Below are 115,343 nucleotides of genomic sequence, written 5' to 3' on the forward strand. Positions count from 1 at the left end.
CTTCAAATTCGCCTTCGCCTGCGCCTGCAAGCTCGGCTTTAGGTTTAAGCACGCTTTCAGCCCAAGAAATAAGCTCCGCGACAGGTAGTGTGAAAGTTGATACGTTGTCACGTCTTGGCTGAAAAATACTCATCTCAACAGTTTGAATCTCATACAAGCTGTCGAAAAGCGTTAAAGCTCCAAGCGCGTAGCATTTCATCTGAGAATTCTCGTAAGCGTCCACCAGCACGCCTTGACCGTACTTAAAGTCGATAACCTGCAGCGTTTTTTCGCCTACAATAATGCAATCCGCTGTACCAAAACCGTCAGGCACGTAAGCTGAAAAATCAACCTTCTGCTCAACCATAAGAATCGGATCAGCACAAGCATGCTTTGCCTGCTCATACTTTTCCAACACGAAATCCACGTAAGCATCCGAGCATTCCTGCATCTCACTTGAGTCATACTCGGTTAACGGTTTTTCACACGGACGGTTAAGAAACTTATTCAGCTTATACTCACACCACGCGTGTGCCGCCGTTCCTTCCTTTGCTGCAGCAGAAGTAGTGTTTTCAAACTTTTCTTCTAAAACAGCACTAGGAGTACACTTAATCCACCTGTGAGCAGAAGACGGTGAAAGTAAAGCATGCTTAGTCACCTTTAATTCCCTCCGCTTCATGCAATAGGCTCTCATACTCGCTTTCAGGAACATCCGATAGCTTTTGCGCACCGTGCTTAACGATGAGTTTCTTCACATCAGCTGTCTTTCCCATCTGGCTAAGCTTTGCTAAAACCGCTCGCACATCCTCTAAACTCACCTTTTTAACAGACTCCTTATTATTAGAAGCTGTTTCTTTACAACCAACACCAGAAGCACCGGCATCATCAAACAGCGTTTTAAGATGAACTGTTAAGTTTTCCAAGTCTTTGATGACTTCTCTCAATATTTCCTTGTTCACGGTTTTCCTCCTTAAACTTCTTTGACATCAACTGACTGAACACTCTTTCCAGGATCTAATAGATAGACTTGCGAGTAATCACCAAACAGCCAGCGGATAAACCGTTGAGGTAATCGCATCACAGCTCCACGTAGAACCTGTTTCTTCTCACCGTTTTCACCGGTGACGTTAATAACGATCTTGTGTTTCATGGTTTGCCTCCTTTCTATAAGGGGTTTCTTCCTTACACATCACAGGCAAAGAAAAAGGAGGAGTTTTTAACCTCCTCCTAAAAAATTTCTAGAATTTTTCTGGTAAAACTTTTTTAAGATTTACGATGGCACTATCGAGATGCTTTTTCACGCCAGCAGACGAAATACCAAGCATGCTCGCAATCTCTGACTGAGTGTATCCTTCAATAAACATCAAACGAATAACCTGACGTTGCTTGTCAGTAAGCGTTGAAAACGCATGCTCCATTTCTTCTGACATTTCAAAACCATAATCGTTGGTAATAAAACCATAATCATCAGTAGTACTGAGAGCTTCAGCAAGATGACTTTTATCTACTTCAAGCTCGCCATCTGCATCGAAGTCAAGCGAAAGATTATAGTTACGCGGGAAATGCTCTTCAGCAGAGTAGTCAACGTCGTCTTTGTTTGGTTTGTAGCCGTATCTTTCTTCGAAACGTTTGATGTACTTCTCTTTCCACGCTTCAATCTCAGCTTTTTCTTCAGCAGTTCTAGCAGGACGCAGATTCTTATTGTTGTAGTAAACCTCGCTGTCATCTTCAGCGTGAAGCATCTTAATATCCGCAACGGTTACACCATTCTCGCCTGGCTTGATTTCGATAGTTTCTTCACTATAACTACCATCTTCATTACGAACACAACTTGTATACTTATATGTTGCTCGATCGTTGCTATTAGTTTTACGAGTCCTCATGCTCACCCTTCCCGCCTGCAGCGGTAGGGTGAAGACACATACAAAAAAGAGCCGATACTTTATGAAGCACCGACTCTAATACCTGAAAAACAGCCATAGTAGAATAGAGGTACTTCATAGGAGTCATGAAAAAACCATGAGGATCCTATTGACGTATCTCATCGCCCTATAGCTAATCAGGCTTTAACTGTTTATTAGTAGTGTCTTATTGATTAATCATTAACCACAATCTTGTTAATTGTTCCAAAAATTCTTATAACATTTACCCGCTCTTTCTTAAAACCCGTATCATGAGTGTAAAAAAGAGTGGAATAATCTCGTTTTTATAACAGTTTGACATGTAAAAACCACACTTGCCTTGAAAGCTACGTGCTTTGAGGTTTAAGCGTTAACAATGTTTTCACCCCCCTTCTCGTTAAACAACACTCGTTTTAGAAAACAAAACGAGCATTAGCCACGCTCTAATAGAGTCCCAACCGTAGCTAATAAAGTCCCAACTGTATTTAATACAATCCCAACAAATCTAATATAATCCCAACCGTATTAATATCAGAAATCCTCACTCCGCAAAAAGTGTTATAGGCCTAACTACTTTTAGTATTACCGTTAGAGCTTCTGATTAAAACACTTCAGATAAAACGTTCAAGTTATTACTATGCTAAAAAGGCTCTTCAAAAACCTGACAAATACGCACATATACGGTGTCGTATTCACGAGATTGCAGGGAAAGAGTATTGCATATTTTTTCATAGAAGCGTACAATAAGAGCAAGGTGTTTTACTATTGTAAAGATGCATAGTATGCCTTCTTATCGAGAAAGAGATATTATGAAAAATATAATAATGCGAAGTCTATCTGTAGTTGTTTCTGCTGCTTGTTTATTTACTTTTTCCCCATTGGCATTTGGACAAGATAATAATGAGAATTATCAGCAAAGACTGGGGGATATATCAACTTATCTGAATCACACACTCAGTGAAAAAGAAATTGATGAGCAGATAAAGGAGACCTCGCGTCGCACTGGTGAGAGCCCTGACTCGATTGCTAGTAGGGTGGAGAAATCGGTTCGTGATTCAGTGTTAGATACTGCGAGGTTCTCTGTAAGAAGTGGGAATACACAGTTACCAAGAGCTCGTCATACAGGAGATATTTTTGTTTCTAATAATTCATCATTTTTCGTTTGGAAGCATGGGCATACTGGAATTTATGTTAATCGTGATGATATTGTCGAAGCAGTAGGGATGTTCCAGAATGCTCATCGAGTATCAAGGAAAAATAGTGTCGCAGCCGGCGGTGCCTCTATTCTTGAAGTAAAAACTTCCCAGGGAAACCGCGATAAAGCGGCGCGTCGGGCAATTGGTTATATTGGTAGGGGTTACAATGCAGATATTACTGATACTAATAGAAATGATTGGGGAGGTCTTAACTGTTCTCAATTAGTGTGGGCTGCATATTATTATGGTGCTGGTATTGATTTGGATACTGGTAGTGGTGAATATGTGTGGCCATATGATATTAAAAATTCTGGATATGTTAGGGAATATCAATATGTTCAGTAGTTGAGGTGCGGTCATTATGTGGAAAAAATTTATTCATGAATCTGAAGCTCACAAGAGAGTGAATGATGATTATGTGCGTAATGCTGCACCTCAATCTTCATTCACAACTGGGAATAAAACTCATAGAGTAGTAGTCTGGATTTTCGGGGTTATAGGTATAATTGCTGTAATTGCAGCCGTTACTATAGGTGTCTTTCATTGGGTTTTATCGACAGAATATACAGTATCTGCTCATTCGGAGAAATTTGAAAATCTTCGGTTGCAGCATGCGGTTGTTGCAATCCCGCTGCATAACCCTCAGACATCTCTTATTCCTAATGGCAGCGCATTTATGTCAATTGTTTATGAAGATGGCAGTTTTAAGCTGCATAAGGTGAGCAATATAGAAGGCCAAACGCCAATTTGGAATACTGAGGCGCTTCACTATACAGATTCCCGTGATAGTTATTTCATACCAGTGAACGCTAAAAAACCTACGGTAAACTCTATAGAAAAGGTGCAACGTCAGAATTTTGCATTTTCTCTTGCTAATGGCGGTTTTGTTGATCTGTATGACGAAAGCATGATGAAGCATAGAGGTAAAACAACATATAATATTCTTTCTACGACTGCTAAAGGTGAGAGTAAGCAGCAAACAATACAATTTTCAGAGAGTCTATTTATTAAAACTTGTTCTACCTGTGGCAATCAAGCGTATGCAATTGCTCAAACAGACAAGCATGAAGTTGTATTGTATCGCATGGTCAATGAAGCAAATGTTGGCCTAAATGAGGTATCGCGGCACCATGAAAAAGACATGGTGGGTGAGCAATTATATCAAGGAGAAAATGAATCTACAGGAGTAATTGATGCTGCTTATAGCCCACGATGCAACAATGGTGTGATTACTTTCTTATATTCGTATGGTCCATCGTCTGCTCGCACAAAGGATATGGCAGTAGAACACAGCGATTCTGCTGATGATGTTAAAGCTATTCAGGAACATTTTCTTGTGCGATGGGATGTGAAAACTGGTAAAATAACAACAATTCCATTGAAGAACAGCAAAGGTCAAGTGTTGTATGGTCCGACCACAGTCTCTTATGAGATTGCTGGCTACATAAACGCACAGGCATACGATGAAAAGCTTCTTCATATTGTTGATACCGAGAATGGACGAGTGTTTACTCTTGATACGCAAACAGGTGTTCTTCGCCGATTGTTAGATAAAGCTACGCGTCAAGAGTCGTCAGCGGGCGTCAACTATCGTTTGCTGGTAGGAAACCATGAAATAGTTCGTATACCATCGATTATCGATACCTCTGATTTGAAAGATTTTGTTATCGAACGATTTGATAGGAAGACTGGAAAATTATTGAAAAAAATAAAAGTTAATAAAGATTTTCTCTATTTGACAGCTCAGAAAAATACGAATTTATATCCGGGAATTCCAGCTGTGAATCCAAAATGGTTGCAATGATCGGCAATTGACGTATTGGGCTTGATGCTCGTGAATGATTTTGCAGTGTCAAGCCCGATTTATTCTGTCGTGCGTGTAGGGGAAACTAAGGGTAAACGGCAAAAAAGTGTGTCTATTAGTCGGCGTGTCGTTAACGCATAGTCCCTTTTCTGATTGAAATATCTGGATGATAGTCAGCTTTACATAAGTCAAATCCAGTGTCTAAATGAGCTGGTCCAATTGGATTATCATCAATAATAATTTTTTTAGTTTTTGGTTTAAAACATTCAGAAGTTATAAATTGTTTAGGATTTGAAGGATTTTCACTATTGAAGTAACACCACTACTCTATAGCTCTCCGCATGTGATCTTCAGATAATCCTTTATGAACACTTACCAATTTCTTTATCTGTGAATTTATACCACCTTCTAAAGCATTAGTAGTACTAGGAATAGGAACGCTCGTTTTCTCTAATAGTAGAGGATCAAGAAAGGTAAATAGCGTACCATTTTTTAACTTGTCTAGCAAGCAGATTATAAGCTTTTCTTGCTGTCTGGTGCGTATACCACCATTGTTGATTACTTCTTACCCAAGAAGGAATATTTTCTTCAGAAACATTCCTACGGAACGTTTTTTGATTAAGCCAATCTTTCCACTGGTTATAAGATTTCTGTAGTAAATTAACCCATAAATCAGATTCTTTCAACGTTCTGATTTTAACTAACTTTTTAGCTAAACCCCACAAAGCCTTATGTGATTGCAGCCTAGGCTTGCTTGTAGTTAATACGCGTATATTACGTTTAACATGTACTAAACAGCGTTGTACTCGAGTCTCTGGCCAAACTTGTTTAATAGCGCTCAACGCTCCAGCGTTCCCATCAGTAATAACAACAGTAAGAGCTAATAAATTATTAAGTAAACTCTTATATGCTTCAGTATTTTCTCTAATGCAACAACTGGCAAAATAATTCCACTTAAGCAACGTATTGGACTTTTAGAGCGCAAGATTAGAGTAGTTAAAGAGAATAATTATAATGAAACAGACTGGCTCAAATGGTCTAAACATGCATTTTTGAATCTATTTATGGTTTTTAATATCAAGAAGATAGCCTGCTTCTGGCAAGAGAAAACCTTCTTGCAACATAACTGGGATAGTACAGAAGAATTACGTCAAGCTATTCATACTTATATTGATTTTTACAACAATCACAGAATTAAAATGGGGCTTAAAAGACAATTATGGAACATCGTGCTATGATTGCACAAAATGTCTAAAAATTGTCCTAAGCCCCTTTTGTTTTCAATGTCAAGTAATACTAAATGTTAAGCCTTTTTAGCTTAACTACAGCAAGTTTTCCTTGGTATTTCAACGATAACTCGGTTTTTTAGCACACTTTTTGCCGCTTACCCTCAAAAATAGTTCCTTCATTAGGCAACAACATCGTTGTCATCAAAGCAAGCATGAACGTAAACGGACCGAGCGCATTCCCATACGTTTTGAACATCACACCAAAATCATGGCCGTATACCACCATCGACAAGTAAAGGAACATAAAATTCACAGCTGTAAACATAACCAACTTCAGCACGAACATAAGAACCTTGTACATAAGAATATCCTCCTCACTTACTCCACGGAGTCGCACACCAAATAGCAGAAGCTGCTAAACTTGCAGCTAGGCCCACAGCTCCACCTCTAAATGCGGCTGGACCAACTGCCTTTAAAATATACATAGCAGCTTGCTTCCAAAGCTGATTTTCAAGTAACCTTGTTAAAGCACCATTAAATACTCCAATAAGGGTGCTTATACCAGTAGTTTCAAGTACACATTTAGCATAATCCTTCGAACGCACTGCATGATTATCATTAGACGAAATCTCACCAACAGATGCATTTGCATTGAGCTTATGAATTAAATTCTCAAGCACTTCTTTCGGAACATGAGAAAACTCCCCTGCTTGTGTTATAGTCCATTTTTTATTAATTTCATTAAACTTGAGATACTTTGAAAAAATAATTTCAAGACGCTTAGCATAATTATCTATATTCGCATCACCGACATTGCTTTCTACAACACTTGGTTCGTTATCCACTATCTCACTAGCTTGAGCAGTTGATACCAGAGAAATACAGGTTGATAATGCTACAACAACTACAGCAATAGACTTAAAAATATGACATTTCATAGAAATTCTCCTTTGTATTTACAATATATAAAAGACCTATCATTGGGTTTAATACTCATTCTATCCAATAATTTTTTGCCATACAATTGTTGTTGTTATTTTTGATAACACATAAAATGTATAAGGTGTTCTAAGTTTTACTTGTAACAAATAGGAATAGGGCTATTCCCCCAAATACTAAATTATGCAAATGGACCACAATTAGAATACTTTAATGAAACTAACCTAATCTACTGTTGTAATTAAATGATGAACTCTTGCAATAATCCCATTGGTAGTGTATGCAGCAACAAGATGGTTAAGAATGGTAAAACCAGTGCAAAGAAAATACGATGGAGATATGCGAAACATGCGGCTCTTTTTTAATACAACATTGCCAAGATATAACACGTAAAAAACTGTTACATTTGTTTATGAAATGGCTGTTAAGTTTTTTAAACAAAAACTATAAATACTCCTCACGAGGAAAAGAAGAAATAACAGGGTACGGTAACGCGATTAATCCCGTACAAACCATGGGAGGATTCATACTTGTTTATACGAAAAGGGTTGGCAGGAATATGAGAATATGGTAACGACACACCAATTCTATGCACACTTTCTAGGAAATAACCATAAAAATCAAGCATTTGCATTATTAGTTATTCTGAAACAAGATTTCTACTAATCCACATCTCTAGTTCTTTAAGAGAGAATCCGCCATGCTCCTCAAAATCTAGTTTTGTTAACAATTTTCTATGATTATATATAGCCAACGTCGGAGTACCTTTAATGTTATACTTCTTCTTAAACTGAAGCCATTCAGATTTATTTTCGTGAATCCTCTCAACATTGACATAATATAATCTATCACTAATTTTATATTTGTCGATCATTTCCCCCAATATTTGATCAAATTTATTACAATCACCACAACCCGGCCTTCCAAAATAAACTATAAGCTTCTTTCCATCATTATTGCGCAACACAAAATTTTTTTCCAACAGGCTATTTAACTTATCATACATAGTCAATGTAGGATGCATCATATCCTTTTCGTAAGTTTGTCCAACAATAAAATAAGCATTTGCAATTAGACTTAATACTAAAACAATGTATAAAATAATCTTCTTCATCGCTACTAGCTTTCTACAAAAGTCTTTAACTCTTTCAAATTCTTATATCCTTGAGAAATTACCAGTTTCCCACGCTTCCTCATTACAATAGTTGGAGTATTGTAAATCTTTATTTCAGCTGCCTTTCTCACAATTTTCGTGTCTGTGGCATCCCAATAATAAATTTTAGTATGCGTTTCATCTTGATATTCTTTTAGAACTTTATTGAATTCCTGACATGCTCCACAGCCTGAACTACCAAAATAGAGCACTTCTCCAGTTTTAAGATTTGAGATATTATTCTCCTGTAATACTGAAAATGAGGGTCTTAAGCCACTCAAATGAATATATGCAATAAAACCAACGAATAACATTATGACAATAGCTGGAAGTATACGAGATACTACACTTTTCATAACTCAGTACTCCTTTTTCGTAAATTGTAATAACGACAATAGGAAAAACACAACAATATACATTAGAGCAATAATACAAGTTGCAGACGTAAGAGCGGTGAACGAGTCTGGTGATAAATAATAAAATATCTGAAAAGAATACACGGATGTTTGAGACAATATTATGTTTATTAAATTCGGCAATATCCATAATAATATAAAGGAAAGAATCATTGTAACACCAACTTTTTCAAAATATATCAACAGATTCATATTTATAGCAATATACAAAAGGAAAATTATCGGATATACGAGCAGTTGATGCATAACTATCCCTAGAGACGAGTATTTTAGTGACAAAAATACCAAATTTACGACTAGATAAATGCTTACGTATTCACCATATATAAAACACAATAATTTAATCCTATTAGGAATATACTCTAGATAATGATGAATAATTTTCTTCTCTTGCCATTCACCAATTGATAATATCTGATATAGGCTTAAAAATAGTATAGTTATCGTTGAAAAGAATTTATATTGTGATAAAAATGCACCTCTTTTAGCCTGAAATACTATAAACACGCAACATGCCAAATACAAAACAAAAGACAATAAGAAAAGCTTCTGATGACTAAACTTAATAATTTCTGATTTTATATAGTACTTCATCATCATCTTCCTCCAACATAAAATCTTTAATATCATGCGTAATATCACTGTATTCCACGATTTGTACCCCATGCTCAATCAGCAATTTAAGAACCTTGGCAATATCCTCTCTAGGCAATTTAATTCTAAAAGTTGATTCTTTGTTATCTTTGCTACGACAAAAAACCTCATATCTGTTAGAAAGCAATTCACTAATATCCACACCATTTACAACAATCACATTATAAATTCTTAGATTATCATTAAAATTAACAATTTTTTGAATTTTCCCTTTTTTTAAATACCATACAATATCAGCAATTTCACCTAACTCATCTAATATATGACTTGAAATTACAAGGCTTTTACCTTGTGAGCGCAATGACAAGATAGTGTCTTTTAACTGCTTTATAGTAAGAACATCTAATCCATTGAAAGGTTCATCAAGAAGAATAATTTCACTATTTGAGAGCAATATTCTAGCAATATTTAATTTTTGCTTCATACCTAGCGACAATTGTTTAAACTTTTTATTTTTTGCTTCGTCGAGACTCACCTGATGCAATAATTTATCACAATTAAAGTCTTTTCTCCCCATCAAAGCAGCAAACACTCTAAGATTATCCTGTACAGAAAATTCGTCATAAAAAGATGGATTCTCAATAGCAAATGAAAGTGAACCGTCCAATTCAATATTGCCTTGATAATCAACTATCAAATTTGCAATGCACTTCATTAACGTGGTTTTTCCTGAACCATTATTGCCTACTAACGCAATAATTTGCCCAGCACTGCTTTCCAAAGAAATGTCATCTAAAACGACTTTTCCCCCATATGATTTTTTCAAATGAGATATCTTCATAAGATTACCTCTTAACAAATGAAACTAAAAATTTCCGATCTCCTTTTACAGAAATCTTACTATCTTCACCAATAAAAATTTTAGGACTCTCTTCGTAGATAACAGCATTTTTAACATTTCCTGGCTGTTTCTGAGCACGCACAAAAAGAGCATCATCAAGCTTGTACAGCTTTCCAGCAAAGCGTATCTCTCCTTTGCCTCTCTTTGCATAAATAGCATACACTCCTGGCTTTAACGATAAGTTATCGTTATTCTTATAATCTCCTGAAACTAGTGTTGGCAAATCATCACGAACCATACCAAAACGAACATTATTTGTCTTATACCCTACATACAGCAGACTGACAAGACCTAGGATTACTATGGTAGCTGCAAATATCCATTTTTTGCTTTTCATTTCTTAATCACATCCAAATCTATTATTTCATCAGCAATTTTATCGAACATTGCATCATGAGTAACAATAAAAATCATCGCAGTCTTTTTTAACTCCAAGACTTTGTCTATAAAAATCTTCTTAGAAGAATCATCCAAGTTTGAAGTAGGCTCATCAAAAATATACACATCTGCTTCTTTATTCAAACTTCTAGACAATAAAACCTTCTGTCGTTCCCCTTGCGATAAATTCACACCGTTATAAAAAATTATCTTATCTAAATCAAGTTTAAAAATATTATCTACTGGCTGTCTTGCATTCTTATAAATATCATATGCAACATTCTTACCAATAGAAGCATAGTTTAAAAATTGATTTTGCTGATAACAACTTATTCTACTCTGAATCATTTCTATTGGATAACCATACAAATCCCTATCAGAGTCATAATAATGCACACTTCCACCAGACACTGGTACTACGCCCATAATAACATACATTAAAGTCGATTTGCCTATTCCATTCTTCCCTTTAACCAAAATCAAGCTATGACTACGAAATTGCTTTGATATTCCAGAAAAGACTGAGACTGAAGTGTCTTGACTGTACGAAACTGAAACATTTTCTAAAGATATTCCAGTAATAGTAAAATCTGCTGCATTGTTTCTATCAATAGCAGGTGGTTTACGATAATGGGAATCAAGCGAAGAATATCTCTCCAAATCTAAAAATTTTTGTATAGCGGGCTTGCCAAGACTATAAACCATATAAACGATTACAAAGCTGATAAAAACGCTGACAACTTTCATATCCATTTTGATGGAATACATAAGCATTACATAAACAAAAATCAAACTTAAATTCAGATACATAATCCCATCATAAAGTGTCAAAATATGAGCTGTGCTTTCTCGCTGTTTAGCAAATGAATCTTTCACTTTGAGCAATATGCTTTTCAGATAAGTAGATACTTCCTCTTTACTTGAGAATATGGATCTATCCAGCTTATTATGAATCGATTCCTCAATGAAAACAGAAAGCTCTCCCATATTATTGAAATAATTCCTATTATAATTTTTTCTTGTCACGATGCCTTTTTTGAAGATAATGACGTAGGTAAGCATGCATACGATCGACAACAAAGCTATCCCTCTACTAAAAGCAAAAGTCGCACTAAAAATAAGAACTACACAAACTAATTCGAAATATGAAAGATACCTCTTTAACTGCCAGTCCGACGCATTAAAATTATTCCAAAACTTTATCAGCCTATTATAGATATTCTCATCTTTTTCACTTAACTGGTCTATATCTTCCAAAAAAGAAAAAGCCAATGCTTCTTGCTTTAGAGAATCTTCATTTGATACAATTCCATTATATTCCGTCTTTAATTTTACATAAATACACGTGAGCAATGTCTCAAAAATAAAGATTACCAATACTTGCCATATAACTAAATTCCGCAATTGATAAATCAAAAAATATTGAATTGAGAAAATAATTATAATTGGAATTATGCATAACAACACTGTTAAATATAAAAGATCAACATGTAATTTAAGATTCTTTTTTACATGACTATGTTTTTGCAGTAACTTTTCCTGATGAGTACGCTCCACAACATTTTCAATTATGAAAACATACCCTTTAAATACCCCTTTTAACTCGTTTAAATTAACCTGTTCTAGAACTACATGCGAAGGATCAGATACAATCGCTTTACCGTCTTTAACACCATACAATAGAATATAATGATTTTCGCCATTGCTATCAACCAGTAATATCATAGGCTTAGTAAAATCAAGAAGATGAAAATCTTCAACTTCATAACTAGAACCGTAAACTCCGAATTGTTTCAAAACCTCTTCAATATTAAACAAAGATAAACCTTGCTCAATATCCAAACTAGAAACAACCGATTTAAAACTTCTTTCATTAAATCTATGATAATTTTCTAGCAATGATTTGATAACTGCAATACCGCAATCTGAAGTCAAATTTTGCATATTATGAGGATAAGCCACCATCTATTGAGCTCCTCAAAGTTTCAAGGCGTGGAGGCTATCATAGCCTCCACGCTACAGATTTAATCACAAATGTTAAAAAGCATCATACAATCAAATCAATTTTCTCAAATACTAAATTACGCAAATAGATTACAGTTAGAACACTACAATGAGACTAACCTAATCTACTGTTGTAATGAAATCTGGTAATATACTCATATGCAGAACTAGAGAATCATCCCCAGCAGATGAAACCCCAGACAACGCACATCCATCCAGCTCTAATCGAGCGAGATTCTTCTAGTGTTAGCTTCTTCATAATAATCATCTCCTCTCTTTCAAGTAAAACCTCCTATAGAGCTAAATCCGCAACATCATAGACGAATGTTGCATTCTCAACTCTCACCATAGTTATAAATCATTTATGATGTCTTGTCAATACACTGCAACGAAAATGTTATAACACATATATACCAGATATTTCCACCAACTTTCATCCTGGCATTAATGTAATTATCGCGAATTATGTATGATTTTGAAAATAAAATTCACATGAAAATATGCAGACTATCCTCTATTACGATTGCTCATTTTTCTCAATTATCGGGTTATAGACCAAAAAATAAGGTACGACCACACCTTATATGTGAAATCTTACCTTATTTTTGTTTTATGACTTCAATTTCCCACTTCACAAGGTGGGTGCAAAGTGGGTGCACTTTTTAACGTTAACATCCTGTGCACTCGACCCCAGAGCGTTGACATGTTCCCTCATACAGCAAAATCACGCTCAAAAATCACGAGAACACAGCTTAAAGCCACTTCGCATTAAACCTTTTAACGATAGCCCTCGCTAAACCCTGCTACATAAAGGCAAACTTGCACCCACCTAATCAGCCTTTGACATCAATACAACACTCTCGACGTGAGATTGTTAGGTTAAATTTGGAAATTGGCTAAGGTACTTGTTTTTCCTGTGTTGCTGCGTCTATTAGAGGAGGTTGTTTCATTCAGCTCTTTCTATCCTTGATTAGGCTATTTCAAGCATATAATTTCTATTCCATCTAGCGAGCCTTAAAAATAGGATTTTATTTTACTTCCGTCTTTGTCCCTCATATTATTAATTTTGTCGCTAAGAAGTTCAAAATTGCAAATATCATTCTTAAAATCATTGTACTTTCTATAATCATCAATCATCTCTGTTAAAGTCCTACCTTTGCCTCCATGTTGTATAGCAGTATTTACTCTTCTGATTTTTCTATCAAAAGGCTCACATTTTTTGTATTTGATTACTTCATCCATAAAATCAAAGAGAGGCGTATCAGGTTTGGCATCCCATAATACAATTAGCCACATGATTGCGTTATACAGTTGTTTTGCAGTTTCATTCCAGGTCACATTTTTTAAGCTATTAGTACCAGTAGTATTACTTTCATCACCGTTTGAATCTCTGTAATTAACTTTTAGGGGATTAAAAATTGGTAGCCCTTGATGCTTAATTAATTCAAGAAAATCTCTTGCTGCACCCATACCACACTGAATTATTTCTAGCTCCCCATCATTTCTTCTCTTAGCATTAAAATATAGTATTCATTTTGAATAATAGGCCCTGCATCACTATGTTTACTTTGATTTTTTAATAGTTTTATATGTGCTCTAGGATGAATTTCGTAATCTTGAGCAATCTTTTCTCTTGTTGCATGTCCTCTGCAATCCATATCTCGACTCCTTCCTATTTCTTCGAGCTATATTTTTTCTTCTTTCTAACAATAGTCCCGTCCTCTCCAACTTCCACATTACTCCGAGCCGCCATCTCAAGCTCAACGGCTTCAAACTTCTCTTTAGAAATAATTCCGGAATGATGATCCGAATACAAATATTGCCTGTCAGAACCGCCTGAATCAGCTATAGCCACATCGCCTGTATATTTACGCCTAGTCAAAGTGCTCTCAACAGCCCGTTTACTCCAACTGTCTTTCCCCTTTGGAGACTTAACACCTTTACTTTTTAATCTTTCAATAATTCCAACAACGCTTAAACCTTCTAGATACCAATCAAAGATAGCTCTCACTACCTTCGCTTGCTCTTCATCAATAATCAGCATGCCATGTTTATCTTTTTTATAACCATAACAAACTCTGCTATAAAGACCTGATGTGCCATCTTCTGCCCTACGTCTTAATCCCCAAACAATATTCTCACTACGCCAATCATTCTCTGCTTGACTACAAGCCTGAACCACACTGATTAAAAGTTCATCATCGACAGTTTCCGTATCAATTTTATCTGTCTCAAAGATAATTCTCGTGCCACAAGCTTTAAGCTTTCTAATAGCCTCTAAGCCTTCTTTCGTATCACGACCAAAACGGCTCACACTTTTAGTAAGAATAATATCAAGATTACCTTTCTCGCACTCATCAATCATTCGATTAAACTCGTTTCTTGAAGATCCAACCTTAGCTGAAGCAACATCAAGAAAAATATCAGCAACAAACCAAGTCATGTGAGAAGCAGCAAGACGAGTAAGACCAGACACTTGAACAGCAAGACTATCCAACTGCTCTTTACGATTTGTGCTCACACGAGCATAAACCCCAACCGCATAATCCTTAATTACACGCTGAGGATGGATGACTATCACATCTTTATTTAGCTCATCTATCTTATCCATAGCCATCTCTCCTTATTATTAGACTAACGAAACTTAGATTTCTTCTCCATGATAATTAGCCTAAACCTTATTTTCCCACTCCACAAGGTGGGTGCAAAGCGGGTGCACTTTTTAACGTTAACATCCTGTGCACTCGACCCCAGAGCGTTGATATCTTCCCTCATACAGCCAAACTGCGCTCAAAAATCGCAAGAACCCAGCTTAAAGCCACCACACGCTAAACCTTTTAACGATAGCCCTCGCAAACCCCTGATACACAAGGGCAAAAATGCACCCACCTAATCAGCCTTTGACATCAATACGACACTCTCAACGTGGTGAGTGTTGGGATATATATCGAACGCACGCAAAGACTGAACGCTGTAACCAAGCTCCCTAAACGTGCCAACATCGCGAGCAAGACTGGTCGGATCGCAAGCAACATACACAACGCTTCTTGCTCCAGACTTCGCAATCTGCTTACAAACTTGAGCTTTAGCACCAGCGCGCGGAGGATCTAACACAACAACATCAGGATGCGCAAATCGGCGAACAATCTTAGACGACTTACTCGCCTTAAACACCTGCGATTCAAGCGTTTGCGCAACATCGCCTTCAAGCGCTTCAACAATATCTCTGCTAAGACCTGCGCGCCCAATGTTTCGCCTTGCATTCTTTACAGCAATCGGCGCACCCTCAATGCTAAGCACGCGAGCTGGCTCTGCAGAACCAACGGAACCTGCATCACCAGCAGAATCTCCGCCAACATTAGCCAAAGTCGCAAGAGGAATCGTAAACAAACCCGAACCAGAATACAAATCCCACAAAACAGTATTCTTAGTGCGCCCACCAAGTGCAGAACGAACTAATCCCAAAACGTAGTTCACCAAATGCTCTGGAGCTGCGCGATGAATCTGCCAAAAACCGCGCCCATCAACATCGTAATCAAAAGTACGCGCACGAGATAAATCTTCATTAACAGCAACTCGCACGCGCTCGCGCAACAATGCCGATCCTGCAACCAACTCATCATTTACTATAAGCGCATAATTTTCGCCAATCGCACTAAGAAGCGCAGCCTTATCGCCAGAAACACCAAAATCCAAACCATCAACCCTAGGCTCTGGAACAGCAAGACGAATTTGCGCATTTGGCGAAAAAGAACGATTCCACAAGTCCAAAGAATCCGCAACAGCCAAAACTGCGCGCGACGCAAGCGGCATAGTATCAATCGCAATGCGATCATGCGACTCGCGCTTACGCATAGACAATCGCCCTTCATCATCCGCAACCAACTCCATGCGCGTACGCCAATTAAACCCGTTAAGCTCCTCGTCCCCTGGCATGCGCTCAACACTAACATCGCTTTCCGCAACATCCATATGCGCTAAACGCTGGAATTGATTGGCAATTACGGAAGCCTTCCAACGAATCTGACCAGGCAAAGAAACGTGAATTAAATCCGCGCCGCCAACTCCGCCGCCCTGAGCCAAAGGACCAGCGAGCTTCCATTGCGGCTCCACACGATCCGCACTAGGCTCCAAAACTTCTACAACTTCGCCAGTAAAAAAGTGCGCTTTTGCACGCATCGGCTCATCCATGCGCACAACAACCAGCTCACCAGGAAGGGCAAATCGCACGAATACAACGCGTCCTTCGAGATGACCTACGCATCTACCTTGATCCGCATATCGCTCGATTCGCATCGTTACTTGCATGTACTACCCCTTAGTTTTGCGTTTTGTTAAGCTGATTCTCTAACGCTGATTTTCTAACGCTGATTTTTGTTAAGATGATTTTACTTCACTGAATTTACATCGTTTTCATCTTCGTCAATCTGCTTTTCTTCGCGATAATTTTCTTCGCGATTTTTATGGTGAAGACGCATAAACGGCGTTGCGATAATCAAGTAAGAAACCCAAATTGCGAGTGCCCAGAACGGCAATCCCATAATCAAGCGAACGGTACCAAGCCACACAACGTGATTCGTCAAATATAATGGCACTTGCAAAACGAGCCTCAGCACAAAAACAGCAATCCACAATCCTGTCACATACATATACGCTCGCTTAAGCGGCTTATAATCGAGCCATTCGTGAAGCCACGAGCCAAAGTTTTCCGTAGGCATTTTGCGAATTGACTCAATCACAAGCCCTAAAGCAGGCACGCGCACAATCAGCGAAATAGCAAGAAGCACACCATAAACAGCGTTCGTAATAAAGCCCATCATATAGTAGTCGCGCGCTTGGTGACTCGTCCACACCCAAACAAGGCAGATTCCAATGGAAACAAGCCCACTAATTGCTCCCATAAGCGATTGCCTTTGAATAAGACGAATCACAACTTGCAAAACAGCAATCACAGCTGCAACAATAACCGTTGTTTGCACATTTCGTGTTACAACGAAGCAAATAACAAACAGCAAGCCTGGAAGCATGGATTCGATTACGCCTCGAACGCCACCCATTGAATCAATTACAGAAAATGTAGATCCTTCGGCTCCAATTGAAGCCAATGTCGCTAGTCCTGAGCGTTTTTTGGTTTGCGCAGAATCGTTGGTTTGCGCAGAATCGTTAAGTTTTACTGCATTTGAAAACTCTTGCGAAGAAAACTCTTCTTCGGATTTCTGTAAAGATTCTTGTGAATCCATTCAATTAACTTTCTACTATTTGCATTATCTAATTTCAGCAAACATTGGACCGCGTGTAAGCGTAGTTTTTACTTCTACTTGTTGGTCGTAACCTAATGGTTTATCGTCTTTTTTTAGTGCATTATTAGCATCTTCATCAGACGTATTATTTTCCCCATCTTTACCGCTATTTTCTGCATTTAAAGCAGCTTCTTTTTCTTCTCTAGTTACTGGATCATGCATAGGAATAAAATCGCGAGGCGCAAGCGGCTCTTCACCACGATTTACAACAATCCCCTTAAACCATTCGTCTAATTGTTTTGTTTCGTTATTATTATCTGCAAGCTCTGTTGCTGCAGGTCCAGAGAATACTCCGCGAAGCATCCACCTAGGACCATCAACGCCAACAATACGCGTTGTAATGGTTTTTTCTCCAACTTTTACAGGTAACAGTAGCTCAGTACCAAATTCGCCTTGTACTGTACACGCTTGACTATTACCATCAAGCAAATCTTTGCACACTTCTAGCCAAATACCAGATGTTTTAGGCGCAGCAAAAGCTTCAACTTCTACGCTTGAAGAACCATAAGTTACTGTCATACCAAGAACTTGCGATGTTTCATGCTGCTTTTTTACTCGCAACTCAATGCCTTGAAAATATGGGATATAGATTGAACCAAAATCTAGATAATCGCTAAAATCAGGAGCATCTTCATCATTGAAATCCCATGGACCAGTTTTTACCTCTACGATTTTGTCTTCAACTTTTGAAGATTTTTCTTCTTCATGTCGGCCAAATAACCAACCCATTATTCCTCATTTCTTAAAACAACAAGCACAACAATAAGCATAATGCTAATCGTCGTAAATTGCTCAACTTCACCAGATTATCATAAACAAAGCACTGAAAATATGCATATGAGCAAATGCTATTACTTTATTTATTTCAGTTAATGTGATTAATAATCACACACCGTATTTTATGGTTAAAGGCGCGTGATCCGACCATCTTGCCTCATAACTTTCAGCACGATCGATCACAAATCCGCGAGCGCTTTCCGCAATTTCAGGAGTTGCGAACTGGTAGTCTAATCTCCAGCCAACGTTATTGTCGAAAGCTTTACCGCGCTGACTCCACCAAGTGTATGGTCCTTGAATATCTCCTGCAAGCATGCGCATAACGTCCACAAATTCATATTCGTTAATCCAGCGATCAATATAAGCGCGTTCCTCTGGCAAGAATCCTGCACTTTTTTCATTAGCCTTAGCGTTTTTAATATCAAGTGAAGTATGCGCAATATTAAAGTCACCGCACAAAATCGCTTGATTTCCGCCACTTGCTGCAATATTTCGAAGCTCCCCCAAGCGTATAAGCATTGTGTCTAAAAAGCGGAATTTTTGTTGCATTTTTTGCGGATCGTCCACATTTCCAGCATGAACATACACAGAAGCAATAGTAATTTCATACCCTTCAGGGGTACGCACGTCAGTTTCAACCCATCGCCCAGAATCAACATCCTCACTTAAACCAGGCAAACCGTAGCGTTTTTCAACTACAGGAAGAGACGTAACTAGAGCTACTCCAGCTCGACCTTTTACACGGCAAACTTCATTTGTATAAGTAAAATTATCGTTTTTTATAGAATTTACGATATTTTCAGACGTACAATATCCCATTTCAATTTTTGTCATAATTGGGTCGATTGCATCCTGCGGAGCGCGCACTTCTTGCATACACCACACGTCTGGAGTATGCGCGTCAGACCAGTTAAGCATACCTTTGCGCTCAGCTGCACGAATACCGTTTAAATTCGAAGTCGTAATTGTAATCATGTAATCAACTCTAATATGTACACAACACAAACAGCTCCACCACTAAGCAACAGACATAAATCACGCAACCAACACAGATTACAAGTTATGGATTACTCAACCAATAAACACGGAATTAATAGAAAAATAAAAAGGTGCAGGTTTTATAGAATCTGCACCTTTTTATCAGCTTGTACTATTTAGTCTAAACCAAGTTCCAAATTTCCTCCTGGAATTGCATCAAGCAAATCGCGAGTGTATTCCATCTGTGGATGATCGAATACCTCATCTGTAGTTGCATGCTCAACAAGCTTTCCATGCTGCATAACAACAACTTCGTCTGCAATCTGACGAACGACAGCCAAATCGTGTGTGATGAACAAATAGCTCAAACCACGCTCCGCCTGCAAATCGTTAAGCAAGTGCAAAACCTGATCTTGCACAAGCACATCCAAAGCAGATACAGCTTCATCGCAAACTATAACATCTGGGTCCAAAGCCATAGCACGAGCAATCGCAATTCGTTGACGCTGTCCTCCAGAAAGTTCGTTCGGGAATCGAGTCATAACTGAAGCAGGCATACGAACCATGTCTAGAAGCTCTACCACACGGTTTTTACGACTCTTTTTATCACCAATCTTATGAATACGCAAAGGTTCTTCAATTGAACGATAAATTGAGTACATAGGATCCAAAGAACCATACGGATTCTGGAAAACTGGCTGCACATGGCGACGGAAGTCAAGCAAATCCGAACCCTTTAAATCGGAAATATTCTTACCTTCGTAAGTAACAGTTCCACTTGTTGGCTTAAGAAGTCGCAAAACCATATTCGCAACAGTAGATTTACCTGAACCAGATTCACCAACGATAGCTAACGTCGTACCACGCTTAATAGAGAATGAAACGTCGTCAACAGCCTTAAAAAGCTCTTTCTTGCGAGGAAGCTTAAACTCACGAGTTAAGTGATCCACAGTAATAATATGCTCACTTTTTTCGAGAGTTTGCTCACCTACTACATGATGCTCAAGCAAGTTATCAGCGTTACCACCGTGTTCTTTAACAGAAATAATGCGCTGAGAAGCTAAGCTTGGAGCGGCAGCAACAAGTCTCTTTGTATACGGATGCTGAGGATGCTGCAAAACTTCCAACGATGGGCCAGACTCAACAACACGACCCTTATACATAACAACAACATGCTGCGCGCGAGAGGCAGCCAAACCTAAATCGTGTGTAATGAAGAGAACAGAAGTTCCGAGCGAATCAGTTAGTGTATGCAAATGGTCAAGAATACGCTTTTGCACAGTAACATCCAAAGCGGAAGTTGGCTCATCTGCAATAAGCAAGTCCGGTCGGCAAGCCAAACCAATAGCAATCAAAGCGCGCTGACGCATACCACCGGAAAACTCATGTGGGAACTGACGTGCACGAGTTGCAGCATCTGGCAAACCAGCTTCATCGAGCAAACCAGCAATACGATCTTCAACGCTTGCACCTACAACATACTTTTTGGCAATTTCCCAAGCTTTGTCGTCATTTACACCATATTTGATTAAATCGTCTGCTACGCGCCAACGAGTTTCAGAGCCTGGAACCCACTCTTTCTTGTAGTAATCAATAGCTTCATTGAACTTTTCAGCATCGTTATGCTCATCAAGCCCAACTTCTTTCAAAGCTTTCTTAGCAACTTCAATCAAATCTGGTAATTCTTTAGAGCCAAGGAATGTTTCATCCTCATTGCTTTTGACTTGAACAGAATCGCCTGCAAGAGCCTCAGCTAATGAAGAACGCTTCTCGTGATCAACGTCAACACCATTTGCGATTAATGCTTCTTTAACTTGTTCGCCAATACGCCACACAGGGTTCAAGTTGCTCATAGGATCCTGCGGAACTAGGCCCATTGCAGTACCACGCAAGGCAGCAATCTCTTTTGGCTTCAAACTGCTAATTTCTTTACCCTTGAGCTTAATAGATCCACCTGTAACATGACCGGTTCCAGGAAGAAGACCAAGAACAGCCATTGCAGAAGTGGACTTTCCTGAACCAGATTCACCTACAATTGCAACCCACTGACCAGGATAAACACAGAAGCTAGCATCTCTAACAGCATGAACAGCTTTTTTTGAGTCTGTTGTGAAATCAACCTGGAGATTTTTTACTTCCAACAATGGCCCTTGCTCTAGCTGCATGGCGCGAATGTCTATATCTTTACGTGTTGTATTCATAAGTTTTATTCCTCCACGCTAAATTCACGCCTTACGGCTCTTCGGATCTAATGCATCCTTTACAGCATCACCCATCATAATAAAGGCGAGCACAGTAATTGCGAGTGCAATAGACGGATAGAACAAGACTTCTGGGTTCGTAGTAAGAACATTTCTAGCGGTAGAAATATCTCCACCCCAGCTGACAGTAGTACTTGGTAAACCAATTCCAAGGAAGCTTAATGTTGCTTCCAACACAATATAAGTTCCAAGCGAAGTTGTTCCAACAACAATGATTGGAGCCAAAGAGTTCGGGATAATGTGTTTGAAAAGATTACGTATTGGAGTAGATCCTAAAGCAGTAGATGCGGTATTGAATTCAAGATTTTTTGATTCCATAACAGCGCTTCGTGCAATACGAGCAACGCTAACCCATCCAAAAAGCACCATAACAAGCACAATTTTCCAAATTGATTTAGATGTACGGAACATTTGTAAAACTACGATTGCACCAAGAAGCATTGGTAAAGCCAAGAAGATATCAGTTATTCGGCTGAGAATAGTATCAACCCAGCCTCCGAAGAATCCTGCTAACGCACCAATTAAAGAACCAACAAGTACAACCAAAATAGTTGCAAGCAAACCAACACTTAGCGATGTACGAGTACCATAAACAACTCGAGCATAAATATCGCAACCTTGCATATCAAAACCAAATGGATGCGCGGCTGAAGCTGGCTCAAGAGAGTGTTCCAAAACGCAATAATTAGGATTGTGCTTTGTAAGAATGCTTGGGAAGAACGCAACAAAAATAATTGCAATAATCAAAATTGCAGAAACAATAAACAATGGATTCCTGCGCAAAGTTCTCCAAGTATCTGCCCACATACTCGTTGCAGCAGCGGATTCGTCTACGGAATCCACTTCTTGAATAGGCGTATCGTCTAATGGTGCAACGTAGCGTTCTTGCCCCGGTAATATATCGCAATTTGAAGCATTATTTGCAATCAAATCATTTTTCATCAAATTATCTTCCATAGTGTACTCCCCTCACGCGTAACGAATGCGCGGATCAAGAGCCGCGTACAACATATCAACAAGAAAATTGCTAAATACAAATATCAATGTCAAAAGCGTGACAATGGAAACAACAAGGTTTCCTTCTCCTTTTAGAATCCCTTGATATGTGAGGAATCCAACGCCATGAATGTTGAAGATCGTTTCCGAAATCATTGCACCGCCCATAAGAGCACCCAAATCCTGACCTAAGAAGGTGACGACAGGTATAAGCGAGTTGCGCAAAACGTGACGAACAATAACAGAGCCTTCTTTTAAGCCCTTTGCACGAGCTGTACGCACATAATCGAGCGAAATATTTGAAGAAATTTCAGATCTTGTAAGTCGAATGATATACGCCATAGACACAGAACCAAGAACCATTGCAGGAAGAAGCAAATCGAAGAATCCAGGATCGTTACTAGCTGTAACTGGTAATATGCGCCATTTAACACCAAATAAGTATTGTCCTACGAAACCTGTCACAAATGTTGGAACAGAAATAAGAAGAAGAGATACAACCAGAATCACACTGTCATACCACTTGCCTTTCTTCAAACCTGAAATTATGCCAAATATGACACCAAATATTGCCTCGAAAGCGAATGCCATAATTGCTAGTTGAACAGTAACCGGGAATGCACGACCAATTTCATCGATAACTGGTTGACCTGCAAAAGTATGACCAAAATCGAGGGTAAGAGCATTCTTTAAGAAAAGTAAATATTGAATAATAAATGGTTTATCTAAGTTATACTCGGCTCGTATTTGTGCAGCCACTGCAGGATTAACAGGTTTTTCTCCAAACATTGCTTTTACTGGGTCTCCAGGCAAAGCAAATACTAAAGCATAAACTAATAATGTTGTGCCGAGAACAACAGGAATCATCTGCAAAATACGACGCAGAATGTACTTACCCATCGAATTCTCCTTGAATTGTTAAAACTTACTCAAAAAACAACAAAGTGCCGCTCCAGCTCAATAGTTTTATTTAACTAGTTTAGCTGGAGCAGCAATTTCGCAATAAGCGATATTAAATTATTAAGAGGAACCAACTAGTGTTACCTACTAACTTTCTAAAAAGTATGTAACACTATGCTGTTTTCTTAATTAGCTACCAGCTTATTTGTGAAGCTGATAGTACAGCGGCATATTCTGCCAATCCATTGTGAAGCCCTTCAAAGTTGGAACCATCACAGCCTTAGCGTTCGAGTAGAACAATGGGACAGATGGAAGATCCTCAAGAAGGATTTCGTTTGCTTGCTGATAGAGCTTAATAGCCTCTTCTGGCTTAGCAGATGCAGCTTTCTTAAGTAAATCGTCGAACTTTGGATTCTTATAATCACCTTCGTTGGAACCATTGCCATCAGCTGCAACGGAAGCAAATTCCTGAGTCAAGTAATTTTCTGCACTTGGATAATCTGGCATCCAACCTGCACGCCATGCACCCTTAATCTGACGCTTAGCGCAAGCATTACGGAATTCCTGGAATGTAGGAATTGGAGTGGTCTCAGCCTTGATTCCAAGATTATTCTTGAGGGAATTCACAACAGCATCAAACACAGACTTTGCATTTCCATCGGCATTGTAGGAGAAAGTAAGAGATCCATCATACTTAGAAATCTTATCTGCCTTAGCCCAAAGTTCCTTAGCTTTCTTTGCATTAAATTCTACGTTCTCATGACCCTTAAGATCAGCCTTATAGCCTGGAGTCAATGGAGAAGTAAATTCGTTCGCAGGAGAAGCAGTGCCATTGAGAATCTTGTTGATAATCACCTTACGGTCTATAGCCATAGAAATAGCTTGACGACGAAGCTTACCTTCTTCAGTCTTTACATCAAAGTGCGGGAGACTTGAAGGAATAGTGAACTGTTGGATTACAGAACCTGGACGGTTGTAAGCCTTAACAGTTGTATCTTTCTGGAAAGTCTTAGTTTGGGTATCTGGAATATTATCAGTCATATCGAGGTTTCCAGCCTGCACATCGCGGTATGCAGCGTTACCATCTGTATAAACCTTGAAAGTTACGCCATCATTCTGAGCCTTACGTGGACCATCGTAATCTGGGTTCTTCACAACTTCAATCTGCTTGTTGTGATCCCAAGACTTGAACAAGTATGGACCAGAAGAAACAGGCTTTTCGCCATAAGCCTTTGGATCCTTGTAGAAGGATTCCGGAAGTGGAGCAAATGCCAAGTAGCCAACCTTAATTGGGAATACAGAATCTGGCTGTTCCAAATCAACGGTAAAAGTATTTTCATCAACAACCTTCAAACCAGAAAGCTGTTCGTCACCCTTAGTACCATCCTTCTGCAAATCAGCATAACCCTTAATGGTTTGGAAGAAGGAAGCACACTTCTGAGCATTCTTAGCGTTAGCGACGAAGCTCCAAGCTTTCACAAAGCTTTCGGCTGTAATAGGAGTGCCATCGCTGAACTTCTTTCCTTTCTTAACCTTCACGGTGTACTGGGTAGCATCAGCATTTGGAGTGATGCTTTCAGCATCCTCATTCACAGGATTACCTTTTTCATCGAAAGTTACCAACGTGGAATTAACCAACATGGCAGGACGAGCGCCAGCATTTTCGTTAATATTTCCAGGGACTAATTCGTTTTGTGGCTCAGAGTTTGAAACGGTAATAATAACCTTGCCACCGTTTGTTTGTGCATTCTTAGCGGAAGAGCCACAGCCACCAAGTAACATTGCCAGCGAGCAGGCAGCAGCAGCGAAAGCCAAAGCCTTATTCTTCATATATTTTTCTCCTAACGTCTGGTAGGCAGGATTGTCATATCACAAAAAAGCCAAACATCAGCTAAAACATAAAAATCCATCCGGTTTTTATTGCCAGATGGATTCTCGCAAGCCAATGACGAGGCCTCTTCGTTGATTAAAATTCAATGATACGTATTTTTACAAACAATGCAATAGTAAAAGAAAATTGAAAAAAATATTGTATATTAGTAATAATTAATTATTTAAGTCTAGATTTAATTATAAATACCGAAAATTTTATTATTTATATAGTAAAATTTATTGTTTTTTATAGATATATGTATATTACAAAAATGTAAATTAACATATTTATTATGTAAAAAACATGTTAAATATGAATAATTGAATGTTTAAAACATTTACTATCATGCACGCGGAAAAGCTTGAGAATACTTACGTTTTAAAGATTCAATAGAAACATGAGTGTAACGCTGAGTAGTATTAAGCGATGAATGACCCAATAATTCCTGCACTTCGCGTAAATCTGCCCCTCCATTCAACATATGCGTAGCAGCACTATGCCGCAAAGCATGAGGAGAAATATCCGGAACATGCGCACTTTTAGCCTCGTCATGCACAATCTGCCTTACCAAACGCTGATCAATACGCTTTCCGCGAGTACCAAGAAATACTGCCTCTTCAACAGAATTTCGCAATAAAATTTCTCGTCCATCTTTAGAAATCCAAGCAGATAAAGCTTTATAAGCAGGAACCCCAAAAGGCACAACACGCTGCTTATTTCCCTTACCAGTAACTTTTATAGTGTGCGAGGAAAAATTAATATCCTGAATATTTAAACTAGTAAGCTCACCAACACGAATACCAGTCGCATATAAAAGCTCCAGAATTGCAGCATTGCGAAGTCCTATAGCTTTCTGATTTTTGGGACACGAAGTTGAAACATTAGCTTTAGAATCAACATTATTCATTAATGATTCTGCTTGATATTCATCCAAAACAGATGGCAGCATATTTTTAATTTTTGGCGTCATTAAAATTTCTGCAGGATTACCGCTTATGTATTCAACATGCTGACACCACGCAAAAAAACCACGCACCGCAACTACTTTGCGAGCCAAACTTGAACGCGCATGACTTCGCGACTCATCAGCCATCCACGAACGCAAATCATCCGTAGTAAGCTCCGAAATATTATTAAATCCGTGCCGATTACACCATGCTAAACATTGCAAAATATCACTGGCATAAGCTTTCTGCGTGCGTTCACCCAAGCCTTTATTAGCACGAACATAATCAATATAATCATCTATTAAACTCATATATTTAGAAGGTAAGCCTAAGAAATTTTCAGAAACAAATTTATTGTTGCTCATACTTAACTCACCCTTCCATAAAAGTTTAAAACAAAACGTTTGCCATATACTTCAGTCACATGCATAATACAACAAGGAGCATGTTATGAACACACAAACACGGAATTTAACTACACTACCACAGCAAATACCTGCAGGCTCGCGCATAGTAGTAAGAACTTACAAAATTATAGAAGACAATAACAATGGAACACAAAAAATCGAGTATCATGATGCAATTGGGCACGTACTCGAGTGGGACGGGGTAATGCTTCATTTACTTCGAGATCCTGCAGCAAACGGCACTAGAGCTGCCGAAGAAATGTTCATTGATGCCAAAACTATTTACCGTTTAAAGCCAATCCCAGAACGCAAATTCCAAAAGCCGCTTAGTCTGTAGAATTGTCTGATAAGGAGCAAGTTTTACACATTTCTCAAGGAAGCATCTGAGCGCAATAGCAGTTGCGAAGATTCGTTGATGTTAAATCCGGAAAGTTCAACAATGGATTCTCCTAAGCGCGCGGATTCTAATAATTCCTGCTGCCAATTGATTTGAGAATCATACTTCCACAATCTGCTATTTGCAGCATCGCTTTGTTGCATACTAGTTTTAGACGAGTTGCGCTGCAAGTATTTATATTCTCTCCAAGATTGAGCTTTAGCAAAAAACTCTTGCTCTAAAGCATCCGCGGTTTCAACATCATTATCTAACATATTTGCAGCAAAAGTTAGCTCAGAAATTACGGAACGCAATAATTTCGCAGTATTATGCCGATTTTCACTTACCATAGCACGAGTGCGTTGAGGATCAGTAAGAGCAACTCGTGTCATATCTCGCCAGGAACCTGCAGATAGTTGTAAAGCAATAGCACGATTAGATTGTTCACATAATACGTTTGCAAGAGCTGTTGCAACAACATGAGGCATATGAGAAATAAGAGCTGCAGAATTATCGTGCGTTGCATCATCCAAAACTATTGCGCGATTCTCGCATAGCGAAACAATCATTTGCAAAATATTTCTAACTCGCCAAAACTCAGTAGAATCATCAACAGTTAAAGCCCACAAAGCACCATTTAAAAGCTCACCACTAGAAGCTTTCCAACCAGTAAATTCACTACCAGCCATCGGATGCGCACCAACGTAGCAATCTTGCAAACCTGCTGCAGCAACCTGATTTCTAACTAAAGTTTTTACGCTACCAACATCGCTAATAGTTGTGCAAGATTTGTCAATATAAGGTGCAACTTCATGCAAAATACTTGGCATAGCGGCTAAAGCATTGCATAAAATCAAAACATTTGGACGAAGTTTAGCTAAATCTTGCACATTGTCTACGCAAGTAATTCCTAAACTTTTAGCTTCGTCATAAGGCTCATTATGACGATTCCATGCATATACGTTGCAATTTGCCAGTTTAGCAAGTCGTTTTGCAAGAGATCCACCAATAAGACCAAGACCTACAATACCAACAGAAAAATTTTGAGAAAATTCAGCATCGTCTACCATAATAATTCTCTTTCTGCACGCATTACGTTCAAATTACGTAAAGCATCAACTGAAGGTTCAACGCACACTCCACCATGAGGTAGCATCCAATCATCCATCACCGGATTCTTGCGTTTATCAGAAGAATACACTGCTAAAACTCGAACCCAATCACCATGTTCAACAACCTCTTGAATCATAGCTTTACACGTAGAATCCCAAGGAGCAGCATCAACAGTTGCAATAAAACTGTATAAACCGCCTCGCCCTTTAATCGGTCTAGACATAAAGGAAGTCATATTAAGACCATGATCACGCACAACATCAAGCAAATTTGCTAACACTCCAGCACCTGTGCAACGCGGAATAAATGCAATAATTGAGGAAAATGATGAAAAGTTTTCTCGCTGCACATTAACAAAATCTAAAGCCTGATCTCGAGGAGCTAGCACTAAAAACTCAGTTCGCGCGCCAGAAAAATCTTCAACTGCTTCACTCACAATCTGCCTATTGTATAAATCAGCACAAATTTTAGGGCATAAAGCAACTTCTCCAGGAACTAAATCCCTACAAGCAGCAGCATTTGAAGACGCAGTTTTTTCTTTCAATCCACGCTCTTGAGCAAACTTACGACATTGTGCCAACGCGTGAGGGTGAGCAACAATAGTAGAACAGTTATCGATTGAATCTGACTTGCAAATAACAGCATCAAAACTAATATCGACGCCTATTCGAGTAATACCAACCATATTTTTTGCATCAATGAGTAAATCTAAATTAGGTATTACAACGCCTTCAATATTGTTTTCCCACGCAATAACACCCCAATGGTGATGCTCTTCGATTTCACTAGCAATACTAAGAACATTCTCGCAAGCAATTGGAATAAGTCGCAAATTCTCAAATGATTGTAACTGCTGCTGAACTTTTAAAGCTGCTTGATGAGTAAAAGAACCTTCCGGCCCTAAATAGCATAATTTACGTGAGAACTTACTGTTACTACTATTCATAAGTATTCCTTAAAAACTGTTGCAGTTAAGAATATTGTAATCAAGACTACTGTAAAAAATACTGCTTAATACTTCTTTGTATGCAAAATTCACAGCGAAGTCACGCTTAAATTATTGCAAATTCTTTGCTCATTTCACTATTCAATAACAAACCAACGCTGAGGCATACAAAGCAAGACTAAGTGAGCAACAAGAACGCCGTAAAGCCAAAAATATCCAACATATTGCGAACACCATGGCAACGGTATTGTGAAACCAACAGGTACTAGAATTGCACTGCCAATAAAATCTAATGCGAGAATCCAAGCAAACGCGGAGAAAACTATTGCGTGAATAAGTAATCCACTCCAACCACTACGAGATCTTGCACACCAAGCAGACAAAAACAGCAAAAGCATAGATAATACGAATCCGTAAGGAATGTTATCCATTGCACCGCAGCGATGAGCAAAAGTACCAATCAACGCGCATATTACTGCAGAAACACACGTGGTCGCATACCTGCCCCACGAAGGCAAGCGATGCGACCACGGTTTCGACGACATAATAAAACCTAACGTTCCATTACTAATTGGTATATTGCGATTATCATGCAGCGTTGTTGTTTTGACGACGCTGCTTAGCACGCCACTTATACCATTCGTCACGGCTCAAAATAATCTTGCGCACGCGAATTGCTTCAGGTGTAACTTCCACGCATTCGTCTTCGTTAGCAAAGTCAAGAGACTCTTCCAAGCTCATCTTGATTGGCGGAGTCAAGGTCTCGAGAACATCAGCGGTTGAAGAACGCATGTTAGTCATGTGCTTAGCAAGCGTAATGTTTACATCCAGCTCATCTGGCTTGTTGTTAATACCAACGATTTGTCCTTCGTAAACTGGGCTTTGTGGATCAACGAAGAATACGCCACGAGCTTGCAAACGCTGCATAGCATAAGGAGTTGCAACACCCTTGCGGTCACAAACCATGGAACCATTCTGACGAGTCACAATCTGACCAGCCCATGGAGCATAACCGGCGGAAATAGAGCTTGCAATACCAGTTCCGCGAGTAGCAGAAAGCAAAGCAGTGCGGAAACCGATAAGACCACGCGAAGGAACAGTAAATTGCAAACGAACCCAACCAGAACCGTGGTTGCTCATAGAATCCATGCGACCCTTGCGATCAGCCATAAGCTGAGTGACGGTACCCATGTACTCTTCTGGGACGTCAATTGTAGTGCTTTCCATAGGCTCATTAATTTGACCATCAATAGTCTTGGTAACAACCTGAGGACGACCAACTGTAAGCTCGTAGCCTTCGCGACGCATCTGCTCAGCTAGCACAGCCAAAGCAAGCTCGCCACGACCTTGAACTTCCCAAGCATCTGGACGCTCAGTTGGAATAACCTTAATAGAAACGTTACCAATAAGCTCGCGATCCAAACGATCCTTAATCATACGAGCAGTAAGCTTATGATCTTTGCCTTCAGTACCGGCAAGAGGAGAATCGTTTACTCCGAAAGTCATAGAAATTGCAGGATCGTCGACATGAATTAATGGAAGCGGCTTTGGATCGTTTTGGTCAACGATAGTTTCGCCAATCATAATGTCGTTTACGCCAGCAACAGCAACAATGTCGCCAGGACCTGCAGAAGCTACAGGAGTGCGCTCCAAACCTTGAGTGCGAAGAAGCTCAGAAACACGGAAGTTTTCAATGGAACCGTCGACGCGAGAAAGACCGTAAGTCTTGCCCTTTTCCAAAGTTCCGTTGTAAATTCGCACTAAACCGAGACGACCCAAGAAGTCAGAGGAATCAATGTTTGCAACATGAGCTTGAAGAGGAGCGCCTTCTTCGTATTCAGGAGCTGGAATGTTCGAAATAATAGAATCAAACAATGGCTCCAAATTATCGTTATCTGGCAAACCACCATTTTCAGGCTGATTAACAGAAGCATAACCAGCTTTAGCAGCGCAATAAATTACTGGCAAATCAAGCAAAGCGTCGAGATCGAGGTCAATACCTTCCTCGACAACATCCTGAGCCAAGCCAAGAAGCAAATCTGTAGATTCGCCAACAACTTCTTCAATACGAGCATCTGGACGATCTACCTTATTTACGCACAAAATAACAGGAAGCTTAGCTTCCAAAGCTTTACGAAGCACAAAGCGAGTCTGTGGAAGAGGACCTTCAGAAGCGTCAACCAACAAAACAACGCCGTCAACCATAGAGATACCACGCTCGACCTCACCACCGAAATCAGCGTGACCTGGAGTATCAATAACGTTAATAGTGATACCTTCTGGATGACCATACTTTTCAGCTAATGGACCTGTGTACTGCACAGCAGTGTTCTTAGCAAGAATAGTAATGCCCTTTTCGCGTTCCAAATCATTGGAATCCATAACGCGATCTGGAACTTCTTCACGCTCAGAAAATACGTGCGACTGCTGAAGCATGGCGTTTACCAGAGTGGTCTTACCGTGGTCTACGTGCGCCACAATTGCCACATTTCGAATATCACCGCGAACAGTCATCACAAACCTCTTCCATTCTTCGCGTTTAAGTAATTATTAACATGCAACCGCTTAAGCTATAAATATCGGCTGAAACAGTAGCTATATACATTATTGACAAGCACCCAAATAGGTAAACTGCCAAACCGCACCGATTTTACTAGTGAGCGCAGACAGCTTTTAATCCACACTAACGCAGAACAACAAGAACTTACGCAACAACACCTTTAGCAATAAGCTCACGCGCAACTTCGCGGTACTCTTTTGCAGTCTTGTGTTCAGGAGCAAAAATAGTGATAGGAACTGCAGCAACTGTAGAATCTGGCAGCTTAATAGAACGCGAAATCACAGAGTGCAAAACGCGATCTTGGAAAGCTTCATAAATGCGCTGCAACACTTCCTCACTATGAAGTGTGCGAGTGTACATAGTGACAAGAACTCCAAATACTTTAAGATTTGGATTAATACGAGATTGTACCTTCTCAATTGATTGCATAAGAAGAGCCACGCCTCGAAGAGCAAAAAACTCTGCAGCAAGTGGAATAATCACACCATCAGCTGCCGTTAACGCGTTTACAGTAAGCAAGCCGAGAGAAGGCTGACAATCGACTATAATAACATCGTATTCGTCGCGCACTTTGCGCAATACACCTGCTAATATTTGCTCTCGTCCTACTTCAGTTACTAACTGAACTTCAGCTGCAGATAAATCAATATTTGCAGGAATAATATCAATATTTTCTGTTTCAGTATGACGAATTACGTCGTGAACGTCTACAGACGAATCAAATAATGCCGTATAAACTGTATTATCAAGCGCATTTGCGTTAATTCCAAGTCCAACTGTTGCTGCACCTTGCGGATCGAAATCAACAATCAAAACGCGACGACCATACTGACTTAGTGCGCCAGCAATATTAATGGAGCTTGTAGTTTTACCAACTCCACCTTTCTGGTTGCACATTGCAATAATGCGAGCAGGACCATGTGAAGTTAACGGCTCTGGTGCATGAAAAGTTTCGTATTCGCGTCCAAGTAAATCAGTAGGCATGTTCCCCACTTTATCAACAGGTATACTCACGAAACTCTGAGCATAAAATTATTTAGCTCGAGGATGGCTCATTACGTAAGCTTCAACTAATGCGTCGGGACTAATATGCGTATAAATTTGCGTAGTTGTTACGGAAGCGTGACCAAGAAGCTCTTGAACTGTGCGCACATCAGCACCACCTGCAATAAGATGCGTTGCAAGAGAATGCCGTAGCGTATGCGGATGCAATGGTTTGTCAAGTTTTGCACGCTCGCCAGCTTGCGTTACTATTTCCCATGCTGATTGGCGAGAAAGTGCATTACCTCTTTTATTTAAGAAAATTGTGTGCAATTCATGCTTACCCTTTAACGCTAATTCTGGGCGAGATTTCCCCATATAGTTACGAAGAGCACGAACAGCACACCCACCAATCGGGACTAAACGCTGCTTAGAGCCTTTACCAGTAAGTTTTACAACAGACTCATTTAAATCAATATCTTCGAATTTTACGCCAACTGCTTCCGAAATTCGCGCTCCAGTAGCGTATAAAAACTCAAGAAGCGCAGTATCTCTAATCGAAATAGCATCGGAACTTCCAAAATTTCCTGCAGTTTCAATAACTCTATTTACTTCTTCAATACTTAAAACATCCGGCAAATACTCGGCTTGTTTTGGAGCTTTTACTTGCGCTGAAACGTCAGCTTGTATGTCACCATGAGCAAGCATAAAGCGATGCCACTCGTGAATACTTGCAAGTCGACGCGCAACTGTCCTAGTCCCCAACCCTAATTCATTCAAAGTTCGAATGTATGATTCAATATCTAATTGAGAAATAGTAGCAATATCTTTTATTTTTCGTTCGTTGTAAAGCCAGCATGTGTAATCTTGCAAATCTGAAGCGTATGCAGATACTGTTTTTTTAGAAAGACCACGCTCAATATCAATATGCGCAATAAAGCGTTGAATATGAAGTGCAAACTCTTCAGGAATATTATTTTTCCTATTGTCAGAATCAAGATTTGAACGCATAAAAATAATTATAGCTAATAAGTAAATTTGTTGATTTAAAAGAAAAAGCCCACCTAAATTGGTGGGCTTAAAATAGAACTCTATTAAAGCAAAATCAGGCTTCAACTGGAGCGTTTACATCAGCTGGCAATGCAGCCTTAGCAGCTTCGACAACAGCCTTGAAAGCTTCAATATCGGAAACTGCGAGCTCAGCAAGAGCGCGACGATCCAATTCGATGCCTGCCAAGTGCAAGCCCTGAATGAAGCGATTGTAAGTGATGCCTTCAGCGCGAACTGCTGCGTTAATGCGCTGAATCCACAACTTGCGGAAATCACCCTTGCGAGCCTTGCGGTCGCGGAAGTTATAAGTAAATGAGTGGAGCAGCTGTTCCTTTGCCTTGCGATAAAGACGGGAGCGCTGACCGCGGTAGCCAGAAGCCCTCTCAAGAACAACGCGACGCTTCTTGTGAGCGTTTACTGCGCGCTTTACTCGTGCCATAAGTATTCCTCAGCTTTCTTAAAAATTTTCGATTGCGTATTCGTTTACGAGCAATTCTTACTTGTTACTTACTTAACGAGCAAGCCCTTAAGCTTCTTGCTCTGCGCAGTAGCCAATACTTTATCTTCAGAAAGAGCACGACGCTTACGAGCCGACTTGTGCTCCAAGTTGTGGCGCATGGCGCTACCATCGTGCATCACCTTACCGGTACCGGTAAGACGAACGCGCTTGGACGCTGCGGAATTAGTTTTCATCTTCGGCATTGCTGCCCTCCTTATGATGTTGATCGGATTGCATAGCATTTACTGCAGCTGCAGCTTGTGACTGAACCTCTTGCTTAGCTGCAAGACGAGCAGCCTGACGAGCTTGACGCTCAGCGCGAGATTCAGCGCCACGACGACGCTGCTCAGACTGTGTATGAATTTTCTTGCCTTTTGGAGCAAGAGTCATAATAATATTTCGACCTTCTTGCTTTGGCGCAAACTCTACTGTGCCACTTTCAGAGACCTCATCTGCAAGTCGGCGCAACAATTCAACGCCACCAACCGGACGAGATTGCTCACGGCCACGCAACATAATAGTTACTTTTACCTTGTCTCCGCCATTCAAGAAACGAAGTACATGACCTTTCTTCACATCGAAATCATGATCGTCGATCTTGAGACGGAAACGAATTTCCTTAACCTCTGCGACGGTCTGATTACGACGTGCTTCACGAGCCTTAATCTTTTCGTTGTACTTGTACTTACCGTAGTCAATAAGCTTGGCTACTGGAGGCTTAGCAGTAGGTGCAACTTCGACAAGATCGAGGTTAGCTTCCCTTGCAAGGTTTAACGCGACAGAGGTTGCGATAACTCCCACTTGCTCGCCCTTTGGACCAATAAGGCGCACCTGAGGGACTCGAATTTCCTCGTTAATGCGTGGTTCGTCGCTAATGATGACTCCAATCCTTCTAAATACTTGTAAGATGTAATACACCAAGAAGTCCAAGAGCTTAGGATTCACCACTTCATATCAATAAAACGCTATATAACAGCGCAGCAAGCAGCACAAGAGCTAACTTGCGTGACCGAAGTCATGAACCCGAAACCACAGTAGGCTTCCAGGTGGGGACATCCCACTTTCTTGATTACTCAAGCCGAATATTCATTTTACTAGAAGCCTTGACAAAAAAGCAACCAACACACGAAACGTGTTTTGACTGCCACAAATCAAAGCTAGAACTATGCGATTTCTACGCTAACTGCATTGGCTCAGGCTTCAATCCATCATGATTAAAGTACACATCATACCAAGTCAGGAATGTGTAAACTGTCCAAATCTTACGACGATCGTCATTTCTCTTTGCATAATTATCGTCAATCATACGAAGTAAAGCATCTCTATCGAAGAATTTAGCAGCATCGTCACTTTCAAACGTCTTACGCACAATCTTATAAAAACGTTCCTCGCGCAACCAATCCTTAACTGGCACAGGGAAACCAAGCTTTTCTCTGTCATACCAAGCTTTTGGCAAATGACGGGACGCAGCTTGTCGGAAAGCAAACTTCGTATTTTCGTCAGTAATTAAATATTTAGTAGGAACTTTTTCTGCAACATCCATGAGCACGCGATCAAGCAAAGGCACGCGAAGCTCCAAAGAATGAGCCATAGTCATTTTATCTGCCTTAAGCAAAATATCTCCTGGCATCCATTGATGCATATCAAGATATTGCTTTTTCTTCACTTCAGAAAGTCCCTTACCAGCAATTCTATTGTAAATAGCATCAACAATGCTGCGAACGCTAGGACCCTTGCGATACTCAGGCTTCAAAAGTTTTACAGCATCTTCCTCATTGAAAACCTTTGATTGGCCGATAAAATGCTCCTCAGCTGGAGCCAAATTAGCGTACAAGTGCCACGCTCCATGGAAATGCTTACCCTTTGCAGCTCGACCAATCGCGTAACGTAACTTTTTTGGCAACTTTGCAAGCATGCGAGTCACAACTTTAATAAGTTTAGAACGCGTATGAACACCATAATCAATGTATCCTGCAAATAATTCATCTGCTCCCTCACCGCTTAGCACAACGCGTAAATCTTGCGAAGCTAATTTTGCAAGGAAGAATAATGGGACGCAAGAGAAGTTAGAATCAGGTTCGTCCAAATACCACTGAATTTGTGGGAAATAACGGAATGCGTCAGCGGCGTCAATAATTTCAGATTTATTGTTTAAGCCAATAATTTTTGCCAATTCGCTTGCTTGTTTGGATTCATTGTATCTTCCACCGGCAAAACCAATAGAATATGTGTGTTCAGGGCGTGCAACAGCGGCAACATAACTTGAATCAACTCCAGAAGAAAGGAACGAACCAACTTCAACATCCGCAATTTGGTGAGCTTGAACAGAATCACAAACTGTTTTATCAATAGAATCAACTAATTCATTCAAGCGTTGCTTTGTTTCTTTGAAATTAGGATCATAATATTGCTCAATCTTCATTTCGCCATTCTTATACGTAAAGCAATTACCTTCACGAAGCTTAAAAACGCCTTTGAAGAAAGTTTCGTTAATTGCAGGATATTGGAATGTCATAAACGGCTTAAGCGCATTTTCGTTAAGTTCCTTCTTAAAATCTGGATGGCGCAGTAAAGATTTAATTTCGGATCCGTACATAAAAGTACCGTTCATTTGCGCATAATAAAAAGGCTTAATACCGAAATGGTCGCGAGCGCCAAACAATTCTTGAGTACTCTTGTTCCAAATAACAAATGCAAACATTCCGCGTAAACGATTAAGTAAGCCTTTACCCCACTCTTCGTATCCGTGCACTAATACTTCTGTATCGCAATCAGTGTGGAAAGTGTGACCAGCTTTAATAAGTTCTTCGCGAAGTGGCTTGTAGTTATAAATCTCGCCATTAAAAGTAACTGCAAGATTCCCATCCTCGTTGTACATAGGTTGGGATCCACCGTGAAGATCTATAATGCTAAGTCGACGAAAACCAAGTGCTGCGTGTTCGTCAATCATAGTTCCATACTCGTCAGGACCACGATGCGCAATCACATCTGTCATATCTTTTACAATTTGGCTTTTGACGTTAATTGGGGTGTCATTAATGAACCCTGCAATTCCGCACATTTATTTCTCCTCGTAGAATATACAACACAGCATTACGTTAGTCTACTAGCAAATAATTAACGAAAATCCATAATAACTTGGAAAATCTAACTTGCCATGCAATATTACACCAAGCACTTTATGTTAAGCGAGTATTAGTCTAAAAATTCCTGTATTTGCCGGAATAAAAGCAATAAAATACGCTAAAACCAAATCCAAAAAATGGCATAAAACATAGTCAAATGTTGGTTAACACTACGCTTATAAACTCTTGTTATAAATGTATGTCATCAGTACAAATGCAGCGTTATTATGTTGCTATGGAACCTTTGCAACGCTGCGTAGTATTAGCAGCAGGAGATTATTACGATCATACGCGTGAGCATGTGCCAGATCGCGCTTTAACAATTGCAGCTGATGGAGGCTGGGATCATGCATGTAAATTAGGTTTGCATGTGGATGCGCTCATCGGCGATTTTGACTCTGTTAGATTAAAGCTCCCTACTGATGCAGTTATTACTAGATTGCCTGCAGAAAAAGATGATCCGGACTTACTTTCTGCGTTGAAAGTCGGTTGGGCTAAAGGCTCTCGAGAATTTCATATTTTCGGAGGATTAGGTGGTCGAGTTGACCATACTATTTCTAATATTCAACTTATGGTTCGTTTAGCGCGTCGCGGTGGAATTGGATTCTTGTACGGCGACGGTCAAATTGTTACAGCAATACATGATGGATCTCTTGATTTTCCAGCATCATCTGGAAATGATTTGCGCATAGTTTCCGTTTTTTCTCATACTCCAGTTTCTAATGATGTAAATGAAGTTGGATTAAAGTATCAGCTTAAACACGCAACCATGCATGGAGATGCAGTACAAGGTTTAAGTAACGAATTATTAAATGATACGCCGGCTCATATTGATGTTCATGAAGGAACACTTATTGTAACCTTCCCTATTAACGCTCCATTGCCACAAGTGAGCTGGTTTAGAAGACCAATTGGAGATTTAGGCGAAGTTGATGCTTCTATATCGGAAGCATTAGCAGTTCCTCTTGAAAGTGAGACTACTCCAACATATTCGACTACTGCAGCTGCTGAAGCAATGACGTATAACGAATAGCGCAAACTTTAGTTTGCACAAATGGCTGACGAGGATCTTTTACTTGAAAACTCGTCAGCCTTTTTCTTTTTAAAATTACACGCGTTGTTCAATTGAACAATATTGATTCGTAAAATGTTATACAAAAACGCAACTGGAAACTATCAAAAAATTCACAAAAACACTCATAAAACACAGCATGTTAACGCTCACTGTTCTCACAATGCACAATTGCAATAAAAGTGAGCTATATTACAACTCTTCGTACATACCGCACACTAAAATGAACACCGTTAATTCAAATAACGATGACCTAAATGCGTGAGTTTTCATCGCGAAAATAGCGCGGCTTAAAACGTTGCGCACGAGGTCTCACTCAAGGGAGAACCACATGACAGTCAAGATTGGTATTAATGGTTTCGGTCGTATCGGTCGTCTCGCATTCCGTCGTATTTTTGAGCTTCAAGCTCGCGGCGGTCAAGCAGGTGACATCGAAGTCGCAGCCATCAACGATCTGACCACCCCTTCGATGCTCGCCTACTTGCTCAAGTATGACAGCACCCACGGCACATTCCGCCACGATGACGGCACCCCAGTTGAGGTAACCTCCACCGAAGACGCAATCGTTGTAGATGGCAAGACTTATAAGGTTTACGCCGAAAAAGACGCAAATAACATTCCATGGGTTAAGAACGATGGCGTTGAATTCGTTCTCGAATGCACCGGTTTCTACACTTCTGCAGAAAAGTCCCAGGCTCACTTGAACGCAGGCGCTAAGAAGGTTCTTATTTCTGCTCCTGCTAAGGACGAAACCACTCCAACAGTTGTGTTCGGTGTTAACCACGAAATCTTGAAAGCTTCTGACAACATTGTTTCCGCTGGTTCTTGCACCACCAACTCCATGGCCGCAATGGTGAAGTTGCTTCAAGATAACTGGGGAATCAAGTCCGGCTTCATGACCACAATTCACGCCTACACCGGCACTCAGATGATTCTCGACGGCCCACGCGGCTCCAAGCCACGCAACAACCGTTCCGCAGCTTGCAACACCATTGAGCACTCCACCGGCGCTGCTAAGGCAATCGGCAAGGTTGTGCCAGAAGTTAACGGCAAGCTCCAGGGTCACGCACAGCGCATTCAAGTTCCAGACGGCTCTGTTACCGAGTTGACTACTGTTCTTGAGAAGCCAGCAACCACTGAAGAAATTAACGACGCTTTCAAGAAGGCTTTCGAAAACTGCGAGTACTTCGGTTACAATGCAGACAGCATCGTGTCTTCTGACATCATCGGCGACACCCACGGTGGCGTTTTCGATCCAACTCAGACCGACGTGAACACTGTTGACGGTGTAACTTTGGCTCGTACCGTTACCTTCTACGACAACGAGTACGGCTTCACCTCCAACATGATTCGCACCCTTCTTTACTTCGCTGAAATCTCCGAGTAATTTCGCTAAGCATCAATCAGCAATAGCTGGTTGTGCGAATATTTAATATATCAAAAACCCCTTGTGCTGCTTTCTAAGCTACACAAGGGGTTTATATGTTAAGTCAACAGTCGGTATAGCATATCATGTAACAGAATTTGATGGCTGAGTATAAGGCACGGTAACAAAATGAGTAAAAAACATGCAGAAACCGGAAAAGCAACTCCTGCTATTGCGCAACTCGAAAACGCAGGCATCACCTTCCGCATAGCGCAATACGAGCATGACGCTGATCACATGGACGACGGCTACGGAATTGAGGCTGCTGAGAAGCTAGGCGTAAGCGCAGCTCAAGTTTGCAAAACTCTTATGGTTGACACTGGTGAAAAGCGAGTGGTTGGAATTGTTCCAGTAAACGGACGTCTCAATATGAAAGCAATTGCAGGAGCCGTACACGCAAAGAAAGCAAGTATGACAAGCCCAGAAGTTGCGCAACGAGAAAGCGGCTACGTAGTTGGCGGAATTTCACCATTCGGACAAAAAACGCATCATGAAACAGTACTAGATAGTAGCGTAATGCAATTTGATGAGATTCTTGTTTCTGGAGGAAAACGAGGATTGGACGTAGTTCTTAATCCTCAAGATATCGTAACATTATTAAACGCAACTGTAGCTGATATAGCAGCATAAGCAACATAAGCTTTATCACTGCAAATATTGCTACCAACAAGTGATTGCTCGCACGAGATTAGTACGTTTACAAATATAACGTCTTGGCAACGTGCGATAATCCCTAAGGTTGTTCATTAATCGTTAAGGAGTGCATTATGGGTATGCGTGGCCGCAAGCGCAAGGCGCGTCGTAAAAAAGCAGCGAATCATGGCAAAAGACCAAATGCTTAAGCTATAAATTCGCTTATACATACTGTAAAGCCCACGTCAATCGTGGGCTTTTTCGTTTTAACATACTTTTATTCACTAGAATAATCAGAAAGCTCACGTTTAAGTTGCATGCGAGCGCGGTTAAGTCTGCTCATAACAGTTCCTATTTTTACGCCTTCTTCTTGGGCAATTTGTTTATAAGATTTACCTCGAATAGCGACTTCAATAAAAACTTTTCTACGCTCAGGCGGCAACTTACTAAGCGCAGCAATAATCTCTTGTGGAGCAAACCCTTCTAAATATTCTTGTTCAGCAGAAAGCATCCCTTTTGCGCAATGATTAGAAGCCTCATAGATATCCCAATCATTGTAGTCGCCAGTTTCATCGTTAGCACGTTTAGGGCTTCGTTTTGCTTTCGCGTACTGATTAAAATACAAATTTCGTTCAATCCTGTTAATCCAGGCAGCAAAATTTGTGCCAGGCTGAAAAGTTTCAAAAGATTTAAGAGCACGCTCAAAAGTATCTTGCACTAAATCTTGCGCATCCTGCGCATTTTGCGTAAGACGCATAGCTTGAGTGTACAAAGGATCAACGCAAGTAGATACAAGTTGTTCAAATCTTTTGCGTCGACTTTCCATTGCAGAACTTTGCTTAGTATCTACTAAACGATCACTAAATAAGCGAGCATTACAATTTTTTGCACTTTGTTTTTTAGCTCTTACGCTTTTAGAGCACATAACATTTGTCTTCTCGATTTGCTCACTCATATAGTCAATAATACTTTTACTTTGCACATATAGCTACTAATTTGTCGTGTTGCATAGTGTAGCGCAGCGCGAGATGATAACACATCGCAGCACAATAATGCAGCGCGGCATAGTGTGACATTGCGTGACATTGCGGTAGTATTGTGACTATGCCAACTCATATTCAAGAATTGTTAAATGCTTTAGATTTAGCACCTAAGCAAGCTGAGAATACATTACTTGCTGAATCATGGTTACTTGGTTTCGACACTGAAACTACAGGTGCAAATATTGGTAAAGATGCCATTGTTTCTGCAACTCTAGTATTACGCAATCCTGAACTAGCTCACGATGGAGATGTGGTATCAACTTGGTTAATTAACCCTCATCAGCCTATGAATCCTAAGGCAAGCGAAGTAAATGGTTTCACAGACGAATACCTTCAAGAACACGGCGGAGAGCCTGAAGAAGAACTTGAATTCCTTGCACGCGCAGTAAGCATGGCTCAAGCTAAGAATATTCCACTACTTGCTTATAACGCTCCATTTGATATTGCAATGTTACGTCACGACTTGAAGCGTTGGCATCTTACTGCGCTAGAAGAACGCGCAACTTGTTCAATACATGCACTAAACGCTAATGACATTCTTACTGTTGATCCTCTTGTTATCGATAGAGCTGTTTCTAGAAGATCCGGCAAGCGTACTCTCACTATTACATCTCAATTTTATGGAGTTGAACCAATCGGAGATTTCCACGATGCTACAGCAGACACAGTTGCAGCTCTTGATTTGATTGCTCCAATGAGCAAACTATATGAGTCAGTAAGTTGCATGAGGCTGAATACTATGATGGATTGGCAGCGCGAAGCTTATATTAATTGGCGAGATAGCTTCAATCAATGGCTGCAATCTCACGGACGTGAGCCTATTACTGGAACATGGCTATAAAACATTTGGCGAAAAGAAGTAAATTATGATCATGCATAACACGTTGTCACTAGCAAACGCAAGTGAAATTTTGCAACACTATGGTTTGTTACGCGAAATGATTCAATATTGTAAAGCAGAAGATACTAATAGTGCTAATACTAAAGAAAAAACTGTAGACTCTACTCATTCTCGCAATGAAATATGGTCTTTAAATCCGTATTATTTCCCAAATATTGATGCAGATGAGTGCTTTACTAACGCAACTTACGATACTCGCGATATTACACCTGGGACACTTCTGTTTATTAAAGGCAATTTTCAGTCGGAATATCTTTTAAATGCAGACAACAAAGGACTTGCTGCATATGTTGCTGAACAAAGCTACGCACAATACACAAAAGCTGTTGGTTTAATTGTTACGGATGCTAAAAAAGCAATGAGCGTGCTTGCAGCAGCATTCTTTGGAAATCCACAAGAAAAACTCACTATTGTTGGAATTACTGGAACTAAAGGCAAAACAACTACAGCCTACTTTACTCACGCTATTCTAAACTCCCATTCGCACGGTAAAGCAGCACTGTTTTCTTCAGTAGATAATTGCGTAGACGGAAAAAATTACGTTGAATCTAATTTAACTACTCCTGAAAGTTTTGATGCTTTCAAAATGATGCGCGAAGCTGTAGATAACGGCATGAAGTATCTTGTTATGGAAGTTTCTTCACAAGCTTATAAGGTGAATCGCGTATATGGTCTTAAATTCGATGTTGCAGCATTCTTAAACATTAGCCCAGACCACATTAGCCCTATTGAACACCCAACTTTTGAAGATTACTTGTATTGCAAACGACAAATTATTGCAAATACTAAGCGTTTAGTACTAAATTCTGATACAGATCACGCAGATCTTCTTTTACAAGATGCAGAACGCAACAATGTGCTCGTAACAACTTTTGCTCGCATTAAAAAAGATGAAATAGAAAGCGACGCTTGCGAAAATGACAATTTCGATGATATTGACGACGATCGCATAAATTATTGCGCTCCTGCTAACGATGATGACTACACAGAATTACTTACTCCTGACTACATTGCAATGCCAGTAGAAAATAGTGAATCACATTGCATCGCTATGCGAGACTCAAGCGAAGACGACGACTATGAAGATAACGACTACGAAGAAGACGTGCACTACTGCCCTATTGACGAATTCGCATTGTCTATTGCAGGAGATTTTAACTACGAAAATGCTTTAGCTGCAATCGCTATTGCAGGAGAATTGGGAATTAATCAAGATACTGATTTACACGCATTACACGCTATTGAGAACGTGAAAATTTCTGGACGCATGGAAGTTTTCAAAGACACGCACTCAAATATGATTGCAGTTGTCGACTATGCGCATAACTACATTTCTACAAAATCAGTTCTTGACTTTGTAGAAGAGCGCTACGGCAAATTTAATCCTCGAATTACGCTAATAACTGGTTCCACAGGAGATAAAGCTGTCGACCGTCGTAAAGAAATTGTTGAAGCAGCGCAAAACCGCATAGAACAGTTTATTTTCACTACTGAAGATACTGATACTGAAGACGTAATGCATATTTGCGAGGATATGCAAAGTTATGTTACGGACCCAAATGTTTCTTCACGCATTATTATCGACAGAGCTGAAGCAATAGAATACGCTTACAACGATGCTGCAAACAGCGAACAAAAAAATGGAAGATTAAACATTCTTCTTGCTATTGGTAAGGGCGATGAACGTTGGATTAAAAACAAACGAAAGCATGTGCCGTATGAGGGTGATTCATTCGTAATAAAGCGTCTTTTTGGTCTGTAATACGCTTATGCGAAAGTATGAAAATATACGAATAAAATAAACGCAATTACTACATAAACTAAATAACAAGCTAGCTAACAAACTAAATAACAAACAAGTTAAATAACAAATTAAAACAAATGAAGAAGATACAAATGAATAATCAACAATTCCAACCTGTGTTACTCGGTAGCGATATAAACGCATATGGCATGGCTCGAGCATTCCATGAAGAATATGGCATTACTTCAATTGCTTTTGCGCACTTCCAACTTTCACCTACGAAATTTAGCAAAATTGTCGATGTGAGAATTGTTCCAGGCTTTGGAGAACTTCCTACATTCCGCAATACAATGCTTAATTTTGCTAAATCATGGCATCAAGAGCATCCTAATACCAAGCTTCTGCTTATTCCTTGCGGCGACGTATATGCGAACCTTCTAAGCCAATGCGGTGATGAATTGCACGAATATTTTGCTTTCCACACATTGCCAAATTCACTCAATCGCCAGCTTAGCCTTAAAAGCTCATTCTATAAAACTTGTGAAAAATACAATCTTCCTCATCCAAAAACTAAAGTTGTAAACGCTCAAGAAGTAGCAGCGCACGCTTATGAAGATTTGCCATTCAGCTTCCCTATTGCTATGAAACCAGCAAATAGCACTAAATGGCTTGATATTGATTTTGAGGGACGTAAAAAAGCTTTTATTATCAATACTCCGCAAGAACTTGATACTCTTATTCAACGCTCGTACAAAGCTGGCTACGATGATGAAATGATTTTGCAAGACTTTATTCCTGGAGACGACAGCCGCATGCGTGTGCTAAATGCTTACGTTGATAGCAATCATCATGTGCGCATGATGTTTCTAGGACACCCTCTACTGGAGGATCCAACTCCAGAAGCAATCGGCAATTATGCAGCTATTATTCCAGACTACAATGAGGAAGTTTTCCAAAATATTAAAGCATTTTTGGAAGATATACGTTACGTTGGCGTAGCTAATTTTGATATGAAATACGATGAGAGAGACGGAAAATATAAGCTTTTTGAAATCAATTTACGTCAAGGACGTTCAAGCTATTTCGTCACTTTAAACGGATTTAATATTGCTAAATATTTTGTTGAAGATTTAATTGACCATAAGCCTTTTGACGGGAATACTGTGTTCGGCCGTGGAGAAAAGCTGTGGATGGAGATTCCGCGATCGATATTTTGCAATTATGTAGCAGAAGGCGATGAAAAGAAGCGCGGTCTTAATATGATTCGTCGCGGCGATTGGGGCACTACGCTAGAATATAAAAAAGATATGAATCTGCTACGCTGGTTGATGATTCGTCATATGTTTTCAATTTACACAAGACGTTATGCAGAATTTTTCCGCAATAAAGCGTGAAAATTATTACGTAACTTTGAAGGGAATATGAGACAATGAAACGTCCGTTTTTTGCTGTACTTGGCGGCATGGGCACACTTGCAACAGAAAGCTATATTCGTTTACTTAACAAAGAAACGCATGCGCATAACGATCAAGAGTTTTTAGATTATGTGGTGTTCAATGATGCTTCTGTGCCAGATAGAACAGCATATATTGTTGGCGAATCATCCGAAAACCCATTCCCTACTCTTGCAGACGACATAGCTAAAGCAACTGCGATGGGTGCTTCATTTATTGTGCTCACGTGCAATACTGCGCATTACTTTTACGATAAGTTCCAAGCGCTTACCGACGTGCCAATTATGCATATGCCACGTGGTGCTGTAGCTGAAGTTTCTAAACGTTACCCAAAGTCTAAATGTAACCGTATTGGATTCTTAGGTACTGCAGGGTCGCGTAAAGCTGGAGTGTATCAGCGCGCTATAGAAGAAGCAGGATACACATTCGTAGCACCCGACGACGATTTACAAAAACGTATTACTTCGCTTATTTACGATGACGTAAAAGGTACAGGAGACCTTGATTTTCACCGTTACGAATCTGTTTTAAGCGATATGCTAGACCCTGCAGGAGCATGCCGTTGCGACGCACTTATTTTGGGTTGCACAGAATTAAGCGTACTTAATGAAGCTTTTCCTCTTCCGCAAATACCGTTAGTTGACGCTCAAGCAGTACTTGTAAAAAATACTGTAGAAAAAGCTAAATCTTTGCGAATTAAGTAGCAAAAAATAGCTTAATTTTCAAGACTCGTCAATATTCGGGTGTATTGCTACGCGCTGATCCTTTGGCTTTTTTAGATCCGGATTCACGTGCTCAACAAGCATTGTACGCGCATCTCCTGCAGTGACGAAACTACCGCAGATAAGCACTCCGTGACCATAGCCCACACCAAGCTCATCGTCTTCATCAACTAAATCAACAGCAGTTTGAATAGCATCCGGCAACTCGTCAACACGAATTACGCGATCCTCGCCAAATACGCCTACAGCAATCTTTTCGAGCTCTTCTGGATCCATTACACGGTCACGCCAAGAATTACGCGTAACAATAATCTTCGTCAAAATAGGTTCAAGAACACCCAAGTATTCTTCAACTTGTTTATCTGCCATCATTGCCACAACGCCAATAAGCTGCTCAAAATGATAGTTTTCTTCAATAGTTTCACGAAGAGACTCGGCAGCATTCACGTTATGTCCACCGTCAATAATGATTGTCGGCGAAGTACGAACCTGCTCAATACGCCCAGGAACCTTAACCTGACTTAAAGCCTCTGCAACTAAATCGCCATCCAAAGCACCACTTACAGGCAGCACAACCTCCGCAGCAGCAAGAGCTGCCAAAGCATTATGAGCCTGATGCTTACCAAACTTGTCAACCGGAACATCCTCATAAGTGCCAAGAGGCGTACGCAAAGTAACAACCTGTCCACCAACTGCAGGAGTACGAGACACAACTTCAAGTTCGCCATCGCCATAAGAAGAATCGCGCAATAATGTAGCATGATTGCGCTCCGCAACTTCCTTAATAATTGGCAAAACCTTAGTTTCATGCGGCTGAGGACCCAAAATAACAGTGCAATTTGGCTTAATAATACCAGCCTTCGTGCGAGCAATCTCTTCAACAGTGTTTCCCAGCCATTGCATGTGATCCATATCAACCGGCCCAATAATTGCAGCATCAGCATTCATAACATTAGTGGCATCCCATTCGCCACCCATGCCAACTTCCATAACAGCAACATCAACAGGAGCGTCCGCAAAAGCCCAAATTGCCATGGCTGTAAGCACTTCAAAAAAGCTCATCTTTGGCTTACCGTCAGCTTCCATGCGAGCGTCAACCATGTCGATAATGTCTTTCATTTGATCCCACACATCGACGAACTGATCGTCACTAATTTCCTGTCCATCAATCATAATGCGCTCATTTACGCGCTCCAAATGTGGAGAAGTATATAATCCGGTTCGCAAACCGTATGCTCGACAAATTGACTCAGCCATTCGAGCAGTAGAACCTTTGCCGTTCGTACCAGTTATGTGAATAACACGCATAGACTGCTCTGGATGACCTAAAATATCGAGAATAAGACGCATGCGATCCAAGTCGAGATTAGTTTTATTGTGTTCTGGAGCTCGACTCATAATATTGCGTTCGATATCAACAATTCGCTCATTATTGCGATTTGGATTTTCAATAGACATAACTACTCCCCCTAATTTTTACGCTCGCTTACTCATTTTCCAACTATCTAGATTAGTTGATACCAACAACACACGCATATAAATATGTTGTGACAATATTCACATAGCAAAAGCGTTTTAAACGCACTTTGTAAATTGCGTATAAAATCTTGCTATTTTGCACTAAAAAACTCGCATAAAACACTAAATAAGACTATGTTAGTTTATTGACTGTTTATTTACTATTTGTATAATTTGCGCAAGCAAAAATTAACAAGCAAAAATTAAGGAGTCTCATAATGGCAGAATATACGCCAACTGAGCACGGCGAAGAGCTAAAAGCTGACGGCACACAAAAGGCAGAAGATCGCGTAAATAACCGTTCACTTCGTCCAAACAGTGATTCTTTTAAAGATTTTATGACGAATAACTGGGATAACCAGGAGCCAGAAGTTAAGGCTCTTGAATCTAGCAAGTACATTCCAGCTCGTTTAGAGGCTCTTTCAAAGCGTTTCCCAGGCGAACGTTTAGTTATCCCTGCAGGACAACCAAAGGTGCGTAATAACGACTGCGATTATGCTTTCCGTCCAGACACTACATTTGCTTACTACACTGGCTTAGGTCAAGACTATGAGGCTGGTGCTGTGCTTGTTATGGAACCGGTTGAAAAAGATAGCGAAGAAGCAAAAGCCGGTAAAAATCATACGCCAGAACTTTTTGTAGCTCCACGCGCAGATAACAGCACTTCAGCATTTTACAAGGATCCTCACTACGGAGAATATTGGGTTGGTCCTCGCGCAGGCTTAAAAGAACTTAAAGCAATGACCGGCATTGAAACGCGCGATATTGCAGAACTTGATGCCGCTATTGCAAAGAACGTAAGCGACGATGCTAATGGCGAAGGCATTCGCGTGCGAATTGTTCGAGAAACCGATCCTGAGCTTACTGCAAAAGTTGAAACAATGCGAGAAGCAAGTGGATTTACTGATGAAGATGCAAACACTTGCGCAGACGACAAATTGCACGAATTCGCTGCAGAAGCACGAATGCTTAAGGACGACTACGAAATTCGCGAAATGCGCAAAGCTATTGCCGCCACAAAACTTGGTTTTGACCGCATGCTTACGCGTTTGCCTAATGCTTTGGGTCATGAGCATTCCGAGCGCATGATTGAGGGTGCTTTTAATTCTGTTGCTCGCGAAGAAGGCAACGAAGTTGGCTACGACACGATTGTTGCTTCCGGCAAGCACGCGCCAATCTTGCACTGGATGCGCAATACTGGCGTTGTTTCCAGCGGAGAATTGCTACTTATTGATGCCGGCGTTGAAGTTAACAGCCTCTACACTGCTGACATTACACGAACTTTCCCAACGAACGGCAAATTCACTAACTTGCAAAAGAAGCTTTACCAGTGCGTTCTTGACGCTCAGCAAGCCGGTTTTGAGGCTGCTAAGCCAGGTGCAACCTACTCCGATATTCACCATGCTTGCATGCGCGTTCTAGCTGAACACTTGCACGAATGGGGAATTTTGAAAGTAAGCGTTGAAGAATCACTTTCGCCAGAAGGTCAACAACATCGTCGTTGGCACGCTTGCGGCGTTGCTCATCATCTAGGTTTGGATGTGCACGATTGCGCACAAGCACGCTACGAGTCTTATCAGGGCGCAAAAATTACTCCAGGAATGATATTCACTATTGAGCCAGGATTATACTTTGCAGCTAACGATTTGATGCTACCGGAAGAAATGCGCGGAATTGGAATTCGTATTGAAGATGATGTACTAATGACTGAAAACGGTCCAGAGTGGCTTTCTATTGACATTCCAAAGCAAATCGATGATGTAGAAGCATGGATGGCTGAACAAGCTCACAAAAGTGATATTTTTCAGCATTAAGCAATAAATCAAAATAATAGAAAAATATAATAAAACGAAATAATAATATAGTACGCCAGCATAAGCTAAGTTAAACGTACGCAATATAGCACTTATGGTGCGCTCTATAGAAACGTAACACGCATTGCGCATGTTACTTATCGAAAGGGCGCACCATAATTGTTTATGTAGCATTTTTACAAGCAAAATTTGCATCAAAATGCTTTTGAAGAAGCGAGAAGATATTTAGTAAAAAGTATAGCTCTACAAATTTGCTGCACTGACGCGCGCGAAAGGAATATTTATGACTAAGCCAATTGTTCTTTCACTCGGCGAACTTTTATGGGATTTACTTCCACACGGAAAACGTGTTGGCGGAGCGCCAGCAAATTTTGCATATCATGCACAGTGCCACGGAGCGCAAAGTTGCATGATTAGTGCTGTTGGTCAAGACCAACTCGGCGATGAGCTGATTGATAAAGTAAACAAAGCTGGCATCGCTTCAATTATTCAACGCAACGCTTGGCCAACAAGCACTGTAGAAGTAACACTAAAAAATGGAATACCAGAGTACACTATTCTGCGAAATATAGCATGGGATCATATTCTTTACACTCGAGAACTCATTGATTTAGTAGAACGAGCAGATGCAGTATGCTTTGGCACTCTAAGCTTACGTTCTCAAGAAACTCACGACACAATTTTGCAATTGTTAAAGCATACTAAGCCTGGAGCAATGAAGTTCTTCGATATTAACATTAGAAGCGATCACTACTCTAAGGATCTTATCGACACATTACTTCAAGAAGCAACAGTATTTAAGCTTAACGATTCGGAACTATTCTTATTACGCGATATGTTCAATATTCGCGACACTTCAGACGAGGAAGCTTGCAAGTGGTTCCAAGCTCGTTACGGACTAGATTATGTGATTCTTACAGGCGGCTCTACTTTTAGTACGATTACTACTAGCACTGGAGAAAGCTCTACTATCCCAACTCCACACGTTGAAGTTCTTGACACAGTTGGTGCTGGGGACTCGTTCTCAGGAACATTCACAGCGCATATTCTTAAAGGAGAAAGCTTGCAAGAGGCGCATCGCGCAGCTGTTAATACTGCAGCATTTGTGTGCACTCAAGAAGGAGCATGGCCTAAGTATCCAAAACAAATACCAGATTATTTGTCAATGGCAGAAAATAACAAATAAAACAAAAAATAAAATTTAAATTATAAGATGCAAAAATGCCACTTCATAAATCATAATGAAGTGGCATTATTAATATCTTGTGGGGCCTCAGGGGCTTGAACCCTGGACCGACGGATTATGAGTCCGCTGCTCTAACCGACTGAGCTAAAGCCCCACGCTAACAAAGTCAGCAACGACTAGATTAGCACATACCCATAAACGTCGCCAACTCAGTGAGTCGAATTTTTGACCTTGCTTAGGATTACTGAGCTTGAAATCCCGATGATTTCAAGCTCGGTCAGAACGTCCAGATGCGAAGTTATCAAGAGCACCAGTTTTACGCAAAGCCAAATACACAAACCACACAAGCACTCCAGAAAGCAACAATCCACTAATAAGCTCTGTAATCATATGAATCGTAATATAAGTAGGAGCTTTAGCCTGATACTTAGTGAAGCTTAAGAACACACCATACTCAAAAGCCACAAGCAAACCAGAAAGAGCACTCAAAGTCAAATTAAACTTTCGCAAACGGAAAATTAAGAACGGAATCTCCGCAAACACACCCTGCAAAAGTGCGGAAATAAGCGTATCTCGCATATTAAACGGAGTTCCAAGAAGCACCTGTACAAATGCTGCAACAACATTTACATACACTGCAGAACCTGGCTTACGAATAAGCAAAACTGCAAGAGTTCCAGACAAATACCAAACACCATGCGTGATGCTTGCAAAACCAGGAAGAACAGCTGCATTCAAAGTACGAATCAAAGGAATAAACACCAAGCCATAGCCATACAAGATAACGCCAAAAACAGCAGCAAGAGCAGCACCTAATGCGATATCTGCAACACGCCAACGCATGCTTATAACCCTATTAATACTAGAAGCAGCATTACTATCCACTTGATCCGTTACACAATTAGATGATTCTAACCCATTATTATTTGTATTGAAAATATCGCTCATAGGAAATCCTTTTTTTAAGCTGCTGCGCATTGTAAATTACTTAATTGAATACTTCCTGACCTACGCAGCCTGGGCAGAAGTACCAATGAGAAAGTGTACCATCTCTAAAAAGCAAGACATACCTTTTGTGATATTTAATACATTGTCAGATGTTATATCGATTTATAGAAAAAATATATGAAAAACTAATTGCTGCGCAAAAATACGAAAAATAGGGTAAGCGGCAAAAATAGAAATACGAAAATCAGAAATACAAAAAACGAAAAACGCCGCTGAAAACCCAGCGGCGTTGTAATTTGTACCCCCTAAGAGAGTCGAACTCTTGTTGTCAGATTGAAAGTCTGGTGTCCTAACCGTTAGACGAAGGGGGCTTCGAACCAAACCATATGATATTAACACTCAAAAAAGCAGTACGCAACTCACGGCGTGTTGAAACTAAGTACAACTGCAAAGCTACGAGAACAGCGGCGGCAGAGCATTATTGTGCTATGTAGGTGAAGTCGTGAATCGTGCGACCAGCCTCCAAGCCTTTGCGCTCAAAATTCGTAAGAACTCGACCAGCAAAGCGCTCAGACTCGCTAAAATCTGCGTGCGGAAGAGCTGCTGCAGTATCAGCTGTACCTTTCCCTACATGCTCAATTGGAAGACTTGCGCTTAATTCGCCAATATTTGCAAAATCTTCGCGAGAATCCATAATCTCATGCACATGCAAAGCGTAATCCTCAATATCTGTAGCAATGCGCCACGCACCCCCTCTACGCAACGCCTGGTGTATTGTAGAGGCAAGCTCTGGCTGCACAATACGACGCTTATGGTGGCGCATTTTAGGCCATGGATCCGGGAAGAAAGTCCAAACTTCTTCTAAAACTCCGCAGTCGCACGCAGCGAAGAAATCAGGAGCGTTAATTTGTGCAATACGAAGATTAGTCAAACCTTGCTTTCCAGCAAGAAGCATTGTGTGAGCAACGCCTGGATCATAAACTTCAAGCGCTAAAAAGTTAGTTTCCGGCAAACGTTCAGCTGCGGCAACAATGTTTTCGCCTTGTCCGGAACCAATTTCAACAATAAGCGGATTATCATTCCCCCACTTATCGCTAATCCAATCATGCGTAATGTTCAAATTTTCGCGCAATCTAAATGAGCCAGGTGCTTCAGTAACGTCTAGCAGGTACTGACTTGCATAACGCTCCTGAGCGTGCTGTAAACGCGCATCTAAGCGCCCAGAACGACGCACAAACGACAATACAGTGCGTTGCTTGGCTTGCATAGTGTTTTCATTTTCATTTTCAGTGCTCATGAGATTACTTTCGTTATTTGGGTTACATGCCTTTAGTTTAAATTCGCATGATTTTAGTCATGCTCGCACACATCGCTTTTATGCTACCAAAAAGTATAAAAAAGCAGCGAAAGTTGTTAAACAAACGCTGCTCAATTAATTCTTTAGCAAATACAATTTTTAGGAGAACAAGTCACGCGCGGTATTGTCGTTCGGAGCATCCTCTACTTTGATATTCACTTGTGCTGGGCTTAGCAAAAACACCCTAGGAGTTACACGCTCAATAGAGCCACGAACACCAAACACAACTCCAGCAGAAAAATCAACAATACGATACGCAACTGATTCAGTTACACCAGTAAGGTTTAAAACCACTGGAACACCGTCACGCAAAGCACGACCTACCATTTGCGCATCATCGTAAGACTTAGGATGAATTGTAGTAATACGACTCATACGACTAGCATTCGCACGGGCAGAACCGCCACGCAAATCATTACCATGTTGCGACACAGCAGGAGTTACCGAGCGATCATTATCGAATGACGTTTCTTGAACATCAGATTCAGCATAATCATCATCCTCAGGCACATCTGCCATACCAACGTATGACATCACGTTCTTCATAAAGCCAGCCATGAAGCAACCCTCCTCTCGTTACGCTTAACGCAGAAAATCAGGAATATCTAATTCGTCAGGTTCAGCAGTCTGCTGTACAGGAGCTGCAGAAGGAGAATATTGCTGATTCATTGCAGGCTCAAACATAGAAGGCATAGAAGCAGGTTGTTCTACTTGTGGAGCAGCTTGAGCTTCCTCTTTGAAAGATGACGTAGACTGTGCAGGAGCTACAGGCTTAACATCTGCTTGCATATCAACAAACTGACCAGCTTTAGCTGAGGACTCCTCCGCCTTAGGATGGGCATCAAATCCAGCAGCAATAACCGTAACTCGAACCTCATCGCCGTAAGAATCATCCAAAGAAAGACCCCAAATAATTTGAGCTTCTGGATGAATAGCTTTACGAACAAGTTCAGTTGCAGCAGAAGCTTCCTGAAGCTTCAAATCACTTGGACCTGCGATATTAATCAAAGCACCGTGAGCACCCTCAATGCTTTCTTCCAGCAATGGGGAGCTAATAGCGATTTCAGCTGCCTGAGTTGCACGATCCTCGCCCTTTGCAGCACCAATACCGAACAATGCGGTACCTGCTCCGCGAAGAACAGCTGTAACATCAGAAAAATCAACATGAATGTAAGAATTCATGGTAATTAAATCAGTAATGCCTTGCACACCTGCGAGCAATGCAGTATCTGCAGTCTTAAATGCTTCAATAATTCCAATAGTACGATCAGAAATCTCCAAAAGACGATCATTTGGAATAACAATCAACGCGTCAACTTCTTTGCGAAGATTTTCGATACCAAGTTTTGCAGATGCAGCACGTTGCGGTCCTTCAAAACCGAATGGACGTGTAACAACAGCAATAGTCAAAGCACCTTGCTGATGAGCTGCACGAGCCACAATCGGGCTTGCACCAGTACCCGTACCACCGCCTTCACCGCAGGTAACAAACACCATGTCAGCACCCTTAAGTGCCTCTTCAATGTCTGATTGATGATCCTGCGCAGCCTTAGCACCCTTTTCAGGGTCAGCACCAGCGCCCAAGCCTCGGCTCGAAGCATCAGATAATGAAATCTTTACATCAGCATCAGAACGCAGTAAATCTTTAGCGTCAGTATTAATGGCCACAAACTCTACATTCTGTAGGCCCTCGCTGATCATCCGATTGACGGCGTTACCGCCGGCACCACCGACGCCGACTACCTTGATGATGGTTTTGTCGTTGAAATTGTCAGTCTGGGCAATCTCGCTCACCGTTATCTCCTGTCACTCACGCACGTTTACACAATATTTTAGCGCAAAACGCTCGATACTGACGACGTTTTCACAATAAACTGAAAAAATGTCACTGTTTTGATAATACACCGTGCTATATGCAAATATGAGCACAAGGTGATTTTAATAGAACATTATCGAAATAATCAGTGCAAAAAAATGACGAAAGCCCTAGAAAACACTAGTAACTTGCATCCATTGGATCATCACCAAATAACCCCTCTCGCTCTTCGTGACTAGTTGTACGAGAATCTAACCACCCATACGGCAAATGAACTTTTTTAGCAAATCTAACTCGCCCACGCGGCGTGTCTAACACTTTTTCTGGCAAACGAAGAGAACCGTCAAGCATATCGAGATTATGTTGAACATCCTCAATCGACTCGCACTCCATAAACGCTTTACGAGTGCCACCACCAACAGGAAAGCCCTTTAAATACCAAGCGACATGCTTACGCAAGTCGTGAACAGCCATACGCTCGTCACCATCATAAAACTCAACTAAAAGCTTCAAGTGACGCAAAATAACAGAACCAACTTCTGCCAAAGTAGGATTCACACGATTATCGCTACCTTCGCAAGCATTGCGAATATCAGCAAACAACCATGGGCGACCTTGACATCCTCGACCGATAGCAACGCCAGCGCAACCAGTTTCCTTAAACATTGCGAGCGCATCTTCCGCACCCCAAATATCACCATTGCCAAAAACTGGAATATCGAGTGCTTCTACAAGCTCGCCAATACGCGTCCAGTCTGAATGACCACCATAATATTCTGCAGTTGTACGAGCATGCAAAGTTACAGCAGCGCATCCTTCTTCTTGCGCAATATGACCAGCTTGAATAAAAGTTTCATGATTCTCGTCAATTCCAACGCGGAATTTAGCCGTAACAGGGATTCCTGCAGGTTCGCAAACAGAAACAACGCGATGCAAAATTTCTTGCAACAAATCAGTTTTCCAAGGAAGAGCAGAACCGCCGCCACGTCGCGTCACTTTTGGAACTGGACAGCCGAAGTTTAAGTCAACGTGATCAGCCATGTTTTCGTCGACAACAATTCGAGTAGCTTGTTCTACAATAGAAGGATTTACACCATAAAGCTGCAAAGAGCGCACTTTTTCGCTAGGCGCAAAACGGCAAAGTCTAAGCGCTTTTGGATTTCGTGCAACTAACGCTCTAGCCGTAATCATTTCTGCCACGTAAAGCCCGTCCGGACCAAATTCGCGGCAAATTACGCGAAACGGCCAGTTAGTGATCCCAGCCATTGGAGATAAAACAACAGGAGTTGCAATATGAACTTTCCCTAAATCTACTGGTTTTATAGAAAAATTCATATTGCTTTAACTCCGTTCACTATAATAATAATTTTGCTTATTAGTGCTTAAGCACTACTCGCTTAAGCACTACTCAAACGCGTATTAGTACAATCCGCCAGCAGTAGCGATTTGTACAGGCTTAGACTCGTCTTCGCCAGCTTCTTTAGCAATATCCGTAGCACCGTCGGCTGCACGAGTACCAACGATTTCAACAGGACCTTGCGGATACTTAACGCGCTTTTCGTTAATTCGGCTAGCAACGTAATCTGCAACCTTGTCCAAAGAAACGCGCTCTTGTTGCATGGTGTCGCGCTCGCGAATTGTAACAGCATGATCTTCCAAAGTATCGAAGTCGACTGTTACGCACAAAGGAGTACCAATTTCGTCCTCACGACGATAGCGGCGACCAATAGCACCAGCCTCATCGTAATCGATAACCCAATCATGCTGACGCAAATCTGCAGCCAAATCTTGAGCAACAGCTTGCAATTCTGGCTTCTTGCTCAAAGGCAAAACTGCAGCTTTAACAGGAGCCAAACGAGGATCAAGTCGAAGAACAGTGCGCTTGTCAACTCCGCCTTTAGTGTTTGGAGCTTCGTCAACGTCGTAAGCATCAACCAAGAATGCCATAAGCGAGCGCGTAAGACCAGCCGCAGGCTCAATAACGTAAGGCACATATTTTTCGCCAGTAGCTTGGTTGAAGTAGCTCAAATCCTCGCCGGAATGCTTAGCATGAGCAGACAAATCGTAGTCAGTACGGTTTGCAATACCCTCAAGCTCTCCCCAATCCGAACCTTGGAAGCCAAATTTGTATTCAATATCGACAGTGCGCTTGGAATAGTGGCTGAGCTTCTCCTTAGGATGCTCATACATGCGCAAGTTTTCTGGCTTAACACCCAAATCCACATACCAACGCACACGAGTGTCAATCCAATACTGGTGCCAAGCTTCGTCGGTTCCAGGCTCTACGAAAAATTCCATTTCCATCTGCTCAAACTCGCGAGTGCGGAAGATGAAGTTTCCAGGCGTAATTTCGTTGCGGAAAGACTTACCAATATTCGCAATGCCAAAAGGCGGCTTTTGACGAGCAGAAGTCATGACGTTCTTAAAATCAACGAAAATGCCCTGAGCTGTTTCTGGACGCAAATAATGCAAGCTATTTTCGTCTTCAACCGGTCCTAAATGAGTGCGAAGCATCATGTTGAAGTCACGTGGCTCAGTCCAGTTTCCGCGAGTACCACAATCTGGGCAAGCAATGTCTTTTAATCCATTTTCTGGCATCTTGTCGCCATGCTTTTCAGCATAAGACTCTTCCAACTTATCTGCACGATGACGCTTATGGCAATTCAAGCACTCAATCAAAGGATCGTTAAACACGGAAACGTGACCGGAAGCAACCCACACCTGTGAAGGCAGAATAACGGAAGTATCCACTCCAACAACATCTCCACGCGTGGTCACCATGTAGCGCCACCATTCGCGCTTGATATTATCTTTTAACGCAACACCGAGCGGGCCGTAATCCCACGCAGAACGCGTGCCACCGTAAATTTCGCCGGCTGGGAACACAAATCCTCGACGCTTAGCCAAGGAGACGACTTCATCAAGCTTTGAAACAGCCACAATACACCTTTTCGTAAAACTAGAAAATTCGGGTGAAAACGTTGCTATTATAGAAAAACCCTGTGACGCTTGTAAAATTGTTAAAGTAATGCAAATTTATAAGTTTGTTGACGCATTATTTGGCGTTGTCTTGTTTTGCTAGATTTGCATAAGATTACGATTTTAAAGGGATTGTTACTATGAGTGAAAATAATAACGAGAATACAAACGACCACGCGAACGAGCACAGAACTAACACGGTCGCGGCGTTGTGCATTGCTCCAAGCGGAGTCGGAGACGAGTTGAGCGAGTACGTGGCGGATGCTGTACAAGTAATTCGCGATTCTGGATTAAAGAACGAAACTAACGCAATGTTCACGAATATTGAGGGCGAATTTGATGACGTTATGCGCGTTGTGAAAGATGCTACGATGACTTTAGTTAGTAAAGGATACCGTACTGGAGTAATACTAAAATTAGATATTCGCCCTGGTTTTAGCAATCAAATTGACGCAAAAAGTGCGCTTGTAGATAAGATTCTCGACAAACGAAATAAAGAAGAATAAAACTAAAATCAAATAATCTCAAAACTCAAAAAAGTTATAATAAAACAAAAGAAAGCAGGAATTTATGCTGCAACTTACGGCAGTTCAGAAAATATTATCCGATTTAGATGAAACCCAAAGAGAACGAGAAAAACAATACAAATACTTTCATCAACATCCTGAACTGTCAATGAAAGAAGATCATACAGCTCAAACAATTATTGATATTCTTAGCGAAGCTGGGATTGAAACAAAGCGAGTTGGAAAAATAGGCGTTGTGGCAGAGATTAAAAACGGCGAAGGTCCTGTTGTTGCTATGAGAGCGGATATCGATGCGCTTCCAATTAAAGAAAATTCAGGAAAAGATTACACTTCAACAGTTAGTGCGCAAGACGAAAATGGCAAAACGGTTGGAGTTTCACACGCTTGCGGTCACGATTTTCATATTTCCAGCCTACTTGGTGCCTTGAAGGCTTTTAATGAGCATAAAGATGCTTGGAAAGGAACGTATATTGGCGTTTTTCAGCCTGGAGAAGAAACAGCTCAAGGCGCAAAAGACTTGGTGAAAAATGGCATTATGAGCATGATTGCAAAGCCTGACGTTTACCTTGGTCAGCATGTGTTGGGCACTATTCCTGCAGGAACAGTCGGTATTCGTTCGGGCGCGTTCTTAACTACTGCAGCTTCGATTCGCGTGCACATTTTTGGTAAAGGTTCGCATGGTTCTATGCCTGAGTTGAGCGTTGACCCGGTGGTTGTTGCTTCGTCAATTGTGCTTAAATTGCAGACGATTGTTTCTCGCGAACTTGCAGCTAAAGATTACGCAATTGTTACAGTTGGCGCGCTTAATGCAGGAAGTAAGTCGAATATTATTCCTGATGATGCCGAGCTTTTAATTAACACAAGAACTTATAGCGAAGATACTCAAAAATTTGTGCACAATGCTATTGAACGAATTGTGCGTGGAGAGTGCGAGCTTGCAAGATGTCCTAAAGAACCAGAGTTTACGTATTATGATTGCTATCCGCTTACAAATAATGATCAGAATGCATCTTTGCGCGTGCGTAAAGCTTTTGATGAATACTTTGGAGAAGATTCTGTAGATATTTCGCGCGCTTCTGCTTCGGAAGATTTTTCTATAGTCGCGAACGCTTTTAAAACTCCTTACGCTTACTGGGGCTTAGGTGGTTTTGCGGATATGCAGAATGCTCCTGGAAATCACAATCCGGCATTCGCCCCAGATTTGCAGCCCACTCTTAATCGCGGATTAGAAGCTGCAGTTGTGGCAGCTTGCGCTTGGCTCACTAGCGAAAAGTAACAAATCTTAGTGAGATACTAGGCGTTTTTTACGCCACCAAACCTGCGGTCGCGATGCGCATAGCGGTCAATCGACCTCCACAGCACTTCGCGGCCGTAATCCGGGAATAGTTCCGGCACAAAATCAAGTTCCGCGTAGGATGCTTGCCAAGGCAAAAAGTTGCTAGTGCGCTGCTCGCCGGAAGTGCGAATCACCAAATCGCAATCTGGAATATCCGGATTATACAAGTGCTCAGCAATCATTTTTTCACTTACACGATCGCCTTTAATTTTGCCATTTTGAATTTCTTTCGCGATTTGCGCGCAAGCATCCGCAATTTCTGCACGACCGCCGTAATTTATGCAAAAAACAACGTCAATAGTTTTATTATTTTTGGTGATTTCTTGCGCTTTTTCCAACTCGTCAATAACAGACTTCCACAATCTAGGGCGCCTTCCTGCCCAACGAACGCGCACTCCCCACTCGTTCATTTGCGCAACTCTGCGGTGAATAATATCCCTAGAAAATCCCATTAAAAAGCGCACTTCTTGTGGAGATCGCTTCCAATTTTCGGTAGAAAAAGTGTATAAGCTTAAGTAACGAACTCCTGCTTCTATAGCTCCTGCAATAACGTCAAAAACTACCGGTTCTGCAGCTTTGTGACCTTCGGTTCGAATCATTCCGCGCTCTTTTGCCCAGCGTCCGTTTCCGTCCATAATCACACCGACATGACGAGGCACTTTGCCCTTAGGAAAATCTGGTATGCGAGAAGGGTCACTAAAAGGAGCCGCTGGAATATCAAGCGACTTATAATCCACGTTTTCAAAAGCCATACTTACGAATGTAACAACCCCATCGAACGAATAGGTCGCTCAAGATAATATTCAGCCCATTGCTGAACGCATCGCATAGTAGAAGAATCAACCGACACTCCGTCAAGAACAGACCAGTTTCCTTGCGCAAGCGCACACAATTGCAAACGCGTCGAATTAGCACAAACTATTGAATCCGGAGTGTGATCGCTTGCACACATCATTCCACCTGCGCAAGGCGAAAAATAGCATAAATCTTCATTTTTCCCACATACAACACAAGCTTGTAGTCGCGGAGACCACCCAGCTAATGACAATGCTCGCAATATATACGACACGCCAATAGCATCAGGAGAATGCTTATGCTTGGACAATGAAAGTAAAGCCGCAGTAAGTAGACGATACTGCCCTAGCGTATCTTGATATTCACGCCTGTATTCATCTGTATATTCATTAGAAACAAGCAAATCCACAACTTCAAGCATGACGTTTGCATACTCATAGGACGTATAATCTGCACAAATTTCACCAGCATAAGCAGCAATAGAAACAGCCTGCGAGACTACATCCAAAGATTTACCTTGTGCAAGAAGCAAATCAACACGCATAAGCGGCTCAAGACGACCACCAAAACGTGATTTAAGCCTACGAACTCCCTTTGCAACAGCACGAACTTTGCCATGCCGCTTAGTAAGAAGCACAACAATCCTATCCGCTTCACCTAAAGGAAAAGTACGAAGCACAACAGCTTCATCGCGATACAATGGCATAAATCAAACTATATCTTTTTAATAGTTAGATTAATTACGATCGTTATTTTCCGAATCGTCGTCGCCTTGAGAAGAGCTACCGAAATTAGTAGATTCATCAATATGACCAATAATTGGGAATGACAAATCTGGAATATCTAAACTCAATGGCTTACTCGGCTGCAAATTAGAAACATGCAACTCCGGAATATTAAGCGAAGAATGCTGCGAGGAATGCTGTGCAGAATCTTGAGGAGCAAATGATGGAATTGATTCATCAGGAGCAGGAGCCGCAACAGGCTTAGGCGCAGATGAATTATTGCGATTACGAGCTGCAGGAGTGAAAGAAGGAGGTAGCACAGAAGATTCAGAAGAGTTTCGCATTACTGTAGCGCTTTGCAAAAGCTCGTCATTGCTATCAGTATCGTTAAGAACATTAGAAGGCTTACTTGCAGCAGCATGAGGTGTAAATATTGCGCGCTCAGACTTATTTAACGCTTCAAACGAATCATTAGAATCTTGATTAGCATAATCTACAGGAGCAAAAATGCTTTGTTTATCATGATTTGGCACGCTAGGTATTGAGCGAGGTGCAATCTTAGACAATCTATCCGCAGTGTCTTCATCATCCACAGCATCCTCAACAGGTTTGAATATTGAAGAAGCAGAAGGTGCAGTGGCAGAAGCGGAAGAAGCTGCAGAAGCAGCACTGAAATCAGATGCAGGCTTTATTGAAGGAGCAAATGATGGAACAGGCTTTTCAGAATGGTTATAAGATTCCGTAGATTCTGAAGATTTAGCAGGCTCTTCAGCTTTAGTTACAGGAATAACAGAAGGAGGAACAGAAGGAGGAACAGAAGCAGGAGCAGAATAAGATTCAGATGCTGCTCGAGAGTATGAGGAACTACTATTATCCGCATCAACATACTGTTCTACACGCTCAAAAGATTCCAAGCTGCTAAGCAAACGCACACAAGCGTTTAAATAATAATCAACTTGACGCTCATCATAACCGTGCTTACCGTTTTTTTGCGTAAAAATCACATTAGAAACATAAGCAGAATCAATATCTTGTAATGTTTCTTTGTCCGTTTCCCACTCAAGCTCATGACCAAGCATAAGAGCAATCTTATCTAATGCTTGATCGACCATAATATCCACTTGTTTACGCGCATAAGACGGGTGATGCGAAGAACCACGATCAAAACGATCGCGATAATCTCTTTGAGCATGTTGCAAAAGTTTACGATAAAGCGCTTCTACACGAGCTTTCCATGCAACTCGTCCGCATTGCGCCAATTCTTGCTCAGTGCACTTATCTACTACCGCACGTTCCAAACGCGATAACGCAGCATCAACTTGACCAATAATGTAACCATTACGCTCCAAGTCAAAAGAAACCTCTTGAATATCTTTCTGCGTAAGTCGAGCTTCATCGCTTTCGTACAAAGTGTGAGCACGCTCTAGAAAAGCATTCACCTGTGCGACGTTATATCCTAACTTACGCTTACCCACACGCTCCATTGCTGAAGCATTACGAGCGGTATCAGGTTTCTGAGCCATCGAATATCGACCTCCTGAGCACATGTTCTTATTCAGTATACTGTACGCGATTGTTACGACGCGCGCCACACGTTGCATTCGTACACACCATCATGTATGTTTTTAATTTGTTGCAAACGGGCGATTAGCTCAGCTGGCTAGAGCGCCACCTTTACACGGTGGATGTCGGGGGTTCGAGTCCCTCATCGCCCACTTTCTGCTCTTTATTTGGTTTCTGCTTTATTTGGTTTATTGTTTTATTTCACATTGCAGCTTGGCAATTTATTTGCACCACGACCAGAACCAATAGCTTTTAACGCTTTGTAAGCATCATCCAATGTTTTTACACTTACAACGCGCAAACCTTGTGGCACATGCCCAACAACTTCATTGCAATTATCGTAAGGCGCTAAGAACCAAGTAGCTCCATCTCTTTTAGCTGCAATCATCTTTAACCGAATACCACCAATTGCACCAATTTTTTGCGATTTTTCAATAGTTCCAGTTCCGGCTATCGTCTTACCACCAGTTTCTTGTTCAGGAGTAAGCTTGTCAAGAATTCCTAGAGTGTACATCATTCCGGCAGACGGTCCACCAATATCTTCAATATGTAAACGAACTTTTACATCTTCTTTTTTAATTCCAAGATGCTTAGACGCGTACTGTAACGCAACATTTTGAGCAAGGCTTTGCGAATCATTCATCTCGTTTGTGGATTCCTTCTCATACTCGTCAGCACTCTGCCCTACTGGCACAATAGCTTCACGAGGCAACAAACTTTTATGAGGATCCATCCACGAAATCAATGAATAAAATGTTGAAACCTCATATCCAGGAACACCAGAAACATTGACAGTAATCAACAATAATTTACCAGTATCATGATTTTCTTTTACTCGAGAACCAGACATATCAATCACAGGAGTATTTGATAGGGATCCTAAAACATCCTGCGTTGGACCAGGCTCTTCTACGACGTATGCACTTGGAAGCGACAACGCAAAAATCGCAACAATTACTGTAAAGAATCCTGCAAAATATCGCAAAGAATGCGAAGTAATGTACAAAACTAAAGCATGAGACAGCGAGCGCAAGGATCTAAAACACGCACGGAATACACTAGCACCTGTAGAAAAGCGAAACATGCTTGTATCATGACACAAGCCCTATATAGTTTTGCTTTAAAATATATTTGCACGCAAGTTATAGCACATAAAACCATATTATCGAGTAGAATATTTGTATTAAAAAATATTTTTATTAAGAAGATGCGCTAAACTCGCATATAAAGACGTGTAAAATACGTACAAATACGTGCAGATACGAAACGTATAAAAATAAAAACTGTAAATTATGCAACACGTGGCACGAGAAGGATACGCTCATGAATGACGATGCAATTCACCAATGGCTCATTGAATGCTTTGGGCCAATACAAGGAGAAGAAGCATGGAAACAACTTGATCAGCTTCCGTTTGAGCTACGCGAACAACTCTTAAATCAGAATCCAGATAAGCTTCCTAAACCAGACGAAGTTCGCGGAATGATGCAAGCTTTTAGTGCAGGCGGTCTTAATAATCCGTACGAAATGGAAGCAACACTTGAAGAAGGGCCAATTAATCGCAAGTTAGCGCAATCTATTGCTTTACAGCACGCTAATGGCGATCAAGGAAATGTAAATGCAGACGTAGCAGATGCCACACGAAGAGCTTTAAGCCAAGCGAACTTATGGCTAGATATAACGTGCAATTTCAATCCTGCTCCTGGAACGCCAGAAGTATTGTCTAGAGCTGATTGGGTAGAAAAAACGCTTGAAGCTTGGGTTAAATTCGCTAATCCTGTTGCAAAATCAGTAAATGAAGCACTCACTTCTGTTATTGAAGAGCGATTCCGAGATGTGGATGATGCTGAAGTAAAAGGATTATTTGCAGGAGTTGTGCCGATTCCGCTGCCTGAAGGAATGAATAATCCAGCGCAACTCATGAAACTGCTTGGAAACACTTCGTTTGCTATGCAACTGGGTCAAGCAGCTGGAGCACTTTCACACGAAGTACACGGTAGTTTTGATCAAGGTCTTGCGCTGTTGCAAAATCCTGCAGGCGGATTAATTCCATACAACTGCATTGAGTATGCAAAAGTGTGGGAGTTGGATATTACAGAAGTCATGAATTATTTGGCTTTGCGAGAAGCTGCACACGCAAGATTATTTGCATCCGTGCCATGGCTTATGCCACGATTTGAAGCGCTGATTATTAAGTACGCAAACGGAATAAGCATTGATTTAGAGGCTATGGAAGAACAGCTTCGCGACGTGGAAACAATGAATCCGGAAGCAATTTCAGGAGCTGTTAATTTGCAAAATATTGGCAGCAATGATTCTGAAGAGCAGTGTCAAGCTTTGCATAGTTTGGAAACTTTGCTTGCACTTGTTGAAGGTTGGGTTGATTGTGTTACATGGCAGTCTGGAATGGCTCATATTGTGCACATTGAGCAGTTGCGAGAGATGATGCGTCGCGAGCGAGCTGCAGGAGGACCTGCAGAAGTGACGTTTGAATCGTTACTTGGTTTGCATTTGCGCCCTCGCCGTATGCGCGAGGCATCGCAATTGTGGGAAAAGTTGACTCGCGAGCGCGGTATTGAAGAGCGAGATAGCTTGTGGAGTCATCCAGATTTGTTGCCAACTTTGCCGGAAGCTAGCGAAGTTGCGAAAGACGCTGGTAATGAAAGTAAAGCTGGTAACGCAGGTGACGAAGTTACGAAAGAAATCGATGCGGAGGATGCAACGAAAACTGCTGCAAAAAATGCAATAGAAACTCAGTCTAACCAAACTAGCGAAGCAACTGAAAAAACTAGCGAAACTAGCGAAAGTCACGAAAGTGCAGACAGTTACGAAAGTAACAAAAATACTGATAACGCTATCGAAAATGCGCCTATCGAAAAATCTTTTGAAAAATTAACAGAAGACGATTTAGGCACAAATGATTGGGATGCTGAACTTAGCAAGCTTTTGGAAGAGGATGCACGCCAAAAGAAGCAAAACAGCGAAACCGGTAACGAAACCGGTAACGAAACTGACGACGAATCCGGCGACGAATCCGGTAACGAAGCTGGCAACGAATCCGGCAATTCCGACGAAACTGATGCTGACGGCGAATAAAACTCTTGTAAAACTCCTGATTCAATAACAATCCAGCTGAATAATCGACATCAACGCTCAAAACGGCATAAACTGTGCAACTGTGTAAAGAAAAGGTCGGTCTCAACCAAAAACGACCAAAACTTTACACGAGCGTAAAATTTATGCCGCGAGATTAAGCCAGAAAGCGGCTAGGCACGCGATTCATGCCAGTTCCACTGTCTTTTCTAGAAGCGTAAGAAAGATGCAAAGTCTTTTCTGCGCGAGTTATTGCAACGTACATAAGTCTGCGCTCTTCTTCCAAAGCACTGTCATCAGCCGTAGAGCCAAAAGGAATAAGCCCTTCAGAGCAGCCAATTACGTAAACATGCGCAAACTCTAAACCTTTAACAGCATGAATAGTTGAAACAGTAACAGTTGAAATATTAGAAGATGCAAAAATGTCAGAAATACCTTGAGAACCGTAGCTTTGCGCATCCTCTAAAACATTTCGCTGCCACCCCACGTCTTTTCTCACGCGATACGGAAGTTTTGCTGCTTTTAACGCTTTACAAACTACTTGCTGTTGAGCATTGGTTCTCGTTAGTATTGCGCACTCCCCAAGATGTGCAACGCCGCTTTTTACAAGTTTTGCAATTTGCTCAACTACGCCCAAAGCTTCTTCAACATCGGTTGCAAAAACTTGCTGGCTAACACGAACGCCGCCTTTTGTTGCCGCCTTAACTTTTACGTAATCCTTTTTATGCGCAGAAGCCGCAAGCACTCTATTAGCAAGACCTACTATGCGTTCTGTGGAGCGGTAGTCGGTATTCAAACTAATATCTGCTCCAAGAGGAGCAAATTCTTGCGGAAATGAAAGCAAATAGTAACTATTCGCACCTGCAAACGAGTAGATTGTTTGCGCAGGATCGCCCACTACGCAAATATCGCGGTTCTGCCCCATCCATAATCGCAACAATTCGTGCTGTAAAGGAGACACATCCTGATATTCGTCAACTGTGATCCATCCGATTGATTGCTTAATACGGTTTGCAGCTTCCGGAAAATTTCGTAAAATATGGCAGCAAAGTAGAAGAATATCGTTAAAATCGATGCAATTATGCGCATTTTTTTCGGTTTCGTAAGCTTCATATATATCGACAAATTGCTGCGGCTCTAAACCTGCAGGAGGCAAACGGTGCGTAGAAGCGCACACACGCAAGTAATCGTCAGGCGCAATAAGCGAAACTTTCGCCCAATTAATTTCTGCCAAAATATCGCGAGTTTGCAACAAAGTCATATCCGCAAAATCCGGATAACGCTTAAGCGCAGAAGCTATGATTTGCTGAGAATCATTCATAATTGATGGAAATTGTGCTGAACAGACGTCGTTCCACACGCTGCGAATTTGTTGCAAAGCCGCAGAATGAAATGTTGAGACGCATCCAACATTACTTACACCAAGAGCCTCAATACGCGATCTCATTTCCGCAGCTGCTTTTACAGAAAAAGTAACTGCCAAAACTCTTTCAGGATCCCACTTACCAGTAGCGCAAGCATACGCAATTCTGCGCGTAATAGTGCGCGTTTTACCAGCTCCTGCACAAGCTATAATGCGCACTGGCCCTTCTAGTGCGGTAGCAGCTTCGCGTTGCGAATTATCCAACCCGTCTAAAAGTGCTTCTGGAGAAGTCACTTGAGAAGTTTTAGAAGTCACTTGCGAAGGTTCTGGTGAAGAATTCATAATTCTATTGTTGCAGCAATAACAACGCTTACGCAACAAGAATAAAAATATGTGTATAACTTACAAAAAATTGGCAAAATTTCGGTGCTTTGTATTACTGTGGGAGTGTGACACAACTCAGTAGATTCAAGTTGGCAGCACTGGCATCTGCAGCCATGCCCGAAGTACAGTTTGCAGGAACACGCCAAAGTGAGCAAGTTAATGCCACTGATACCGCGGCTGGAATTTCTCACGCCGTTGTGCAAGATATTTCCGGTAAGCTTTACGACGTTTTTATCAGTGCGGATAGTAAAGGTCGCAAGCGTTTGCATGACCGGGCTCGTGCAGCATGGACTCTTGAGCACAGTAAAGATTTGGCAGCTTTGGGATTCGCTTACGACACTATGCTCACGTTTATGCCAGGAAAACGCGAAGATGCTAATAACAACGCTGGAAACGTTGCAAATAATGTAACCGATGAAAATTCTACAGTTGCTGGCACTCAGCAATACGTACAACAGCAATCTACACAACAGCAATCTATACGAATGTCAAGCATTATTGCCAACAACAACGATGAAGACACTGTGCTTATTTGCGAACATCTTGAAGGTAGCGCTCGCGACTTGCGTCTTCTTACTACTGACGATTGCGCAAATGTTGGAACTGCAATCGGCGCTATTCATCGCCTGCGCCCTACTTTCGTAACGCGCGGAAAATACTCTGCTTTTACTACTGGTCAAATTCGCGCACAGTTAACCGGTTGGATTAAAAGACTTCGTCAAGCCGGTCATATTCCAACCGAAATTACTGACAGTTGGTCAAGAGTGTTGGAAACTGAAGGATTGTGGTCATTTGAAACTTGCCCAGTACACGGCGGTTTTATGGATGGCGACATTTTGTTTGCTGGCTCAACAATTACTGCTGTGACAAATTGGCAAAGAATGCAAATTAACGATCCTGCGCGCGATTTGGCTTGGATTTTTGCAAAACTTAACGAGCAGCGCCGAAACGCAGTGCTTTCTGCATACGGTAGAATTATGGGTTCTCGTTTAGATAGTTTGATTATGCTTCGCGCAAACTTGTGGCTGCAAATGGAACAAGTTGGCGATTTTGTTCAAGCTTTGCAACGTGCAGATAACACTAGTATTATGCGTTTTAAGGCTCAAGTTGAGCGTTTAGCGCACGAGCTTAGTCGTATTAGCAATGCACAAACTGCTAAAACTGGTCGTGCTGCAGGAAATCCCGTCTCGACTATTACAGTTGGAACGCTTCTTGAAAATGACAATACGCAAAGTCGCCAAATTTCTAAGAATAATTCTACTGAAAACCAACTAAACACTGGAAATAGCGACGAAACTCATGAGCGAGACATTACTTCAGAAAGAAATACTGAATTAAATAACACTCAAGACGAGACTTACGATAGCAACAAAACTATAAGCGACGATACTCATGAGCGCAAAGTTCAATATGCTGGCACACACGCAGCTAACGCTGAGGAGGCTGAAAAAGCAGCACAACTCGCTGACGACACAGCAACTCAAGTAATTACTCATGTAAAAACTCAAACAGTACACGAAACCGCAGAAACTATTGTGCAAACTGCAATGAGTAAATCTGCCGATAGCAATGCTAGTGCTGAGCATGAAAACGTTAGTAACGCTGGTAGCAATGAGGAAGCTAAGGACGCCAAGAACAACAATGATTCTGAGGTTAAGGATGAAGTTATAGTTGAGCGTGACAGTAAGGTTGATAGCGCAAACGAGACTTCTTCGGACTCAAAACTTTCTGAAGATACAGAAAGAAATACGCAAAAAAATGACGATAAACCAGAAACCGTAATCATCCCTCTGCTAGAGCGTGAAGAACGAGCAATGCGCGACGCACAAGCAGACTTAGACTAAGATAAATAAAATACTAAATACTAATTAAAACGATAAATAGCGTAAAAAGCAAAAGGAGTATGTATGCGAGTTGTTTTAGGAGTAAAAAACGTTTCTGATTCCATCGATTTTGAAACCAACCAAAGCGCAGAAGAAGTGCGCAAAGTGATTAACGATTCCAAAGATATGCTTGAGTTTACGGACGTAAATGGGCGCACTATTATGGTCTCAGCTTCGTCGCTGTCTTACGCACTCATCGGCGATACGCCAAAGCATTCAGTAGGCTTCGGAGCACTCAACTAAAATAACGAAATTCCGCTAAGAGCGGCAGAAACTTTACAGCAACATAAATAAATAAATAGTTTTAGAGCTTATAGCCGCGCAAGAGTATTTCCGATACTACTTCGCGGCTTGTTGTTTCTTCGCCCAAACGATTTGGCTTACCGTAGCCATGCCAATCCGAGCCGCCCGTCACAAGCAAATCGCACTTACTCGCTAAAGAAAGCAGTCTTTCACGCTGTGCTTTAGAATTTCCGCGATGATACACTTCTAAACCGTCAAGACCAGCTTTAGCAAACGATATAATTTGATTATCCGAAAGAAGCACGCGGTTACGCGTAGGGTCGGCAGGATGCGCAATAACAACAACCCCTCCAGCATCTTTAACAGCCTCAATAACTTCACGAACATTTGGAGAAGGAGTTGGTATATAGTACGGGCTGCACGGAGAAATAGGCCCAGCAAAAGCTTCAGAACGCGTTTTATACACGCCAGCTTTTACTAAAGCATCAGCGATATGCGGCCGCCCGATTGTAGTTAAGTCGCCGAGCTTCGCTTGAGCCAAAACGTCATCCCAAGTAATTGGAAAATCGCGCGACATACATTCAACCATACGCTTTGTGCGATCAAAACGACGCTTCCTAGTAAGCTCAAACATGCTCACAATCATGCTATTTTTCGGATTGTACTGGTATGCGAGCATGTGCACAAACACGCCTGAGTCTTGCGCAGTAATCTCCGAACCAAATAATACTGGCACATTCGAAGCTTTAGCTGCCTCTTGAAAATCATGCCATCCTGCAGTTGTGTCGTGGTCAGTAATAGCAACAGCTTGCAAACCAACGATTTTAGCTTGCGTAATTAAATCTTCTGGAGTTGCAGTGCCGTCTGAATAAACAGTATGACAGTGCAAATCCCAGCGTTCGCGCGCAAAATTCATCATGCTGGAGTTGCTATCGCTAGCATGATTTGATGCGTCACGTTGGTTGTTGCTTATTGCGGTCATATAATCATCGTAAACTGTGCCATGTAACGAGAAATGAATATGCACACATAATTATTTGCTATTATTTATTATTATTCACATCATTCGCAATTAGTAACTTTTAGGAGCAGCAATGGAGCAAACTGACGCCGCTAAAGAAAACTATGAAACAACACTTAGCGGATGGAGGCACTCTGCAGCATGGACGTATGGCATTATGCTATTTTTCTCTGCAGTAGCACTCGTAACTTCGCTTATACTTTCTGCTGAAACTCTTGCTTTAGCACGCGAACCTAATAAGCTGCTCAGCTGCGACTTCAACAGCGTAGTATCCTGCTCTAGAGTTGCACAAACTTGGCAGGCAGAAATTGTGAAATTTGGCGAATTAAGCTTCCCAAACGCATTCTTTGGAATTGCTGCAGAAAGCGTATTCGTAACGCTCGCAGTTATTGGAATGATTCGCGTACGCGTGCCGCGATGGTTCGCAATTTGCACTTGGCTTGGTGGGTTATGCGCTCTTGTTTATGCTTACTGGCTGTTTTCGCAATCTATGTTCGTAATTCACGCGTTGTGCCCGTGGTGCATTGTGCTTATGTTCTCCACAACAATGCAATTTATATCGTTGACTCACGCAAGCGTAAGTTCGCAAAAGTTGCTTGTTAAGCGTTTTAGCTTGGTTGAAAGCTATTACCGTTTGCGATACGACTTGCTAATAGATGTGCTTTGGGTTGCGGCATTGCTTACTTTGATTTTGTGCCAATATTCTAAAGTATTTTTTGGCTGAATAAGAGCGATTTTTAACGCAAAATCTTAACGCAAAATCTTAACGCAAAATCTTAACGCAAGTCTTTCAGCACAAGCTCTTCGCAAGTTGCTGCATGCGCAAGCTTGTATCCGAATTAGTAAGAGTTATGCTGCCTTCTTGAGAATCGCTTGCAAGCTCATTATTAAGTTCCAATATTTTGCGCAAATGATTAATAGTTCCTTCGTTGCCGTCAACAATATTCGTGCGCGCAGGCAAAAACTCGCGGAAATAATCCCTATAAAACACAAAATGAGTACAGCCCAGCACAACCGAATCAATACTGTCTAAATCATACTCGTCGAAATACTTGTGAAGAGCAGCAAAAACTACATCACGATTATTAAGCTCCCCACGCTCAACAATACGCACTAAATCAGGACAAGGCTGCGAAAAAATCGTGTTATTTTGCGAAAAACGTTGCAGCAAATCCGCAAACTTATGCTCGCGCAAAGTAAGCTCAGTTGCGGCCACAATTACGCGCTGAGGCTCACCTTTACCTAAATCACAAGCTAATTTAAGCGCCGGCTCCATACCTATGATAGGTATATTGTAATGCGCGCGCAAATCGTTCACAGCTGCGGAAGTGGCAGTATTACAAGCAATTACAACAGCTTTTACATTTAGGCGAACAAAATGCTCGACAATTGCAAAGCTTAACTTTTTAACTTCTTCAGGCGTTTTAATGCCGTACGGCGCGTTTGCAGAGTCGCCGAAATAAATAATTCGCTCATGCGGAAGAGCAGCATGCAACTGACGAGCTACGGAAATGCCTCCAAGCCCAGAATCAAAAACGCCAATTGCTGCCGACGATGCCATAAACTACCTCCTAAAAACGCTTACTATCGTAATGGCGAGTGTCAACATACTAGGAAAACATACTACGAAATATATCGAACGCTGCCATTTCTAATTATGGCAACTTCGCTAGCAACTTCTTGCACAACGCCAACATCATGAGTAATAAACAAGCATGCGTAACGGTATTTTTGTTGCAAATCATGCAATAAGTTAAGTACACAACGTTGCACTGTTACGTCAAGCGCAGAAGTTGGCTCATCCACAATAAGCAGAGAAGGCTGCAAAATCAACGCTCGCGCAATACCTACGCGCTGTCTTTGACCTCCGGAAAGCTCGTGAGGAAAACGGCTTGCGAATTCAACTGGCAGTTGTACTTGATTAAGCATTTCTTCAACGCGCTCTAAACGCTCATTGTCATCAAGATTCGTGTGTAAAAGTAATGGTTCTGCAATACTCCAGCCAATGGTTTTACGCGGATTTAGTGCAGAACCTGAATCTTGAAAAACGTATCCAATTCGCGATAATGCTTGACGGCGAGCTTTATTGTTTAATCTGTTTAAGTTTTCTCCATTAAGTAGCACTAATCCTGAATTTGGTTTGATTTGCCCAGAAATAAGCTTTGCAATAGTGGTTTTCCCAGCTCCAGACTCCCCGACTAAAGCTAGTGTAGAGCCAGAGTTAATGCGCAAGTTTGCATTAGCGAGAGCAAGCTTATTTGAATTTTTGCTAAAACGAGCATGCGAATACTTCACACTTACGCCTTGAACTTCAACTACTGGAGATTCAGATCCTGGAGATTCAGATCCTGGAGATTCAGATCCTGGAGATTCAGAAATATTCTTAGCAATATTCTTAGCAATTGCTTTTGCTACTTCTTCTATACTTTCATAAGAATCACCACTTGAAGCATATTGCATATCAAATTTAGGAACAGAATCTAGCAAAGTGCGCGTATATTCGTGCTTAGGATTCGCAAAAATATGCTGAACTTCGCCAAATTCCACAATATTCCCGCCTTGCATTACATACATTTCATCTGCGAGCGCGCGCACAACACTCATATCGTGCGTAATAATTAATACAGCAAGCTGTAATTTCTCCGACAAATTACGTATAAGACGTAAAATATCTCGTTGCGTGGTGATGTCGAGTGCTGTTGTAGGCTCGTCTGCAATCAAAACTTGTGGACGATTTATTAAAGCCATAGCAATCATCGCACGCTGGAGTTGGCCGCCAGAAAGCTCATGCGGATAAGAACGATACACGCGCTCAGCATCACTCAACTCAACCTCGAGAAGCTGCGAAATCACACGCTTCTTACGCTCTCTTTGGCTAAGCTTTCCTGCTTTTTCAGGATGATATATTAGCGCTTCTTCTATTTGCTTGCCAATTGTTTTCACAGGATTAAACGCACTGGACGGCTCCTGAAAAATCATGCCAATCATGCCACCGCGAATATGCTCATAAGAGGCATCTTCGCTAAGCAAATTTATAAAAGATTCGTTAGCATCCGAAGCGTTAAGAAGCGCCGCATTCCCTTCAACACGCGCATTATTATCGAGCAATCCCATAAGAGCCAACGCAGTAAGTGACTTTCCAGAACCGGACTCGCCTACTAACGCAGAAACCATTCCATCACGCAATCGCATAGAAACATTGCGTGTAATTTGCCTACCGTCAATCGAAACTGACAAATCTTCAACGCTTATAACAATTCTTTTACGCGCATCCAAATCTTTATTATCCAAAGCTTGCGCATCCAAATTCGTCATCTTCAATCACCTATTCAAAGACACAGCTGCATAATTAGGGTAAGCAGGAAAACTTCCGATGTAGAAATTCTCAACACCGCTTCCATGAATAAACGTATTATGCGAGTAAATAAGCGGAACAACAGGAGAATCTTCCATAATAGCGTGATCCGCCTTTTGCCACAGTTTATGAGCCGAATTCTCGTCAACAGTTTGCACAGCTTCGCGAATTAAAGCATCTACTTTAGGATTCGAATAACGAGAAATATTCCAGTTACCGCCGCCAATTTGCGAAGAATCAAAAAGCGGTCCCAAATTCGCAAAAGCAGAAGGAAAATCAGGCTGCCACGAAGCCAAAGCCAAATCGTAATCTCCGGAATTTGACGTAATTGCATCCGTAAAGTTTATTGCATCAACAGTTTTAATCGTCACTTTAATACCAGCTCGCTTTAAACTTGATTGCACAGAAGATGCCACTTGCGTTTGATCCGGACGAGCAATCAGAATCAACTTAATATCGGTTTTACCTGATTTTTTCAACAGTTGTTTAGCTTTCTCAACGTTCCCTCGAGGATCTTCAGAATACAAATTAAACTGCTTTCGACCAGAAATACCAGGCGTAATAAGCGTAGTAGCAAAACCTCCAGCAATTTCGCCACCCTTCGCAGTTCGATACGACTGCTTATCAACAGCATACTGAATCGCTTTTCGAACATTGATATCCGTTATTCTGCGCGTATTAATAGCCAAATATTCAAGAGCACCATCACTACTAGTAGTTAGCAACTTGCGAGATTGAGGATGCGCTTGAGCTTGTGCAAGCTGAGCAGGCGGCACAAAATCAGCCAAAAATGCGGTTTTTGTATCCGTATTTCCTTGAATCATAGACTGAGCTGAAACAGTAGTGTCTGAACCAAGTTTCCACACAATTTCATCTGCAGAAGCTGTGCGAGTACTGTCGAGCTTGGAATCCCAATACTTATTGCGTTGCATTACAACTTGCTTTCCAACTTCGTTCTGCACAATCCTGTATGGTCCTGAAGATTTCGGCCTTTTACTATATGTCTGAGCATCGCCTGAACTAGTTGGAACTGGCACAAATGCAGCCAAAGATGTCACCCACGGCCAATCTGCAAAAGGTGCTTTCAAATGGAAAATAATCGTTTGATTATCTGGAGTTTCAATCGAATCAAGCGACTTTCCGTCGAATGGTCCTCTATAGTTTTCAGCTCCAACAAGAAGAGTTTTGTGATATCCAAAACCACCGCTTAACGAATCTGCAAACGAGCGCTCAATACCAAATTTAATATCGTGCGAAGTGATTTCGGTTCCATCTTCATACTTAACACCCTTTTTAAGAGTGTATTTCCAAGTTTTTCCGCCGTCACTTGTTGTGCCAGTATCCGTTGCCAAATCTGGAACTACGCGCGTTTGCTCGCTTGAATCCGGACTTACTTTCCACGTAGTAAGTGCGCGGAAGATGAAATTATTTGACGTAATTGGCAAACCCTGACTGCGAGCTGGATCGAAATTCATATTCGTATTTGACGTAAATATTGTAAAAGTTCCGCCTTTTTTAGGATTAGAATTTAGCACGGAAGCGTTCGTAATACTGGTTTTCCCAGAGTTGTAATTTGTGCAAGCTGAAAGCGAAAGTAGTGAAATTGTAAGTAGTGAAAAAGCTGCTGTTGAAGCAAGAATTTTCTTTGAAGCCGTATTATTTTTGAAAATGAACATAATAATCCCCTTATTTCTTTAATCTTTTCTATTTAAAATTTAATTCTTTAAAACTCGCGCATAAGCTATTTAACATTTTTGAACTTGAGAAAAAGTGAGCGAGCTGACACGAGCAGCATCAAGCAAACGCAAGCGCTTAGTCCTCGCCCACTAACAATTTCACTCGAAAGGCACTAACAGACTGCGGCACGAGGATCGATGAAACGATAACAGATGTCAACAATAAGATTCGCAACAATCACAAGCGCAGCCGCAAAAAGCGTCACACCAACCAGCACTTGCAAATCAAGATTTTTAACAGAATCAAGAAGTAGCGAACCCAAACCTTGCATAGAGAAAACTCTCTCAGTAATCACAGCACCGCCAAGCAAACCGCCTAGATCCAAGCCAAACATTGTTAGCACAGGAAGCATTACGTTAGGCAGAGCGTGACGAGTTATAACTTTCGTTCGCGGCATACCCTTAGCCAAGGCAGTGCGCATATAATCCTGTTGCAACTCGTCAAGCATATGAGCACGAGTAAGTCGCGTATAATAAGCAGCGTTAAGAAGTGCCAAAACAATCCACGGAAGTAGCAAATGCTGCAGCCAACCTAAAGGATCATCCGAAAAATTCACATAACCGCCTGTAGGGAAAATTGGCAGATATACTGCAAAAGCAAGTATTGCAAGCATACCAATCAGGTAAGCAGGGGACGAAATCCCCACTGAAGAAAGCGCTCTAAATGCACGATCAAAAAGCGATCCTTCTTTAGAAGCAGAAATCACTCCGGTTACTACACCAATAATTACCCAAAGTAATGCAGCGCCAATCGCCAAAGAAGCTGTCACAGCAAAACGGCTCATAATAAGATCTGTGACTGGTTCGTTAAGCGTGAAGGACCAGCCTAAGCATGGAGACGAGCAGATAATTGCGGCACCAGCGGCTGAAATTCCTGAGGATGCAGAATTAGTTCCAAATTCTCGTCCAAAAAATATCCCACGAATATAGTTTCCAAGCTGCTCATACCACGGCGCGTCCGTGCCCATAAATGCGGAAACTCGAGCCAAACGCTCAGGAGTGCACGGCTTTCCGCAAGCTAGTTGCGCAGGATTCGCTGGGAGCATAAAGAAAATAAGGAATAATACAACTGCAATCAGTGTTAAAACAAGTACCGCGCTTGCTGAACGCTTTATTAAAAACGTAAGAAAATCTACGGTTTTGCTAATAATTCGCGAGTTTTTTGCGGATTCATTATTGCTGTTATTACTAATATTTTGTTGCATATTTTTCTTCTGCGTATTATTTACATTCTGCTTATTGCTGATATTTTTCGTACTGCTATTACTATTTTTTGTATCGCTATTACTAATATTTTCCTTATATCTCATGCCGTCGCCGCCTTTTTAGCGCGAGGCTGAAGAGCACTGGCCAAACCGTCACCAACAAGATTAAAACCGAAAGTTAGCAAGAACAGTGCAGTTCCAGGGAAAAGTAAATACCATGGGTCAACTAAAACCCACTGCACAGCTTCCGCAATAGCGCGACCCCACGAAGGCGAAGGCGGATTCATACCAACGCCAAGGAAAGACAACGCAGCTTCAGCTCCAATTCGTCCAGGAATAAGGAACGTTACATTCACAAGCAACAACGGCATCATATTTGGCATTATTTGTTCACGAAGAACATGCCACGTACCGGCTCCCATTACGCGAGATGCAACTGCAAAATTGCGAGATTTAAGCGTAAGAGTTTGAGCGCGAACTAAACGCGCAATACTTGGCCAACCAAAAAATCCTAAAACAAGTATTAGTAGAAGCGGACGCGGAAAATCTTGCGGCACAACAGCAGACAAAGCAATCGCAAAAATCAGGAACGGGAAACCGAAGAACACGTCCATTGTGCGCGAAAGCAAAGCATCTGCAAAACCACTGAAATACCCTGCAATCATGCCGATTACGATGCCAAGAAATAGCGATATTATGGTAGAAGCGACGCCAATTCCAAGAGATACGCGCGCGCCATGAGCCACAATTGCAAAAATATCAAGACCACGAAGTGGCGTAAGACCAAACCAATGCTGGAAATTAATGCCACCAAAACCTGTTGGAACAGAATTAAAATCTAAATATTCTGGATGCTCATCATAAGGATTATTGCCAGTGATTGCAGTAAAAGCATCGGCAAAAATTGCCAAAATCACAAAAATTGCAATAATTATACTTCCGATAATAATGCCAGAATTATTTCCAGTAGGAACGGTGACGCTAGATGAATCACGCTTATAGCGTGAACGAAATACACCGACCCTTCTCATCTTTACTCATTTCGTCACCTGCACTTTCTTTTTGAATATCATGCAATATAAATTAACGCAAAACACAAATCGAGTAAAAATTTGTATTGTTGTCTTATCGACACTATAGGAACCCATAGAAAACGGGGTGTCACATTGACTCGCTTTTCGATTAAGCGTAGCGCGAAAAGAGACCCAATGCGGTAGCACCGACTCAATGCTGAAAGCACAGTGTGCTTTCAGCGTCGGCGCGCACTCGATTACGCTTTCTTTATTCTCTTAAGAAAGCGTAATCTGACGACCAACAATCCAAAAAATGTTAATTAACTGCTCTTGCTTGAAGCTGCATTGTGCGCTTCAAGCAAGCTCAATGCGGTAGCGCTTGCTTCTATAAATAGCCTTTAACCACAATGCGTAAAAAAATCTAGGAAAGCCGACTTAAAGCATTTACGATACTTAATACAAAACAACAATCATTAAAAATAGTTTCAATTGATGCTATTTTACGTTAAAATAGACGATAGAAGGTGAGTATGAATTTTGAGTACGATCCTGCAAAGAGCTTAAAAAATTTAGCTAAACATGGTATCAGTTTCAAAAAAGCTCAAATACTTTGGAATAATGAAATAACTGAAATCAAATCCAAAAATTCAGGCAATGATGACTCTCGCTACTTAGTTTTTGGAAAGATAGACAGCAAACATTGGACTGCAGTAATAACAAAAAGAAATAATCGAATTCGTATTATTTCTGTAAGAAGATCACGAAAGAAGGAGGAACAATATTATGAAAAACACCACAAAAAGTAAAGAGATAAGCGGAAAAGAAATTGATAGAAAATTCGATAACGGCGAAGACGTACTTGAGTACTTTGATTTGGAGCATCCAATTATAGAGAACCACTCGAACGAACAAAAGCACGTCACTTTTATTATGCCTGGATGGATATTGAGAATAATGAAATTCTTTAGAGTAGCTACAACACGGTAGTCAAATAAAACTAGAAGTAAAACAAAACGTGCCGACGTATTGAAATACACCGGCACGTTTTGTTTAGTTAATTAGCTGTTAGTTGTGTTTTACGCACGCTTAAGAGTTACGCTAAGCTCAGTTGCGCTAGAATCAGCCTCAACAACCTCGAAGCTCGTAGCCAAAGTCTCCTCCGCAATCAAATCGCGGAACTGCTCAACTTTAACAACGTCCGAAGCTGGCACGCTCAAAGTCAAAGCGATTCGGTCACTAATATCCAAACCGTTCTCCTTACGGGCATCCTGAACAGCGCGAATAGCGTCGCGAGCGTAACCTTCAGCAAGCAAATCGCTAGTCAAAGCAGTGTCGAGCATAACGAAACCGCCAGTTGGCATTGCAGCAGAAGCAGTATTCGCAGCCGCTTGAGCATCCGAAGACTCAACGCGATTTACAAGCTCATACTCGCCCTCAACAAGCGCAACTTCGCCGTTTGGAGTCTGAACAACAGGAGCGCCAGACTCGTCAACTCGCCAATCGCCACTCTTAGAAGACTTAATAGCAAACTGCACCTGCTTACCCAAACGAGGACCAGCCGCGCGCGCATTCACCTTAAGCTCGTGAACAATCTTCAAACCGTGGTTGCTTGCGTCTTCCAAAGTGCAGAATGTAACATTCTTCACGTTAAGCTCGCGCTCAAGAACCTGCTCGTAAGGCTCAACAGCAGCAGTATTTTCTGCAACAACCGTCAAGTTTGCCAATGGCTGGCGTACGCGCAACTGTTCCGCCTTACGCAACGAAAGCGCAGAAGACACAACCTCGCGAACCTTATCCATAGCAGCAACCAAAGCATCGTCATGAGCAAGAACAGCACCAAGCTCAGTGACTGTTCCAGCCTTAGGGTTCTTCTCACCGTCTGAAAGAGTTTCAGGCTCCACCAAATAAGGCCAATCAGCCAAATGCACGGATTCGCCACCGGTAAGACCGCGCCAAACAGCCTCAGCTTCCATAGGAGCAAGAGGAGCAATCGTGCGCATGAACACTTCCAACACAGTGTAAAGCGTGTTGAAAGCAGTCTCGTCTTCATTCCAGAAGCGGTCACGACTGCCGCGAATATACCAATTCGTAAGCACGTCAATAAAATCGCCAACTGCTGCGCAAGCATCGCTAATCGCAAACGCGTTCAAGCACTTTTCTACGCGCTCAACAAGCAAACGCGTGCGAGCAAGCAAATAACGATCCATGTTGCAAAGTCCTGCAACCTCATCCGCGCGAAGGCGACGAGCGTCATAACCCTTACCACCGTTTGCAGCATTCGCATACAAAGTGAAGAAGTAGTACGAGCTCCAAACTGGAAGCATAACCTGACGAACCGTATCCCTAATGCCGTCTGCAGTCACAATCAAATTGCCACCGCGCAAAATTGGCGAAGACATGAGGAACCAGCGCATTGCGTCCGAGCCGTACTCGTTGAAAACGCCGTTCACATCCGGGTAATTGCGCAAATGCTTACTCATCTTCTGGCCGTCGGAACCAAGCACGATGCCGTGGCAAATCACGTTCTTATAAGCTGGGCGGTCGAATAGAGCCGTAGCCATAATGTGAAGCGTGTAGAACCAGCCACGAGTCTGACCAATATATTCAACGATGTAGTCGCATGGGAAGTGCTCTTCGAAGAATTCCTTATTTTCAAACGGATAATGGAACTGCGCGAAAGGCATGGAACCAGACTCAAACCAGCAGTCGAGAACATCCGTAATACGATGCATTTGCGACTTTCCAGTAGGATCGTCTGGATTTGGACGAGTAAGGCGATCAATATACGGGCGGTGCATATTCACATTGCCGTCGTCATCGCGCGGATAGTCGCCAAAATCAGCCTTAAGCTCTTCCAAAGAACCGTACACGTCTACGCGAGGATACTTTGGATCGTCACTCACCCACACTGGAATTGGCGAACCCCAGAAGCGGTTACGGCTAATCGACCAGTCGCGCGCGTTAGAAAGCCACTTACCAAACTGACCGTCCTTAACGTTTCCAGGAATCCAATTAATCTCCTGATTAAGCTCAAGCAAGCGCTTCTTAATCTTCGTAACAGACACAAACCAGCTAGAAACAGGCTTATAAATAAGCGGAGTTGCACAACGCCAGCAATGAGGATAGCTGTGCACGTAGCTTTTTTCTTGGAATAGCAACGCGCGCTGATCTTCCGGCATTTGAGCAAGCGGACCGTCTCCTGCACGCAAGTTACGCAAAATTGGCAAGTTCGCGTCGAAAACGTACAAGCCTTCGTAATCTGGGCAGTCGCTTGTAAACTTGCAGCCTGCGTCGAGCACGTCAACGCTGCGAATTTCGTGCGCGTTAAGCGTGTTCATATCGTCCTCGCCGTAAGGAGCCTGGTGAACGAGACCAGTACCTTCAGCGGTGTCAACATAATCTGCAGTGAAAATCGTAAAAGCGTTAGGACCAGGAGTGCCACCCTCGGAAAGCGCGGAATCGCTTGCAAAGTATGGGAACACTGGGTAGTAGCGCCAACCAGCCATCTCAGCGCCCTTAAGTTCGCGCACAACTTCGTAATTTTCGCCAAGTTCCTTAGTGTAGGAGCCAAGCAAAGGCTTACCGATGTAGAACTTTTTACCTGCGAACTTGCCTTCAGTTGGGCGAACTTCCACGTAGTCGATGTCTGCGCCAACTACGATTGCGAAATTGGTTGGCACAGTCCAAGGAGTAGTGGTCCAGAATACTGCGTAAGCGTCGGCTTCGTCGCGAAGCTTAACGGCAACGGAAACGGTAGTATCCTGACGATTCTGGTACACATCCGCGTCCATGCGAAGCTCGTGGGCTGAAAGTGGAGTTTGGTCCTTCGGGCAGTACGGAAGCACGCGGTAACCCTTGTAAGCCAAGCCCTTATCGTAAAGCTGCTTAAATGCCCACATAACGGATTCCATGTATGGAATGTTCAGCGTTTTGTAACCGCGCTCGAAATCAACCCAGCGAGCCTGACGATGCACGTAGTTTTGCCACTCGTTCGTGTACTTCAAAACGCTGGCACGGCAAGCATCGTTGAACTTTGCGATGCCCATTTTTTCGATTTGTTCAACCGATTCAATGCCGAGTTCCTTCTGCGCTTCCAACTCTGCAGGAAGACCGTGAGTATCCCAACCAAAAACGCGGTTTACTTTGCGACCGCGCATAGTCTGATAGCGCGGAACGACGTCTTTTGCGTAGCCTGTGAGCAGGTGGCCGTAGTGAGGAAGACCGTTTGCGAATGGAGGGCCGTCGAAGAACACGAACTCGTTTTGGCTACCCTTGCCGGACGGGCGGTATTCGATTGACTTGCGGAAAGTGTTGTTTGCATCCCAGTATTGGAGAACTGATTCTTCAAGCTTTGGGAAGGAAGGATTTGGTGCAACTTGCGCGCCGGAGTTTTCTTGCGTTGATGCTGAAACACTTACCTTTGGGTATACGTGATTTGCGGACGTATTTTCGGACGCGTTTGCTGCTGGATTAGTGGATTCGCTCACTGTGCTCTCCTCGCTCAACAGGGTGAATATTTCCCTGCGAGGACGACAGTTACTGCCGCGGTACCACCTCGCTTGCTATAAGATGATTACGTAACGTGTATCGCAATGCATAACGCAAGTGCGTAACACAAATATGCAACGCAATCGAACTATTCCCATAGCCTCTCGTGTTTGGCTGTGCGGGCCAACCCCGTCGGTTCTAATAAGCTAGAATCTTACGATTCCTCGCCGTTCTTCCGAAAACTCCCCGCCGATAACGGATCATCGCTTAAGTTAGAAACAATCTAACACTATCCCCTAACATTAGGAATAATTTCGCGACTCGCGAATAATTTTCATGACATTTTCATGACATATTATCCAAAAATGCCTTAGCTTCATTAGCATTGCTAAAAGCAATGCCATCGTCAGAAATTTTGCCATTCATAATTTGATTAGCGTGATTCATAGCCTTAAGCGTTGCCTCGTTTGGAACAGACAAGTTACTATTCAAGATAATATTTTCTTTAATTTTATTTTTCCAATCATAAAATTCATCAATACTAGACATTCCAATGCATTCAATAACATTTTTAGAGCAATTTGGAACTTTATCGCAAAGCGCAACAAGTAATTTTTCAATCTTCTCTAAAAACTCTAGATAATAGCTAGTTTCTAATAATATGTCGAAATCTTTAATAAGCTGAAAGACTGTTGCATTATCACTATGCGGTCTAGCACAATACAAACGTTCATCATGCGCACAAATATTTCTGAACTCTTTAATTCTTCTATAAATAGAATCAATTTTTATTGACGTAATATCTTTTTGAGAACAGTGTGAAGAATTATAAAGTTCAGTATATTTTTTAGCAACCAAACCTCTAACGCATTTAGTTTGCGCTTTGTAAAACCAGAACATCTGTCCGAAAGTCAAATCATTAGATAAAACCCATAATGGAACTTGCCCATCGTGATTATTGATACAATGTCGTATGTACTCTTTTCCTATATTTAATTTTTGATTATTTGACTTATTATTTTCTATAATTCGATTAAATGCTTTAATTAAACCACCTGATTCCTTTGGATCTTCATAGTTAGTTTCATTAAGGTAAGCATTAACTTCATTACCGTGCATTTGGCTAAAGCAATATGAACATGATGACCTTAACAATGCTTCTGCTCTAGTTGTAGCTGCAAAGATAACACTGCGAAGTTCACGATCAAATTTAAAAAGATAATAAATGTGTTCAAACTTTGTTCCTTGAACATATTTATTCGAATTTTTTGACTCAAGAAATGGATTTTTATATCCATTTACAACGCTATAGTAACCTTCTCTTTCAAGTATTTCCATAGCTTTAATCTCATCAGGAAACACTACTCCTCTAGACTTAAGTAATTCTATTTGTTGTCTGATAGTAGTAAAAGGTTTATAAATCACCATCATCCCCACCAATCCCCCGCTATTAGATGCACAAAGAGCCAATCAATCGCTTGATTGGCTCTTCGCGAACCAGACACTGCCTGGCTTCACCACTACTTAATTATACGAAAGAAACTAATATTTGTCAACAAAAAATAGGCGAATTATACAGCACACAACACCATTGCACAAATATAAACTGCACAACGTCCACACATAAAAGTGCCCCGGATCAGAATCGAACTGACGACACCCACTTTAGGAGAGTGGTGCTCTATCCACTGAGCTACCGAGGCAACAAATGGCAATTATACACTATGGCGTGTCACTGCGGCGCGCTTAATCCTCAAGATTAGACTGCGTGCCAGCCGTAGCCGCCGTCGCCGACTGCTCCGCCTGCGCCGCGTCCAACTTAGCGCGAACCGTGGCAAGCAAACCCTGCGCGCGCTTTGCCAACGCCTCGCCAATCTCCCACTGACGCATGGACTGATCGAGCGTCAAACCACCAGCTTCCAACGCTTGAACCGCCTGAACCAGCTTTTCGCGAGCTTCTTCGTACGGCATCGCCTCAATCGCAGCGCGCTCTTCTTTCGTAAGTGTGCTTGCAAATTCTGTGTTTTCTGCAGTTTCTACACTTTCATTACTTTCTGCCGCTACTTCTTCCGCTTTTTTCGTTACTTTCTCACTCATATCTAACCTTTCGTTGTATCTAAATAAATATCTAAAATATCTAAAATATCTAAAAAATTACTTACTTGACTTTTTACTTGGCTTTATGAAAGCAGACTTAGTAACAGCTGACTTTGTTCCAGTCACCTTGCCAAGAACCACGCCACTTTTAAGCGTAACTGTCATATCGTCGCCAACTTTCGCTAAAGCCGCGTCGTCAAGCACTCGCCCACCACTGAGCTGCACAACCGCGTATCCGCGATTCAAAGTCGATTGCGGACTTAACGCAGTCAAGCTCGCGTGAGCCTTCTCAACAGTCAAACTCGCGTCGTCAAGAAGTCGCACCAAACCGTGACGCATTCGCTCAACAGCCTGCTCAACCAAACGCTCGTGCGGCTCAAGCATAGTGCTCGGGCGCGTAAGGCTCGGGCGATTCGCGTAACCTTCAACGAGACGAATCTCATTGTCAACGCGCGCAGAAATTCGCATGCGCATAGTTTGCAACGCGTTATCAATAAGCTGCCACTGCTCGCGTACGTCTGGAACCACGCGCTTTGCAGCATCCGTAGGAGTCGAAGCGCGCATGTCTGCAGCCAAATCAATCAGCGTCCAATCGTCCTCGTGACCAATTGCAGACACAATCGGCGTCACGCACGCAGCAGTAGCGCGAACCACACCCTCATCTGAAAAACCAATCAAATCTTCAAAGCTTCCACCGCCGCGAGCAACGATAATAACGTCAACTTCTGGATCCGCGTCGAGCTGCTTAATTGCGGCAATAATATCCGCCGGGCACTGCACGCCCTGCACGTGCGCGTGAATAACTTTGAAGCGCGTAACAGGCCAGCGCAAATTCACGTTCGTAATAACATCGCCTTCAGCGCGCGCTTGAGGAGCGCACACAAGTCCGATGCACTTAGGAAATTCCGGCAGCGGAACCTTATTTTCAGCATCAAATAAGCCCTCGCCCTTAAGCTTTTTTCGCAACTCGTCAATTTGCGCTTTTAAGTCACCGGCACCGACGCGGCGGATTTCGTCTGCAACGAAGCTCAAACGCGTGGCTTTTACCCAAATATCCGCCTTGCCGTGAACGACTACGCGGTCGCCCTGGCGAAGTTCGCGCGCCTGCTGCACGAAATTGCTGAAGCCCATTACTGAAATCGACACTTCTTCATTACTGTCGCGAAGGGTGATGTAACCGGAAGAAGCGCGGCGCATGTTAATTTCGACGATTTGACCCTCAATCCACGCGGCTGGCCAGCGTTCTACTGCACTGTGGAACTTTTGGCTTAAAACGGCAACAGGCCACGGATTTTCGGCAGTCGTGTCGGCGGCTTTTAGAGGGAGCTGTCGCGGCTGAGCTTGCTGCGGCGTAAGTGATTGCAGCTGCGACTGAACTTGTTGCGACTGCGACTGTGCTAAATTTAGCAGCGGTTGTTGCGGCTGTTCAAGCTGGGCATCATCTTGGAATAATTGCGGCATCATATTTGACGAGGTCATGTTTCCAGCTTGACTGCAAAGAAGGACAAACGCGCGCTGCTGCATATGCGTGACGGAGAGATTAGATACGAAAAAACCCAAGCGCGAAGCTTGGGTTTTGCTTGTGCCCCCTCAGGGATTCGAACCCTGGACACGCTGATTAAGAGTCAGCTGCTCTAACCAACTGAGCTAAAGGGGCGTTGGTTATCTTGGCTCGTTTCGCGAACCGAGTAACTACTATACTCAGAATGAGCTTGCGCGCAAGCCGGCGTGTCGCATTGCTGCGCTCAGGCAGGTCGTTTGCGCAACTTACGCAAGATTTTGCGCGAAACCGCCAGCAAATGCCTGCCTTGCACACTACTCACACCATTCTTCTTTCGCAACGACGCAATCAGCATCATCGCCATCAACACCGCAGACATCACCATCGATATCACAAACAACGTCATCCACAACGACCACTGCATATGGCCGCCCGGCACGTTAGCAGGATCCGGCAACACACGATACCCCGTCACGAGCAGCCTGTGCGTGTTAATTCCATACGGGGTACACGTAATCAGCGTCGCCAAGTCGCGCCCCTTTTCGCGCCGCAACAAACGAATATCGTTCGGCTCCACCACATTTATGCGAAACACTCTGTATCGAAGAGTCTTGCCTTGCACGTCAAAGTAGAAGTAATCACCTTTTTTCAGCGTGTTTAAATCGTCGAACATTGTGGCATCCGGCATACCCGTATGCGCCGTCACAACCGTGTGCCTGCTTTTGCCGCCCACCGGCAAATCCGTGCCGTACAAATGCCCCGCTCCCATCGCGAGAGTATCTTGAGTAGTTCCATGGTAAATCGGCAGCCTCACGTCAATTTTCGGTATTTTCACAATGCCCATAATCCCCATCGACATCACTAAGCACTTTTTCGTACTCTTTATATTCGGGAGTGTCCATGTAGTCGTTATTGCCGTTATACGGGTCCGCGCTAATAATCGCCTTGTGGCGAGCGTTGTATTCACGCGCTTTTCACAAAATTTCCGCGCGATTTTCTTTAGGCTTTTCCTTATTTAATTTATCGTACTCGATTGAGAGTTCTTTGGCAGCATGGTTGTTGACCAAAGTAGAAACCACAGGATAGCTGAAACACAAAATGCCAATAGTAACAAGCGCAATCGGCTCAGCCAGCTTGCGAAGTGTGGACATTGGTTTTGGGGAAGATTGCTCTTGTGATGATGAAGATTACGAAGACTGCGTAGACTGCGCAGACTGCGCAGATTCAGTATTTTCGGAAGATGCAGCGATTCCAGAGCTTGCGGAAGATTCCGCACTTTTGGAGGACTTATTAGCGCGCATACGAGCCAGCCGCTTAAATAGCGCGCGAGCAGACTCTGCAAAATCAGCTAGCTTCATAATTCCTCCAATAATAATAAAAAAGGAGCAAAGAGCACTCCCACCTTATTAGAAGATGAAAGTGCTCTTTGTTTATTTATTTTTGTTTATTTACTTATTTTGTTTATTTACTTGCTTGTGTGCGTATGATGGCGGCGAGTTTTAAACGTTACAGCACCGCTTGCAAGCAATACCATAAACGTCACAACCATGCCAATCACACTGCTACCAGTCATCGCCAAATCAGAAGTCATCTTCTTGGCGGCAGACTTAGCGTCAGCCTGCTCCTTTTCAGCAGCCTTCTGCTTTGCAGCAGCGTTGCCAGATGCAGCACCTGCGTTGCCACTTCCACTGGAGGCATTTCCGTCTGTACCAACGTAAGTAGTGCCAGTAAATGTGCCAAATCCAGAATCAGCACCTAATCCGTTATCAAATCCAGTACCAGAATGAAGCTCCGAATACTTCAGGTTAATCTCTGCAGCTGTTTCATCGAACGCTGTAGCATTCTCAGGAACAACCCACACGTTAGCCCAAGCAAGCTGCTCACCTTTGTCGTTAAGCAAAACAATCGTATGCTTACCGAAGTAGCCAGCTGGAATCACAACATTAAACTGAGGTTGACCATTCTTATCCAAAGTTACTTTCACATACTTAGATCCATCTGCGCCCTTCAATAACACAGGCGAAGAATACATGTAAGCATAAGCGTAAGCAACCTTGTTTTTCTTAAGTTCCTTGATGAACTCGCTCGTGACAGAAGAGACCTTAGTCTTGTGAGACTTAGAGCCAGCATCACCCTTAGCAGGAGCATCCATGCCAGCGAAATACAACTTCACAGGATTGCTCTTACCAGCACGAACAACATTATTCATATGTTCACCAGCAACAAGGATTCCCTTAAGCGACTGATCTAGCTTTGCGGTAGATTCAGGAGCTTTAGGTGCTGGAGTTGAGGCGGAAGGAGGATTGACAGTTACAGAGGAGGAACCATGATCGTTCCCATGACCATCATTCGACTTCTTTTCAACGACGAATTCTGCGGAAGTATTCTTCGTTGCAACGTTACCCGCATAATCAACAGCTTCAACTGTGATTAAGTGCTTTCCGGCAGAAAACTCCTTAACTGGAACATTAACAGTCAATTCACTCTTATTTGGAACAGCTGGCTTATTCTTAGCAGCATCCAGTTCATTTTCTGAAAGGATATTAGCAGCTAACGTCTTTTGCAAATTATTCTCTGCAGAAGACACATCCTTACCGTCGATAGACACATGAAGTGACTTAATATTCTTATCTTTTGCGCTCACCTTGATAACATATGAATCACTGACTTTCTGATCATTCAGTAATGTCATATTGACTGTTGGAATTTCATTGTCAAAGACTACAGGAATCATTCCAGCAAATTGATACTTATTCTTGTCACCAAATTGCATGAGAATGTGATCTTTGTCTGCAACATGAATCTTAGTTGTGAAGCTCTTACGATTTACAGCAGCTCCACCACCGTCAAACGACATGAAGTTGGATACCACAGAACCGTTGATATAGAAATCATATCCAAATGCGTCATCACTCAAAGTGCCTTCGAAATCTACAGTGTCTTTGTTGACAAACAAAGTATCGCCGTAAAGTTCTGGCTTAGATAACGTAATCTTTGGAGGCTCATTATCAAAGAAGATAGCAGCCGGACCATCAAAGAGTTTCTTATCTCCAGACTTCACAAGAAGATGGAAATCATTAACACCAGGATGCATAGGCAACTTTATAGAGAAATTACCTTTATCATCAGGCTTAGTCTCAACAGGCTTTGGATCCTCATATTCACCATTATCTTTTACGCGATTTGCCTCAGTAAATGATATGGACGTAATATTCTTGCTCTTATCTACATGACCTCTAAATACGAGAGAATTATTAGTAATGTCCTTTGGATCAGTCTTGTCACTGTGTATCCACATATACTTCTTGTCTATTACATCCAAATTATCAGCGACAATCAAATTCAAAGAGCCATCTTCATCACCAGTATTAGCCTTTGATACAGTAGCACGACCAGCTAATCCAATATCTTGCCTAATACTATTGCCATCATTCACAGCAACTAATGTGATACTTTTTTCGCTTGTAAGAGGTTTTACAGTAACATCAAAAGTTCCATCAGATTTGACTGTGACTTTATCACGAGCATCAACAGTAGTTTTCTTCTCACCAGTCAACCAATCACTTTCATCAGGATCTGAAGCTGTTTTTGCACGCTTATAACGAACTTGAAGCTTATTTGTGTTCGTAACTTTACCCTTGATTTCTACCGAACCATCACTTTTAACAGGCAACATTCCATCACTGTTGGCATTCGTGACACTAACAGTTGGCATATGCGAATTAAAGTAAATTGTAAGGCTATCAGAAGCAACTACTGCTCCATTAGAATCAGAAGCTTCAACTTTAACATCATTTTTACCGTCTTTCAACGATAATGCTGCGTCAAACTTCATGTTTTCAGGCTTAAAATCAAGTGTTTGAACAGTATCGCTACCGTTAGTAACGCTAATCTTCACATGATTTATATCTTTACTTACATAACCTATGAGATCAACCTTACCATTTTTCAAATCCTTCAAACCAAGCTTCTCGCCATCAAGCACGCTTTTACCTGTAAGATACAAAGATTTATTCTTAAAGACCTTACTTTGATCATTCCAGTTGCCACCCATATCTTTTATGCTTGCACTAATATAAGTGTCATCTTTATCTAAGATAACGTCGCATACGTGATAACCTTTGCTATCTGTCTCGCATGGTGTTTTTTCATAATCGTCATCATACATTTTGATAGTTTTATCAACTGATTGGCTTGAAACCATCAAATCACTAAGTTCGCTCTTCATAGCATCTTTGACACTAATGGTGATTTTTTGTGCATCTTTCTTTATTGGATGACCATTATCATCTTCATCATCGACTTTCACATTAACAGGATCAGAAATTATCATTTCTGGCTTATGTGTATCAATCTTGAAACGCATATCGCAATTCTGCCAACTGAATTTATCACCTAATCGAGCAGAGATACGGTACTTATAATAACCGTCAGGAAGAGTTTCAAAGTTTCCCGTTTGAGGATTATATACTTTACCATCAAACTTACTTACAGGAGAAACGTAAGTAGCTTCAGCTTGATCAAGAGAGCCAAAATTACCTAAGCTCATTCTTGAAACATTATGTTCCTCACCTAGTACTCGTAATTCTTTACCTCTATCATTTAGTATCGAATAACGCAAATCAGCAGCATTGCGCAACAAAACCATAGCTGGAACTAATGAATCTAATACACCATCTCCATTAGGAGAAAATTCGTAAGCACTATCCGATTCCTTATTTACTTGCACTGCAGGCATCATGAAGTAAGGCCCTGCAAGTAGTTTAGTTCCAGATTTGCCATATACGTCTTTAGGACCAAGGATTATAGGCTCATGATTCCAATTTCCAGCAAAGCCAAGATATGGAACAGCTAAGTCTTGTTCTCCGCTAGTTTTTGAAGTAAAACGAATCCATCCTTCAATATAATGATCGCGCGAAGAGTTAATATCAAGCTTAAAGGTGACAGATGCAGTTTTATTAGCTAGAACAGTCACAGTCTGACTAAGAGAATTTAACGATTCATCATTACTAATATACGTATGCGTATTCTTATCTTTATCGTTTGATTCATTAATAACATCTTGCTGAGGAATATTATAAGTTACGTCTTTATTGCTGTAATTATGTAAATTGACAGTAATATTACGTCCAGAATCTTTAACTTCTCGTAGAGCAGCATATGAATTGCCATCGACTGTTGCAATCACGTTAGCAGCAACAGCTTTATCGACCTGAGCTAAACCAGCGCCGATCTGACGAGGAGCGTAAGGAACACCGTCTTTATTCTTAAGAATCATTGCGGTATTCATTAAAGCTTGACGTACACGAATCGCAAGATCCTTTGGAGAAAGATTAGGGAAACGCTTCTTATAGCTTTCCATCACTAACGCCGAAAGACCGGAAACGTTTGGAGCAGCCATAGAAGTACCAGACATGCTAGTGTACTTATTTCCATTCTGCGTGGACCACACGTTACCACCGATACCAGCAATCTGAGGCTTAAAATCAAGTTCTGGAGTTGGACCCCAAGAAGTAAATGTTGAAGGCTTCAAATTTTCTGGATTATTATTAACCATGAAAGCATCATTGAATGAAATTTTTACTGTTCCATCTTTGAGAGCTTTAACGATTTGTAAAGCATCATCACGACGAATTGATGCTCCAAAGCATGTGAACTTTTCAACTCCGGCCATGCCAAGGAACTGTGCCGAATCGCCAGCTTTGTTATAAACAATTACACCATCAGCACCCTTATCAATAGCATTCTGGAATTTTTCACTAAATGCTATTGCGCCACGTTCAACTAAAGCGTACTTTCCGTGAAGATCCAAATTCTTAACTTCATCTTCTTTGCCAAGACCGATGTTCACAATCTCATGTTCTTTACCGTCAGCTTTACCTGTAGCAGGCGAATAAGGAATTGACGTTTTTTTATTAGTTTTGTCAACCCACTCAGATTTAAGCTGAGTAAGATGCGAGTTTTCAACAGAAGCTACGCTAAATGCTTCAGGGAATGCAGCAGGTGAACCTAAAGTAGCATCATCCCATTTTCCAAGAGCGTCATCTTCACCACCAGATGGAGAGAAGTTCAAACCAGAGTTTCCTGCAGAAATAACTGGAAGCACACCAGCTTCATACGCCTTTTTTAATGCTACACTAGTAGCACTTGACGTTCCGCTAAAACCGTTATCTGAACCAAGAGACATGTTAATAACGTCTGCGCCAAGCTTTACAGAATCTTCGATTGCAGCAACTATATCCGAGTCACGAGCACCATGCGAACCTGGCATATTTGAGAAGACTTTCATTGCAAGCAACTGTGCATTTGGAGCAATTCCGTCTACACGCCAATTCTTGTCTGCTGGCTTACCAGGTTCATCACCATTAGCGGCAACAATACCAGCAACGTGCATACCATGCTGCTCTGCACCACTATCTGTAATAGTGTAATTTTCATCAGCATAATTGTAGCCATTCGGAACTTTATCAGTGAAACCTTTTCTTGGCTGTACTTTCAGATGACTCTTCGCTGAATTATCAAGCTTCATATCTTGATGAGTTGGATCGATACCCGTATCGATAATAGAAACAAGCATTCCGGTTCCATCAAGACCACGTCTTTTAAATTCTTCATTCACACCCTGCAAGCCGCGAGCGTAATTTTCAAGAGGGTAATACAAACGTTCTTTTGCAACAGAGGCTACTTCTGGTTCAGACTGCAAAGCTGCCATTTTATCGATTGGCAACGTAGCTTCAAAGCCGTTCATAAGGTAACCAAATTGGCGACGTACTGTCATGCCATATTTTGAAGACCATTTTTCAATAAGACGATTCTGTTCAGCTTTATTACTGCTTTCAGCTTGTTTCGAAGGAAGTTTTGGCTGTTTCTTCAAAGTAACAATAACAGTTACAGGTTTTTTAGAATTAATAACTGTTCTTGAACCAAATTTTTTGTAAAGATTGTAGCTATCAATATAACTTTTATGAGATTCTTTACTTAATTTTAATAACTGACTTTTTGTGAAAACGCCGTTATTCTGTGTAGCATTTTTAGCATTTGCTGTACCAAGCGGCACCATAAGCGTCGCCGCGGCCACACTTAATGCTGCTAAACGAGTCAGATATGACGTTCGTTTGAACTTCATAAACATACTCTCCTTCAAAATGGTGGTTGTTATCCCGGAAAAATTTCGGTTCTAGCTATCACAAACTCATACCAGCTGCCAAAATCTTTCATACTGGCTGCCAAAATTTTTCATGCGGGTGTAAATATTTTTGTTACGCTGGTTTGAATCATTTCCGCTAAATATCGCATAAGAGATATACCCCCCCCCATGCAAACAGCAAATAATGGTGCATTTTTGCAAGTGCAACAAAATATTTTTCATATACTCTAGCACTTGTTTAAAGAGAAAAAATTTTTTTAACTTGTTAATTTAGCAAATAAAATTTGAAAAATTTGTATTTAGGATAGAAAAAATGGCTAAATTACGCCATTTCCTCGCAAACACTTTTCCACAAGTAACATGTAAAAAATCTGTAGTTAACATATAATTTACAGAATTTTTCAAAAACCTTGCATTTTGACAATGTTTTTTAAAAAAATATTGCTGGTTTACCAACTAATGTTAGTGCGTTGCGCAATATAAACCGTAAATTTTTCAGCCAACCGACGATATGCGCAACTGACCGAAACTTTACACGGTGAGAGCGTTACCTCGATTTGAGCAAAAACCCACCAAAGACCTCCAAACACGGGCGCGACGACTTGCTTGAGCGCAGCATTGCGCGCGCTCAGGCAGGCAGTTCGCGCAACTTACGCATTTGCTTTCATACCGTTTACTTCATCAACACCAATCATCAGTATTAATCATCAACACCAATCATCAGTTCCAAATATTTATTAGCAGCTTTACGTATTTTTGAGGGATCAATCCATCCAGTTGTAAACGACTTATTAACCGCATGAAGTAGCGTAAACAGTGCGTTCGTAAGATTCCTCTTTCCCCTAGCTATGTTATATAAATTATCAAAATGAGCTGCTTTATTCCTAATCTCTTTAATATAAATAAGATTTTTTGCTATTATTCTTCTATCCTCATCGTACTCTTTATTCATTTTTGAACAGTTCACAAATGGAAACGCATTGCCTACAGCATCTTTCCAAAGTTTTTGTTGAATGCGATTGCTATTTTTTGTTTCCGAAGATCCAACAAGCTTTACCCATGTTCCCCACATGAGTTTAGATAAAATGTCATCATGATTTACGCTTCTACCATCATGCGAGTGAACTGCAATTTCTCTCGCTTGCTTGATTTGATTTTCAATCAAATCTTTAACCAAATCTGGCGTATACAGAGGATTGGTCCATTCCTCATTTTGCTTTTCTTTCAACGCAAGTTTACGAAGTTCTAAATCAATTGAATTACGCACGCATATTTCTACGTATCCAATCTGCTCATGCAATATTCCTGCTAATTCATGATTCGATTTGCATATAAGCATAGCTGTACCTAAATCATTATTTGCATCGCGCATATAACGATTAAATCTAGCCACGCCACAAAATTGTTGCGCTTCTTGCAAAGTAAAAAATGTATTAGCAGACATGAAAATATTGTACATTATTGCACATTTAGTTTGACATTCGCCACGAAATATAACATGACAAACGCAAATTCTAAGGGGATGTGGTAGACTCTAATTTACCTGTGTAGGTTGCTCCTACACGTGATTTCATTGAGCTCTTGTTTGTTTAGAACAAGAGCTCAGTTGTTTTGGATGGTGGGTTTACTAAACGTAGGTTTGTGTGGTACTCCAAAAGCGAGGAAAGTTTTTCACATTTGGAGGGTTTTAGGTTGTGTTTTGCTCCAAACACGGGGAACTTGTCTCGCATTTGGAGAGCGAACGAGTATCCACGTGAATGAATGATGAAGCAAATTAATATGTAAAACAAACTATGGATTATTCTCCAAAATATATTACATACAAAAAGAGCACTCCCAATCTTACTAGAAGCTGAAAGTGCTCTTTGTTTATTTATGTTATTTATTTATTTTATTTACTTACTTTCTTGCGTGCACATGACGGCTGCGAGTTTTAAACGTTACAGCACCGCTTGCAAGCAACACCATAAACGTCACAACCATACCAATCACACTGCTACCAGTCATCGCCAAATCAGAAGTCATCTTCTTGGCGGCAGACTTAGCGGCAGCCTGCTCCTTTTCAGCAGCCTTCTGCTTTGCAGCAGCGTTAGCATTCGCAGCACTTGCGTTGCCATTGGCAGCGGCATCGCCGGATGCAGCGGATGCGCCTGCATTAGTAGAATCCGCATCATCCTTTGAGGACGACTCCGAATTATTACTGGAATTACCTCCAGTAGTAAAGGATTTTCCACCATGATTACCGCCGTGGTTAGAGCTGTGGCTACCGCCATGATTACCACCGCGGCTATTATTGTTGGTATCACCGCTGGCATTACCGCTAGTATTACCGCTTGCATTACCGCTAGTGCTGCCACCGTTGTTGCCACTACCGTTACCGTGACCTGTGCTTCCACCTTCGCTATTACCAGTATTACCAGAGTTGCCAGTATTACCAACATTACCGCTACCATTCTGGTTCTGATTATTCTTATTATCAGAACCAGTTTGGCTGCCACTATCAGAAGAAGCAGAGGAAGATACAGATACCTCTCCAGAAGCAATCTGGTTACCATTTGCATCCATAAGTAAGATTGTGTGCTTACCTGAATATCCGTTAGGAATCAAAGCCTTGAAATAGTACTTACCGTTTTCATCAGTATGCACTGTCACATATTCATGACCATCTTCACCCTTAAGATCCTTAGGATCAGAGTAAATGAACGCATACATGCAATCACCGGATTTGGCTTTCTTCACAGCTTCAGGCTGTCCAGAAACATAAATCTTTACTTCCTTTCCAGCTGTGACATTCTTGGTTTCTAATCCAGCAAGAGACTTTTGGATCTTTTTTGCAGAAGCAGGAGGAATTGGTGCAGAATCAGTTTGAGTTGACTCATCCTTGGTTCCTGAATTACTTGGCTTCGTTGGATTCTCACCAGGCTTCACACCATTCTTCACCGTGAATGTATATGCAGTAGCTCCATTTGCATTATTACTTGCGTCACTTGCTGTATTACCAGCAAAATCGGTCGCCTCAATAGTGATAGTGTGAGTACCATCAACCAACTTCTTAGTAGGAATCTTCAACGTTAATGTTGTAGAACTTGGCTTATCTGGAGTTGGATTATCGTTAACCTTAGAAACATCCACTAATGTGTCCTCTACTGCTGTAGTTGGAAGATAATTTTCCGTATACGCTACTGGATGACCATCAACCATAACGCGCAAAGACTTCAAATTATCATCTTCTGCTTTAACAGTAATTTCGTGACCATCAGTGATTTCTTCGCCTTCAACCAAACCTGCTTTAACAGTAGGATCAACTTCATCAAGAACAACTGGAATCACACCAAGTAAATGAGATTCAACCTGATCACTTAAGTGCAGCAGCAACTTATCACCATTGTCTACTTGAATGTCAGTTGAGAATTGGCGACGAGTTGTTTCTTTACCATTCGTGTCCAAAGTGTAGAAATCACCTACAGAATCATTATTAATTCGCAAACTTTGACCGAAAGCATCATCTGATACATTTCCACTGAAAGTCACTGTGTCACGATTAGTGAACAACGTGTGACCATACAGTTTTGGAGTATCGAAATGTGCTGCTGGAGGCGTAATGTCGAAGTAGAATGCTGCAGGAGTATCGATTACATTCGTTTCATCGTCTTCATCAGCATCTTCGTCAGTTGATTTAGTGTTCACCTGCAAGCGGAAATCATTTATACCCGGATGCATTGGAAGCTTTACACTAAACTTTCCGTTCTTAATTTCAGCACGCAATGGGTTTGGAGTTACAAGATTCTTAGTTGTAGCATCAAAACGCGAAGCTGGAGTAAACACCACGCTAGTCACTTTGGAACTCACATCACCTTGAGCAACAAAGTAATCAGTGCCAATAACGTCTGGACCATTATTCTTCTTATGAATTAACCACGCATAAGAACCCATAGAGCCAGCATTAGTAAGCATGAAATCTTTTGTTGCAGCTGCAGGTTTAGGCGTAGGAGTTGAACGACCAGCGAGAGCCAAACCTATAGTTGTAGTGTTTTCAGCAGAATCAGTAGCTACAAGAGTTACCATAACAGCTTTAGCGGCAGGAGTAATAACTGTTTTGAAGCTACCGTCTTTACCAACAGTTACTACTTCTTCAGTTTCTTTACTAGCTGCAGCTATATCTGCTTGCTTCACATTTGCATTAATATTCGCTGCTGAAGTTGTATTAGCACCAGAAACAGCTTTAGTAGTAGATTCAGAGGCAGAACCAGAAGCATGATTGTTCACAGAACCAGCAACTGCATTAGCTGCAGTAGTGTTGTCAGCAGCCTTTTGATAATTAAGCGTTAGCTTTACAGTATCTCCAGGAGTATCAGTTACTTTACCAGCAACAGTTACTTTACCATCTGCAGCTACAGGCAAATTACCCTTGTTGTCAAGACCATCAACAGTAATCTTAGGTGTTTGTGCATTAAACTTTAAAACAAGTTTCTTATTGCCAATACGGTCACCCTTACTATCAAAAGCTTTAAGCATCACAGTATTTTCACCATTTTTCAGTGGCACAAACGCATAGAAAGTATTCTCACCCTTGCGCTTTTTAGCTAATTTGACTTCCTGCTTTTTACCGCCTTCAGGAGTCACATAAGCTTTTATAGAAGCAACATCTTTAGTGAGATATCCCTCAAGATAGAACTTACCATTAATATCTGGGTCGGTCTTACTTTCTTCTAGAGCATTAGCTTTAATTTGTTGAGAAGTAAGTTTTTGTTCATTTGGAATAATAAACTTCTTGTTCTTCTTAGATTCTTCTGAACCATCCGGTTTCTTCACAGCATATGTGTCGAATACCTTTTTAACCTCAGTTGAATTCATAGCATTGTCTCGAACAAGCACATCTATGTATTGAGCTTCATTACCAATGTGAATAGTCTTGCACACTCGCGTACGAGTTGCTTCATTCAACGGGCATTGAGTGTCTTCATCACCATAGTTCAAGGCATCCTTTACACCAGGAAGATGAATAGTTGGTACGCCAGGATCAGGGCTTAACTCATCACTAATAACAATCTTCACATTGCCGTTAGCATCACGATCAGATACTGTGACTTTAGGTCCATGATTATCGATTGCTACCTTCATGTCATAAGTTTGCCAATCAAACTTATCTCCTAAGCGAGCTTGAATACGATACGTGTACCATCCATCAGGAAGAATGTCAAACCTACTTGTTTTTGGATTCCACACAGACCCGTCGAAATTTCCAGCTAAACCATCGGTTGCTCCAACATTAGAAATAGTAGAACGATTCACGTTGTGTTCTGTTCCAAGAACAATCTTAGTTTTATTATGTGAATCCAACACAGAATATTTTACTTCAGATGCACCGCGGAATATAGCCATAGATGGAACAACATAATCCATCCAGCCATCTCTATTTGCAGGTGAAAATTCGCCAAGTACATAAGGCTTCGTTTCATTATTAACCGGAAGTTTACCCATAAAACCAGCTACCGAAAGCAATGATGTCGTAAGATCACTGTGGCTTGCACTATAGCTTTCTCCCGGTTTTACCATTATAGGTTCATCGTTCCAATCGCCAACAAAGCCAAGATATGGCACAGAAACATCTGGCTGAGTATCAGTAAGCGATTCAAATCGCGCCCAACCTTCAATATAATGATTGCCTTTAGAACGATTTGGGCTTAACGTAAACTTAACATCAGCGGTTTTGTCAGGCTTTACCGTAACTTCACGCGTTTTTGATTGCAACGTTTCAGTATCACTAATAGAGGTTACTGTATCTTTATTGGCCTCATTAGACTCATTTACAACATCCTGATCTGGGACAGCAAATTTTACTGGAGTCTTACCATAATTATGCAAAGTAACTGTAAAGTTGCGATTAGAATTCACGTTTTTAAGAGCAACGTACGAATTGCCGTTGACTGTTGCAATCACGTTAGTAGCAACAGCTTTATCGACCTGAGCTAAACCAGCGCCAATTTGACGAGGAGCGTAAGGAATTTTCCTACTATCTGCAGAATCTTTATGTCCAATAATACTTGCTGTATTCATTAATGCTTGGCTTACACGAGTAGCCATTTCAGACTTTTTAAGATCAGGGAAACGCTTCTTATAGCTTTCCATCACTAACGCTGAAAGACCGGAAACGTTTGGAGCAGCCATGGAAGTACCAGACATGCTGGTGTACTTATTTCCATTCTGCGTAGACCAAACATTACCACCGATACCAGCAATTTGAGGTTTAAAATCAAATTCTGGAGTTGGACCCCAAGAAGTAAAGCTAGAAGGCTTCCCATCATCCGGATTGGCGATAGTAACGAATTGTTCAGTGAAAGCAATCTTTACTTTCTCACCATTATCTAATGCTTTTTTAATTTCTAATGCATAAGAACGAGGAATAGACGCACCAAAGCAACCTTTGATTTTGTCCAATCCACCCATTCCTATGAATAAGGATGAATCTTTGTCGTGATTGTAAACAATCACACCTTTAGCACCTTTAGAAATCGTATTATTAAACTTTTCAGTAAAACTGATATCGCCACGTTCTACGAGAGCATATTTACCTGTAAGATCAAGATCTTTAACATCAGCTTTAGTGGCTTTTTTAGCATCCATAAGTTCATGCTGAGATAGTGCATCCGTTAAAGAACCAATAGAATAGCTGTACGGCAAAGTATGTGACTTGCCATCTTTTCCAACCCAATTTGCAGACTGCTGAGTAATATTTGAATTTTCTACAGAAGCAACGCTGAAAGCAGAAGGATAAGAAGATGGTGAACCAAGAGTTGCATCATCCCACTTACCTAGAACATCGTCTATGCCACCACTTTCAGAGAAGTTCAAGCCGGAGTTTCCTGCAGAAATAACTGGAAGCACACCAGCTTCGTGAGCCTTCTTTAAAGCGAGAGATGTAGCATTAGAAGTTCCACCAAAACCGTTATCTGATCCGAGAGACATGTTAATAACATCAGCACCAAGCTTTACAGAATCCTCGATTGCAGCAACAATATCAACATCACGAGCACCATGCGAACCCGGCACGTTTGAGAATACTTTCATAGCAAGCAGCTGAGCGTTTGGAGCTATGCCATCAACACGATTATGTTCAGATGCAGGAGCACCAGTCTCATCGCCGTTAGCAGCCACAATACCGGCAACGTGCATACCGTGCTGTTCCGCACCCGAATCTGTGAAATTAGTATTTTCATCAGCGTAATTGAAACCTGCAGGCACTTTGTCAGTAGTGTTGCCTTTACCTGTTGGCTGTAATCGAAGATGCGTCTTAGCTGAAGCATCAAGCTTCATATCTTGGTGAGTTGGATCTATGCCCGTATCGATGATGGAAACCAACATACCAGTGCCATCAAGATGATATTTTTTAAACGCAGCTTGCACACCTTGCAAATTACGTGCAGTATTTTCCATTGGATGATATAAACGTTCTTTTGCGACAGAAACTACACCTGGCTCACGTTTCAAATCTTGAACGTGTTTTTCAGGGAGAGTAGCTTCAAAAGCACTCATTAAATAACCAACTTGGCGACGAACCGTCATATTGTACTTTGACTTTACGCGGTTAATTAAAACATTCTGCTCATGAATGTTGGCTTTTTCGTCATAATTCGTGAGTTTCGGATGATTATTTTTCAACGTAACAACAACAGTCACTTGAGCATTTGAATTTTTATTAAATTGATCTTTTTTACTGTAATTCTCAAAAGCTTTAGCAAGAGTTGGATTAACATGGCGTAAATCTTCTATAGACTTAATCTCACTATTATCTTTTAAAGATGAATCAAGCATCTTAGAGACAAGTGCATTCTCATCTTTTTTAGTTTCATTATCATTTTTTGCAAATGCCGCAGGAACTGTACCAAGCGGCACCATAAGCGTCGCCGCGGCTACGCTTAATGCTGCTAAACGAGTCAGATATGACGTTCGTTTGAACTTCATAAACATACTCTCCTTCAAAATGGTGGTTGTTATCCCGGAAAAATTTCGGTTCTAGCTATCACAAACTCATGCCAGCTGCCAAAATCTTTCATACTGGCTGCCAAAATTTTTCATGCGGGTGTAAATATTTTTGTTACGCTGGTTTGAATCATTTCCGCTAAATATCGCATAAGAGATATACCCCCCCCCCATGCAAACAGCAAATAATGGTGTATTTTTGCAAGTGCAACAAAATATTTTTCATATACTCTAGCACTTGTTTAAAGAGAAAAAATTTTTTTAACTTGTTAATTTAGCAAATAAAATTTGAAAAATTTGTATTTAGGATAGAAAAAATGGCTAAATTACGCCATTTCCTCGCAAACACTTTTCCACAAGTAACATGTAAAAAATCTGTAGTTAACATATAATTTACAGAATTTTTCAAAAACCTTGCATTTTGACAATGTTTTTTAAAAAAATATTGCTGGTTTACCAACTAATGTTAGTGCGTTGCGCAATATAAACCGTAAATTTTTCAGCCAACCGACGATATGCGCAACTGACCTAAATTTTACGCTCGCGCGAGAGTTATCTCACGTTTGGAGGGTTTGCGCTACTTTAGCACTCCAAACGCAGGCGCGACGACATGCTTGAGCGCAGCACAGCGCGCGCGAAAGCGACTCGGAGCGGAAACTCGCTCAAGTTGGAAGTACAGTGGACTTCCAACGCGAGTTTCGTAAGCGAGCACTTATAGTGCGAGCGTTATCTCACATTTGGAGGGATTAGCGTTGTGCGACGCTCCAAACGCGCGCAGTAACGCGCTCGCTGTATATAGTCGTCACGCTACTCGCCTACTCTTGCGCTACTCGCGACGCAACTTACGCAGCATCTTGCGCGAAAGTACCAGCAAATGCTTGCCGCGAATGTCGAGCTGTCGCCATCGCTTAGACGTTGCCGCGGCAATCATCATGGACAAAATAATCAATGAGAACGCCATTGCAATCACGAATAGCGTCATCCAAAGCGGCCATTGCACGTGGTCACCCGGCACCTTCACAGGGTCCGGCAGCACACGATACCCCGTCACCAAAAGCCTATGCGAATTCACGCCATACGGGGTACACGTTAGCAGAGTCGCCAAGTCGCGCCCCTTTTCGCGCTGTAACAAACTAATATCGTGTGGCTCAACCACGCTGATGCGGAATACTTTGTATCGTAAAGTTTCGCCTTGCACGTCGAGGTAGAAGTAGTCGCCCTTCTTTAAATTCACCAAATCGTCGAACATGGTTGCATCCGCAAGACCCGTGTGCGCGGTAATAACTGTGTGGCGGTTCTTGCCGCCAACCGGCAAATCCGTGCCGTACAAATGACCAGCGCCGTGCGCTAAAACTTCCTGCGAACTGCCGTGATAAATAGGAAGTTTTACGCCAATCTTCGGAATTTTTACGATGCCGATAATGCCCATAGGCTCCTCAAGCGCCTTAAGATAACGCTTGTATTCAGGCGTGTTAGTTATGTCTTTTTGCCCATCCGGACCATACGGATCCGTGGTAAGCATATTTTTGCGAGTTTTATTGTAAAGCTTCGCGGCGCGAATGTGAGCGCGGCGCACGTCACCAGCCTGATCGTGGTTATACTTGTCGTACGCGTTAGAAATCTCCTTCGACACGCGATTATTCCAAAGCGTTGAAACAACAGGGTAACTGAAACACAAAATGCCTGCCAACACGAATGCGATTGGCTCGACGATGCGGCGGAGCTTAGATTTTTGATTGGTTTTTTGCTTAGATTTTTGATTACTTTCGGCGGATTTTGCTTCGGTTGCGTGGGTTTGAGTTGCGTTATTTTCGATTGCGTTATTTTCGGTTGCGTTTGATTCGGTTAAGTTGGTTTCGTTAGTTTGGGTTGCGTTTGTTTGGTTTTTGAGAAGCTTACTTACGATGGGGATATTCAGGGAGATTTTGTTGAGGAAAGCATATACTTTAGCAACAGCATCGTTTAATTTCATGCTTCCTCGTTTCGTGAGTTTTTCGTTGGATTTAGATTTGATTTACGATTTATTTATTTTGCGCTCGCTAGTTAGTTCAATTAAAGCGCACAAATATAGAGCCGGGAGCAACAAGTCGCACCCAGCTCCAATATTTATGCCATGCAAACAGATATTTACATTCATGTAGCAGTGACTGCTGATTTTTTCTCAGCAGTCACCAATTACAATCAGGCGTTCTGCTGCTCTTCATCCTTCTTGCGATTGCGCAAGAAGATGAACATGCCAACAGCAACCAAGCACATGCCAGCCAACGCGAAGATGATCACGCCTGCAGCACCGGTCTTTGGAAGGTTGAACCAGTTGTGATCTCCATCCTTAGTAGGAACGTTAGCAATCTTAACAACTTGAGCCCCATCCTTCGAAGGAGCAGAAGTCAAAGTTACTTCATAAACCTTGGTAGAGCGAGTAAAGTTCTCAGGAGCAGAAGTCTCAACAATGTAGAACTTCTGACCAACCTTAGCAGAGTAATCTTCCGTTACACCATTCTTAGTAGATTTCTCACCAAAACCGCTAAGAGAAGTCTTGCAATTATCTGCATTAGTAGGATCATCAGCACACTTCTGTGCTACTTTCAGAGCATTGGAATCAGTAGTAGAATCACCGTTAGCGCCAGCAAACACCTTGAACTTTGCAGCATCAAGCTTGGTTGTTTCACCTTTTTTAGCATCATACTTAAGAATGTGGAACTTACGGAACTCAGTATCTGTAGTTGTATCAGGCACAACTGGCTCATGGTTTTCACCAGTTTTTCCACCTGGGATGAAGCCATACTTGTTAGAAAGCTTATGATCACTACCCGTAGTTACTGTAGAGGCAATCTTGAAGTTAAAAGTCACATGAATCTGTGGCTGCTGCTGAGCATTAGTAACCGCATTCAACTTTGTGATAATCTTCTCAAGACCAGCATCCTTAAACACGACAGAAATACGAGTTCGAGTATTATCATCAGGAGTTGCAGCTTTCGTTACTTCATAATCAGTGCCTTTTATTAACGCATCAGTCTCACCGTCAAGTTTAACTTCAGCAACTGCATTTTCATTAGCATTCTCATATGCTGTAGTTAACGCATCATCAAAGATTGCATACTGGCTAAGATCTTCTTTAGTAAGATTCTTAGCATTACCGTCTTTATCAAGGTTGGTTGCCTTAGTCTTGTTTGGTGTAGCGTTAATTGTATATGGCAAAACATCACCAACACCAACCATGTTCTTGGTATCAGCCGTCTTAGAAATAGCGTCCTTCACGTTGTGGTTCTTAGGAGTTACGCTTACATCGTAAGTGTACTTGTTGTTAGTAGAGCTCTTATCACGAGTAATCTCTGGAACTGTCATGAAGAATGGAATAACATCAGATGTGTAACCCTTAGGCGGATTCTTTTCTTCAATACGATAGATACCAATGGAAAGATCAGCAAACTTTGCCTCACCATTAGAATTAGTTGTTTGATCTAGCAATGGAGTTTCATATGCAATAGTGTTATCAGCAACAGTAGCACTCTTGTTAAGTTTATCTACTTTTTGTGCTAAGGTCTCCCAGTCATCTCGACTAGTTAAATTAATGGCAGTACCATCAATTGTCTTAACTTTCTTAGCAGAAAATACAGCGCCAGGAACACCTGCCTTAGTAGTATCATCTTGTTTGTGAATGGTAATGGAACCCTTCTTGGTGGTAGCTTCATTACCAAGATCCCATGGAGCTTTTTCAGCTGCTGTAGCACCCGTAGCAAATGCCACGTTGTTTGCCACCACGGCGCCGGCGACGCACAGCGTGCCAGCCATTGCGAGCGAGGCGAATGCTGCCACGCATTGTTTAGTGAATTTATTCACTTTCTTCTCCTTTATATCAGTGCCCTTGTGGGCAGGTTTTGAGGAAAATACGTTTATTGTTTTATTTTGTGTTGCGCACGGTCGGCGGAGTCATCGCAAAGCCGCATGAACTCTGTCGGCGGCTACGATTTGCGCCGCGCGCAGCAAGATTAAATCCGAACCATGCTCCGAAATAAGTACCATCACTACGTAACGCGTAATGCCATTGCCAGCACATGGAACGTTGATACTGCAGTTTTTAAGCTGCAGAAAATTTTCATCAGCATCGCCACCTTTCGCTACGTCGCCTTAAAGCGCGAAGCTTTTTGGCAGTTTTGCAAATAAAATCTTTAAGCAGTGTCTTACGCAGCAACGCCTCGAGCATCGCGCGCCCCCACTTGGTTTGCTCAAGGAAGAACCCAGCCGCCATCACGCCCGTGCCAATCACAGCAAACGCACCAAGCAGCACGTTCCAGTTCATTCCGCCGGTCTTTGGCAGAGCGAATTTAGGCGGATCGATCACGGTCACATTAACAGCAATTCTGTTCCAGTCTTTTCCAACGGTTACGCCGGCAAGCTGAGTTGTTTGCATATTTGTAGACGAATACTTGTTACCTTCAATAAGACTTCCATTAACAGTGTTATTAAACACCGTCAGCGCATTCGGCTTCAACGCAAACACAGCGCACGTGTAATTTCCAGCCTTTTGAGGTACGCCAGCAATATCGTCTTCACTGCGAGACACAGCACTTTCTATGCTGTTCGGATCTTTATCCTTCGTAAAGCCATACAGCAAGTTAGCCATGCAATTCTTACTGTCTTGACTGCAAGACTTTCGCTGATCAGCATTTGCAAAAGCCCACGGCTTTACACTTTCGCCATAATTCTGGTTCAGGTGCATATTGAGCGTATCGTCAAGCCCGCGACTCCACTTTTGCTCGCCTTGCTTAGCACACATCATACGCAATGAAATATTGCTACGATCCTTCAAGCTCCACGCGAGCACATACGGATTCTTAGTAAGGCTCGTGCCGCTCATAACAGTAAGAGAATTACCACTACCAAGCGTGTCATGAACAGGATCAGCGTCTTGGGATCTTAGCAATGTCATCTTAAGATCCTTGTCAGCTCCACTGAGGCCTCCAACTGTAACTTTCGCATACACAGGCTTGCCGTTGTTACCAGAATCCGAGTCGTCCGAAGTGGAGCCATCCGGGTAATGGATGACAATCTCTTTCAAGTACGCTTTAGGAGCAACAGATTGATCTGGGTGGAAGGTCACTTTGCCGTAGCGAGTGCCGTCATCCTTGGAACTGTGCTTGCCATTCTTTTGCTTGGAAGGATTGTCAGGCTTATTGCTTTGCTCACCGGTTTTATCGGCAGCGTTATTAGAAGCCCAATACGACCAGTCTAAAGACACCTTGTTTCCAGCAGTGCCGTCAGCATTTACCTCAAAGCCGTTTGTGGCATCCTTAAACTCAAACCAAGTTCCGTCCGGAAGCGCACCAGCCTTCACAACATCCTGGTATTTATCCGCACCGTTAGCACTCTTAACGCTTTGCGGCACAGCATTCTCAACCTTTTGACCAGCCGTAACGCTCACATCAACATACTTCGGGTTGTAGAAGTGGTTGTCGTTGTGAATGTGGATTGGTATTGAACGATACTCGTAGTCGACACCTTTAACCGCGTTTTTGTTGCCGTTATTACCATCAAGCTTCCACTTGAAGTCTTTCAAAGGATCAGTGTTATTCTTACTTGCATCTTTGTTAAGTGCGCCAACAGCTGCATCGAATCTAGTAAGCAAATCGTTATTGTCTTTACTAAACTGTTTTGCTTTAATCGCGTAAACTACGCACTCGTAGTCGCCGGATTCGTTAGCCTTGCCTTTAATCCACCCACGAGTACGCTCAGTGGTATCTTTTGAGTTACCATTTGCAATGTAATCGTCGTACAGCTGCCTATCAGGGTGGCACTGACTTGCATCCTTCTCGCAAGCTTTCTGCGCTGACGCATCTTCAGTATGATTCCAAATTTTAACGTCTTGCATCGTAATGCCGGCAATACCGCCCGACTGGTAGTGAGACTTAGTGCCGTCTGAATTGATCTTATTGCAAATTGTGCGCAAATTGATTTTTCCAGGCTTATACTTGGACCATGAATCAAGCCAACGGGTCGTCTGTTTAGAAGTACTAAGTTCCTCGCCCTTAGTGAGTTTGATGGTAGTATCATTCCAGTCGCCGCTACCTTCACGATCGCCAACATTCAGCCGTAAATTACCAGCATCCTCATCATGCGATCGCGTAATGTCTACCTTCGCATAAATAGGTTTACCAAGATTACCAGAGTCCTTATCTTCAGAAGTGGAACCGTCCGGATAGTGCACAATAACCTGCACTTTGTCAGAACCAACAGGGAACCACTTGTGCGGTCGGAACGTCACCTTGCCAAACTGACCCGTGCCATTCTTAGCTGAATCACCAGAGTCAGCTTTATTATCTTGATCATCCTCAAAGAATGTGTAGCTTAAAGATTTCTTAAACTTAAACCAAGTTCCGTCCGGTAGATCACCTTCGCGCACATCGTCTTGCAACGTATTAGCATCGTTGGCATTCTTCTTGCTCTTAGGCACCTCAGTGGCTTGTTTGGTACCAGCCTCCATGCTAATAGTCTTATACTCTGGGTTGTAGTAGTGAGCATCACTATGCACATGAATTGGGAAGGTTACCGAATCCCAATCGATATGCCTTTGAGTGGCTTCTTGAGGACTATCTTCACTACCCGGCTTATCTGTTAAGACTGATTTAATAACCTCTTCAAACTTGCGATCAGCAGGTTTCTTTACAAAGTCATTTACAGCTTTATCAAACTTATTTTGTAAATCACCATGCTTACCATCTTTATTTTCAAGGTCTTTAATAGCGTACACAGTGCACACAAAGTCGCCATTTTCCTTAACCTTGCCATGTAACCAACCCCAAGTGCGCTCTACGGTATCATGCTCATCACCGTATAAGTAAAGGTTACGGTTGCAGTTTTTACCATGAACCGTACATTCATACTTATTCTTTTCAGTAGCTCTTGTCCATTGTGATGGTTGTTTATCAATAAATTCACCGCTTGTAGTATTACCTTTTCGACCGGCAAGTGTCAGACCATTAATACCATCAATCTCATAGCTTTCAGGTTTACCAGTTTGTGGATTCTTTTTATAGCAAAGCATGCGCTGATAAATTTTTCCTTGCTTAGCACTTGACCATGAGTCAAAGAACATTGGCTTAGTGTTACCAGTAGCGTCGCCTAACACTTCATCTTTACGGAAACGCATACCATTTTTATCATTGTTTTCAATTCGTCTTCCGCCATATTGCGAATAAACATTGAGCTTTAAATCATTTTTTTGGATCGGTTGACTAGTTACCTCTACAGGCGCATATACAGGCTTGCCAAGATTACCAGAATCCGGATCTTCAGAAGTGGAACCATCTGGATAATGCACAATTACAGGAGCAAAATATTCACCAAGCATTACAGTTTTTTCTGGAGAAAAAGTAACTTTGCCATATCTAGCGTCAGTAGTACTATCTTCAGGCTCATCCTTGCCTGATTTCTTGTTACTTTGCTTATTGACAAATTTATACCATGTAAGAACATGTTCATTATCTTTAGGATAGGTTCTTAGCTCAAACCAAGTGCCTTTTGGCAACCTAGTACCATTCTGCACAAGCTCCTGTTGACTCTTGTCATTACCTTTCACGCCGTTAGCACCAGAATGGCTTACTGGAGCAGCCGATTCTTTAGACTTACCACCAGCCTGCACATATACCTTATCGTATTGAGGGTTATAATAATGCGCGTCGGAGTGAACCTTAATTGGCACAGTCCTAGATGTATAATCAATATCTTCTCTTAAACCCTTGAAGGTATCCGGATTAATGATATTGGTAGGAGAACCGGTTTGCTTTTCAATATCTTTGTTCTTTTTAGCAGCATCCTCAAATTTCTTCAAAGCTTTAGGCTTCAAAGCATACACAGTGCACTGGTAATTGCCAACCTTTAGTGGCTTTCCTGTGATGCTACCACGCGTACGCTCCATGGTTCTGCCTGTGCTATCAAATAATTTGTTTGCTGCACAGCCCTGACCATTTCGGCACTTTTCTTGTTCCTCATCAGTAGCATGAGGCCACGGTTTTTCACCATTTATTGTTATTCCATTAATACCGTTAAGATAAAACTTAAGATTCAGAGGATTTGTAGTATCAGCACACACAGAGCGAATAGTAATATCGCCAGGTTCCTGCACTGACCAAGAATCTATCCATGGTTGTGGCTTAACTTCACGATTCTTGCGGAATACGAATCCATCGTTGTAGTCAATCTCTTGACCATTTTGGTTCTTATGAATATGGAGCTGCAAGTCACCAGTGCCAGGGTTATCTCTTGTTACATACACTGGAGCATTAACTGGATCACCATGATTACCAGAATCTTTATCCTTCGAAGTTGAACCATCAGGATAATGCACAACTACAGGTCTCTTCTCAGGCTGACCAGTTTTAGAAGCAGGAACCCACTTATTTGGGTGGAAAGTGACAACACCAGTGGACTCGTTATTAATCTTTGCCCAAGTTGGTGGATTTTGATACTTATTATAAATTTCTGCCTTAAACTTAGTGCCAGATGGGAATTTCTTCCCTCCCCTGTCTTTTGGATTTGGAGAATTCTTTTCTTCACCAGCTTTTACTGTAGTATCGTCATAGTAAGGGTTATACCGGGACGCCTGCGAAACAACGTGTATATCAACGCCTTTGACCTTCACAATTGAATTGTTCATTTTACAATTGTTAGGTTTAGGATCAGGATAGTTTATTTGAACATCAAAATGTATAGTTTTGTTTCTATCAGAAGCCTTAGGACTATACTTAACCTCGCCTGTTCTTGGATTAATATAGGCTTGACCAGGCTGCATATTATTAGGATTATACGTCTTAGTAACACCGGGCGGAAGTATCTCACTATTTCCAATTTCATTCTTTTTAAACGTAAATTCTATTCCAGCATCAGTTGGAATCATCTCAGACGTAGTTCTGCCCCCATGATTTGGCATGTCCTTATAATATTTAAAATCGCCGTTATAAGAATCACCAACCCACTCACCAGTATTTATATACGGTTTCACGGAAGTAACTTCACCGTAAACAGCGTCCTCTTTAGACCTCTTTGGGAATTGGATGTCATCATCATTTTTAGGATTTAAACCATACTTAAACTCTTCCAAGTCTGGTATGCCGTCGCCATCATGATCATACGGACCAAAAACTGTAAACTTATGCTTATCTCCATAGTAGGAAATCCAACCTGCCATAAAAGGTAACTTATAAGGGTCACTGCCTTCTTCAACTTCTGCAGTAACAATCCAGCGAATAGAATCTACAGCGTTATCTTGTTCCCAAGATTTAAATAACCTACCAAAATTACCAGCTCGACGCCATGTATCTACTTCACATGTTGCATCTGTACCTAAACCACATTTTTCAATAGATGCTTTCCAGAAATTCTCATAATCACTATCACCTGGTAAGCGCGTAGCATTAGTATAACCATTAAAATCGCTTGGTATTTGATCTTTGCCTCGTTCTTCCCAAACAAACTTTTTGTTTCTACCACTGTAGCCAACAAATTTTGTACGATACCTTGTAATTCTTATGCTATTATCCTTGATGTTTTTTGGAAGAATAAGATAAAAATCAGGTCTACCATCATACGCATGTAGAGCAGTATTTTCATCACAATCTACATTTGGGTTTTCTATTTTTTTAATTCTGCATCCATTTGCGTTAAAAAGAACATTCCAAGTGATGGTTGTTTTTTTCTTTCCATTAACGGTTATTGTATTTATATCTGGAGGCTGAACATCGAAATCCCTATATACATCCCAACTCGCAACAGAGTTAGGAGAAATATATCCATTACCAATGTAATCCCAACTAACATTAGCCGCTTTTGCTTCTTTCATCGGCGGCACTATGAGCATGGTTACTATGGTGGCGGCGGCTACGAACATTGCGAAGAGCGCGCGACGAAGAGTGCGAGATGGGCGTGCTGCGCGAGCGATGGTGACGTTGCCGGAATTGGCTGCATTGTCGGAATTGGCTGCATTGTCGGAAATGACTGCTTTGTCGAAAGAAGTGCTGGCAGTGCCGAAAGTATTGGCATTGCTGGAAGAAATAACTGCGGTGCTGGAAGTACGAACAGCGCCATCAGCACTGGTCTTACGCCAGACCAAAGCGCGCGACGCAAGACGACCCACGCGTGATGCGAATCCACGGAACTTTGCTGGTAACATTTTCTCGCCTTCCTAGTCCTCCACTGCTGCACAAGCCGCAGTATATCTCAAATTCCAACTCTCTAATCTTTAAGACTTCACGCACTCAACCTGCATGCGATGCCAATGCTCGGTGCACTAAAATCTTGTGCACTCACTACTGCAAATACCATAGACAGAGCCAACCACAGGTAGTCAGTATAACATACCCTTATGCCCTATATGCAAGCATGGTTGCCAAAAGCCTCTAATATTTATACCCCCCCCATGAAGGATTTCAAGCAAAACACGTATTATAATTGTGCATATAAAAAATTTCTATAATTCGCGAATATCGCTAAAAAATCTACTGTAAAACGCATTTATAACGCATAATTTCCGACGCCAAAACGCAAAAATCGCATCTTCGGCGTGTCTAAAAACCGACCACTTCCCCAACCCAAAGCACTACATGTTGTTATAACGCATGCATCGCACCGCTATATGCTGTGCTGGTATATGCTGTGTGTGTTGTGTGCTGCGCTGCTGTATTCTGTGTGCTTCGTCGCTATATACTGTGTGAGATTCGTCACTATATGCCATGCTATATATACTGTGCAACGCGAAAGCAGGTCGTCGCGTCAGCAAGAAAATCCGACAGAAACTGTGCAGCCGTGTACAGAAAAAGTCGTTTGCGCGCAAAAAAAAATCGGGGCAGATGCACTCTCGCACTTCCGCCCCCCAAAACCCTAAGGTTTTCAAGCATTTTCAATTCTATCTTTCACATATCCAACTGTCAATAACAGTACAAATAAAAGCAAGCAATGAGTTAAATTTACTCGCTTTATCATACTCTTTTGTGTACTCAGATGCCTTTTTTATAAATCCTCCTGCAATGTATCTAATAATGCTTTTTTGATCATTCACGCATTCATCACATTGATAATTCCTAGACAAAAATCTCTTATACATATATGCAGTTATCACTATTTCTTTCATCTTCGCATTACACATATTCGATCGCCTCGCACGCTTATTGAACCCTACAGCTTCAATAGCTTTACTTACTTCTTCAAGCAAAAGCACGTTGTCAAAACTCTTTTCAGTAATTCCATCCAATATTGAATTAGAATGAGCACAAGCATTACGCACGGATTTTACCCTGCACAATAAGTGATGCTCCTTCTGCATCTCTCTACTACCCCATCTTTTTGCGCAAAAACGATAAAATCTTAACAATGTTCCAAATGTAATACCTTCAACAAATACCCAAATTGGCATTCCACCTGTATACTTTGCCGCCGATTCTCTGCTATATTTCCCATCTTTAAGTCGTTCTAATTCAGCAATTAGTATTTTGCGGTCATCGTTATAAAGACTAGACATGTAATCTTCAACAATGGAGTATCCATCTTCTTCAGGATTTTCAGTAAACATTTTCATTAACTTAACTTTTGCCTCATGCTCTATAGCTAAAGTTATTAGAAGCAAAAGTATTTGAAACATCCTATTAAGCTGCTCTATTTTGCATAATTGATCAAAATCCAAGTCAATATACTGGCCATCCCTAGATCCACCAACTCTCTTGCTAAACAATTTTTTATATGAACAAGTCTCAAAATAATATGAGAAGATTGAAAGGTAGGAAATTGCAGAATCTTCAGATTGTTTGTTAAAAGTTATACCTTGCTTCTTAAGATGTTTTATCTGATCTATTGACGAAAGCTTCACAGGCAATTTACTAATTGCACATGTTTTCTTTATATCCGAATCGCATTGATTGTCCATACTATGTATTCCCCTTTTCCAAACTATGGATAAATATCTTTTATTTTTGCGAATACTACCCCAATAGCATTCGATGACTCTTTAAATGCACCAGCGCATATGCAAATATTCTACAAAACACTACACGAAAAGCAACGAATAGACAGGCACGACCAAAAGTAGAAAATCAAAAGTGGGCCTAATGGGATTCGAACCCACGACCTTCTGCTCCGGAGGCAGACGCTCTATCCACTGAGCTACAGGCCCGCAACTCGAGAAAGTATACACGCTAGTGAGGATGCGCGACGACCTGCTTGAGCGCAGCACAGGGCGCGCGAAAGCAACTCAGAGCGCCGAGCTTGCTTAGGGTTGAAAGCACAGTGTACTTTCAACGCAAGCGAGGTCTGCCTGCGGCTCGATTGACGAAGGCAGGACAGACTCACATGTGGGCACATTGGGAATTTGGTTGTGGTTGTGTGCGCTGACGACCTGCTTGAGCGCAGCACAGGGCGCGCGAAAGCAACTCAGAGCGCCGAGCTTGCTTAGGGTTGAAAGCACAGTGTGCTTTCAACGCAAGCGAGGTCTGCCTGCGGCTTTATTGACGCAGGCAGGGCAGGTTAGTGTGGTTGTGCTTTAGAAACTAGATTGTGACTGGGGATGCGAAGCAAAAAGCGACAGAAACTTTACAGCGGCGTAAAGGAAATAACGCGCCGCTAGCAAAAACCGCTATCAAAAGCAGCCATCGCGCGCATAGAAAAACTCACGCGCCGCCAAGGAAGGCGAAGGTGCCGAAGTAAAGCGCAGCCACAACAGCAACCGACGGCACAATCGCGCACACAGCAAAAATCCACCAGTCGCGCGCACGCACACGACTCACGCGAGCGTGCGAACGCGCACCAATTCCCCCAAAACCGCGCGCTTCCATAGCCGTGGCGAGCGTCGTCGAGCGTCGAATCGAAAGCACAAGCAGCGCAAACGACTGCGGGAAGAACGCCCTCACGCGATGCTCATCACCCAAACCGCGCGAACGCCTCGACGCAGTCAGCGCCGCCCAATCATCCTGTAGCACGCCAAACAGCCTAATTCCAGCCAAACCGCCGTACACGAATCGATCCGGCAAATGTAGCACCTGACTGAAAGCATCTGCCAAATCCGTAGCATCAAGCCCAATCACCATCACAATCGACGGCACGCCAATCGCCAAAATCCTAAGCGAAGTTGCAACAGCCAACATAGCCGAACGATCCGTAGCATGCATCAGCCACCACTGGAACCAAGTATTTCCGCCACTTTTGCCGTATAGCAACACAGTGAGCGCGGAAGTCGGCGCACCCACCCACACAGGCCACGAAAGGCGAATCACACGCCATGGCGGAAGCTTAATGCACGCAAAAATCACAAATTCCAACAGCAACGCGACCGAAGCAGAAACGCAATCAAGCGTAAAAAATAGCGGAATCGAAGCCGCGAACGCTCCAAAAATGCGAAATACTGGATTAATTGACGCGAGAAGCGGCGATTTGCTTGAAAGTTTCGCTTCCTCGTCGCGATTGTTTACAGCGCTCACTTTGATACGCGAAATGTCTGTTGCGCCGGTAGTTGCGGAAAGCGCTTCGGAAGATTTCACTTCGGAAGCACTCACTTCAGCAGCACTCATTTCAGCAGCTTCAGCTTTCGCATCCGGCACAAGCTCAACCAAGCGCGCACCCAACGCCTCAACCAGCTCACGGTCGTGCGTCACCACAATAATGCTCACACCCTCGCTACGAAGGCTTGCAATCAAGCGAATAATTTGCAACCAA

88 protein-coding genes, 6 tRNA genes and 2 pseudogenes (2 of these 96 only partly in view) are annotated in these 115,343 nt (G+C 41.7%); 23 read left to right on the forward strand and 73 right to left on the reverse strand.

Annotated features, from left to right (window positions below; translation table 11 throughout):
• From HXT40_RS05065 to HXT40_RS05080, 4 genes are all read right to left on the reverse strand, one after another.
• A protein-coding gene (locus tag HXT40_RS05065) for a DUF2800 domain-containing protein (protein WP_421777199.1) crosses the window boundary here: on the reverse strand, window positions 1-637 show its 5' portion. Its footprint begins 494 nt before the window's first position; 637 of the gene's 1,131 nt are visible here — the first part of the coding sequence; it begins with the start codon at window positions 635-637; the stop codon falls past the left edge of the window.
• A complete protein-coding gene (locus tag HXT40_RS05070; protein ID WP_004114714.1) occupies window positions 630-938 on the reverse strand; it encodes a hypothetical protein in 309 nt (102 codons plus the stop codon). Before HXT40_RS05070 ends, HXT40_RS05065 begins: the two co-directional genes overlap by 8 nt.
• An 11-nt stretch (window positions 939-949) precedes the next feature.
• Window positions 950-1,129 (reverse strand): hypothetical protein, encoded by a 180-nt coding sequence (locus HXT40_RS05075; RefSeq protein WP_004114712.1) that lies wholly within the window; start codon window positions 1,127-1,129, stop codon window positions 950-952.
• A gap of 88 nt (window positions 1,130-1,217) precedes the next feature.
• The gene (locus HXT40_RS05080) at window positions 1,218-1,862 is read right to left on the reverse strand and encodes an RNA polymerase sigma factor (RefSeq protein WP_065189433.1); all 645 of its coding nucleotides are present in this window, start codon (window positions 1,860-1,862) and stop codon (window positions 1,218-1,220) included.
• Window positions 1,863-2,662: 800 nt separating this feature from the next.
• On the opposite strand from HXT40_RS05080, the gene HXT40_RS05085 reads away from it, so the two are divergent.
• Both HXT40_RS05085 and HXT40_RS05090 read left to right on the forward strand, forming a co-directional pair.
• Window positions 2,663-3,421, forward strand: coding sequence for a hypothetical protein (locus HXT40_RS05085; RefSeq protein WP_004114709.1), 759 nt, complete (start codon window positions 2,663-2,665; stop codon window positions 3,419-3,421).
• A gap of 16 nt (window positions 3,422-3,437) precedes the next feature.
• The gene (locus HXT40_RS05090; RefSeq protein ID WP_421777200.1) at window positions 3,438-4,880 is read left to right on the forward strand and encodes a hypothetical protein; all 1,443 of its coding nucleotides are present in this window, start codon (window positions 3,438-3,440) and stop codon (window positions 4,878-4,880) included.
• A gap of 130 nt (window positions 4,881-5,010) precedes the next feature.
• Here the strand turns inward: HXT40_RS05090 and HXT40_RS05095 are convergent.
• Window positions 5,011-5,812: pseudogene (locus HXT40_RS05095) on the reverse strand (transposase); the annotation flags it as partial.
• Between the two features lie 132 nt (window positions 5,813-5,944).
• On the opposite strand from HXT40_RS05095, the gene HXT40_RS05100 reads away from it, so the two are divergent.
• Window positions 5,945-6,118 (forward strand): IS3 family transposase, encoded by a 174-nt coding sequence (locus tag HXT40_RS05100; RefSeq protein WP_076002745.1) that lies wholly within the window; start codon window positions 5,945-5,947, stop codon window positions 6,116-6,118.
• A gap of 127 nt (window positions 6,119-6,245) precedes the next feature.
• Here the strand turns inward: HXT40_RS05100 and HXT40_RS05105 are convergent, their stop codons facing one another.
• The 21 genes from HXT40_RS05105 to HXT40_RS05205 all read right to left on the reverse strand — a co-directional run bounded on the left by HXT40_RS05105 (window position 6,246) and on the right by HXT40_RS05205 (window position 26,891).
• Window positions 6,246-6,470 (reverse strand): hypothetical protein, encoded by a 225-nt coding sequence (locus tag HXT40_RS05105; protein WP_004114701.1) that lies wholly within the window; start codon window positions 6,468-6,470, stop codon window positions 6,246-6,248.
• Between the two features lie 13 nt (window positions 6,471-6,483).
• Window positions 6,484-7,047 (reverse strand): hypothetical protein, encoded by a 564-nt coding sequence (locus tag HXT40_RS05110; protein WP_421777201.1) that lies wholly within the window; start codon window positions 7,045-7,047, stop codon window positions 6,484-6,486.
• Window positions 7,048-7,272: 225 nt separating this feature from the next.
• Window positions 7,273-7,398 carry a hypothetical protein gene (locus HXT40_RS05115; RefSeq protein ID WP_421777202.1) on the reverse strand — a complete coding sequence of 42 codons (126 nt, stop codon included), beginning with the start codon at window positions 7,396-7,398 and terminating at the stop codon, window positions 7,273-7,275.
• Window positions 7,399-7,688: 290 nt separating this feature from the next.
• On the reverse strand, window positions 7,689-8,162 hold the full coding sequence (locus HXT40_RS05120; protein WP_421777203.1) for a thioredoxin family protein: 474 nt from the start codon (window positions 8,160-8,162) through the stop codon (window positions 7,689-7,691).
• Between the two features lie 5 nt (window positions 8,163-8,167).
• Window positions 8,168-8,557 (reverse strand): thioredoxin family protein, encoded by a 390-nt coding sequence (locus tag HXT40_RS05125; RefSeq protein ID WP_004114695.1) that lies wholly within the window; start codon window positions 8,555-8,557, stop codon window positions 8,168-8,170.
• Window positions 8,558-8,560: 3 nt separating this feature from the next.
• Window positions 8,561-9,211, reverse strand: coding sequence for a hypothetical protein (locus tag HXT40_RS05130; protein ID WP_004114692.1), 651 nt, complete (start codon window positions 9,209-9,211; stop codon window positions 8,561-8,563).
• The gene (locus HXT40_RS05135) at window positions 9,180-10,052 is read right to left on the reverse strand and encodes an ABC transporter ATP-binding protein (RefSeq protein ID WP_016828760.1); all 873 of its coding nucleotides are present in this window, start codon (window positions 10,050-10,052) and stop codon (window positions 9,180-9,182) included. Before HXT40_RS05135 ends, HXT40_RS05130 begins: the two co-directional genes overlap by 32 nt.
• A gap of 4 nt (window positions 10,053-10,056) precedes the next feature.
• Window positions 10,057-10,449 carry a hypothetical protein gene (locus HXT40_RS05140; protein ID WP_016828761.1) on the reverse strand — a complete coding sequence of 131 codons (393 nt, stop codon included), beginning with the start codon at window positions 10,447-10,449 and terminating at the stop codon, window positions 10,057-10,059.
• Window positions 10,446-12,455 carry an ATP-binding cassette domain-containing protein gene (locus HXT40_RS05145; protein ID WP_020760726.1) on the reverse strand — a complete coding sequence of 670 codons (2,010 nt, stop codon included), beginning with the start codon at window positions 12,453-12,455 and terminating at the stop codon, window positions 10,446-10,448. The genes HXT40_RS05140 and HXT40_RS05145 overlap by 4 nt, the downstream gene beginning before the upstream one ends.
• A gap of 1,053 nt (window positions 12,456-13,508) precedes the next feature.
• Window positions 13,509-13,964: a hypothetical protein gene (locus HXT40_RS05150; RefSeq protein ID WP_101890222.1), complete on the reverse strand. Its 456-nt coding sequence runs from the start codon at window positions 13,962-13,964 to the stop codon at window positions 13,509-13,511.
• A gap of 17 nt (window positions 13,965-13,981) precedes the next feature.
• Complete coding sequence (locus tag HXT40_RS05155) at window positions 13,982-14,152, reverse strand: hypothetical protein (RefSeq protein WP_421777204.1); 171 nt, start codon at window positions 14,150-14,152, stop codon at window positions 13,982-13,984.
• A gap of 14 nt (window positions 14,153-14,166) precedes the next feature.
• Complete coding sequence (locus HXT40_RS05160; RefSeq protein WP_174143064.1) at window positions 14,167-15,105, reverse strand: recombinase family protein; 939 nt, start codon at window positions 15,103-15,105, stop codon at window positions 14,167-14,169.
• A 278-nt stretch (window positions 15,106-15,383) separates the two neighbouring features.
• The gene (locus HXT40_RS05165; protein ID WP_421777205.1) at window positions 15,384-16,802 is read right to left on the reverse strand and encodes a class I SAM-dependent RNA methyltransferase; all 1,419 of its coding nucleotides are present in this window, start codon (window positions 16,800-16,802) and stop codon (window positions 15,384-15,386) included.
• 80 nt (window positions 16,803-16,882) lie between these two features.
• A complete protein-coding gene (locus HXT40_RS05170) occupies window positions 16,883-17,734 on the reverse strand; it encodes a DUF3159 domain-containing protein (protein WP_240318290.1) in 852 nt (283 codons plus the stop codon).
• Between the two features lie 24 nt (window positions 17,735-17,758).
• On the reverse strand, window positions 17,759-18,523 hold the full coding sequence (locus HXT40_RS05175) for a DUF3710 domain-containing protein (RefSeq protein WP_102703420.1): 765 nt from the start codon (window positions 18,521-18,523) through the stop codon (window positions 17,759-17,761).
• A gap of 156 nt (window positions 18,524-18,679) precedes the next feature.
• Complete coding sequence (locus HXT40_RS05180; protein ID WP_116440551.1) at window positions 18,680-19,546, reverse strand: exodeoxyribonuclease III; 867 nt, start codon at window positions 19,544-19,546, stop codon at window positions 18,680-18,682.
• A 179-nt stretch (window positions 19,547-19,725) separates the two neighbouring features.
• The gene (locus tag HXT40_RS05185) at window positions 19,726-21,750 is read right to left on the reverse strand and encodes a dipeptide ABC transporter ATP-binding protein (RefSeq protein WP_033888614.1); all 2,025 of its coding nucleotides are present in this window, start codon (window positions 21,748-21,750) and stop codon (window positions 19,726-19,728) included.
• Window positions 21,751-21,774: 24 nt separating this feature from the next.
• Window positions 21,775-22,767 (reverse strand): ABC transporter permease, encoded by a 993-nt coding sequence (locus HXT40_RS05190; RefSeq protein WP_064621766.1) that lies wholly within the window; start codon window positions 22,765-22,767, stop codon window positions 21,775-21,777.
• 12 nt (window positions 22,768-22,779) lie between these two features.
• Window positions 22,780-23,706 carry an ABC transporter permease gene (locus HXT40_RS05195; protein WP_004105077.1) on the reverse strand — a complete coding sequence of 309 codons (927 nt, stop codon included), beginning with the start codon at window positions 23,704-23,706 and terminating at the stop codon, window positions 22,780-22,782.
• A 201-nt stretch (window positions 23,707-23,907) separates the two neighbouring features.
• The gene (locus tag HXT40_RS05200; protein ID WP_004110383.1) at window positions 23,908-25,536 is read right to left on the reverse strand and encodes a peptide ABC transporter substrate-binding protein; all 1,629 of its coding nucleotides are present in this window, start codon (window positions 25,534-25,536) and stop codon (window positions 23,908-23,910) included.
• A gap of 386 nt (window positions 25,537-25,922) precedes the next feature.
• Window positions 25,923-26,891: a tyrosine recombinase XerC gene (locus tag HXT40_RS05205; protein WP_116440549.1), complete on the reverse strand. Its 969-nt coding sequence runs from the start codon at window positions 26,889-26,891 to the stop codon at window positions 25,923-25,925.
• Between the two features lie 85 nt (window positions 26,892-26,976).
• Here HXT40_RS05205 and HXT40_RS05210 point away from each other — a divergent pair, with 85 nt between their 5' ends.
• Window positions 26,977-27,270: a DUF6725 family protein gene (locus HXT40_RS05210; RefSeq protein ID WP_012913969.1), complete on the forward strand. Its 294-nt coding sequence runs from the start codon at window positions 26,977-26,979 to the stop codon at window positions 27,268-27,270.
• Window positions 27,271-27,293: 23 nt separating this feature from the next.
• Here HXT40_RS05210 and HXT40_RS05215 read toward each other — a convergent pair whose 3' ends face one another.
• The 10 genes from HXT40_RS05215 to asnB all read right to left on the reverse strand — a co-directional run bounded on the left by HXT40_RS05215 (window position 27,294) and on the right by asnB (window position 37,519).
• Complete coding sequence (locus HXT40_RS05215; protein WP_421777206.1) at window positions 27,294-28,379, reverse strand: prephenate dehydrogenase; 1,086 nt, start codon at window positions 28,377-28,379, stop codon at window positions 27,294-27,296.
• Entirely contained in the window at window positions 28,373-29,368 is a 996-nt protein-coding gene (locus tag HXT40_RS05220) for a prephenate dehydratase (RefSeq protein ID WP_415690072.1), read from the reverse strand. The genes HXT40_RS05215 and HXT40_RS05220 overlap by 7 nt, the downstream gene beginning before the upstream one ends.
• Before the next feature lie 137 nt (window positions 29,369-29,505).
• Window positions 29,506-29,913, reverse strand: a complete 408-nt coding sequence (locus HXT40_RS05225) for a hypothetical protein (RefSeq protein ID WP_041160476.1) — start codon at window positions 29,911-29,913, stop codon at window positions 29,506-29,508.
• A 43-nt stretch (window positions 29,914-29,956) separates the two neighbouring features.
• The gene (gene typA, locus HXT40_RS05230) at window positions 29,957-31,882 is read right to left on the reverse strand and encodes a translational GTPase TypA (protein ID WP_064621387.1); all 1,926 of its coding nucleotides are present in this window, start codon (window positions 31,880-31,882) and stop codon (window positions 29,957-29,959) included.
• Window positions 31,883-32,072: 190 nt separating this feature from the next.
• Window positions 32,073-32,912 (reverse strand): ParA family protein, encoded by an 840-nt coding sequence (locus tag HXT40_RS05235; RefSeq protein ID WP_004110398.1) that lies wholly within the window; start codon window positions 32,910-32,912, stop codon window positions 32,073-32,075.
• Between the two features lie 48 nt (window positions 32,913-32,960).
• Complete coding sequence (gene xerD / locus HXT40_RS05240; protein WP_410310179.1) at window positions 32,961-33,920, reverse strand: site-specific tyrosine recombinase XerD; 960 nt, start codon at window positions 33,918-33,920, stop codon at window positions 32,961-32,963.
• Window positions 33,921-34,014: 94 nt separating this feature from the next.
• Window positions 34,015-34,398, reverse strand: a complete 384-nt coding sequence (gene rplT, locus HXT40_RS05245) for a 50S ribosomal protein L20 (RefSeq protein WP_004105106.1) — start codon at window positions 34,396-34,398, stop codon at window positions 34,015-34,017.
• A gap of 68 nt (window positions 34,399-34,466) precedes the next feature.
• On the reverse strand, window positions 34,467-34,661 hold the full coding sequence (rpmI, locus tag HXT40_RS05250) for a 50S ribosomal protein L35 (RefSeq protein ID WP_004128670.1): 195 nt from the start codon (window positions 34,659-34,661) through the stop codon (window positions 34,467-34,469).
• Window positions 34,642-35,403, reverse strand: coding sequence for a translation initiation factor IF-3 (infC, locus tag HXT40_RS05255; RefSeq protein ID WP_410310422.1), 762 nt, complete (start codon window positions 35,401-35,403; stop codon window positions 34,642-34,644). The genes rpmI and infC overlap by 20 nt, the downstream gene beginning before the upstream one ends.
• 229 nt (window positions 35,404-35,632) lie before the next feature.
• Window positions 35,633-37,519, reverse strand: a complete 1,887-nt coding sequence (asnB, locus tag HXT40_RS05260; RefSeq protein WP_064621386.1) for an asparagine synthase (glutamine-hydrolyzing) — start codon at window positions 37,517-37,519, stop codon at window positions 35,633-35,635.
• 299 nt (window positions 37,520-37,818) lie between these two features.
• Between asnB and HXT40_RS05265 the strand changes: the two genes are divergently transcribed.
• The 4 genes from HXT40_RS05265 (at window position 37,819) to HXT40_RS05280 (ending at window position 40,923) form a co-directional block, all read left to right on the forward strand.
• Window positions 37,819-38,616 carry a thiamine diphosphokinase gene (locus HXT40_RS05265; protein ID WP_410310423.1) on the forward strand — a complete coding sequence of 266 codons (798 nt, stop codon included), beginning with the start codon at window positions 37,819-37,821 and terminating at the stop codon, window positions 38,614-38,616.
• A gap of 370 nt (window positions 38,617-38,986) precedes the next feature.
• A complete protein-coding gene (gap, locus tag HXT40_RS05270; protein ID WP_004573912.1) occupies window positions 38,987-40,042 on the forward strand; it encodes a type I glyceraldehyde-3-phosphate dehydrogenase in 1,056 nt (351 codons plus the stop codon).
• A 168-nt stretch (window positions 40,043-40,210) separates the two neighbouring features.
• Window positions 40,211-40,711, forward strand: coding sequence for a Cys-tRNA(Pro) deacylase (ybaK, locus tag HXT40_RS05275; RefSeq protein WP_004105119.1), 501 nt, complete (start codon window positions 40,211-40,213; stop codon window positions 40,709-40,711).
• 137 nt (window positions 40,712-40,848) lie between these two features.
• Complete coding sequence (locus HXT40_RS05280) at window positions 40,849-40,923, forward strand: 50S ribosomal protein bL37 (RefSeq protein ID WP_369803150.1); 75 nt, start codon at window positions 40,849-40,851, stop codon at window positions 40,921-40,923.
• Window positions 40,924-40,991: 68 nt separating this feature from the next.
• Here HXT40_RS05280 and HXT40_RS05285 read toward each other — a convergent pair whose 3' ends face one another.
• Window positions 40,992-41,669 (reverse strand): sigma-70 family RNA polymerase sigma factor, encoded by a 678-nt coding sequence (locus HXT40_RS05285; RefSeq protein ID WP_410310180.1) that lies wholly within the window; start codon window positions 41,667-41,669, stop codon window positions 40,992-40,994.
• 149 nt (window positions 41,670-41,818) lie between these two features.
• Here HXT40_RS05285 and HXT40_RS05290 point away from each other — a divergent pair, with 149 nt between their 5' ends.
• The 4 genes from HXT40_RS05290 to HXT40_RS05305 all read left to right on the forward strand — a co-directional run bounded on the left by HXT40_RS05290 (window position 41,819) and on the right by HXT40_RS05305 (window position 46,560).
• The gene (locus HXT40_RS05290) at window positions 41,819-42,598 is read left to right on the forward strand and encodes an exonuclease domain-containing protein (RefSeq protein WP_101885954.1); all 780 of its coding nucleotides are present in this window, start codon (window positions 41,819-41,821) and stop codon (window positions 42,596-42,598) included.
• 25 nt (window positions 42,599-42,623) lie between these two features.
• Window positions 42,624-44,420: a UDP-N-acetylmuramoyl-L-alanyl-D-glutamate--2,6-diaminopimelate ligase gene (locus tag HXT40_RS05295; RefSeq protein WP_410310181.1), complete on the forward strand. Its 1,797-nt coding sequence runs from the start codon at window positions 42,624-42,626 to the stop codon at window positions 44,418-44,420.
• Between the two features lie 134 nt (window positions 44,421-44,554).
• The gene (locus HXT40_RS05300) at window positions 44,555-45,796 is read left to right on the forward strand and encodes a carboxylate--amine ligase (RefSeq protein ID WP_116442641.1); all 1,242 of its coding nucleotides are present in this window, start codon (window positions 44,555-44,557) and stop codon (window positions 45,794-45,796) included.
• 35 nt (window positions 45,797-45,831) lie between these two features.
• Window positions 45,832-46,560, forward strand: a complete 729-nt coding sequence (locus HXT40_RS05305; RefSeq protein ID WP_410310182.1) for an aspartate/glutamate racemase family protein — start codon at window positions 45,832-45,834, stop codon at window positions 46,558-46,560.
• An 18-nt stretch (window positions 46,561-46,578) separates the two neighbouring features.
• Here HXT40_RS05305 and HXT40_RS05310 read toward each other — a convergent pair whose 3' ends face one another.
• Window positions 46,579-48,036 carry a bifunctional folylpolyglutamate synthase/dihydrofolate synthase gene (locus HXT40_RS05310; protein ID WP_248893208.1) on the reverse strand — a complete coding sequence of 486 codons (1,458 nt, stop codon included), beginning with the start codon at window positions 48,034-48,036 and terminating at the stop codon, window positions 46,579-46,581.
• A 278-nt stretch (window positions 48,037-48,314) separates the two neighbouring features.
• Between HXT40_RS05310 and HXT40_RS05315 the strand changes: the two genes are divergently transcribed.
• Complete coding sequence (locus HXT40_RS05315) at window positions 48,315-49,910, forward strand: aminopeptidase P family protein (RefSeq protein ID WP_410310183.1); 1,596 nt, start codon at window positions 48,315-48,317, stop codon at window positions 49,908-49,910.
• Window positions 49,911-50,193: 283 nt separating this feature from the next.
• On the forward strand, window positions 50,194-51,096 hold the full coding sequence (locus HXT40_RS05320; RefSeq protein ID WP_119504669.1) for a carbohydrate kinase family protein: 903 nt from the start codon (window positions 50,194-50,196) through the stop codon (window positions 51,094-51,096).
• 80 nt (window positions 51,097-51,176) lie between these two features.
• Here the strand turns inward: HXT40_RS05320 and HXT40_RS05325 are convergent.
• The 8 genes from HXT40_RS05325 to HXT40_RS05360 all read right to left on the reverse strand — a co-directional run bounded on the left by HXT40_RS05325 (window position 51,177) and on the right by HXT40_RS05360 (window position 58,157).
• A tRNA-Ile gene (locus HXT40_RS05325) sits at window positions 51,177-51,250 on the reverse strand.
• 113 nt (window positions 51,251-51,363) lie between these two features.
• Window positions 51,364-52,044, reverse strand: coding sequence for an ECF transporter S component (locus HXT40_RS05330; RefSeq protein WP_004110520.1), 681 nt, complete (start codon window positions 52,042-52,044; stop codon window positions 51,364-51,366).
• 299 nt (window positions 52,045-52,343) lie between these two features.
• Window positions 52,344-52,415, reverse strand: a tRNA-Glu gene (locus HXT40_RS05335).
• Between the two features lie 107 nt (window positions 52,416-52,522).
• Window positions 52,523-53,341, reverse strand: coding sequence for a tRNA (guanosine(46)-N7)-methyltransferase TrmB (trmB, locus tag HXT40_RS05340; RefSeq protein ID WP_004105137.1), 819 nt, complete (start codon window positions 53,339-53,341; stop codon window positions 52,523-52,525).
• Between the two features lie 159 nt (window positions 53,342-53,500).
• Window positions 53,501-53,959, reverse strand: coding sequence for a cell division protein SepF (locus HXT40_RS05345; protein WP_004105139.1), 459 nt, complete (start codon window positions 53,957-53,959; stop codon window positions 53,501-53,503).
• Window positions 53,960-53,983: 24 nt separating this feature from the next.
• Window positions 53,984-55,195, reverse strand: a complete 1,212-nt coding sequence (gene ftsZ / locus HXT40_RS05350) for a cell division protein FtsZ (protein ID WP_116440542.1) — start codon at window positions 55,193-55,195, stop codon at window positions 53,984-53,986.
• Between the two features lie 202 nt (window positions 55,196-55,397).
• The gene (gene dusB / locus HXT40_RS05355) at window positions 55,398-56,552 is read right to left on the reverse strand and encodes a tRNA dihydrouridine synthase DusB (RefSeq protein ID WP_410310184.1); all 1,155 of its coding nucleotides are present in this window, start codon (window positions 56,550-56,552) and stop codon (window positions 55,398-55,400) included.
• A gap of 84 nt (window positions 56,553-56,636) precedes the next feature.
• Window positions 56,637-58,157 (reverse strand): glycine--tRNA ligase, encoded by a 1,521-nt coding sequence (locus HXT40_RS05360; RefSeq protein WP_004110530.1) that lies wholly within the window; start codon window positions 58,155-58,157, stop codon window positions 56,637-56,639.
• A gap of 179 nt (window positions 58,158-58,336) precedes the next feature.
• Here HXT40_RS05360 and HXT40_RS05365 point away from each other — a divergent pair, with 179 nt between their 5' ends.
• Entirely contained in the window at window positions 58,337-58,702 is a 366-nt protein-coding gene (locus HXT40_RS05365) for an MTH1187 family thiamine-binding protein (protein WP_033888601.1), read from the forward strand.
• 64 nt (window positions 58,703-58,766) lie between these two features.
• Window positions 58,767-59,999, forward strand: a complete 1,233-nt coding sequence (locus tag HXT40_RS05370; protein WP_033888600.1) for a M20 family metallopeptidase — start codon at window positions 58,767-58,769, stop codon at window positions 59,997-59,999.
• A 17-nt stretch (window positions 60,000-60,016) separates the two neighbouring features.
• Here the strand turns inward: HXT40_RS05370 and HXT40_RS05375 are convergent, their stop codons facing one another.
• Genes HXT40_RS05375 through HXT40_RS05385 form a run of 3 tightly spaced genes read right to left on the reverse strand, consistent with a single transcriptional unit; the run spans window position 60,017 to window position 63,102 of the window.
• Window positions 60,017-60,811 carry an isoprenyl transferase gene (locus HXT40_RS05375; RefSeq protein WP_116440540.1) on the reverse strand — a complete coding sequence of 265 codons (795 nt, stop codon included), beginning with the start codon at window positions 60,809-60,811 and terminating at the stop codon, window positions 60,017-60,019.
• A gap of 2 nt (window positions 60,812-60,813) precedes the next feature.
• Window positions 60,814-61,560: a DNA repair protein RecO gene (gene recO / locus HXT40_RS05380; RefSeq protein WP_004110538.1), complete on the reverse strand. Its 747-nt coding sequence runs from the start codon at window positions 61,558-61,560 to the stop codon at window positions 60,814-60,816.
• Window positions 61,561-61,590: 30 nt separating this feature from the next.
• Window positions 61,591-63,102 (reverse strand): DivIVA domain-containing protein, encoded by a 1,512-nt coding sequence (locus tag HXT40_RS05385; RefSeq protein ID WP_421777207.1) that lies wholly within the window; start codon window positions 63,100-63,102, stop codon window positions 61,591-61,593.
• 118 nt (window positions 63,103-63,220) lie between these two features.
• Between HXT40_RS05385 and HXT40_RS05390 the strand changes: the two genes are divergently transcribed.
• A tRNA-Val gene (locus HXT40_RS05390) sits at window positions 63,221-63,294 on the forward strand.
• Window positions 63,295-63,338: 44 nt separating this feature from the next.
• Here the strand turns inward: HXT40_RS05390 and HXT40_RS05395 are convergent.
• Window positions 63,339-64,226, reverse strand: a complete 888-nt coding sequence (locus tag HXT40_RS05395) for a YlbL family protein (protein ID WP_004110543.1) — start codon at window positions 64,224-64,226, stop codon at window positions 63,339-63,341.
• 239 nt (window positions 64,227-64,465) lie between these two features.
• Between HXT40_RS05395 and HXT40_RS05400 the strand changes: the two genes are divergently transcribed.
• On the forward strand, window positions 64,466-66,238 hold the full coding sequence (locus tag HXT40_RS05400) for a zinc-dependent metalloprotease (RefSeq protein ID WP_421777208.1): 1,773 nt from the start codon (window positions 64,466-64,468) through the stop codon (window positions 66,236-66,238).
• Window positions 66,239-66,392: 154 nt separating this feature from the next.
• Here HXT40_RS05400 and HXT40_RS05405 read toward each other — a convergent pair whose 3' ends face one another.
• Window positions 66,393-67,940, reverse strand: a complete 1,548-nt coding sequence (locus HXT40_RS05405; RefSeq protein ID WP_415693307.1) for an ATP-dependent helicase — start codon at window positions 67,938-67,940, stop codon at window positions 66,393-66,395.
• 155 nt (window positions 67,941-68,095) lie between these two features.
• Between HXT40_RS05405 and HXT40_RS05410 the strand changes: the two genes are divergently transcribed.
• Window positions 68,096-69,826 carry a phosphotransferase gene (locus tag HXT40_RS05410; RefSeq protein ID WP_041160557.1) on the forward strand — a complete coding sequence of 577 codons (1,731 nt, stop codon included), beginning with the start codon at window positions 68,096-68,098 and terminating at the stop codon, window positions 69,824-69,826.
• A gap of 63 nt (window positions 69,827-69,889) precedes the next feature.
• The gene (locus tag HXT40_RS05415) at window positions 69,890-70,108 is read left to right on the forward strand and encodes a DUF3107 domain-containing protein (protein ID WP_004105154.1); all 219 of its coding nucleotides are present in this window, start codon (window positions 69,890-69,892) and stop codon (window positions 70,106-70,108) included.
• Window positions 70,109-70,169: 61 nt separating this feature from the next.
• Here HXT40_RS05415 and HXT40_RS05420 read toward each other — a convergent pair whose 3' ends face one another.
• Window positions 70,170-71,027, reverse strand: a complete 858-nt coding sequence (locus HXT40_RS05420) for a PHP domain-containing protein (RefSeq protein ID WP_421777342.1) — start codon at window positions 71,025-71,027, stop codon at window positions 70,170-70,172.
• Window positions 71,028-71,202: 175 nt separating this feature from the next.
• Between HXT40_RS05420 and HXT40_RS05425 the strand changes: the two genes are divergently transcribed.
• Window positions 71,203-71,853 carry a vitamin K epoxide reductase family protein gene (locus tag HXT40_RS05425; protein WP_174182629.1) on the forward strand — a complete coding sequence of 217 codons (651 nt, stop codon included), beginning with the start codon at window positions 71,203-71,205 and terminating at the stop codon, window positions 71,851-71,853.
• Between the two features lie 66 nt (window positions 71,854-71,919).
• Here the strand turns inward: HXT40_RS05425 and murI are convergent, their stop codons facing one another.
• The 5 genes from murI to HXT40_RS05450 all read right to left on the reverse strand — a co-directional run bounded on the left by murI (window position 71,920) and on the right by HXT40_RS05450 (window position 78,456).
• Window positions 71,920-72,690, reverse strand: coding sequence for a glutamate racemase (gene murI, locus HXT40_RS05430; protein ID WP_116440532.1), 771 nt, complete (start codon window positions 72,688-72,690; stop codon window positions 71,920-71,922).
• Between the two features lie 62 nt (window positions 72,691-72,752).
• Window positions 72,753-74,444, reverse strand: a complete 1,692-nt coding sequence (gene nikE / locus HXT40_RS05435; protein ID WP_421777209.1) for a nickel ABC transporter ATP-binding protein NikE — start codon at window positions 74,442-74,444, stop codon at window positions 72,753-72,755.
• A gap of 6 nt (window positions 74,445-74,450) precedes the next feature.
• Entirely contained in the window at window positions 74,451-76,160 is a 1,710-nt protein-coding gene (locus HXT40_RS05440) for an ABC transporter substrate-binding protein (protein WP_415692927.1), read from the reverse strand.
• A gap of 173 nt (window positions 76,161-76,333) precedes the next feature.
• Window positions 76,334-77,530, reverse strand: a complete 1,197-nt coding sequence (locus HXT40_RS05445; protein ID WP_012913938.1) for an ABC transporter permease — start codon at window positions 77,528-77,530, stop codon at window positions 76,334-76,336.
• Window positions 77,527-78,456 (reverse strand): ABC transporter permease, encoded by a 930-nt coding sequence (locus HXT40_RS05450; RefSeq protein WP_004110570.1) that lies wholly within the window; start codon window positions 78,454-78,456, stop codon window positions 77,527-77,529. Before HXT40_RS05450 ends, HXT40_RS05445 begins: the two co-directional genes overlap by 4 nt.
• Before the next feature lie 512 nt (window positions 78,457-78,968).
• Here HXT40_RS05450 and HXT40_RS05455 point away from each other — a divergent pair.
• Complete coding sequence (locus HXT40_RS05455) at window positions 78,969-79,244, forward strand: BrnT family toxin (RefSeq protein WP_004110572.1); 276 nt, start codon at window positions 78,969-78,971, stop codon at window positions 79,242-79,244.
• The gene (locus HXT40_RS05460) at window positions 79,222-79,425 is read left to right on the forward strand and encodes a hypothetical protein (protein WP_033888599.1); all 204 of its coding nucleotides are present in this window, start codon (window positions 79,222-79,224) and stop codon (window positions 79,423-79,425) included. Before HXT40_RS05455 ends, HXT40_RS05460 begins: the two co-directional genes overlap by 23 nt.
• Window positions 79,426-79,514: 89 nt before the next feature.
• Here the strand turns inward: HXT40_RS05460 and ileS are convergent, their stop codons facing one another.
• The 16 genes and pseudogenes from ileS to HXT40_RS05540 form a co-directional block, all read right to left on the reverse strand.
• Window positions 79,515-82,925 carry a mupirocin-resistant isoleucine--tRNA ligase gene (gene ileS, locus HXT40_RS05465; protein WP_012913935.1) on the reverse strand — a complete coding sequence of 1,137 codons (3,411 nt, stop codon included), beginning with the start codon at window positions 82,923-82,925 and terminating at the stop codon, window positions 79,515-79,517.
• Window positions 82,926-83,271: 346 nt separating this feature from the next.
• Window positions 83,272-84,357, reverse strand: coding sequence for an Abi family protein (locus HXT40_RS05470; RefSeq protein ID WP_100066723.1), 1,086 nt, complete (start codon window positions 84,355-84,357; stop codon window positions 83,272-83,274).
• 199 nt (window positions 84,358-84,556) lie between these two features.
• Window positions 84,557-84,629 (reverse strand) — tRNA-Arg (locus tag HXT40_RS05475).
• Window positions 84,630-84,672: 43 nt separating this feature from the next.
• Window positions 84,673-85,023, reverse strand: coding sequence for an exodeoxyribonuclease VII small subunit (locus HXT40_RS05480; RefSeq protein ID WP_076002682.1), 351 nt, complete (start codon window positions 85,021-85,023; stop codon window positions 84,673-84,675).
• A gap of 57 nt (window positions 85,024-85,080) precedes the next feature.
• Window positions 85,081-86,487 (reverse strand): exodeoxyribonuclease VII large subunit, encoded by a 1,407-nt coding sequence (xseA, locus tag HXT40_RS05485; protein ID WP_102155773.1) that lies wholly within the window; start codon window positions 86,485-86,487, stop codon window positions 85,081-85,083.
• Window positions 86,488-86,606: 119 nt separating this feature from the next.
• Window positions 86,607-86,680 (reverse strand) — tRNA-Lys (locus HXT40_RS05490).
• Window positions 86,681-86,768: 88 nt separating this feature from the next.
• Window positions 86,769-87,882 (reverse strand): annotated as a pseudogene (locus HXT40_RS05495) (class C sortase).
• Window positions 87,883-87,989: 107 nt separating this feature from the next.
• Window positions 87,990-93,650 carry a S8 family serine peptidase gene (locus HXT40_RS05500; protein WP_416091171.1) on the reverse strand — a complete coding sequence of 1,887 codons (5,661 nt, stop codon included), beginning with the start codon at window positions 93,648-93,650 and terminating at the stop codon, window positions 87,990-87,992.
• Window positions 93,651-94,371: 721 nt separating this feature from the next.
• Window positions 94,372-95,115: an Abi family protein gene (locus tag HXT40_RS05505; protein ID WP_410299461.1), complete on the reverse strand. Its 744-nt coding sequence runs from the start codon at window positions 95,113-95,115 to the stop codon at window positions 94,372-94,374.
• Window positions 95,116-95,570: 455 nt separating this feature from the next.
• Window positions 95,571-101,633 (reverse strand): S8 family serine peptidase, encoded by a 6,063-nt coding sequence (locus HXT40_RS05510; RefSeq protein ID WP_421777210.1) that lies wholly within the window; start codon window positions 101,631-101,633, stop codon window positions 95,571-95,573.
• 844 nt (window positions 101,634-102,477) lie between these two features.
• Window positions 102,478-103,623 (reverse strand): class C sortase, encoded by a 1,146-nt coding sequence (locus HXT40_RS05515; protein WP_004110601.1) that lies wholly within the window; start codon window positions 103,621-103,623, stop codon window positions 102,478-102,480.
• A 209-nt stretch (window positions 103,624-103,832) separates the two neighbouring features.
• Window positions 103,833-105,491: a SpaH/EbpB family LPXTG-anchored major pilin gene (locus HXT40_RS05520; RefSeq protein WP_421777211.1), complete on the reverse strand. Its 1,659-nt coding sequence runs from the start codon at window positions 105,489-105,491 to the stop codon at window positions 103,833-103,835.
• Window positions 105,492-105,750: 259 nt separating this feature from the next.
• Window positions 105,751-111,816 carry a Rib/alpha-like domain-containing protein gene (locus HXT40_RS05525; protein ID WP_421777212.1) on the reverse strand — a complete coding sequence of 2,022 codons (6,066 nt, stop codon included), beginning with the start codon at window positions 111,814-111,816 and terminating at the stop codon, window positions 105,751-105,753.
• Window positions 111,817-112,548: 732 nt separating this feature from the next.
• Entirely contained in the window at window positions 112,549-113,562 is a 1,014-nt protein-coding gene (locus tag HXT40_RS05530) for an Abi family protein (RefSeq protein WP_004110605.1), read from the reverse strand.
• A gap of 173 nt (window positions 113,563-113,735) precedes the next feature.
• Window positions 113,736-113,808: transfer RNA gene (locus tag HXT40_RS05535), tRNA-Arg, on the reverse strand.
• 493 nt (window positions 113,809-114,301) lie between these two features.
• Window positions 114,302-115,343, reverse strand: partial view of an ATP-binding cassette domain-containing protein gene (locus HXT40_RS05540; RefSeq protein WP_102703394.1) — the 3' end only. Its footprint extends 1,646 nt past the window's final position; the window shows 1,042 of its 2,688 coding nt (coding positions 1,647-2,688); its start codon lies beyond the right edge, outside the window — the gene reads right to left on this strand; the stop codon is at window positions 114,302-114,304.

Origin of the sequence: Gardnerella sp. DNF01180P (assembly GCF_049244205.1) — a bacterium.
Classification (GTDB): domain Bacteria; phylum Actinomycetota; class Actinomycetes; order Actinomycetales; family Bifidobacteriaceae; genus Bifidobacterium; species Bifidobacterium swidsinskii.

Coding starts and splice junctions, on each gene's coding strand:
- HXT40_RS05075 (WP_004114712.1), bottom strand. CDS start 1,129: ATGAAACACAAGATCGTTATTAACGTCACCGGTGAAAACGGTGAGAAG.
- HXT40_RS05080 (WP_065189433.1), bottom strand. CDS start 1,862: ATGAGGACTCGTAAAACTAATAGCAACGATCGAGCAACATATAAGTAT.
- HXT40_RS05085 (WP_004114709.1), top strand. CDS start 2,663: ATGCCTTCTTATCGAGAAAGAGATATTATGAAAAATATAATAATGCGA.
- HXT40_RS05090 (WP_421777200.1), top strand. CDS start 3,438: ATGTGGAAAAAATTTATTCATGAATCTGAAGCTCACAAGAGAGTGAAT.
- HXT40_RS05100 (WP_076002745.1), top strand. CDS start 5,945: ATGGTTTTTAATATCAAGAAGATAGCCTGCTTCTGGCAAGAGAAAACC.
- HXT40_RS05105 (WP_004114701.1), bottom strand. CDS start 6,470: ATGTACAAGGTTCTTATGTTCGTGCTGAAGTTGGTTATGTTTACAGCT.
- HXT40_RS05110 (WP_421777201.1), bottom strand. CDS start 7,047: ATGAAATGTCATATTTTTAAGTCTATTGCTGTAGTTGTTGTAGCATTA.
- HXT40_RS05115 (WP_421777202.1), bottom strand. CDS start 7,398: ATGTTTCGCATATCTCCATCGTATTTTCTTTGCACTGGTTTTACCATT.
- HXT40_RS05120 (WP_421777203.1), bottom strand. CDS start 8,162: ATGAAGAAGATTATTTTATACATTGTTTTAGTATTAAGTCTAATTGCA.
- HXT40_RS05125 (WP_004114695.1), bottom strand. CDS start 8,557: ATGAAAAGTGTAGTATCTCGTATACTTCCAGCTATTGTCATAATGTTA.
- HXT40_RS05130 (WP_004114692.1), bottom strand. CDS start 9,211: ATGAAGTACTATATAAAATCAGAAATTATTAAGTTTAGTCATCAGAAG.
- HXT40_RS05135 (WP_016828760.1), bottom strand. CDS start 10,052: ATGAAGATATCTCATTTGAAAAAATCATATGGGGGAAAAGTCGTTTTA.
- HXT40_RS05140 (WP_016828761.1), bottom strand. CDS start 10,449: ATGAAAAGCAAAAAATGGATATTTGCAGCTACCATAGTAATCCTAGGT.
- HXT40_RS05145 (WP_020760726.1), bottom strand. CDS start 12,455: ATGGTGGCTTATCCTCATAATATGCAAAATTTGACTTCAGATTGCGGT.
- HXT40_RS05150 (WP_101890222.1), bottom strand. CDS start 13,964: ATGGGTGCAGCAAGAGATTTTCTTGAATTAATTAAGCATCAAGGGCTA.
- HXT40_RS05155 (WP_421777204.1), bottom strand. CDS start 14,152: ATGGATTGCAGAGGACATGCAACAAGAGAAAAGATTGCTCAAGATTAC.
- HXT40_RS05160 (WP_174143064.1), bottom strand. CDS start 15,105: ATGGATAAGATAGATGAGCTAAATAAAGATGTGATAGTCATCCATCCT.
- HXT40_RS05165 (WP_421777205.1), bottom strand. CDS start 16,802: ATGCAAGTAACGATGCGAATCGAGCGATATGCGGATCAAGGTAGATGC.
- HXT40_RS05170 (WP_240318290.1), bottom strand. CDS start 17,734: ATGGATTCACAAGAATCTTTACAGAAATCCGAAGAAGAGTTTTCTTCG.
- HXT40_RS05175 (WP_102703420.1), bottom strand. CDS start 18,523: ATGGGTTGGTTATTTGGCCGACATGAAGAAGAAAAATCTTCAAAAGTT.
- HXT40_RS05180 (WP_116440551.1), bottom strand. CDS start 19,546: ATGATTACAATTACGACTTCGAATTTAAACGGTATTCGTGCAGCTGAG.
- HXT40_RS05185 (WP_033888614.1), bottom strand. CDS start 21,750: ATGAATACAACACGTAAAGATATAGACATTCGCGCCATGCAGCTAGAG.
- HXT40_RS05190 (WP_064621766.1), bottom strand. CDS start 22,767: ATGGAAGATAATTTGATGAAAAATGATTTGATTGCAAATAATGCTTCA.
- HXT40_RS05195 (WP_004105077.1), bottom strand. CDS start 23,706: ATGGGTAAGTACATTCTGCGTCGTATTTTGCAGATGATTCCTGTTGTT.
- HXT40_RS05200 (WP_004110383.1), bottom strand. CDS start 25,536: ATGAAGAATAAGGCTTTGGCTTTCGCTGCTGCTGCCTGCTCGCTGGCA.
- HXT40_RS05205 (WP_116440549.1), bottom strand. CDS start 26,891: ATGAGCAACAATAAATTTGTTTCTGAAAATTTCTTAGGCTTACCTTCT.
- HXT40_RS05210 (WP_012913969.1), top strand. CDS start 26,977: ATGAACACACAAACACGGAATTTAACTACACTACCACAGCAAATACCT.
- HXT40_RS05215 (WP_421777206.1), bottom strand. CDS start 28,379: ATGGTAGACGATGCTGAATTTTCTCAAAATTTTTCTGTTGGTATTGTA.
- HXT40_RS05220 (WP_415690072.1), bottom strand. CDS start 29,368: ATGAATAGTAGTAACAGTAAGTTCTCACGTAAATTATGCTATTTAGGG.
- HXT40_RS05225 (WP_041160476.1), bottom strand. CDS start 29,913: ATGTCGTCGAAACCGTGGTCGCATCGCTTGCCTTCGTGGGGCAGGTAT.
- typA (WP_064621387.1), bottom strand. CDS start 31,882: ATGACTGTTCGCGGTGATATTCGAAATGTGGCAATTGTGGCGCACGTA.
- HXT40_RS05235 (WP_004110398.1), bottom strand. CDS start 32,912: ATGCCTACTGATTTACTTGGACGCGAATACGAAACTTTTCATGCACCA.
- xerD (WP_410310179.1), bottom strand. CDS start 33,920: ATGCGTTCAAATCTTGATTCTGACAATAGGAAAAATAATATTCCTGAA.
- rplT (WP_004105106.1), bottom strand. CDS start 34,398: ATGGCACGAGTAAAGCGCGCAGTAAACGCTCACAAGAAGCGTCGCGTT.
- rpmI (WP_004128670.1), bottom strand. CDS start 34,661: ATGCCGAAGATGAAAACTAATTCCGCAGCGTCCAAGCGCGTTCGTCTT.
- asnB (WP_064621386.1), bottom strand. CDS start 37,519: ATGTGCGGAATTGCAGGGTTCATTAATGACACCCCAATTAACGTCAAA.
- HXT40_RS05265 (WP_410310423.1), top strand. CDS start 37,819: ATGGAACCTTTGCAACGCTGCGTAGTATTAGCAGCAGGAGATTATTAC.
- gap (WP_004573912.1), top strand. CDS start 38,987: ATGACAGTCAAGATTGGTATTAATGGTTTCGGTCGTATCGGTCGTCTC.
- ybaK (WP_004105119.1), top strand. CDS start 40,211: ATGAGTAAAAAACATGCAGAAACCGGAAAAGCAACTCCTGCTATTGCG.
- HXT40_RS05285 (WP_410310180.1), bottom strand. CDS start 41,669: ATGAGTGAGCAAATCGAGAAGACAAATGTTATGTGCTCTAAAAGCGTA.
- HXT40_RS05290 (WP_101885954.1), top strand. CDS start 41,819: ATGCCAACTCATATTCAAGAATTGTTAAATGCTTTAGATTTAGCACCT.
- HXT40_RS05295 (WP_410310181.1), top strand. CDS start 42,624: ATGATCATGCATAACACGTTGTCACTAGCAAACGCAAGTGAAATTTTG.
- HXT40_RS05300 (WP_116442641.1), top strand. CDS start 44,555: ATGAATAATCAACAATTCCAACCTGTGTTACTCGGTAGCGATATAAAC.
- HXT40_RS05305 (WP_410310182.1), top strand. CDS start 45,832: ATGAAACGTCCGTTTTTTGCTGTACTTGGCGGCATGGGCACACTTGCA.
- HXT40_RS05310 (WP_248893208.1), bottom strand. CDS start 48,036: ATGTCTATTGAAAATCCAAATCGCAATAATGAGCGAATTGTTGATATC.
- HXT40_RS05315 (WP_410310183.1), top strand. CDS start 48,315: ATGGCAGAATATACGCCAACTGAGCACGGCGAAGAGCTAAAAGCTGAC.
- HXT40_RS05320 (WP_119504669.1), top strand. CDS start 50,194: ATGACTAAGCCAATTGTTCTTTCACTCGGCGAACTTTTATGGGATTTA.
- HXT40_RS05330 (WP_004110520.1), bottom strand. CDS start 52,044: ATGAGCGATATTTTCAATACAAATAATAATGGGTTAGAATCATCTAAT.
- trmB (WP_004105137.1), bottom strand. CDS start 53,341: ATGAGCACTGAAAATGAAAATGAAAACACTATGCAAGCCAAGCAACGC.
- HXT40_RS05345 (WP_004105139.1), bottom strand. CDS start 53,959: ATGGCTGGCTTTATGAAGAACGTGATGTCATACGTTGGTATGGCAGAT.
- dusB (WP_410310184.1), bottom strand. CDS start 56,552: ATGAATTTTTCTATAAAACCAGTAGATTTAGGGAAAGTTCATATTGCA.
- HXT40_RS05365 (WP_033888601.1), top strand. CDS start 58,337: ATGAGTGAAAATAATAACGAGAATACAAACGACCACGCGAACGAGCAC.
- HXT40_RS05370 (WP_033888600.1), top strand. CDS start 58,767: ATGCTGCAACTTACGGCAGTTCAGAAAATATTATCCGATTTAGATGAA.
- HXT40_RS05375 (WP_116440540.1), bottom strand. CDS start 60,811: ATGGCTTTTGAAAACGTGGATTATAAGTCGCTTGATATTCCAGCGGCT.
- recO (WP_004110538.1), bottom strand. CDS start 61,560: ATGCCATTGTATCGCGATGAAGCTGTTGTGCTTCGTACTTTTCCTTTA.
- HXT40_RS05385 (WP_421777207.1), bottom strand. CDS start 63,102: ATGGCTCAGAAACCTGATACCGCTCGTAATGCTTCAGCAATGGAGCGT.
- HXT40_RS05395 (WP_004110543.1), bottom strand. CDS start 64,226: ATGTTTCGCTTTTCTACAGGTGCTAGTGTATTCCGTGCGTGTTTTAGA.
- HXT40_RS05400 (WP_421777208.1), top strand. CDS start 64,466: ATGAATGACGATGCAATTCACCAATGGCTCATTGAATGCTTTGGGCCA.
- HXT40_RS05405 (WP_415693307.1), bottom strand. CDS start 67,940: ATGAATTCTTCACCAGAACCTTCGCAAGTGACTTCTAAAACTTCTCAA.
- HXT40_RS05410 (WP_041160557.1), top strand. CDS start 68,096: ATGCCCGAAGTACAGTTTGCAGGAACACGCCAAAGTGAGCAAGTTAAT.
- HXT40_RS05415 (WP_004105154.1), top strand. CDS start 69,890: ATGCGAGTTGTTTTAGGAGTAAAAAACGTTTCTGATTCCATCGATTTT.
- HXT40_RS05420 (WP_421777342.1), bottom strand. CDS start 71,027: ATGATGAATTTTGCGCGCGAACGCTGGGATTTGCACTGTCATACTGTT.
- HXT40_RS05425 (WP_174182629.1), top strand. CDS start 71,203: ATGGAGCAAACTGACGCCGCTAAAGAAAACTATGAAACAACACTTAGC.
- murI (WP_116440532.1), bottom strand. CDS start 72,690: ATGGCATCGTCGGCAGCAATTGGCGTTTTTGATTCTGGGCTTGGAGGC.
- nikE (WP_421777209.1), bottom strand. CDS start 74,444: ATGACGAATTTGGATGCGCAAGCTTTGGATAATAAAGATTTGGATGCG.
- HXT40_RS05440 (WP_415692927.1), bottom strand. CDS start 76,160: ATGTTCATTTTCAAAAATAATACGGCTTCAAAGAAAATTCTTGCTTCA.
- HXT40_RS05445 (WP_012913938.1), bottom strand. CDS start 77,530: ATGAGATATAAGGAAAATATTAGTAATAGCGATACAAAAAATAGTAAT.
- HXT40_RS05450 (WP_004110570.1), bottom strand. CDS start 78,456: ATGAGAAGGGTCGGTGTATTTCGTTCACGCTATAAGCGTGATTCATCT.
- HXT40_RS05455 (WP_004110572.1), top strand. CDS start 78,969: ATGAATTTTGAGTACGATCCTGCAAAGAGCTTAAAAAATTTAGCTAAA.
- HXT40_RS05460 (WP_033888599.1), top strand. CDS start 79,222: ATGAAAAACACCACAAAAAGTAAAGAGATAAGCGGAAAAGAAATTGAT.
- HXT40_RS05470 (WP_100066723.1), bottom strand. CDS start 84,357: ATGATGGTGATTTATAAACCTTTTACTACTATCAGACAACAAATAGAA.
- HXT40_RS05480 (WP_076002682.1), bottom strand. CDS start 85,023: ATGAGTGAGAAAGTAACGAAAAAAGCGGAAGAAGTAGCGGCAGAAAGT.
- xseA (WP_102155773.1), bottom strand. CDS start 86,487: ATGATGCCGCAATTATTCCAAGATGATGCCCAGCTTGAACAGCCGCAA.
- HXT40_RS05500 (WP_416091171.1), bottom strand. CDS start 93,650: ATGAAGTTCAAACGAACGTCATATCTGACTCGTTTAGCAGCATTAAGT.
- HXT40_RS05505 (WP_410299461.1), bottom strand. CDS start 95,115: ATGTCTGCTAATACATTTTTTACTTTGCAAGAAGCGCAACAATTTTGT.
- HXT40_RS05510 (WP_421777210.1), bottom strand. CDS start 101,633: ATGAAGTTCAAACGAACGTCATATCTGACTCGTTTAGCAGCATTAAGC.
- HXT40_RS05515 (WP_004110601.1), bottom strand. CDS start 103,623: ATGAAATTAAACGATGCTGTTGCTAAAGTATATGCTTTCCTCAACAAA.
- HXT40_RS05525 (WP_421777212.1), bottom strand. CDS start 111,816: ATGTTACCAGCAAAGTTCCGTGGATTCGCATCACGCGTGGGTCGTCTT.
- HXT40_RS05530 (WP_004110605.1), bottom strand. CDS start 113,562: ATGGACAATCAATGCGATTCGGATATAAAGAAAACATGTGCAATTAGT.